The following is a 115,343-nucleotide window of genomic DNA, read 5'->3' on the forward strand; positions in this document are numbered from 1 at the left end:
ACCGCGCTGCCGGCTGGCATCCGCTTTGATGATGCTGGCGTCCACGGCAAAGCCTTCGCCCTTGACCAGGCCGGCGTCCATGCAACGACGCAGCACTTCATTGAACAGCCAGCGAAACAGATCGCTGTCCCGAAAGCGGCCGTGTCGGTTTTTGGAAAAGGTCGAGTGATTGGGGACTTCATCTTCAAGGCTCAATCGGCAGAACCAGCGATACGCCAAGTTCAAATGGGCCTCTTCGCACAACCGCCGCTCTGAGCGAATGCCGTAGCAATAGCCCACGATCAACATGCGGATCATCAATTCAGGATCAATCGACGGGCGCCCAATCGGGCTGTAGAAGTCGGCGAGGTGATGGCGCAAATCGCTCAGATCGAGACACCGATCAATGCTGCGCAGAAGGTGATTGGCGGGGATGTGATCTTCAAGGTTGAACGAGTAAAACAGTCGCTCCTGCCCACTCGATAACTGTCCCATCATGCAGTGTGATCCCCCGCCGGCCAATGAAGCAATTTTGCCGCAGGCGAGACAGGGGAGCTACTTTTTCAACAGAATCGGCCAATAGCAGTCATTCGCCAAAACGATAAATTCCTGCCTAAGCCTCACGAAGCGCGCTTGCCTTTATTTTTTTTACCGGTCCGATTGGCGTTTGGATGCTTATGGAGCTTAACCGAACAAAACAGCTGCTCCATGGGGCCCTTGGGGGGATAGAGGCTTGTTCGAATAGTCGCAGTCGATCCAACTGATTTGGTTCTCACGTTGGTTGTTGGGCGCTCATTTCGCTAGCACTGAGTCTAGAGACTTAAAATTCACGCCGGGAACGCATCAACACGCTTTCTTTTATCTCTGTCATAGTGCTGACAGCATTATGAATAAGAAGGTAAGTGTCTGCTGATTAATAAGTTGGCGAGCTTTGATGTCTGCGAACTATTATGCGGACAGTTTGGGAATTAATTATAATGCTGAGCGGTTGCAGCAGAGCTCATGGGTTGGGCAGTGAGTTAACATGAGATTAATATGAGATTAATATGCAGCCTTACCTATTTCCGGTGACTAGGAAATCGATTTTTAGTCGCAAGAAGTTTATATTTTTCTGATTGAAAAGGTACGAAGCCATCCGGCCAAGGAGTTACCGACTCACACAAAAGCCTATATTGTTCAGGTGCGCTTAAGTTGATTTTGAGGACGGGGATGCTAGTAGAAAGTTTGCTACCTGTCACTCCAAGCTTGCGATTTACGTAGATTAAATCCTCATTTAGATAGTGAGGGTAGTATCCAAGGTGGTGTCCTGTGCAGGGATTAATTACTGAAATTGCATTCGAGTCGGCGCGATTCCCTTCCTCAATAATACAAGATAGTCGGGTTCGACCGTCCAGAGTCAAAAGCTCTCTTTTGGCGTCGCCTGAAATATACGCAATGCCGCTGAGAAAGAATTTCAATCGATACTCTTTGTTTGCTGACATTTGCGGTACTTTAATAATCCTGAAATTATCTGTTTTTCTTGAGCCTCCTGACGCACTAAGGATTTCAAGAGGGTCGTTGGCGCCAGGCACCATATCTAACCATGACAGCATGGTGAAGTACTCTGGACGCCGTTCGGGGATTAATCTATTTTGAAAAAAAGGAAAAAGCTCGGTTGATTCATATACTTTATCCAGGATGTTCATGCGTGGGAACGGAACGAAGTTCTTATTGAGCGCACCTTGGGTATAAGAAAAACTATAAATTCCGTGAACTTCTTCCAACTTGGCAACTGGCTCCCACATGGTTGTCTCAGGATCTTGCCAAATAACAAATGCACTACTCATATGTTTTAATCTGCCGCTTTCTAAATGATGGATCTAAGTTTTCCTTAAAGAAAGGTAAAAGACTCATCATATTCGACTTGTTACAGCAAAGCATTTCAAGGGCAAATTTTTTAGATACATCGCTCATTATTTCCGCAGGTATTGGCTCAATAATAGCTTGCATTATGTCGGTAGTCAATGCATTCAGCTGCGTTAGCCAGCTTATAGCTGCTCGCGGGTTCAATATTCCAAAATATTCAAATGCTTTTAAAGTGCGCAATCTTTTATCTTTTAAATAAAAAAAGACTTTGCTCGCTGTACGTAGTTTGAAACATGCTGCCCCCTGTCTTGAGAGGTTAATCTGTTATGCTTTGTTTCATCAGATTCATTCCTGCCTAACCCCGCCGCGTGATCAAATGTTGGAGCTAGATGAAAGCGTCCCTTGCCAGTAACAATCAATCCCCAGTTTTCACTGTGTCTGTCTTGATTGGACAGCAGAGCGTCGAGCATTAAGTAGCCAGTAAAAAAGTCTGCGGCGCTTTTAATGCTGGGTAAGCTGTTGAAGCCGAGTGGTTTATTTCTTATTATTCGCCGCAGAATAATATAGACATGCATGATGTTTTGTTTTTCGGATTTTTTCTGAACTTCGGTGTTAATAGGGGCGCTATAATTTTTTAGGATTTCATTTCCTGTTACAAGGTATGCATTGTCGCTGGAAATGAAATTCCTGGTAATTACGCCACGGACTGATTTGTCGCGTGCTAATTCGTAGTCTGCGCAAGGGATAAGTAGTTTTTTTGCAAGTTCGCATGATATTTTTTCTGACCAATCCTCCCCATCCCTTAATATGATGCTGTTATTTGAGTCATGTGTTTCGATTGATTTGAATAGGTAATGATTTCCTAGCGAGTCGGAACACCAATACTTTGACTTTGTTCCAAGTGGCTCAAACTCCTCCTGCTTGAAATCTGAAATATCAAAAATCTCATAATTCATATTCGTACCAAATGAGTATCCATATCTTGCATCTAGGTCTTCATCAAATGTGGTAACTAAAGGCAGATGGTGCCGGTACGGATTATTAAATTAATCGTATTTTCCATGCCGATGTGCGTTTTGTAGAATAATGGGGCCAGGTTGATGAAGAAAGCAACTTCTTTATTGCCACCGGCCACCATAAGAAAAAAGGAAGCTCAGCTTCAATTCGATCTGATTAGTAGCGACAGGCAGGATGACCACATTTTAGCCAATCTGTTGCGTCGACCGGTTGAATCCACAACCAAAAGCGGTCATGCACTAAAAGCGGCACACGATCCCAGCAGCGCTATGCGGATTCGACTGCGTCGAGCGAACAACTGGCCTCGTCACGGCTGTGGCCTTGATCCGTACTAGGGCCGCGGCCTCTCGTTTGAACTCGACAGAAAACGGAAGTTGTTGCTTGCTCATCGAACACTTCTCTAATGTCGAGGACACTCGCCTAAATTGATGTCCGGAATCAGTAAACCACTACAGTGCGACCAGAGAGAAGTGGACGCTTCGCTCCGGCCGCCCTATGGCATATGGAATAGGTAAACCAGCACTCGAGGGTCTAGCAATGTGTGTCAGGTTACCCGCTTCGAGTAGACCTCTATCCAGTCCGCAAGCGACCGCATATCGTTTTCGAGTTGAACGAGTTCGGGGGGTACTGCTGGAAGATCGTCTGCCTGAGAATGCTCATACACAGAGTACCGTGTCATCAAGTCGTCGATCAGATCACAATCTTCCTGAGTGATGTTGCTTAGCTGCCTCAGTAGCCCTTTGGTCATCACTTCCCTACGGAATCGCAGCACGACGCTGTTCAGCATCACCACCTCAACAGTGCGCTCCACGATGATTCGGAAGTCACTGCAAACACTCTTGGCCATGAGGTCGTAGCTTTCAGCATCGCCTTCTTCCTGGTGCCTCTTAAGTCGGGCTAAGCTCTCATTGAGGAGCTTGTTGATGGCCGGCTTTGGTTTCGAGTCGCGAGCACTTTGTCCGGTCAGAATACCGGATGTTTTGTCGAGACGTCGCAGCGTCTGAACGTCAAAGGTGATGTCCGGGATATCTGGATGTTCCTTCACTTTCTTTACTGCAGACTCCAGAAGTGTCACCAGCGACAGCCTGTGAGTGAAGATGATGACCTGGCGGGTCTGTGCTAAATCTACGAGTCGCGCGACAACCCGCTCTTCAAAATCTTGATCGAGTGAGGAAATCGGGTCGTCGAAAATAAACGGGGCTACTTGATTTGAGCCAGTAATATCAGCTAGGAATGCAGCCAAGGCCACAATTCTTGTCTCACCCTCACTGAGAATTTGTTCTGGCGGGCGGGTTCCTTTTGCGCCAACGAGCGTCAGTCCGAATGTTGTCCTGCCTTTACCGACGGTTTTACTTTGAGGGGCTACAGGCAACCTCGAGCCACCTAGTAGCTTGAGTTCGGCGGCGAAGCGAGTTTGATATCCCGCCTCCACCTCGGATTTCGCCAATTCGTTGTTCTTGATCGTAAGCGTGTTGGTTGCAGCAAGCCGGATGGCTTTCCCGTACTGGTCAACAGCCAACAACCTGTCACGTTCGGCCAGGACTGCTGGTTTGTTTTGCGACAGCCACTGCAGGGCCTTCAGCTTATGGAGTTGCGCCTCCATTTGCTGTCGTTTGCCGTCTTGAGAGAGCTCGGTCAGCGACTTTTCTTCGCCGCCTAACTGCTCGGTTACTTCTGCCAGTGCCTGATTTACCAGTGACCAGTCAAATAGGGCAACATTTTCGATTTTTTCAGCAGTCTCGAGATCGGAACGTCTTTTCACCAAGGTTTTATGCAGATCGATGGCCTGCTGTTGATCTAGTTTGATCAGGGCCATATGAGCTAACCAATCCTGTTCTTTCGGCGATTGGGGTAAGGCGAGGACAAAAGCCTTATGTTTGTCTTCTGCTTGTTTTGCGCCTAGCTCCAAACCTTCGGTGACAAACTGCTCAAAGTGGCTCAACCGATGGCTAGCATCCTCATTGAGCTCTTGCTGGCAAAGCACACACCTTGCTTGCTTACCCACAACAGGAAATGGTTGACCAGGGTAAGCATGATTTTGAGAAAACAATCGAGCTTGGGCCCATAACTGTTGCCACACCGCTTCGCCGACTCCGTCGAGTGGAGTTTCGGAGAAGAGTTGTTGAGCAAATTTCTGAGCGGCTTGCCGCTTTTCCTTCGCATCAGCGTTTGCACTTACGATGATCTGTGCTGTTTCGTTGGAGAGCTTGTCCTTGAGTTGACTCATAGCTAGCCGAACTGTTGCCAACCCCTGCTTTTCTTTCGTGATTGAGGCCAGTCGGCCCGCCACATCCTTCTGGGCCAATGCACCTTCTGTGATAATCCGCTCAGCGTCGTGCTCGGGTGTGTACGTACAGAATTTGTCGATAGCAGCTGTAGTCGTTGCAGGCTTAATACTTGCAAGCCACTTACGCTCCTCAGTGACTTCCAAGTCCGCTGGGAATTGTGGCAGTACACTCAGCAATGCATTCTTCGATGTAGTGAGGTGCTGACTAACCTTGTCTGACGCGGCGATCAATGACGCCACGAATTTCATTTGGCTTGGCTCGTAGCTGGCCTCGTTTTTGCCCATGTATTGGGTAGCCGTTCTGGAGTCAAATATCTGGGCGTGACGAAGTAAAGGATCTGCCCCTTGGGTAAGCGTCCATTCAATTGTTCCTTTCTTTTCTCCTGCCGAGACTTGGAAATTAGCCCTGCAGGCCTCTGGTTCTTCAGTGAAGACGTTAGGGTGAATTTCGTCTTTTGACCGTGAGCCGCATGCCTGTTTCAGGAGGCGTGCATATCCGCTTTTTCCTGAACCATTTTGACCGTAGAACACTGTAATGTTGCTTGGGCCAAGGGGTAGTGCTGCGCCTGATTTGATTGCATTCAACCCATGGACTTCTGAGATTCCTTCTATGCGGATGGCAGGACGGCTGGCAGCAAGTGCCAACGAGCCTGGCGATACAGTGCCGAAGCCTGGGTCGTCTTCCTTCTTCGATTCGACCATACAAAGCCGGGCAAGCTCTTTGATCTGGTCGTCTGTTGGTGGCTTCTTGGTCTCGATTAGATTCTTGGCAGCTGTCTGTAACCACCGGCTTCTTTCGCCGAGCCAAGTTTCAAAATCGTCGGCAATGGGAGCGTCTAGCCCATTGAAATCTGGTACAACCATTGAGATCTCTCCTTGAAAACACCGCGGACGACCGAGTATAGGCCAATAGTGGCAAATTGCTTTTGGTGCGGTGCGACCAGAAATCCATAAGCGTCCGCTCTTAATAGTCAGAACGGGAACAGACTTATTTGGTTGGAACGACCGCTCCTGGCCGTTTGTTGCCTGTCGAAAGGGAGCGCATGACCCATAGTAAGCGTTCAATCCTCTATTTCCGAACACGGGCAGATATCCCTCGACGGGCGTGTCCTCCTTCGTAATTCAATTTGCCAGTAGCCTGCATCATTGCCACTGACCGAACTTGTGACCTGTCATCGGATAGCTCCCGATGTGTCGGAAACCAAACCGTTCATAGAAACCAGCGCTAGCCGGCTTAGATAGGAAGCGCTGGCACAGGCCGAGCGATAGCTTTGCTGAGAGCATGTATACGGGCTCTTCTTCAGGCGCCTTCTTTTGTTTACTCCGCGTGTTTCAAAGGATGAGCGCGCTTCGTGCTCCTTCTGGCAGTGTCTCCGCCAATTTCTCCAACATCCACTACCTTATGTCAACTGCTGTTGATATTGTCGGCGTGTGGACGTAGGCTCGTGAAAACACGAAACCGCGTTCCAGGGTCAAACAACAACAGTTCTCATCAAAATTGATATCTCAAATGCCGCCGAGCTCACTATCCGGCTGGGGGGCTTTGATGTGGTTTGGAGTCACCCATGTGAAGCGTTATGACTCTGCTGGGGGGCACTCTTAAAGGGGAGAGGCTCGCCCCGGCACGCCGCGGTTTCAAGGCTCATCAATTGATCAACAGGCTCCAAACGTCAGTTCGTGCGCTTCTACAATAATAAGGAAAAAAGAAATGAAACGTTGGTCAGTGCTTGTTGGATGCTTTCTCGGGATGAGCATCGCGCCGCCCGCCATTCTGCTGATTCCGCTGGGCCTGTTCATGAAGTCGGTGGCGGGGGAGTTCGGTTGGTCCCGTACTGATTTCTCCATCATTCTTTCGACTGCGGCCATCTGTAACGCTCTGGTGATGCCGCTGGCCGGCTACCTGGTCGACCGTTTCGGCGCGGCCCGGGTCGCGCTGGTGGGCACGGTGTTGGGGTGTGTCAGTTACATGTGCTTGTCGCTCACTCATTCCTTCGGCTCGTTTGTCGCGATTACGGCGCTGAGCGTTGCCTTGGGCAACCTGGCGAGTTATCCGGCCTTTCTGTTCTTGACCCAGCGCTGGTTCGACAAACACCTGGGGCTTGCCTTTGCTATCACCTCGTCGGGCCTCGCGGTGGGCACTGGCGGATTCTCCTACCTTATTTCGCAGAACATCGAAGTGCACGGCTGGCGTGAGGCATTTGTGATCGGTGGGGCCATTGCCCTAGTGATTGGCCTGGTCAATCTCGCCGTGTTTGTTCGTGACAACAAGGGACCGATTCCAGAAGCGGAACGCAGTGGTGAAAAAAACCAACCAGGCCAGGACGGTCTGACCTTGCGAAGTGCCCTGGCAACGCGGGATTTCTGGTTGTATTCGCTGGCCTTTGTTCTGGTGCTGGTTGGCGCTGTGGGCGCGAGTTTCCACTTGCCTGCGATGTTGTCGGACTGGGGCGTATCTGCCGCTCAGATTGCCGGCATCGTTGCTGCTGGCTCTGTCGGGTCATTATTCGGACGACTTTGCGGTGGCGCCTTGCTGGATCATCTGCACACCCGCACCGTGGCCGGCATTTTTCTCGCGTGCCAGTTGGCCGGCTTCGTGATGCTCATGAATGGACCCGGTTGGGCGCTGCTCGCCAGCTTTCTGATTGGAGCAACGCAAGGCGCGGAAATCGATATTTTGGGTTATCTCATCGCTCGTCGATTTGGTCGCCTGGCTTACGCGCGGATCTTCGGCAGCGCCTTTTCGGTCACGCTGCTGGGCGCCATCATCGGTCCCATCGTGTTGGGTATGGTTTTCGATAAAAGCGGTTCTTACAGCCTGGGCTTGATGCTGTTCCCAATACTGCCGGTCCTTGCGTTTGGCTTGCTGTGCCTGTCAGCCAAGTCGCCGCAACAGGCCTGGGTTTCCACCGCAGCCAAAGTGACATAACGCGTTTTCGATTTCTTTAGCTTCTGAATACAACAAAAATAAAAAGGGAAAAGTATGCGGCCCAACTCAATCGGGATGAACCGAATCCGTAAGTGTGCGCCTGAGTTTATACGCGTTACGCTAGCGGCATCCCTGGCTATATGGGCAGCTCATTCGCTGAATGCTCGCGCTGAAACGACGACCTTCAAACAAGAATTAGTCGGGCAGGTTGCCCCGGAATTGAAGCTGCCGGCTTCTTCTTTTGATCAAGCGGTAGCGAAGAAATCACTGCCTGACAGTCAACTGCTTGGCCACATTATCGAGCGAAAAAAGCAGTTCGCGAAAATCGATGCATTGGTAGAGCATGGCCAACTGACCGAGTTGCCACCGCCGTCGGAAAGCATCCTCGGTGATGCGGGTGGACTGCGTAATGACCTTGCCGAGCACGGCATCGGTTTCAACATCCTCAACATGTCCAATTTCACCAATAATTACCTCGATCACGACCGGCATAATCCGCAAGCCTACAGCGGTGAGCGTCCGACTTACTCGTCGAACCTGGTGGCAGGAATTACCTACGACCTGGGGCGAGTAGGCCTGGAAAATGGCCAGTTCATTTTGGGGGTTGGTAGTTACTACTCCAGCTGGGATGAAGTGAATCCATCCTCGAAATTCAGCTATACGCGCATCGCGTACTACCAGAGCCTGTTGGATAAAACCGTCGAATTCAAAATCGGTGTGTTGCCTAACGACCTGGAGTTTATCGGCCCGTTCACTGGCGGTACGTTAGTGGGTGGCACCCAAGGTCTACAGGCGCTCATTCCCTATCAGGTCGGTTTGAGCCACGCCCCCATTTCCAGCCCTGCAGCCAACGTGACCCTGAACGTCGGTAACTTCTACAACAAGTTTGGTGTGCAACGCAGCATCAGTCCTGACGGTATGGGGGCGGAAATTGACCGCCATCTCGGCGAGCTCGACTTGCACGTAGATCATGCCGGCGCGCTGTACATCGATGAACTCGGCTTCAAGCGCAACGCGACCCCGGGTACACCGTATGCGTGGTTGCGTGCCGGTTATATCTACAACACATCGGAGTACAGCCAGTTTTTAAGTAACGAACGCAGTGACAATAATTACGCGGGTTATGTACTGGGTGACTACCAGTTCTACCAGTTCGATAGTGCCATCGCCTCACGCGGTCTTTATGCTGGTTTTACCTGGATGTCGGCACCGGAAGATCGCAATTTGTTCGATCTATATTACGGCTTCCGTGTGTTCGCAAAAGGGCCGATGGATTCGCGCCCGTTCGATATGGTGACGCTGGAATACGGTTACACCAGCTACAGCGACGATGCCAACAAGAAGCTCGATAATTTCCATGTGTCGAACGCTGACGATTCAAGGTCCACAACGCTTGCTTACAACATGCGCCTGGCTGCCGGTACGTATTTACGTACGGGGCTCAGCTATGTCGAACATCCGTCATTCAGTCCCGATGTCAAAGATGCACTTAACCTGCAAGTCGGCCTGACGTTGTTTTTCTGATGTGTTCAATGGCTGGATAGCCTAGTTGTTTTTCTTTCAGGAGATGAGTTCATTGATCCTCATAACATCGGCCAATGGCAACCAGGGCAAACGTCTAATACCTAAGCTACTCGCGTCCGGCCATCAGGTGCGGGCCTGCGTGCAATCTGAAGCGTCGGCCAGGCAACTGCGATCGATTGGTGCACAAGAAGTGCTGGTGGGAGACCTTGCCGATCAGGCGTTCATCGCTCAGGCAATGAAAGGCGTTTCCAGCGTGTACCACATCGGGCCGACGCTCCATCAGGATGAGCGCGCGATGGGTTTCGCCATGATCGACGCTGCCAAGGCTGAGGGTGTGGGTCATTTCGTGTTCAGTTCCGTGCTCCACGCCATTGCCAGTGATTTGATCCAGCATGAGATCAAGCGCGACATTGAAGAACATCTGCTGTCCTCCGGGCTCGAATACACCATTTTGCAGCCAGCCAACTACATGTTGCCTTCACGCATGAAGGCGGTTTTTGAGGAAGGCGTGTTCCGCCTGGCGTGGTCGTTGGACAAACGACAATCGATGGTGGACCTGGACGACGTTACCGAGGTGGTTGCGCGAGTTCTCTCTGACCCCGAGCGTCATTCCGGCGCAACGTACGAGCTGGTAGGGCCCGGGCGCTTCAACGCGTATGAGATCGCTGCGGTCGCTTCAAACGTGGTTGGACGTGAAATCAAGGCCAAGCGATTCGATGTCGAAGTGTTCGTCCGTGACCGTTTCGGCAATCTTGATCCCGACGCGCTCCAGCATATGTTGCGCATGAACCTCGCCATTGCCGCGCATTACAGCAACCACGATTTTGTAGGTAATTCCAACGTGCTGTCCTTTCTCCTTGGCCGTCCCGCCACCCCCTTCGACGAGTTTGTCCGAAAGGAATACGCAAACTTCAGGAAAGCACTTTCTGATTGAGACGGATCGGTAGACGCCTACCTTTTCAGCGGGCCGTTCGTGCAATGCGGCGGCTCAGCGTGCAACTTTAGGGCTATTAGCGATTCAGCTAACCCACATCATTATTGGCCATTGGCCGAGCCACACGCCTAGGAGATAGGCTCTAAACGCAAGCGACGCAGAACGTCGGAAATCGAAAAACAACAACAAGAAGATCTCATATGCGCAGTTCGCCTTGGTGGCATCAGCCATATCCACTTTCGCTCGGATTCGATTCGCCTTCGATGTGCAAAGGCGGGTCCCGATGATCGCTCGTGTACTGGGCAACCTGTCAGTGGGCACCAAGCTGTCGCTGGGTTTTGGTTTGGTATTGTTATCGACCTTAGGCGTTGCAATGACCGCGTTTTATGCCTTCAACGTGCTCGAAGTCCGCGCCGAGAAGATGAACGACGTCGCATCCGTTGAGTCGTTGATGTTGCAAGCGCAGGTAGCGGTAAAGGCGTTCGGCCTGGAGTTGGCTGAGGATGAGGCCAACAAGGTTTCCACCCTGATCGGTGAGCTCGTCTCGCTACTTGAAATGTCCGAGGCGAAAGCCGGGCAGGGCGGCTCCATCGACGCCGCAAAAAGTTACCTCGCCCAGTTCGAGCGGTACGCTCAAGCCCAGCGCGATGCCCGCAAGGCTCGACTGCGCATGCAGCAACTGGCACAGGTGGTTGGCGAGCGATTTACCGTGGTAATGCTGGACCAGCTGGACGCGGTCAACCTTCTGGCTTCGAGGGCGCAGCCGGCTGATTCGGTACGCATGCTGCAACTTGAACAAGACTCCACGTTGCGTGACAAGTTGGCCAACCTGCGTGACAGCGAACTCTATTTCACGCTGCAAGGCAGTACGGAGGATCGCAACGCCTGGGAGGCGCGGGTTATTGAGCTGCGTTCGTACATGGAAAACCTGGAGCTGCGCCTCGAGGGTTCGGAGCGTGAGTCGCTGACCCAGGCGCGCACGGCACTGGATGAATACCGCACGGCGTTCAACGGTTACGCCGCGAGCCGCGATCAAACCAGCGATAGCCAGGCAGCGATGAACGTCGCCGCAGACAAGGTAAGCGCACTGCTGGGCGAGGCCCGTATCGCACAAGTGCAGGCCTCGCAATCGATGGGTCAGTGGGTATCGCGGCTGCTTCAAGGGATTGTGCTGTTGGCGCTCGGTTTCGGCGTCGGCGCGGGTCTGTTGATTCGCCACTTGATTTTGCAACCGCTACGTCAGGCAGTTGAACTGACCCGGCGCGTGGCATCGGGCGATCTCAGCGCGCAGATCGATGCCGCGGGGCGCCGCGATGAACTGGGCCAGTTGCTCGGCAGCGTCGGGATCATGTTGGAAAGTTTGCGCGGTCTGATTGGCCGGATTGGCCAAGGCGTCGGGCAGTTGAACCAGGCTGCCGACAGTCTGGTGCACGTCACCGAGCGTACTCGTCAAGGCGTCGACTCGCAGCGCGAGGAGACAGAACTGGCGGCCACCGCCATGCAACAGATGGCCGCGACTGCCCATGACGTTGCGCGCAATGCCAGTCAGACCCGCCACGCCGTCGAACAGGTCAATGGTCAGGCACGCAAAGGCGAAGCGTTGGTGCATCAGGCGAGCACCAAGATCGGTCACCTCGCTCAGGAAATGAGCGGATGTTCCGAGGCCATGGACTCGCTGCTTAACGAGAGCGCGGCGATTGGCAAGGTGCTCGACGTGATCAGTGCCCTGGCCGGGCAGACCAATCTGCTGGCCCTGAATGCTGCGATTGAAGCGGCACGTGCTGGCGAAAACGGTCGTGGTTTCGCCGTGGTGGCGGACGAGGTACGCAACCTGGCGCGGCGCACCCAAACCTCTACAGATGACATCGCTGCCATCATCCAACAGCTGCGGATCGTCGCCGGGCAGGCGGCCACTCGCTTGCAGGACAGCCAGACGCTGACCGGCGAAAGCGTAGTGCTTGCCTCGCAGGCCTCTCAGGCGCTGCAGGAAATCGCCGCGGCGGTGTCGACCGTGGAACAGATGAGTCAGCAGATCGCTGCGGCAGCCGAACAGCAAAGTGCGGTGGCTGGGCAGGTTGGCGCAAGCATGGATCGAGTACAGGCAGTCGCGGAACAAAGCACTGCCGCCAGCGGGTTACTGGAAGCGTCGGTGCGCGGGTTGGAACAGGTGGGTGGCGCGCTCAACGCGGCGGTTGGAGATTTTCGCACGGCATCCTGAAGGATTCATTCAGGCCGGCATTTGATGTCGACATTCAGCAGCTTAGTACGGCGGCACGTTCTGTCGGTTCATCTCTAAGCAAACAACAAGAAGGGGGAGGCAGACATGAGTTCGCTAAACGAAAATTCGATCACCGGGTCACTGGCATCGCTGGATATTGATCGGGATGAAACGCAGGAGTGGCTGGAGTCACTGGAGGCCGTCGTGCGCGAAGGCGGTTCCGAGCGCGGTCAGTTCCTGCTGAAACAGTTAGAGCAACATGCAAGAGCACTTGGCATCACCTCGCACGTGCACCCGTACTCGGCCTATCGCAACACAATTGCGATTGAACGGCAGGGGCCCTATCCAGGCGACCTTGCTGTCGAGGAACGGATCACTTCGATCATTCGTTGGAACGCATTGGCCATGGTGGTGCGCGCAAACCAGGCCTACGGAGACCTGGGCGGGCATATCGCAAGTTATGCCTCTGCCGCCGAGATCTTTGAGGTCGGGTTCAACCACTTCTTCCGTGCCCGTGATGAACATCACGGCGGCGATCTGGTGTTTTACCAGCCGCACTCGGCACCGGGTGTCTACGCTCGCGCTTTCCTTGAGGGAAGACTGTCCGAAGAGCAACTGGCCAACTACCGCCAGGAAGTCGGTGGAAATGGCCTGAGTTCTTACCCGCACCCGTGGTTGATGCCTGAGTTCTGGCAGTTCCCGACCGGGTCGATGGGCATTGGCCCGATCAGTGCGGTCTACCAGGCGCGTTATATGCGTTACCTGGAGCACCGCAATCTTGCCGAAACCGCCGACCGGCATGTCTGGGGGGTATTTGGTGACGGTGAAATGGATGAGCCCGAATCGATTGCCGGGCTCACGCTCGCGGCGCGGGAAAAACTCGACAACCTCACCTTTATCGTCAATTGCAACTTGCAGCGCCTGGATGGTCCGGTGCGTGGCAACGGTCAGGTCATTCAAGAGCTCGAGGCGCTGTTTACCGGTGCCGGCTGGAATGTCATTAAGGTCATCTGGGGCTCCGACTGGGATCCGTTGTTTGCACGGGATACGAACAATGCCCTGTTGCAACGCTTCGCCCAGACCGTCGACGGCCAATACCAGACGCTGGGCTCCAAGGACGGTGCCTACAACTTGCTGCACTTCTTCCAGCAAGATCCAGAGATCAAGGATTTGGTCTCGCACATGTCCGATGCCGAGATTGATGCCCTGAAACGCGGTGGTCACGATTTCCGCAAACTGCATGCGGCGTTCGCTGCTGCCAAATCGCACTCGGGACGTCCGACGGTCATCCTGGCCAAAACCAAAAAAGGTTACGGCATGGGCGGTGCGGGTGAGTCGCGCATGACTTCGCACCAGGCCAAGAAGTTGGACATCGACGCACTTAAGGCCTTTCGTGATCGTTTTGCGCTGCCGCTGTCCGACGACGATGTAGCGCAATTGCGCTTCTATCGCCCGGCCGAGGACAGCCAGGAAATGCGTTATCTGAGAGAACGCCGAGGGGCATTGGGCGGCTACATGCCGGCAAGGCAGAAGGGGGACGAACAAGTCGCTGTGCCTGCCCTGGCTGATTACGCACGCTTTGCGTTCGAGGCCGACGGCAAAGAGATGTCCACCACCATGGCGGTAGTACGGATGCTCGGCGGTTTGCTCAAAGACAAAGAACTGGGGCCACGGATCGTCCCAATCGTTGCGGACGAAGCGCGCACCTTTGGCATGGCCAACCTGTTTCGCCAGATCGGTATCTACTCGCCGCTGGGTCAGCTTTACGAGCCGGAAGATGCAGGCTCCATGCTTTATTACCGTGAAGCCTGCGATGGTCAGCTATTGGAAGAGGGCATTACGGAAGCGGGTGCACTGTCTTCCTGGGCGGCTGCCGCAACCTCCTACAGCGCTCATGGCAAAAAGATGTTGCCGTTCTATATCTACTACTCAATGTTCGGTTTCCAGCGTGTTGCCGATTTGATCTGGGCAGCGGCGGACCAACGTGCTCGCGGCTTCTTGCTGGGAGCCACCGCAGGCCGAACCACCTTGGGTGGGGAAGGGCTACAACACCAGGATGGCAGCAGCCATGTCGTGGCGGCCACTGTCCCCAACTGCCGCGCCTACGATCCGGCTTTCGCTGGCGAGTTGGCGGTGATCGTCGACCATGGCATGCGCCAGATGATGGAGCGCGATGTCGACGAGTTCTACTACATCACGGTGATGAACGAGAACTACGCCCAGCCTTCGCTGCCTTCCGGTGTCGAGGATCAAATCATTCGCGGTATGTATCGCTATGCGGTGACGGATGCCGACTCCTCACGTGGCTCGGTACGGTTGCTGGGCAGCGGGACCATCCTGCGAGAAGTGATCGCGGCGTCCGAACTGCTGGCATCTGACTGGCAGATATCGAGCGAGGTGTGGAGCGTCACCAGTTTCAGCGAGCTCGCTCGTGAAGCACGGGAAGTAGAGCGACGCAATCGTCTGAACCCCTCTGAACCTGAGCAAGTCAGCCATCTGTGCGTCTCCCTCGCAGGCGATGCACCGGTGATTGTCGCCTCCGACTATGTTCGCGCCTGGCCACAACTGATCGCCAGCTATGTCGATGCTCGCTTCATTGCGTTGGGTACCGACGGTTTTGGCCGCAGTGATACCCGCACCGCCTTGCGCAGCTTTTTTGAAGTCGATCGTCATCAGGTGGTTCTGGCCGCACTGGATGGTCTGGTCCGCGACGGGCGTCTGCCACGTCAGGTGCTGGCTGAAGCCGTCGAGCGCTACGGCCTGAAAGGTGATCGCCCGGCGCCGTGGACGTGCTGACCGGTTTTCTTTTCGCATGCGCTCGATGAGCGCTCCCTCCGTTGCGTGAACCCGCAACGGATCTAATTCTGGGCGACGGTAAGTCATGAGTGAAATCAGAGAGATTCATGTCCCTGACATTGGGGACTTCAAAGACCTCCCGGTGATCGAGGTGTTGGTCAAGCCAGGCGATAAGGTGGCGTTCGATGATCCGTTGCTGACCCTGGAATCGGATAAGGCCTCGATGGATGTTCCAAGCCCTGGCGCCGGCACCGTGGTGTCGGTGACGATCAAGGAAGGGGACCGGGTTTCCAAAGGCAGTTCGATCCTCACGTTGCAGATGGCTGTCGATGCGGCACCCGCCGACCATAGTGCAGCCACAAGCCCCGCAGCGCCTGATCTGCCAGTGAATGCTCCGTCTGCGCCTGTCGCGGCGATCCCGGTTGCGTCTGTTGCAGCGACCGCACCAAAGGCAGCGAATACGTCTGGGCCGAAACCACACGCCAGCCCTTCGGTGCGCAGCTTCGCGCGTAAATTGGGCGTGGACGTCTCTCGTGTGGCAGCCACTGGCAAGGGCGGGCGCATGCTGCGTGAGGATGTCGAGCGTTTCGTCAAGGACGCCCTGGTTCGCCTTGACAGCCCGGCGCCGCGTTCCGAACACGCAGGAGAACTCAATCTGCTGCCTTGGCCGCAAGTAGATTTCGCCAGGTTCGGCACGATCGAAAAGGTCGCGATGTCGCGCATCAAGAAAATCTCCGGCGCCAACCTCGCACGAAACTGGGTGATGATCCCCCACGTCACCAACAACGAAGAAGTCGATATCACCGAGCTTGAAGCGTTTCGGGTTCAGCTCAACCAGGAAGGCGGCAAGGACGCGATCAAGTACACGATGCTGGCGTTCCTGATCAAGGCAGCGGTGGCTACCTTGAAAGCCTTCCCTCAGTTCAATAGTTCGTTGGGCGTTGATGACGGTGAGCCGATCCTGATCCTCAAGCAGTACTACCACATCGGTTTTGCGGCTGACACGCCGAACGGGCTGGTAGTGCCGGTCATTCGCGATGCCGATCAAAAGGGCATTGGTCAGATCGCCAGCGAATGCGGTGATCTGGCAAGAAAAGCACGGGACGGCAAGTTGGGCCCGGCGGACATGACTGGAGGCACCTTTACCGTTTCAAGCCTGGGTGGCATTGGCGGTACCGGCTTTTCGCCGATTATCAATGCGCCGGAAGTGGCGATCCTGGGTGTGACTCGCGCGCAAATCAGACCGGTTTGGGATGGCAACGCCTTTGCACCGCGCCTGATTCTGCCTCTGGCACTGTCATGGGATCACCGCGTCGTCGATGGCGCGGCTGCGGCACGTTTCCTTCAGCATCTGGCTGCTCTGTTGGCTGATTTCCGTCGAATCACACTTTGAGGGGAACGCCCATGAGTCAGATTATTGAAGTGAAGATGCCAGGCATCGGCGACGCTGGCGCCATGCCGGTGATTGAGATCCTGGTCAAACCAGGCGATGTCGTTGCGGTGGATGACGCCGTCTGCACGCTGGAATCCGATAAGGCGACGATGGATGTGCCTTCTTCTGCCGCGGGTGTGGTGAAGGAGGTTTTGGTCAAGGTCGGCGAGAAAGTCGCGGAAGGTGCGGTGTTGCTGACGCTGGAGTCGAATGACGTCGCAGCCCGGCCTTTGCCATCTGCAGCAGCTGCGGTTTCGGCGCCCGTTGCAGCGCCCATTTTGGCGAAATCCGGCGGCGCAGACCTTGAGTGCGACGTGCTCGTCCTTGGCGGTGGTCCCGGCGGTTATTCCGCGGCCTTTCGCTCGGCGGATCTGGGGCAGAAAACCATTGTGGTCGAACGCTATGCCTCGCTGGGCGGCGTGTGCCTGAACGTTGGCTGCATCCCCTCCAAAGCGTTGCTGCATATCGCCTCGGTGATGGAGGAAGCGCCGCAGCTGGCTTCAGTGGGGATTGATTTCGGTGCCGCCAAGGTTGATCTCGACAAGCTGCGTGCGCACAAGGAGTCGGTGGTTGGCAAGTTGACCGGCGGGCTCGCCGGGATGGCCAAGGGGCGCAACGTTGATGTCGTCCGTGGCGTTGGTCGTTTTCTCGACCCCCATCATGTCGAGGTTGCATTGACGTCGGGAGCTGGTCAGCAACCGACCGGCGAAAAGCAGGTCATTCGCTTCAAACACTGCGTGATTGCCGCAGGCAGCCAGGCGGTAAAACTGCCGTTCATGCCGCAGGATCCGCGCATCGTCGACTCCACGGGTGCCCTGGAACTCAGAGCTTTGCCGAAACGCATGCTGGTGGTGGGCGGCGGGATTATCGGGTTGGAGATGGCCACCGTCTATTCGGCCCTCGGCGCGCGCATCGATGTCGTCGAGATGTTGGACGGCTTGATGCAGGGGCCTGATCGCGATCTGGTGAAGGTCTGGGAAAAACACAACAGCCACCGATTCGATCAGGTGATGTTGAATACCCGCACGGTGAAAGCCGAGGCCAGCGAACAGGGTATCTGGGTGACGTTCGAGGGCGAAAAAGCCCCCGCAGAGCCGCAATGCTATGACCTGGTGCTGGTGGCTGTCGGGCGTAAACCCAATGGCGACCAACTGGACGCTGACAAGGCCGGAATCAACGTCAGTGAGCGCGGATTCATCGCCGTGGATAAACAAATGCGCACCAATGTGCCGCATATCTTCGCGATTGGTGACATTGTCGGCCAGCCCATGCTTGCTCATAAGGCCGTCCATGAAGGGCATGTCGCCGCTGAAGTGGCGGCCGGTGAGGCCCTGGACAAGCCCGAACTGGCGCGCAGCACGTTTGATTCGCTGCAAATTCCGGGCGTTGCCTACACCAATCCTGAGGTGGCCTGGGCCGGTCTGACCCAGCAGGAAGCAAAGGACAAAGGCATCAAAGTCGAGGCTGCGGTTTTCCCATGGGCCGCCTCGGGGCGCGCGATTGCCAATGGTCGCGATGAAGGCTTCACCAAGCTGTTGTTCGATGCCGACACGCATCGTGTGGTTGGCGGCGGCATTGTGGGGACGGGGGCAGGCGATCTGATCAGTGAGGTTTGCCTGGCCATCGAAATGGGCGCCGATGCAGTGGATATCGGCAAGACCATCCACCCTCATCCGACGTTAGGTGAAACGGTAGGGATGGCCGCGGAAGTCGCCCATGGCAGTTGCACTGACCTGCCGGCTGTACGTCGGCGGAACGCGTGATGGAGGAGGTGAGCATGAATGGCTGCAATGCGCTAACCCCAGTTGACTTGACCCAGTGGGTGGGCCGTGAAGAACGGCGCACTGACCGCATCGATCAGCGCGTCGCCCAGGCGCTGGCTGCCACACTCGACCTCGATCCCGATGCCTTGCAGGAGGGCGCCGAGTTACCGCCCTTGTGGCACTGGGTGTACTTCACGCCGAATGCCCGGGATAGCGAAATCGGCCACGACGGGCATCCGGAACGCGGCGGATTCCTGCCACCAGTGGACTTGCCCAACCGCATGTGGGCAGGCGGGCGCCTGACCTTCGAGCAGCCGCTGCGGGTTGGCGAGGCTGTTACCCGGGCTTCGCGCATCATTCGCTGCGCGCGCAAGGTCGGACGCAATGGGGATCTGGTGTTCGTGACCGTGGAACACACCATCTCGGGTGAGCGAGGAGTGTGCCTGGTTGAAGAGCAGGACATCGTTTACCGCCAGCCAACCGAAAAAGGTGCTCCGCCTGCGGGCGCTACAGTCGAAGGCTGCGCCGAATTTCGCAAACGTATCCATCCCGAACCGGTCCTGCTGTTCCGTTACTCGGCACTGACGTTCAACGGCCATCGTATTCACTATGACCGGCCCTACGCCACCCGGGAAGAAGGCTATCCCGGTCTTGTCGTGCACGGGCCGTTGGCCGCCACGCTGCTGCTCGAAGCCTTTCGGGGCAAGCATCCGTCCAGGCGTATCCGACGCTTCGCGTTCCGCGCCGTCGGCCCGCTTTTCGACATGGCGGACTTTGACGTGTGCGGTCAGCTCACAGGCCCGGACGGTGCCGAATTGTGGGTCGACTGCGACGGGCGACTGACGATGAGGGCTGAAATCACCTTCGACTGACTCGACAGCTCAATCCAAACAGATTTTCAACACGGTGCTTCTGTAAAGAAGCATCAAGGGCACCGCTTTGCCGCGATTCCCCTAAACAGCACAGGAAACCCACATGACCATGCTCTATACCCCTGACGAACACCAGGAAATCCGTGACGCCGTGCGTGCCCTGTGCGGCGAGTTTTCGGACGACTATTTTCGCAAGATTGACGAACAGCGTGACTACCCTGAGGCGTTTGTCGACGCGTTGATCGGCGCCGGCTGGCTCTCCGCGATGATCCCTGAAGAATACGGCGGCTCGGGCCTGGGACTTACCGAAGCATCCGTGATCATGGAGGAGATCAACCGCTCGGGAGCCAACGCCGGCGCCGTGCATGGCCAGATGTACAACATGAGCACGCTGCTGCGTAACGGCAGCACGGCGCAGAAAGAGAAGTACCTGCCGAAGATTGCGTCGGGCCAGCTACGCATCCAGTCGATGGCGGTCACCGAACCTACAACCGGTACGGACACCACCAAGATCAAGACGAATGCGGTTAAGAAGGACGGTCGCTACGTGGTGAACGGCCAGAAAGTGTGGATCTCGCGGGTGCAGCACTCTGACCTGATGATCCTGCTCGCACGCACCACACCGCTTGCCGAGGTGAAGAAAAAGTCCGAAGGCATGTCGATCTTCATCGTCGACCTCAAGGATGCGATCGGCAGGGGCCTCACCGTGCATCCGATCCCTAACATGGTGAACCACGAGACCAACGAGCTGTTCTTCGACAGCCTCGAGATCCCCGAGGAGAACCTGATTGGCGAGGAGGGCAAGGGTTTCAAATACATCCTCGACGGTCTCAACGCCGAGCGCACCTTGATTGCCGCCGAGTGCATTGGCGACGGTTACTGGTTCATGGAGCGCGCGGTCAAGTACGCCAACGAGCGCGTGGTGTTCGACCGTCCGATCGGGCAAAACCAGGGCGTGCAATTCCCGATCGCCGATGCCTTCATCGAGATCGAGGCGGCCAACCTGATGCGCTTCAAGGCCTGCCAGCTGTTCGACGCGCACCAAGCCTGTGGTGCCCAGGCCAATATGGCCAAGTACCTGGCGGCCAAAGCCTCGTGGGAGGCCGCCAACGTGTGCATGCAGACCCACGGCGGTTTCGGTTTCGCCAATGAATACGACATTGAGCGCAAGTTCCGGGAGACCCGTCTGTACCAGGTCGCGCCCATCTCCACCAACTTGATCTACGCCTACGTTGCCGAGCACCTGCTCGGGCTGCCGCGCTCTTTCTGAGGAATCCGCCATGGCTGACAACAAACCGGTCCTTGCGCTCGAAGGCATCACGGTGATCTCGCTTGAGCACGCGATCGCAGCCCCGTTGGCGACGCGCCATCTGGCCGATCTGGGTGCCCGCGTCATCAAGGTCGAGCGTCCTGGCAGCGGCGATTTTGCCCGCGCCTATGACGAGCGTGTCGATGGCCTTGCTTCGCATTTCGTCTGGGTCAACCGCTCCAAGGAAAGCCTGACCCTTGACCTGAAGCAGCCCGAAGCACACGAGATCTTGATGCAGCTGCTGTCGGAGGCTGATGTGCTGGTGCAGAACCTTGCCCCCGGCGCGGCGGCTCGACTGGGGCTGTCCTACGAGGCGCTCGCACCGATCAATCCGAAGCTGATCGTGTGCGACATCTCGGGCTATGGCGAAGGCGGTCCGTACACCGAGAAGAAGGCCTATGACCTGCTGATCCAGAGCGAGGCGGGCTTCCTGTCGATCACCGGCACTCCTGATGAACAGGTCAAGGCCGGCATCTCCATCGCCGACATCGCGGCGGGCATGTACGCCTACACCAATATCCTCGCAGCGCTGATCGAGCGCGGCAAAACCGGCCGTGGTCGGCGCATCGAGATCGCGATGATCGACGCAATGGTCGAGTGGATGGGCTTCCCGATGTACTACGCCTACGAGGGGCAGGAGCCGCCACGTCGTACGGGTGCATCCCACGCGACGATTTACCCCTACGGGCCGTTCCGCGCAGGCGATGGTCGCACCGTGATGCTCGGCCTGCAGAACGAGCGTGAGTGGGCCGTGTTCTGCGAAAAACTCCTGGACGATTCCGCACTCGCCACGGATGAGCGGTTTGCCAGTAATGCCCGGCGTACCGCCAACCGTGATGCCCTGAGCGAACTGATCGAGCAGCGCTTCGCCAGTCTCACCGCCGATGAGGTCATGGCCCGTCTCGATGCTGCCGACATCGCCAACGCCAACGTCAGCACGATGAGCGACATCTGGAACCATCCGCAACTCGCGGCGCGCAAGCGCTGGACCCGCGTGGATACGCCCGCCGGGCCAGTGCCCGCGCTACAGCCGCCTGGCATGGGCGGTGATCATCCCGCCCGAATGGGCCCCGTGCCGGCACTGGGTGAGCATACCGAGGCGATCCTTCGCGAGCTCGGCTACACAGACCGCGCCTCCGAACTGCGCGCAAGGAAGATAGTGTGATGGCGATCCGACAATTGAACCTGGGTCGCGCGCGGACCTTTCTCTTCGTTCCCGCGAATCGTCCCGAACGCATTTCGAAAGCGCTGGCCAGCGGTACGGACGTCGTTGTCGTCGATCTTGAAGACGCGGTGGCACCTGTCGACAAGCCCGCTGCGCGACTGGCCCTGATCACTTGGCTGGACTCCAACCCTGATGAGCGGGTCGTCGTGCGGATCAATGCCGCAGACACGCTGTGGCACGAGCATGACCTCGCGGCCTGTCGCCACATTGGCATCGCCGGCGTGATGCTGCCCAAGGCAGACAGCGCTGCGCAGGTTCAGCACGCTTATGGCGTCAGTGGCAAACCGGTGTTGTGCATTGTCGAAACCGTGCAGGGCATTGACGCGCTGACGCATATCGCCGCGGCTCCGGGCTGCGCCCGCCTGATGTTCGGCAAGCTTGACCTGGCAGTCGAGCTCGATCTGATTCCCGACGAATCGGACCCTGAGGAACTGGTGTTCCTGCCCTGGCGCGCCATGTTGGTACTTGCCAGTCGCCGGGCAGGCCTGCCAGCCCCGGTCGACGGCGTGTTCACTGCGATAGGCGATCAGGCGGGCCTGGCCACGTACGCCGCCCGTGCGCGCCGGCACGGTTTCAGTGGCCAGTTGCTGATCCATCCAAGCCAGGTGACCGAGGCCGCTGCGGCATTCACGCCTTCGGCACATGACATCGCATGGGCACAGTCCGTTTGCCGTTTGGCTGAGGCTGCCGGAGGCGGCGTTGTGGTGCTCGATGGCCGCATGATCGATGCGCCGGTCATGGCGCGGGCAAGGAATGTACTCGCGCTCGCCGCGGAGTTCGGCCTATGAATCGCGTGGCCTTTTCCAATCTGGAAAAGCTCTTGGTCCAACTTACAAATTCTTAAAACCTGTCCGTCTCAATAGTATCGAGGCGTGCAAACAACAGCTGAATTTCACTTGTGGCGGGCATGACCGCCTCAGGCCAAACGATTCAAAAGCAGGAGCATTACCCATGGAAAACAACGCAAATAAAAAATCGCCGGCCATGAGTGGAGCCCGACCAGGAGTGCGCACCGGAGCCGACTACATCGACTCACTTCGCGATGGTCGTTCCGTGTGGATTGATGGGGAGCGCATCAAGGATGTGACGGTTGACCGTCGTTTCCGCGGAGCCATTCAATCCATCGCTGATCTGTATGACATCCAGTGCGATCCGTCCCAGCAGGACAAGATGACGTTCGTGTCGCCCACCTCCGGTGCGCGTGTCGGGCGGTCGTTCATGCTGCCTCGCTCTGCCGAGGATCTGCGACTGCGCCGGGATATGATGAAAACCTGGATGGATGCCGTGGGCGGCATGATGGGTCGCACACCCGACTTCCTCAACGTCATGGTCAGTGCTCATGCCTCGGCCCATGAATTGTTTGCCGCCGGTGGTGAGCAGTTTGGCCAGAACATCCTCAACTACCACGAGTTCATTCGCGAAAACGACCTCGCGCTGACCCACTCGCTGGTGTCGCCGGATATCGATAAACGCCTGCAAATGTTCGAACAGCCAGGCGACATGGTGATGCGCGTCGTTCGCGAGTCCGATGCTGGTATCTATGTGTCCGGTGCGCGTTCGGTAGCAACCCTCGGGCCGTTGGCCAACGAAGTTCTGATCATGCCGGCGGCAGCGAAATTCCCGCTGGTGGCGGATGCCGAAGCCTATGCGGTGGGCTTCGCCGCGCCTATCGACACCCCTGGCATGAAGATGATCTGCCGCCCCTCATTCCCCACCAACGGCCGCTTTGCCAACGACCCGCTCACGGCGCGGATGGACGAGATGGACGCTGTGCTGTGGTTTGAAGAAGCGTTCATTCCGTGGGAACGCGTCTTCATGTATCGCAGCATCAAAGCCGTGGAGTCGGCGATGAAATCGCCCTCCGGTCCGCATGGTTCGCACCAGTCGGCCACGCGTTCCCTGGCCAAGATGGAGTTCCTGCTGGGCATTGCCTACAACCTGACGGAAGTGAACCACAGTCGTTTTCCGAACGTGATGGTGCAACTGTCCGAACTGGTGGCGTATGTCGAGACCCTGCGCGCCCTGATTCGCGTGGCCGAGATTGATTGCATTCCGGGCCCCGGCGGCACCGTCGTGCCTTATGAGCAGCCACTCAATGTGGTGCGTGCTCAGTACCCGGCAATGCATGCCCGTGCGCTGGAGATCCTGCAACTGCTCGGCGCCGGCAATGTGGTGGTGGCGCCAACGGTGGAGGATCTCTACAGCGAAAACGGTCCGGCCATCGAGCGTTACTGCGCCGGGGCTGACATCCCCGCTGAACGCAAGATGCAACTGCTGCGTCTGGCCTGGGATGCGTCCTGCTCGTCCTTTGCCGGGCGGCAGAACTTGTACGAGAAGTTCTTCTCCGGCGATCCATGGCGCAACGCCCAGATGCGCGGCGAGCGTTATCCGGGTGCCCGCGAGGCACAAGACCGTGTGTGGGCGTTCCTGGACCGCAATGGCGAATGGGACAAGAAGATCAACGGCCAGTAAGCGAAAGCTGCCGCTGTAATAGCCACGATGCGGCAGCCGACCAACAACAATAACGTGCGGAGTTTTGTATGCCTCGTATTCAACTGCCAACCCCCGACGAAGAGCCGCAAGCCTTTGCGCTGCTTCGGGCCAAGCGCGGTCACGCACCGAATGCACAAATCTTTCGGACCCTGGCCATCTGCCCGGAGATCCTCGAAGTCTTCATTCCCATGGCGGACGCGGTGCGCGTGGGCTACGGCATCGACCCGAAATTGCGTGAGATGGCCATCGTCATGTCATGCCAGACCATGGGCACACATTACGAACACGATCCGCATTGGAATCGGGCCATCAAGGAAGGCGTCTCCAAGGAGCAAATGCTAGCGCTCTGGGATTTTGAGAAAAGCGCTCTGTTCTCCGATCTGGAGAAGGCAGTACTTCGCCTGGCGCGGGACGCTACCCGGGCACCGGCGCAGGTTAGCGACAAAGTGTGGGAAGACGTGTACCACGGCCTCGGTCAAAAACAGAGCGTGGCGCTGCTGTTCAATATTGGTTGGTACAACATGACCGGTCGGTTGACTGGCCCCCTCGAGCTGAGCAACGAAGCCGATTTCACTCGGCTCTGACAAAGACATCAGGAGACACACCATGCCACTGCCAAAACCGGTCTATTACCCACCATTCAATATCACCCGCTCCAGTCATGCCGTCATCACCTCGCGCGACCTGGAAGCCAGTCGCGATTTTTACGAGCAGGTGATCGGCCTGGTCCTGACTGAACGGGATGCCGACACCCTCTATTTCCGGGGTTTGGAAGAAGTTTGCCACCACAGTCTGGTGATCAAGCGCCACAACGGCGAGCACTCAGCCGAAGCCATTGGCTTTCGGGTTTACACCGAAGAGGAGCTGGACAAGGCGGCGCACTTCTACAAGTCCAAAGGACTGCCCGCACGCTGGATCGAAGTACCGCATCAGGGTCGGACGCTGCTGGTCAATGACCCGGCCGGCACTCCTGTGCAACTTTGCGCCACCATGAGTACGACGCCCCGTGTGTACACGCAGTTTCAGGACTTCAAGGGTGGCGCGGCCATGCGCTTCGACCACTACCAGATCCAGGTTCCGAATGTGCAGGAGCAGACCGATTTCTACGCAGAAATGGGCTTTCGCATCTCGGAATACATGGCGCTGGACGAGAAGTTGATTGCGACATTCATGTTCCGCAAGCCCGGCACCCAGGACATCGTTTTTCTGGAAAATCCGGGCCCGCGCCTGCATCACTTTGCCTACACCGTTTCCGACTCCCACAGCATCCTGCGTGCCTGCGACATCGCCGGCAACCTGGGCATGGGCGACATCGTGGAGCGGGGCCCTGGCCGGCATGGTCCGGCTGGCGTGTTGTTTGTCTATCTGCGCGATCCCGATGGCCATCGCGTGGAGTTGTTCTGTGATCACTATCTGCTGATCGATATCGAGGTCGAGCCGGTTGCGTGGGATGTGCGAAAACCCGGTCTGTCACTGCGCTGGGGCCTGCCACCTCAGGAATGCTGGTTCAACGAGACCACTGCGTTCAGTGGGATCCCGACGAAGCAGCTGGAACACGAGCGAGGCCCGCTGGTGACGCTTGAGACCTACCTGGCAGATAAGGCACGGGCCAGGGCCGCCAAGTAGTTTTACCGGGGCCGCCTCGGCGGCCCTTGTGCAGCGCGGTGGTATCGATCAAGAGATTGGAGATATTCAGAATGACGACACAGACAGCAACCCAGACAGACCTCGCCGTATCAGGCCCACGTTTCGATGGCCGTGCCCTGCGAGACGCGTTCGGTTCGTTCGCCACTGGCGTGACGATTGTCACCACGGCGGGCTCGGGCGGCGTGGATATCGGTCTGACCGCGAACAGCTTTTCCTCGGTGTCGCTGGACCCGCCGATGGTGCTCTGGAGCCTGGCGCGCACATCCTTGAACATGGATGCCTTCCGAAACAGCGGGCATTTCGCCGTGCATATCCTGTCTGCCGATCAGGAGGCACTGTCGGGGCGCTTTGCGAGCAAGGGCATAGACCGGTTCGAGGGGCTTGCACTGGATCGCGGCCCGGACGGCATTCCAATGTTGCCGGACTGCATGGCCCGTTTCGCCTGCAAGCTGGCTTATCAATACGAGGGTGGGGATCACGTGATCTTCGTCGGCGAGATTGTCGATTTCAGCCATTCGGCGCAAAAGCCACTGGTTTTCCACGGCGGGCGGTACGGCATGTTGCTGCCCAAGCAGTCCGTTGCGTCGGCCGATGAGTTCAGCAACCTGTCAGCCGATGATTTGCTGTACCAGGTCTCGAATGCCTACTTCCGCACCCGGAAGACCGTTATCGAAAAGCTTGAATCCCACCAATGGACGGCAGATGAATATGCCGTGTTGAGCATCATTGGCCGTGAGGACGGACTGTGCATGCCAGAGATCGTGGCGCGCAGCGAAAAGGTCCGCGGCCAGGGAATTTCCGCGACCATTGTTCAGAAGCTGATCGTGCAGGGGTTGCTTCACGAGGTCGATTCCGGCAATGGGCAAATTACTGTCAGGTTGACCCCTGAAGGTCGTCGCTCGGTCCTGGAACTGATCGCGATACGCAAGTCGAGCGAGGCGGATGTGCAAGGCAGACTGGACCCGAGTGAAGTGCAATTGCTCAAACACCTGCTGGCCAGGCTTGACGCATGAAGATCGCACGTTATCAATCTGCCGCAGGGCCAGAGCGACTCGGCATCGTCACCTCCGTGTCGGGCCGTGAAATGCTCGTTGATGTTGCCAAGGCTGCGGCTGTTCGCGGCGGGCCAAGCATATCAACATCGGGTACGCCAACGTCGGTGATGGGTCTGATCGAGGGCGGAGCACCGGCGATGGAGGCCACGCGCGAGTTGCTCACGTGGGTAGCGGATCGCCAGGACCCCGTCTGGATGGATGACCCGAACTCCGTGGCGTGGCTGACGCCTGTGCCAGAGAAGTCGATGTTTTGTGCTGGCCGCAACTTCGGGCGGCACAAGCTGGAGTCGATGAAGGGCGAAGCAGGCAACGCCAGCAAGCTGCACAGCGACTTCCCGACGGGCTTCGTCAAGCTGGGGCGCACGCTGGTTCCGCACAAGAGTCAGGTGAGGCGGCCCGACGACGTGCTTAATTTCGACTACGAAGTCGAGATCGCGCTGGTGCTGGGCAAGGCAATTGATGCGCGTAGCGACATCGACCCTGCGAGCGCTATCTTCGGCTACACCATTTTCAACGACCTGTCGGCCCGGGAATGGCAGCTTCGCGAAATGCAGAACGGCATGATCATGCTGGGCAAGAACTTTCCTGGCTTCGGCCCGCTCGGCCCCTACATCCTCACTGCAGACGACGTGCCGGATCCCACTGGCCTGGTGCTGTGGCTGAAGGTTAACGGCGAACTGCGTCAGCATTCCGATTGCCGCGACCTGATCTTTGGGTTTCCGGAAATGGTCGCGTTCTGGTCGCGTTTCGGCCTGGTTCCCGGCGATCTGATCAGCACGGGTACGCCTGAAGGTGTTGCCTTGCACCACAAGCCCGATTCACACCAGTGGTATCTCAAACCTGGCGATCGGGTGGAGGCGGGCGTGGACGGTATTGGTGTCCTCGAAACGTTCATCGTGTAGCCCCCAAATCACTCATCACTTTTGGAGCGTTTTATGAAGCTGTATTTTTTGCCGGGTGCCTGCCAGATCGGCATCCATGCTTTGCTCGCTGAAATTGGTCAGCCGTTCGAGATCGAGAAGGCTGCACGTCCGGGAACGCCGGAGTTCGAGGCTTACAGGCAGATCAATCCCAAGGGCAAAGTCCCCGCGCTGATTCGCGATGACGGATCGCTGCTCACAGAGTTCCCGGTGATCGCGCTCTATCTCGCACGTAGCAATCCTGAAAGAGAGCTGATCCCGACCGATATCGAAGGCGAAATTCGCGTGCTGGAAATGACCGAATATTTGGTATCTACCGTGCACATGCAAGGCTACACTCGGGCTCGCCGGCCCGAGAAATTCGCGCCGAGCGAATCGGACCATGCGGCTGTAAAAGCACAGGGGCTGAAGATATTCCAGGCCGGGCTCGACCGGGCTGAACGACAGATCAACGGCAAAGACTGGTTGTTCGAGAAAATGTCCATCGCGGATTTTGCGCTCTTCTACCTTGAACACTGGTCTGTGCTCAATGGAATCGGCTCGCTGGGTCCGGGTTGTCAGGCGCACCACGACCGCTTGTGGTCGAAGGTCGACATTCGCCGCGCCGTTGAGTCTGAACTCAACTCCTAATTTTGAGCGCTGCACCATGGACATGCTGTTGAAGCTGAAGGCCTTCGTCGTGACCGCCGACACCGGTAACTTTTCGGCGGCTGCGCGCACGTTATACACGTCGCCCTCGGTCATCATGAAGCGGGTCGACGAACTCGAGTGGGACTTCAAAACAACGCTGTTCGACCGCTCTACAAGGCGATTGACGTTGACCGATACCGGGCATAGCTACGTGACCCACGCACGGCAACTGCTACGGTCTTACAACGACATGGCCAGCGGCGCGATTTTGAGCCCTGGCCGAATCGAAGGGCCGATTCGAATCAAGGCCCCAGCCGTGCTCATACGGCAGGGCCTTGGTGATCTGTTCACCACCTACCGGGCCGAAAACCCGCTCGTTCAACTGGAAATCATTGCGTCCGACAGGGGCGGCAATCCGGCGGAGGAGGGGTTTGATATCTCGGTGGGAATGGATCAAATGACCTATTCGGACGTGGTCGAACAGGTTATCCGTCCCTTTCCGCGCCTTCTCTGTGCAGCCCCGGCCTATCTCTCCCAGTGTGATGCGTTGCTGCATCCACGCGACCTGGTCCATCACCCTTGCCTGACGTTTTCTATCGCCGGTTCCATCTGGGGGTTCAACTCGCCTGAGGGTCGCATAGAAGTAGACGTGCATCCTGTTCTCATCACCAACGACGAAGGCTATTTGTGCGCCGCCGCCCGCGGTGCTCACGGGATTGTTCAACTGGCACTGCCGATCGTGGCCGATGCCCTGCAGGCCGGTGAACTTGTCCCTGTGCTGGAGGAGTTTTCGCTTGTGGAACGCTGGGTGAAAATCATGGTGCCGACTGCGCGACTGGAACTGACGCGGGTAAAACTGCTGTTCGACAAGATGGCGATGCACCTTCAGAACACTCCTGTCTCTCATCCACTTATCTCCCGCTGAAACACCCGCCCCCTGTAGGAGCGATCTCTGCTCGCGATGGTCTTCAACGATAACGCGCCCAGTCTGACTGCCCCGTTGTCTGGACGTTTTTCGCGAGCGGGCTCGCTCCTACAGAGCCCCTGCGTCCGGCCTCTTGGCCCTGACACAGCCCTCCTGGTACGACAAATTAAACAGGTAAATGCACGCCAATTTTGGTGGGGCAGGGCGTGAGCTTTTGCTCGGCCGCCCGGATAACCCAAGCCCTGGCTTGACCATCAAAAATCTGACTGCGGTGTAGCGGGTTTTATCATTGTTCACGCCAAAAGGGGGCTGCATATACTCGGTCCAACACAGAAACACAGTCAGGGCTGAAGATAAGAAAACCATCTTTCAAACCACGACTCTGTGTTGCCTGCACGACGATCCGCTCGCGCATGAATAGACGCCAGATTCACAAACATCATGGGAAGTATTTCTTGTGGCGCGGGTGGCTGGCCGATGTTCACGCAACCTTGCAGATCAGCAACCGGAGTTCATAAGTCACACAATCTCTCTAGGTAGCAATGATGCAAATAATAAAAATAAAATTTGCAGTATCCCAAGATGATTTGTACCGCCAAAGCCTTAGATCCGTAGTAGTTGCCACAAGTCTGATGGCGGCTGGCTCTTCATTGGCTGCGCCAATCGATCTTGGCAATCCCGACTTCAAGCTGCGCTGGGATAACACGGTCAAATACTCCTCCGCTATCCGTGTCAAAAACCCGGATGACACGCTCACCAAGTTCGCTCCCGCCACCCCAACCAGCGGAGCTGGCCCTGCGGCGCTTAACGGCGACGACGGCGACCGTAACTTCAAGAGCGGCAGGCTGATCTCCAATCGACTCGATTTGCTGTCCGAGATGGACCTGGTCTTTCGCGATGATTACGGCCTGCGCGTGAGCGGTGCGGCCTGGTATGACGACGTCTACAACCACAAGAATGACAACGACTCGCCGGCGACCAACAACTCGCTGTCGGTGCCGTACAACGAATTCACCGATGACACCCGCGATCTGCACGGCCGCAAGGCTGAGTTTCTGGACGCCTTCGTTTTTGGCGGCACGGATGTCGGCACAGCCCGTGTGAGCGGCCGCTTGGGTCAGCATACGGTGCTCTGGGGCGAGAGCCTGTTCTTCGGTTCCAACGCCATTGCCGGAACCCAGTCGCCAGTGGATGCGGTCAAGGCGTCCTCGGTGCCAGGGTCGACCACTAAAGAAATCATCAGGCCGGTCGGCCAGTTCTCGGGGCAGATCCAGTTTTCGCCGGCGCTGACCCTGATTGGTTACTACCAATACGACTGGGAAGCCACGCGCCTGCCCGCGGCCGGCAGCTACTTCTCGGTTAACGATTTCATCGGCGACGGTGGCGAGCGCATTCGATTCGCGCCCGGTGTACCCGGCATTGGTTTGTCGCGCGGTGAAGATATCAAGGCAAGCGATCACGGCCAGTACGGTCTTGGCGTTCGCTCTCAACTGGGCGATTGGGAATTTGGCGCCTATGCGATTCGCTACCACGCCAAGACGCCAGTGCTTTACTCAAGAGCAGGGCGGACTCCCGTCGTAGGTGCCGGGTTCGGGATATACCAGTGGGTGTATCCGGAGGACATCAAGGCGTTCGGTATCAGCGCTACCACGACCGTGGACACGGTCAACTTCGCCGGTGAACTTTCTGTGCGACGCGACACGCCGCTGACCAGCCTGCCTGTGGAAGTTGGAAATAAAGTCGCCGACAACAACAACCACGCGTTCTACGCCATCGGCAATTCGGCCCATGCCAACTTGTCGATGATCTGGACCATGCCTCGCAACTTCATGTCCGATGAACCTTCCTTCAGCATGGAAGTCGCCTACAACCAGCTGACCAGTTGCACCAGCAACTGCAGCGCCATGGACCCAGGCCTGGATCGTCGCGCGGCAGCGGTGCGTGGCTTGTATGCGATACCGCAGCGCAACGTGCTGGACGGCCTGGACCTTACGCCTTCCTTCACCATTGGCTACAACCACGGCAAGTCACCCGTGGTGCTGATGGGGCCCAACGATGGCGGGGATATGACCTTCACCCTGGCGGGCAACTACCTGACCGTGTGGGATTTCTCGCTGGCGTACACGCACTACTACGGTGCGGAAAACACCGCCACGTATGCGTCCGTCGATCCCACGGTCAACGGCACGTACACCTTCGACCAGACCCTCAAAGATCGGGATTTCGTCTCCGTGTCGCTGCGTCGCACCTTCTAAGGGAAAACAATAATGACTACGTTCACTCGCATGACTGTGCTTGCCCTCGCGTGCGCCGCATTGGTGGCGCCGACTGTCCAGGCCGCCGTTTCGGCTGATGAAGCGGCCAAGCTCAAGACCACACTGACCCCGCTGGGCGCAGAGCGTGCCGGCAACAAGGATGGAAGCATTCCATCGTGGGAGGGCGGCTACCCGCTCGATGCGTCGTACACCTCGGCGGCGATTCCAGACCTGTTTGCCAAGGACAAGCCGCTGCTCACCATCACGGGGCAGAACGCAGAGCAGTACAAAGACAAGCTGACCGAAGGCACGATGGGCCTGTTGAAGCGGTTCCCGGAGTTCAAGGTCCAGGTGTTCCAGACCCGGCGCACCGCGGCGGCGCCGCAATACGTGTATGACAACACCCTGGCGAACGCCACCCGGGCAACAATGGACCCAAGTGGCGAACTCGGTCCTTTCCCCAAGGGCACGTTCGGCGGCATCCCGTTCCCGATCCCGAAGACTGGCGAAGAGGCGATCTGGAACCATCTGCTGAGATGGACGAGCCCTGGCTACCAAACGACGCCCAGCCTGGCGCGCGTTACCCCTGAAGGCAAGGTCATCCCGGTGTCGCAGAACGTGGCCAAGAGCTCGTTCCCGTACTACGACCCGAACAGCAACCTGGAAAAATGGCAAGCCGCCGGCTCCAACATTGTGGTGCGCCGTGTAGACACCTCCGGTCCACCGATCCGCGCCGGAGAGATTCTGCTGCAGCGCGTGAACATCAATGACATCGAGTCCAAAACCTGGGTGTACCTGACCGGCCAGCGACGTGTTCGCCGCCTGCCGCTGACCTGCTGCGACGTGCCGAGCCCGGTGGCGGGCGGCATCCTCAACTTCGACGAAGTCGAGGTGTACTCATCGTCCATCGGTCGCTACGACTGGAAGCTGGTGGGCAAGAAAGAAATGTACGTGCCGTACAACACTAACAGTTACCACCAAGCGACATCGCTCGACCAGCTCATGACGGCAAAAACCGTCAATCCTGACCTAGTGCGCTTCGAACAGCATCGGGTGTGGGTGGTGGAAGGCACACTCAAGCAAGGTCAACGTCATGTGATTCCTCGCCTGCGTGTTTACCTCGATGAAGACACCTGGATCGCTGTCGCAGGGGAGCGTTGGGACGCTCAGGGACAACTCTGGAAGGTGACCTACAACCTGCCAACCGTATTCCCGGGAGCACCAGGGACCATCGTCGCCGGCTACATGTCCTACGACCTGATTGGCGGTGGCTACTTCGCGTCCGCCTACTTCCCTCGTGACAAACAAGTCGACCTCAAGGCGTCGTTGCCGGACCGGATCTTCACCCCCGAATCCCTGGCCGGAGAGGGCGTGCGTTAGAACTGCATCTCGCTTTAACGATGAACCTGATGAGATAACCGGTATGAATAACAATAACAATGAAGGCTTCGACGGGTCGCGTCGGACGCTGTTGCTGGTGGGGATGGGCCTGGGTCTGCAGGCGTTGCTGGCCCCCACCATGGCATCCACCGTAGCAGCGTTTGCCTCGGCAGCCATGCCCGGGCCGCTACGCGAGCCTGCCACGATGACCCCTCGGGCAGCACGCGGCGTGCTGACTCGTGTGGTTCTGGCCGGTGACCGGCTGGTGGCGGTGGGAGAGCGCGGCCTGGTCGTGCTGTCTGACGACGGCGGGCGCCAATGGCGCCAGGCCCGCGTGCCGGTCAGTGTGACCTTGACGTCGGTGAGCTTTGCCGACGCCCGACAGGGTTGGATCGCTGGCCACAGTGGTGTTGTTTTGCATACCTCAGACGGCGGCGAAAGCTGGTCCATTCAGACCGATGGAGTAGCGCTCGCCAAGGCATCACTGGCCCAGGCGCTGGGCTTGCCTGACACCAACGCCGATCGTGAACGCAGCATCCAGGACGCCCAGCGCCTGGTAGATGACGGCGCTGACAAGCCCTTGTTATCAATCTGCTTTGCCGACGCTCGACGCGGGATGGTGGTGGGTGCGTTCGGCCTGGCGGCCCGCACTGACGACGGTGGCAAGACATGGACGCCTTGCCGCAACCGCCTGCCCAATCCCATGAGCTTGCATCTGTATGCGGTTGCCCATCATGACAAGACCTGGGTGCTCGCCGGAGAGCAGGGCGTGCTGATGCTCAGCCGCGACGATGGCGCCAGCTTCGAATCACTGGCGGCTCCTTCGGAGCGAACCTTGTTCGCCGCTACTGCCACGCGCAAAGGTGGTTTTGTGTTCGCCGGCCTTTTGGGTGCTGCTTGCCGCATTGATCCCGGTAGTACGACCGTTACTGCGATCGATTTGTCGGCGCCATTGACGATTCTGTCTTGTGCCGAATTGCGCGATGGCCGGTTAATGCTGCTGGCGCAGGGCGGGCGAGTCCTCGCAAGCCGTGACGACGGTGCCCACTTCGCTGAACAGCAACTCCCGCGACGCGATCCTTTGACCTCGCTGGTCGAAGCCGCAGACGGTGGCCTCGTTGCCACCAGCATGGGCGGGGTTGCCCGGCTTGGCTGATGACACCCATTCCCGCGATTGCGCGAAGCGCCAGACGATGAGTCCAACGATATGACCACTGTGACATCCACCGAGACCGCAGCTTGCCGGCTCGAAGACTTTGATCCGCGCTCGGGCTCCCGGCTCGAACGCGCCGTTTTCAACCACCGCATCCTGGTGCTGCTGCTGTGCGTGTTGGTAACAATCATGCTCGGCTACAGCGCGTTGAGCTTGAAGCTCAATGCCAGCTTCGAAAAGACGATTCCGACCGGCCATCCCTACATCACCAACTATCTGGAACACAAGAAAGAACTCACCGGCCTGGGCAACTCGGTGCGGATCGCGGTGCAAGCACGAAAGGGCGACATTTACACCGCGAGCTATCTGGAGACGCTGCGTCAGATCAACGACGCGGTGTTCATGCTGCCGGGTGTGGATCGGGCGTTCATGAAGTCGCTGTGGACGCCAAACGTGCGCTGGACCGCAGTGACCGAGGATGGCCTGGACGGCGGTCAGGTGATCCCTGCGCACTATGACGGCTCGCCCGCCAAGATCGAAGAGCTGCGCATGAACGTGCAACGCTCGGGCGAAATTGGCCAATTGGTAGCGGTCAACGGCGGCTCCACCGTCATCCAGGTACCGTTGCTGGAGCATGATGCTTCCGGCAAGCCGCTGGACTATGCGGCCCTGTCCAAACAGTTGGAAGTGCTGCGCGCCAAGTACAGCAGTGATGAAGTGGCCATTTACATCACTGGTTTCGCCAAGCTGTCCGGCGACCTCATGGATGGCATGCAAGAGGTGATCGGGTTCTTCTTCATTGCACTGATCATCTGTGCAGCGATGGTGTTCCTTTACAACCGAGACGTCATCAGCACCGCGCTGGTGGTGATAACTTCGGTGACCGGCGTGCTGTGGCAGCTAGGCCTGCTGCCGCTGCTGGGGTACTCGCTCAACCCCTATTCCATGCTGGTGCCCTTCCTGATCTTCGCCATCGGTATCAGCCACGGCGCGCAGAAAATGAACGGCATCCTGCAAGACATCGGGCGCGGAACACACCGCTATGTCGCAGCCCGCTATACCTTCAGGCGCCTGTTCCTGGCCGGCCTGACTGCACTGCTGGCTGACGCCGTAGGCTTTGCGGTGCTGCTGATGATCGACATCCCGGTCATCCGCGAACTGGCCACCGCCGCAAGCCTGGGCGTGCTGGTGCTGGTGATTTCCAACCTGATTCTGCTGCCCGTGCTCTTGAGTTATGTGGGTGTAAGCCGTAAAGCCGCCGAAAGGGCAGTGCGCCGGGAATCGGCCACCGCAGCGGGGGAGAGCGGTGCCTTCTTTATTTGGCTGGTGCGCTTCACCGAGGGTAGACGCGCCCTGCTTGCGATCGTCACGGCGCTGGTTCTGGCGGTGGTGGGTGTTGCAGTAGGCACTCAACTGAAGGTCGGTGACCTCGATCCGGGGGCGCCGGAATTGCAAGCCGACTCGCGTTACAACCGCGACGTGGGCTACCTGACGAAGAACTACGGTGCCAGCAATGACCTGTTTGCAATCATGGTCAAGACCCCCGAGGGCAATTGCAGTAATTACGGTGTGCTGCGCCGCGTCGACCAACTCGAATGGGAACTGATGGATCTGCCTGGTGTTGAATCCACCCAGTCGATTGCTCGGCTGCAACGGCGCCTGATGGTGGGGATGAACGAGGGCAGTCCACTTTGGTACGACTTGTCGAGCAACCAGAACATGCTCAACACCATCACCGCCCGGGCGCCGCGTGAGTTGTACAACGAAGAATGCAACCTGCTGACGGTCTACGCCTACCTGCGTGACCACCGCGCAGAGACCCTGCAGCAAGTGGTCGACCTGGTCGAGCGCTTCGCCATTAAAAACAACGACAAGGACGCGACCTTCCTGCTGGCCGCCGGCTCGGCGGGGATCGATGCCACCACCAACATCGTGGTTCACAAGGCCTGGTACCAGATGCTGTTCATGGTCTACGGGGCGGTGGCGCTGCTGTGCTTCATCACCTTCCGATCCTGGCGGGCAGTGCTGGTGGCCATGCTGCCGTTGATGCTCACGTCCATTTTGGCCGAGGCGTTGATGGTGGTCCTGGGCATGGGCGTGAAGGTGGCGACCCTGCCGGTGATTGCGCTGGGTGTAGGCATCGGTGTGGATTACGCACTGTATGTTTTGAGCGTGACCCTGGCGCAAATGCGTGCCGGCGCCACGTTGAAACAGGCTTACGCCACCGCGTTGCAGTTCACTGGCCGAGTGGTGCTGCTGACCGGGGTGACCCTGGCCGCAGCGGTCGCCACCTGGCATTTCTCCAGCATCAAGTTCCAGGCTGACATGGGCCTGCTGCTGGCGTTCATGTTCTTGTGGAACATGCTCGGTGCCTTGGTACTGATCCCGGCCCTGGCGCGCTTTCTGCTACCCGGGGCGCGTGCCGGCGCAATCGTCGACGTGACCGATGCGGCTCCCCAGCCCGCAACATCAGCGCCCATTCCCGCGGCTCAAACTGAAAAACTGACGTACGAGAGATGCCTGCCATGACTCTTTTAACCAGCGCGCCAATCACGGGCCGCACGCCAGTCAACGTCACGCAAGTTATCGAAGGTGGCAGATTCAATGCGTTCAGTCTGCAAGTCGCGGTGATCTGCTTTCTTGCGATCGTGTTCGACGGCATCGACAGCGCGCTCTTCGGTACGCTGCTACCGGCAATCATGGCCGATATGAAAATGGGCCCGGCCGAAGCGGGGATCCTGGCGAGCGTCGGGCATATCGGAGCGGTGGGCGGCGCCATTCTCTTTGGCGTGGCAGCTGATGCCCTCGGCCGCAGGCGCATGATGCTGATCGGCATGACGATCTTCATTACGTTCACGGCGGCCTGCGGGCTGGCTCAGGGAATCGTCGACTTCGCCCTCTACCGCTTCATCGCTGGTTTCGGCTTGGCTGGCATCGTTCCGATTGCTGTGGCGCTGGTGTTCGAATACACGCCCGGCAAGTGGAAAGCGATGGTATCCAGCGTGTCCTATACGGGCATCTCGGTGGGTGTTCTGTTATCGGCGTTGTTGTCGATGGCGGTTCTGTCCACCGTCGGATGGCGAGCGATTTTGCTTGGAACCTTCGTTTGCATCGTTCTGGTTCCCATCGCCTTGGTGTGGTTGCCTGAATCAATGTCAATTCTGGTGAAGAAGGGTAAAAGCGAAAGCATTCGCAGGATTCTGGTGAAGGCAGAACCGCAGTTTGTTCCCGCCAGCGATGACGAATACAGCCTGAATGAGCCACCTGCTGCGAAGGTGCCTCTCAAGCGCCTGTTCCAGGGCGGCTATGCGCGCAACACGATGTTTCTGGGGATCGGGATGCTTTGCATCATGATGACCGCCGTCACCCTGACGACCTGGATTGCGCAATTAATGGTTCAGCGCGGGTATTCGCTGACAACCGGGATCTCTTTCATCCTTGTATTCACCTGCAGCAACTTCATCTCTACGCCGTTGGCGGGTTGGATGTCGGGCAGGATGGGCTACAAGAAAGTGTTCGCCATTTACATGCCCGTTCTGTTTGTTTCGATAGCTCTGATTGGCGTTATTCAGAACCCGGTTGGCGCATTGATCTGCATGTTTTTTGCCGGATTCACGGCAATGGGCGCCACCTGCATTTTGTTGCCCTACGTCGGGTCGCTCTATCCCATGAGCTTTCGTTCATCGGCGATGGGCGTGATTTACGCCATTGGCCGGGTTGGGCCAATCATCGGGCCTGCAATAGCCGGTTTCATGCTGGCCGCAGGCGTCAGTGTTCCAATCATTTTGGTTTGCATGGCTGTACCAGGGCTGGTGGCTTTGGTGGCTTTTCTACTGGTGAAAGAGTGTCCTGCGCAAAGTAGTTAACAGTTTGGCCACGCCCGTTTCACACAAACATCAATATAAGTTTTCACACAACCTAAAATAAGGAAAAACCATGGATCGCTATATCAATCGCTTGTTTCACGTATGCATTACCGTTGCAGATATTGACGCTGCACTTGAGTTTTATTGCGGGGTGCTGGGCCTTGAGTCGATCGGCAAACTGCGCCACGAAAGGGCGCCTGGAGAAATCCTCGGCTTCCCCAACCAGATTATCGAAATTCATGCCGACCACCTCGTCGGCAAAGACAAGGAAAACGCGACCGTTATCGACTTGATCGAGTTCGTCGAACCTAAAACAGTCGTGAATAAATCGGCTTCCGCGCCCCTGAACCATGCCGGCATCAACCGCATGGCGTTTGGTGTGGACGACACCGATGCCATTCATGAGAAGCTGAAGGCGCGTGGCGACATCGTGTTCCTTTGCGAGCCGCAGGTGGTCATCGCCCCAACCGGCGGAAAGTTCAAGATCCTGACCTTCAAGGACCCCTTCGACAACGTCCTGGAAGTGATTGAATACTGCAAGCAGTGAGAAGTTTGTGTAACGGATGCGGTTTTTACGCTGACAAATCGGAGCGTTTCAAATGAGTGTGACTCAAGACAAATCTGAAATCATTGACGTCATCAACCTCTATGGCGTCGCGCTGGACGCACACGCCTGGGACTTGCTGGACGAGGTGTTTACCGAAGACGCGCACGCTGACTTCGGGCCAGCAGGAGCTGTCTGGAAGTCAGTAGGTGCACTGAAGTTCGCCTTCAAGGACTTCCACGAAACCCTGACCAACCACATGCACACCATGACCGGTTCCTGCGTCCACGTGGATGGCGACACGGCGTACGCACTGACGTATGGCGATTGGTTGCTATCGCGCGACTCGGCGGTGGGCGGCCCGGACTGGGTTGGCCGTGGCTGGTATGACGATATCCTTGTTCGTACTGACAAGGGCTGGCGCATCAGCAATCGCGTTTGCCGACTGATTTCATGGACAGGCAACCCGAATGTGCCTGAGCCGGCTTATGAACAGCACCCGGTCATGACCACCCACACGCTGCGCAGTCATCGTGAAAAAGGGAAGGTCAGATACTTCGAAGCAATCGCCAAGAAGTAAAGAACCAAGAACAACATCTCGGCCACTTCCAGTTTTAGAACGGGAGTGGTCTGCGGATTCGCTTGCCTGAATTTCCATTGCTCTTGTTATTGGCAAGAGCAACTTTCACATCGGAAACTGAAAAATGAGCAATCAGACGGTTATCTGGACGGTTGGCATTAATTGCCCTGCCGAAGATGAAAAAAAGTTCAATGCCTGGTACGACGATGTGCATGTGCCGATGTTATTGAAGGGTGACAACGTCAAGAAGGTCACGCGTTTCAAACTGGCAGAAGAAACCTATCACGTCGGCACGACTACTCAACCTTGCCCAACGTATCTGACGATTTATGAATTTGAGAATCAGGCCAAATTTGAAGCCTGGATGAATGGCGCCTCGCGTGCTGAAGCCGGCGACGATAAAACCAAAACCTGGGGCGATAAGGTCTACGACGTTCAATGGGCAACTCGTTACCACCTCACCAAAGCCTGGAATGTTTAATTAAAGGACGGTATAGCTATGAGCGCATTAGTTAAGAAACTTCTCCATGTTTGCATCACCGTTCCTGACGTCGATCAGGCCCTCAAGTTTTATCGTGACGTGCTGGGCTTTGTTTCCACATTTGAAACAAGAACCGATGAAGCGGACGGTCCGCTGCTGGGGTTTGCCGAAGACGAAATCAGTATTTATGCGCATCACATTTTGACCGCAGGCGCAGATCCCCAACACGCCACTGAAATTAACCTGATTGAATACACCAAACCTTCCACCATCATCGGTGATGGCCCTTATGACTTGATGAACCAAGTGGGCATTACCCGTTTGGCACTTCTCGTGTTGAACACACGGGAAGCCTTCGAAAAGATTCGTGCCTATGAAGGCGTTGAAGTCGTTTGTGAGCCCAAAGACATCATCATTCGCAAACCTGGCGGAAACCTCACGATGACCTGGTTCAGCTTCAAGGACCCCTACGGCGTTTTCATCACCATTGCCGAACCGCCAAAAGCCTGAGCAAGGCTCGGTTAAAACTTGCGGTTCAGCGTCGGATCGCCCAAATCCAGTTCAATAGAATCCAGGAGATACCATGCAGATCGATGTTCTGGTGGATGTTAAGACGACCATCGGTGAGGGTCCCGTATGGGACGTGCAGGAGCAGCGCTTGTACTGGATAGACGTAGTCGGTGGTCGCGTCTTTCGTTGCACTGCTGACGGCCGCGAGGTTCGTACGTGGGAGATGCCGGACACCATCGGCTCCATGGCGTTGCGTCGTGATGGCGGGGCAATCGTGGCGCTCGGGTCGGGCTTTCACTTCCTCGACTTCGACACGGGTGAAACGCAGCTGATCGTCAACCCTGAGCTCGACAAGCCCCACAACCGTTTGAACGATGGCAAGGTGGATGCGCGTGGGCGCTTCGTTGTTGGCAGTATGGATACCCGCGAGGGTTTCGCGGACGGCACATTGTTTCGTGTCGACCCTGATTTGTCGGTGCACACGCTCGACGCGGGGTTTGCGATCTCCAACGGGCCGTGCTGGAGCCCCGACGGGTCGACGTTCTATTTCTCAGACACCTTCTCCGGGGAAATCTGGGCGTATGACTACGACCTTGAAACCGGCGGCATCGCGAATCGGCGCACCTTTACCAAAGCAGGCTTTACCGCAACTACAGCGACCGATGGCTCAACCGTCGATGCCGAAGGGTTCCTTTGGAACGCCCAGGTCTACGCCGGCAAGCTGTGCCGCTTCGCGCCTGACGGCAGCCTGGATCGCGTGATCGAAATGCCGGTCAAGAAAGTCACGAGCGTGAACTTTGGCGGTCCGGATCTGGACACGCTTTTTGTCACGTCCATGGCCAAACCTCCCTTGCCTCGTTATCCCGGTGACAACGTGATGCGAGGGAGTCTCTTCGCCATCCGTGGCCTCGGTGTAAAAGGGTTGCCCGAACCTCGCTTTGGTGGCTGAGCCTGCTCTCGCTGCGTGTCTCGATGTTCGGCTGCGCGGCGAGGCAATAAAATTCTTCAGCCCGATGGAGGCATAGGTTGCAAACACATCAAAATCGAGTTGCCGTTGTTTCCGGTGCGGCAAAAGGGATTGGACAGGAACTGGCCTTTCAGCTGGCACAGCGTGGCGCGACACTGGCGCTGTTAGATATTGCGGACCTGTCGCAAACGCGCGACTTGGTTGAGCAGGCTGGCGGCAAGGCCATCGCGATTCACTGCGACGTCAGCCGAGAAGAAGACTGGAACATTGCCGGTGAGCGAGTGAAGGAGGCATACGGTCGTTGCGATATTCTGGTCAATAACGCTGGCATCTACCCCAATGTGCATATCGATGATATGGACTTCAGAACCTGGCGGCGGACCTTTGAAATCAATCTCGACAGCCTGTTTTTGAGCTCGAAAGTGTTTGTGCCGATGATGCGTGAGAATCAGTGGGGGCGGATTGTAAACATCTCTTCCACATCGATCGTCACCAACGCCGTCGGCGTCAGCCATTACATGGCCACGAAAATGGGCATCATTGGCTTTACGCGTGGGCTTGCCAATGACCTGGGCAAAGACTTCATCACCGTCAATGCAATCGCTCCCGCATTGACCGCAACACCGGGAACCAGGGATCTACCCGATGCAGTAAGGGACGGGATAGTGAACCGGCAAGCGTTCAAAAGAATGGCAGTTCCGCACGATATCGTTGGGCCGATTTTGTTTCTGACCAGTGATGACGCGCAGTTCGTGACCGGTCAATTGTTGGCCGTCGACGGCGGCATGATGAAAGTCGGTTGATGTAGGAGCGAGGCTTGCCCGCGAAGACGGCGTGTCAGTCACCGCCAATGTTGAATGTGATGGCCTCTTCGCGGGCAAGCCTCGCTCCTACACAAAATCGGTGCCGGTGAGTGCCGTTGTGGCAAGCCATTCCCGATGTGGATAGAGTACGAGCCTCGTGCGATTTTTCTAATCCATGCAGCAAAAAGAATAAGAGACCAGCCAGCGCATGATCACCTACGAACTCTTTAGGCTGGAGCAATAATCACCCCATGCTCCCGAAGCTGATGCACATCCGCATGTTTGTTGCGGTGTACGAGGAAGGCTCTTTCACCATAGCCGCCAGCCGCGAAGGTCTGGGGCAGTCCGGCATCTCCGCGCACGTGCGGCAGTTGGAAACTCAATTGGGCGTGCAGTTGTTTGCCCGCAACCGGGCAGTCATTCCTACACCGGCCGGGCATGCTTATTACCAACAGTGCGTGCAACTGCTGCGCCTGCATGAGAGCGCATTCAACGCGGTGGGGCACCGAGCGGAACCGACCGGTGGCACGCTACGCATAGGCATGATCCCGACAATGACCCGCTCGGTCTTCAGTCGAGCGCTCAGGGCTTTCGAGGCGGCGTATCCCAACGTTTCTGTGCACCTGACGGAAGGGGCCGGTAGCGTGCTGGCCACCGCGGTACGGCACGGCATGCTGGATTTCGCTGTGACGCAGCGTATGTCCTACGAAGCCGGCGGAGGCTGCGGACTGGTCACCTCGTTGTTTACAAGAACGCCGGCTTTCCTGGTGTCCTCGCCCGACTCGGACCTGCCCCATTGCGAACCGGTTCGCCTGAGCGACATCAAGGATTTGCACCTGGTACTGCCCATCGGTCGGCGGCCGCTGCTGGAGCAGTACCTGGTCGACCACAAGGTCCATGTCGAGCAACGGCTCAACTGGTTCGAATCCATGTTGGGCGCGATGGATCTGGTGCGTTCCAGCCATTGGACAGCCATCATTTCCGGACTTTTCATCGCTGACGATTTGCGGCGTCGGCGCTTCACCCTCAACCCGTTGGCCGATCCCATTCTTTGGGACGATATGCTGTTGGTGGAGGCGGCGCGCAAGCCCTTGTCCATGGCCGCCCAAAACTTCATCGAGTTGTTGAGGGAGGCCACCGAAGAGATCAATGCGATCCCGATTCGCATCGCTCATGGCGAGCCGTTGTCGGGCCTCAGCCAATCCTCCGCCTTTAACGAGCGCCTTACGCCATGAATGATTCGCTGCCCGGTCTGCGGGAAATGCAAATGTTTGTGGCGGTGTATGAGACACGGTCTTTCACCGCCGCGGCGACACGTGAATTCGCCACTCAGTCGGGCATATCCCAGCACGTCAAACAGATCGAAGAGTTGCTGGGCGTGCAATTGTTCGACCGGCAGAAAAGTGTCGAGCCAACAGAGGCGGGGACCTTGTTTTACCGGCATTGTCTGGAGGTGCTGGCGGCCAATTCAAAGTCGGTGTCGGCACTGGACACCTTCGAAAGCGGCCTCTGCGGCGAGGTCCGATTCGGGCTGACGCCGACACTGGCGACCTATCAGCTCGCACCGGCCTATTTGCGCCTGATGGCGCAGAATCCCAACGCTTCTGTCGCAGTGATCGATGCCCCCAGCAATATGCTGATCGACAGGGTGCGGGCCAACGAACTCGATTTTGCAATCATCCCTTCGATTTCGCAGCCGCCACCGGATCTGGTGACGTCGGTGTTTGCCGCCACGCCTGCGTTCCTGGTGTCGTCAAAGAGTCACACCAGCGATTTCGAACATGGGGAGGTGATTGAGCTCGACAGGTTGGCGGGGCTAAAACTGCTGGCCCCTGACAGTCGCGAGTTTGCACAGTGGATTGGCTCGCCGCTGGGCGCGCCTTCTGGGGCGGGCCCCAGTTACCAGCTCGATGCGGTGCTGGCCACGCTCGACCTGATCCGGCAAAGCGAGTGGATGGCCATTCTTCCCGGCCTGCTGTTCGTTCACGACTTCAACGCAGATCCATCGGAACGGGATTACAAACTCAACCCGTTTGCCGGCTCTGGCCTGACGCTGGAGCTATTACTGGTGCAGCCTTCACGCTCAATGCCAAGTCCGATGGCGCAGGCAACCATCCACGCCCTCCAGCAGGTCACCCAGGAACACCTTCGGCTGTTGAGCACCTTTCAATCGGGGAGCAAGCGGGCTGTAAGCTAGTTTGCAGGGAGGAGGGCATTACGGCGTAAGGGCAGGTAGCAGAGCCAGAGGAGCGGTGCCCCTCTGGCGTTTGCGATCAAGCGTCTGCAAGTGATTTTTGTGCAATCGGGGTGCCGGAGAAACCGGCCACTTTGCGCAGCACCCGATCAGTCCCGTCGCGTGGGCTGCCCGAAGCGTCAGGATGATCGTCGAACCAGTTACCCTGAGGGTAGCGGTACATCAAGTCGACCATCAGGCGGCGCTCGGCAATGAGCCAGACACCGTCGCGCCGTTCAAACCGGTCAAAGTACCGAGCCCACAACTTGACCGTATCGCCGTTCCAGTGATGCCGCTCCGATGCTGCATGATCCGCTTGCAGATAGGTTTCGACATAGGCGGTTTCCGGGCCGTCGAATTCAATCAGGCTATTACCGAGGAAATGCTGAGTGCGATTGAATCGTGGCATTTCGGCCGTCAGGAACTGAAAGAATCCTTCGGCACCGCCGACATGAAGGCTTTCCGGAAAATGGATATAGGCGTCTTTGTGGAAGGCACCCCGCACCAGTGACATGTCGATGCGGTCAAGACCACGGCAATAGCGCAGCAGCACATCGTGAATTTCGGTGCGCGCGACGAGTTCTTCGAGCGTCATGGCAATCTCCTTTATTCATTGTTTTTGGACAGCAGTTTTCGACTCGCGGCCTTTTGTGTGAGTGAGTCCGCGATGTGGCGATCGAATCAATATTCGGCGTTGTTCAAGCGCAGGGTGTTTTACGAGCCCTTCGCCGGAACAATGGGCAGCTGGATAAAACCCGGTCGATCCGGTCCCGTGTAGATCGTGTTGCGTGCGCCATCATGGTAGGTAGCGTCATAGCCGTGCCGGGGGCCGTGATCGACGCCATCGAAAGGCTGAATGTCCACGCGCAGGCGGTATCCCTTGCGGATCAACGCCGTGTTGGGAATGATCTCGATCGCAACCGGCACCACTTCATCGCCTTTAAGCGGTGCATGGTCGGCTTTGAGGTGCGTGTGCTTGACCGTGTAATGGGTCGAACGCGCTGCATCGATCTTGCGATGCGACACCTTCAACCAGCCCTTGGCGAGGGGGTAGTTGGGCACGTTCATGCCCATCGTGGTCGGGCCGGCGTAGTCGACTTCGCGACCGGTCTCATCGAGCACTCGCAGGCTCAGGAAAATGTCCATGTCCTCGCTCGTGGACGACACCCATAGCCTGGCTTTGCCATAACCGGCAAACACCATGTCCTCTTTCACCGGGTCGCTGATGAACGAGATGCCCGTCCTCCAGATGTCCAGTACCGATGGCGGTTTGACGGGCAGAAAGCAGGGCGGTATGCCCGTGCGCAACGCCAACGGAATCTCTGCGGAATAATCCGCCTGGCCGGCGACGGCGGGTGGTGTTAGCGACAGACGCAGGAAGTCATCGCGAAATTCGTCGCCTGGCCAGTTCGATGGCGTGGCGTCGAAGTACCATTGGGGATAGGTCGTTCGTGCGATGGGCCACTCCTGTTCCTCCTGGATATAGGAGGCACCATTGCCGCTGCGAATCTCCAGGCGCACCGGCGGTTTGTCCATGATGCCGTTGTCGGAACCTTTCAACCAATGGTCGAAAAACGCCCGGTGCTCGGCGATGGCGGTTCGTGAGTAAGGTTTGGTAAACCAGTCCTCCCAGAAGTCGATCTTCTTCGACGCCGTGTTTGTAGCCAGGTACGCCTCACTGCTGCCGAGCTGGTGGAAGTGCGCCATGTGGGTGGTGCAGGCAATGGCCCAGAGGGGAACCTTCACTTTGCTCATGTCCGGACTCATCAGAATCGTTGACCTGGGGCCGAACGCGGCGCTGGTGTCGGAGTCCCTGAATGTGGCTTCTTTGAGCATCCCGATAAAGTCGACGGCATTGGGTTCGCCGCACACGGCAGCCAGAACTCCTGCCCGATACCAATGGGTGAAGAACTCTTCGTTGAGGATGCCGCCGGTGTAAGCCACCTCGTCGTAAAGATCGACGTCGGTGCCGATAGCGATCATTGCTTTGAGATGGCGTGGCTCAAGACTGGCCGCAGCGTGTTGGCTCATGGCGTAGTACGACATCCCCCACAGCCCGACATTGCCGTTGGACCAGGACTGCTCGCCCGCCCAATCAATCGCGTCACGAAAGGCTTCGGCGGTCTCTATGCCAAAGGGCGCGAGTGTGCCCGGATTTTTGCCCGAACCGGGGCCATCAACCCGCACCAGCACATAGTCGTGCGGCACCCAATCCACGGTGTTGGCGGTTTCGTGGTTCTCGAATACCTGCCCATCAGGATTGCCATGGAAATAGCGTTCTTCCATCTCTTCATGGGCGGCAAACTGGGCATCGTCGGCGATCGAATGATGATAGAACGCCCGACCATAGGGACCGCAGTTCATGATGACCGGGAACTTGCCTTCCCTGGCCGGACGGAAAACGTCCGCGTACACGTACAGACCGTTTTGCAGTGGAATCTTCACGTCTTTGAAACGCTGAATACCGAGGATATTGCGGCGCACTTCGTTGCGTGCGGTCGCCGCATGGCACAGCTGACGTGGCGTGCAATCGGTGAAGACGTCAGCTGCCGAAAGTTCGGCGAGCAGAGCTGCGATCATCGGGTCTTGTTCGAACTCGAGCACGGGGTTCAACGCCAGGCCGGCAAAGGAAATGTCGTGGCGGAAATTGATGCGATGTTTGCCGACAATTTCATGGACGGTGGGATCGATACTGATGCCACCGTCCAGGTTGCCATCCCGGTCGAGTGAGCACAGGAACCGTGCAATGTTCGTCAGCCCAGCATCGAGCAACTTGTTGATGTTGCCATCCACGCGGCTGACGATTTCTGCCAGGCTGATACGCGGTGCGCCGATGGCAGATCCCAACGCCGTGTTTCCGACCAGGAACGCAATCCGTTCGCCCTCGCGGTACTGGAATTCGCCTTTATCGTTCGTCAACCCGCTGAGGGTAGGGGTCTGATACTTGAGGCCGGTAATCGGCCCGGAAAAAACGCCTGTTTGCAGCTTGCCGAAATCCTTCCCGACGCTGTCAGCCGACAGCGGTTGGTCAGGAAGATACGCCTGTTGGGTATCGCTCATGGAGTGGTCCTCTGGTCGTGCATCTTGTTCTTGTTGTTAAGGGCAGCGAGGCGAGTGTAGGACCTTCAAATCATAAACTCAACACGTGTTGAGTTATTTGTTATAGTCCGTAAATGGACACTCTGATCGAGTAGGCAGACGCGATGACGACTAAAAAACAATCAACATTATCCGCAACCCGAGAAAGCAAACCTGGGCGTCGTCCGGGTTCAGGCAGTAGTCGCCAGGCCGTGCTCGATGCCGCACGAACTCGCTTCGCCAGTGATGGTTTTGCCGCGACCACGATGCGACGTGTGGCAGCTGATGCCGGTGTCGACGTATCCATGGTGATGCAGTTCTTTCGCTCCAAAGACGAACTCTTTGCGGCGGTGATCAACGTGCCTGAGTCGGCACTGGAGAAATTGAGCACGGTTTTCAGCGGCGTGGACGACCAGTTGGGAGAACGCGTAGTGCGTGCCTTTCTTCAGGCTTGGGAGGGTGCGCCCGAGGAGTCGGAGCCGCTGATGGCGATGCTCAGAAATGCGATGGTCAACGAACAGGCGCGTCATCATCTGCGCGACTACATTGAGTCCAGGTTAATGACGGGAGGCAGCGAACCGCTTGGACCGGAAGTTCGCCTTCGGGCGGGCTTGGCGTTGTCCATGCTCGTGGGGCTGGTGACCGGGCGACAAATCATCGGCGTACCGGTGCTTGCCGCGGCCAATCAGGAGACGCTGGTGGCGATGCTTGCGCCGTGTATCCAGCACATGCTCTTGCCGGTCAGCGAAGGTACGACGGCCACTGACTGATCGGCGCCGATGGTGCCCACCTCATTGGCTGGGTGGACACCACTGTGGCCGCTTAGGGGACGATCGGCAGTTGCAGGTAGCTTGGGTACTCTGGGCCGGTGTAGATGCGGTTCACGGCGTCGACGTGATAGTGCTTGTCATACGCACGAACGGGTACGCCCGCCGGCGCGTAAGGCTGAACATCAACCAGCAGGCGGCAACCCTTGCGGATCATCGCAGTGCTCGGGTTGAGCCCGACTTCGATCGGCACGATCTCTCCACGTTGCAGTGGCGCGCAGTCTTTCTCCAGGTGGGTATGCACAGGCCAGTACTCGGTCGAGCGTTCGTCATCGAGCTTGCGCCGAGAGACCTTCAACAAGCCATGCCCCACCGGATGAATGTGCACCGGGTCTACTGGAAGGACGACCGATTCGTAGCGAATCTCCCGGTCGTGCTCATCCAGAACCCGCAGGGACACAAATACGTCCATGTCCTCGCTGCTGGACTCTACCCACAGACCGACCTTCATGTACCCGGCGAGTACCATGTCCTCGCTCATGGGCTCGCTGACAAACGAGATGCCTGTGGACCAGCGTGGCGTGCCGTCGCTGGAGCCTGCCGGCGCGAGCGTTGGGGTGCCGAGATCAAGGTGCGCGTCATACTCGGCGCTGCTATGCGCTGCGGGTACGTTTTCGCTGATGCGCAGGACGTTGAGGCGCCGACCATCGTTTTGCCAGTCCGAAGGCCGGGCATCGAGGTACCAGCGGCGGTACTCGGTTCGCGCAATCGGCCAGTCGTTTTCATGCAGGACGAAGTGGGCACCGTTGCCGGTTCGCACCTGCACGCGCACCGGTGCTTCGTCCATCACACCGTTGTCGATGCCCTTGAGCCAATAGTCGAAGTAGCGCATATGCTCGGCAATCGACTTGTTGCTGTAGGAATCCGGGAACCAGGCGTCGGCAAAATCAAACTTTCGTGCCTTGGCGGCGGTGGAGCGGATGTAGGTCTCGCTGCTGCCCAGTTGATGAATGATGGCGCCCACCTGAGGGCCAACGATCCAGACTGGTGCAGTCGATTTGCTCATGTCCGGGCGCATGAAGATGCTGCCGCGTGGGCCATAAGCGTTGATGTCGTTGAACGGCGTGGCCAGCACACGGGCCATCCAGTCGGTTTCGGGGCGCTCACCGCAGTGGTTGTTGCCGGACCAGATCTTCCACCACCAATTCCAGAAGCCGGAGCCGAAGATGCCGCCGCCATACAGGGCCTCGTTGTAGATGTCGGCATCGGTCCCTTGCGCTATCATGGCCTTGAGGTGCGAGGGTTGCAGGCTGGCCACGCTGTGTTGGGCCATGGCCAGGTAGGACATGCCCCACAATCCGACGTTGCCATTGGACCACGGCTGAGTGCCTGCCCATTCGATGGCATCGTAATAGTCTTCGGCTTCCTGGACACTGAAGGGCGCCTGTAGACCCGGGCTCTTGCAGACACCGCGTGCGTCCACACGGATGCAGACATAGCCCTCTGGCACCCAGACCGACGTGTCGACGGTCTCGTGGTTCTCGTATTGGGCGCCGTCCGGGTTGCCGGAGAAGTAACGATCCTCCATCTCCTCCTTGCGGATGACGTCGGCTTCGTTGCAAATGCAGTCGTGATAAAAGCTCTTGCCGTAGAAGCCCTTGCTCATGACGATCGGGTGACGCCCCGGCGATGCCGGGCGGAAGATGTCGGCACACACGTATGAGCCATCGCGTAACGGAATGCGCACATCCGTCATCTTGATGATGCCGCGAATGTTGCGTCGTAATTCGTTACGGCTGGTGGCGGCATCGCACAGCTTGCGTGGGGATTTGGCCGTGAAAACACCGGGCGTGGCGTTCAGCGTTTCAAGTATCGACTGCAAGGTAGGATCGTTGGCGAAGTCGACGACGCCACCCTGGCCCATGGGCATCACAGGCGGACTGAAATTGATCGGTGTCGCGCGAATCAGTTCATGCACCTGAGGGGCAATTTTGACACCCGACTCGATGTTGCCCTCCTGATCCAGCGTATGGACGAATCGGGCCATGTTCGTGACGGACGGGTCCAGCAGCTTGTCGATCTTGCCGTCGACACGATTGGCGAGCTGCGCCAGGTTCAAGCGAGGCGCCGCCTCTATGGCTCCTAAAACGATGCCGCCGACCAGAAAGGTAATGGCCTCGTCGGCGCGATACTGGAATTCGCCATTTTCAGTGGTGACACCGGACAGCGTAGGCGTCTGGTACTTCAAGCCGGCTATCGGGCCGGCGAAAACGCCGGTCAAGACTGGGCTCAGATCGTGTGCAGGAAACGTGTTCATGAGTATTTCCTAAATCATGGGTATGAGGGTGAAGGGGCTCAATGGGCCAGGCCCCGTCAAACCGCCATAATCGGCAGCTGCAAATAGGAGGCATACCGTCCACCGGTATGAATCACGTGCTGTCCGCTGTTGGCGCCGATGTACTCAACAATGCCCGGCATCAGCGTTCCGGAGAGATTTCGCGAACTGACGATGAAGCGCAGTTGTTCACCTGGGTGGAATGCCCAACCGAGGGGGAGCAGGTCGATTTCAATTTCGACTATCTCGCCGGCCGACAGCTTCTCTATCCGGTCGAAGCTGTGGGCAGGAACGTCATCGGTCGATAACGTTTCATCGAGATGACGGGTCGACACACGAAGGCGACCATCCGAACCCTTGTAGCGCAGCACGGTGGCACCGTGGTCGGTGAGATCGTGAATTCTCGCGCTCTGGTTAGGCGCGGTGAATTGCTGTAGCGGGGAGCCGTATTTGTCGAGCTTCTGGATCAGTACGAACAGGTCCATGTCGTCGGCACCGCGCGCCTCGACCCAGAGGTGTGCTTTGGGATAGCCCACCATCACGGTTTCCTGGTCAAAACGGGTGATAAAGGAAACCACATCCGGATTGACACCGACGTCATAAATCGCCGGAACCTCGTTAACGGGGGCAGCGTTGCTCAGGATGCGTGCGGCGCCATCGAGGTACAGCTTGGTCGAGGTCACTTCTTTCGGAGGGAAAGCGTCTGCGGGCACATTCACCTGGTCGCCCCCCTGGAAATCATGGACCGCATAACGCACGCGCGGGGTGGCTTCCCAATCGTTGTTCTGGTCTTTCAGGTAGCGGTCGAAGAAGCGGCGCAGATCTTCCACGTTCGCTTCATCGTAGTAGTCAGGCCATTCCTGACTGTTGTGGATGCGCAGCCATTTGTCTTGCGAAGCCAGGCGACGCCAGGCACGGAACGTACCCGCGGTATGCAGCGTATTGGAGTAGCTAGCCACCACATAGGCAGGCACGGTAATGCGGTCAAACTCGGGGATCTTGTTGGCCCACAATTCGTTCATGAGTGGGTAGCGCTGAGCCTCGGACAGGACATCTTCTTTCTGGTTCTTGCCGAAAAAACTGCCGTTCTGGAGTAGGGCGGTGAAGCCCGTGTCAGGCATGCCACCGCGCATCACCAGGTCGCGGTAGACATCACTGACGCCTTCCCACGGGTTGATCGCCGCCAGGTGCTTGGGTTGCTCGGCGGCGGTGAACCATTGCGAAACCGCCAGGTACGACGTGCCGCTCATGCCGACCTTGCCTGTGCACCAGGACTGCTCGGCGAGCCACTCGATCAGGTCGTGGCAGTCGCGCCCGTCCTGGCGGTCCCACAGCACGCTGTCGCCTTCGGAGTCCACCACGCCACGGATGTCCGGGTTGCAAATGGCATAGCCGTGAGCGCACCAGTAAGCCGGGTCCGGGGCCTCGAATTTTGCCAGTCCCGAAACGACGGAGTTGCTCAGCCCCACCAAACCGAACACGCCCATCACGCTCATCGACGTACCCTGGCCCTTGCCGTAGGGGCTCCAGGCCACGATCACCGGCACTTTCTCAGTGCCGGCGGGACGGAACACATCGACGTAGATGGTCACGCCGTCGCGCAATGTCACGGCCACGTCTTTTTCGAAAACGATGTCGACAGGCAGTGGACGGAAGGGTGGTGCTACCTGGAAGCCAGCCTTGAGCGTGCGGGTGCCCGGCTCAAAAGCGGTGAAAAGGCCGGTTCTGCCCGCCGGTAGCGGGTGGGACGGCACGAAAATTTTCTGGCAGTCGCTCATGCTAACTCCTTATTGTTTTTGATTACGGGACCGATTGCAGTAAGGTACGGCGGTCGGCGAATTAATTCAACACGTGTTGATATGTGTAATATGTCGAAATAAATAAGGAATGACGATGAGCAAAGAACCCACTTCCACGACGCGCCGTGGGCGGCGGCCAGGGCCTAATAGCACGCGGCAGACGGTGCTTGACGCAGCGCGAGCGCGCTTCGCCAGTGACGGTTTTGCCGGCACGACAATCCGGCAAGTGGCCGCTGATGCTGGGGTTGACGCGGCTCAGGTCATGCAATTCTTCCGCTCCAAGGACGAACTCTTTGCGGCGGTGATGGCCATCCCGTCGTCTGCGTTGCAGCGGTTTGACGCGCTCTATGAAGGCCCGGACGAACACCTGGGTGAAAGGGTGGTTCGCGCTTTTCTCAATGCATGGGAGGGGATTGCCGAGGAGTCTGAACCCTTGATGGCGACGCTGCGCGGAGCCTTCGTCAACGAACAGGCGCGCGAGCAGTTACGCGGCTTCATTCAATCGCGACTGATCACGGGCACCAACGAACACCCAGGGGCTGAAGCTACGCTGCGGTCCGGCATTGCCGCCTCCTTGCTCGTCGGCATGGTCGTTGGACGGCGAATCATTGGCGTGCCCGTTCTGGTTGCCGCGGAGCCGGAAGAAATGGTCAGGATTATCGCGCCTGCGATTCAAAAGATTCTGGTTCCGTAGGGAAGACGCTGATCAACCAGTGTGGCGCGATATGGCATGACGATTTGACGACGTATCGAGGAGGGAAATGCATGGATTACTTTTCTGCCGACAGTTTCAAATCAGCCCACCTCGGGATACTGCTTGGGCGAACTGCCGCACTGAAAGATCGGCTGCTGGATCGGCATCTGGCGCCGCTCGGCATCACTGCATCGCAACTCAAAGTGCTGAGGATTATTCGTCGTGGGGACGACACGGCGGTCGCATTGTGCCGACACTTGTCCATCCACAGCGCCTGTATGACTCGAATGCTGGATCGGCTTGAGCGCAAAGGCTTGATCGTTCGTACCCCGGACGATCAAGACCGGCGCCAGGTTCGCCTCGCGCTGACCAGCGAAGGGGAGGCCATGAGTACGGCGCTCCCCACGATGGAGGTTGATGCCATGAACGAATTCACCGAATGCCTCACATCAGAGGAAGTGTCGAGGCTGGAGAGTTTGCTAGCGAAGATGCTGTCCATTGAATGCCAGGCCGTCAGACAGTAAACACCAACCGTGCTGAATCCTCTTGCGACCAGGCGTGTTCAACATCCTGCAGCGCTACCGCTTGCGTGCTAATCGAAAGCCCGGCGCTTTCGATCGAGCGCAAGACACCACCCACAGCCCGCACGAGCCCGGCATTGGAGACACTCCCCAAGCCGCTGCCCATCAGTTCCAGGCCGGAACTGCGCAGCAGCGAACCTGGCAGGCTGATGTTGTTGCCAGTCAATGAGCCAATTTGGACGTAGCGAATTCGCGGCTCGCCCGAGTGACTGCCATGCCCGGCCGCGGCTTGTAGCAAACACTCGGCAGAGGGCCCCCACAGATAATCGAGCACCACGTTGACCTTGTGCGTGTGCAGGGCTTCTCGGAATGAATCCTGCAACTGATCTGCAGGTGCATCGAGAGGAATCATGATGTCCGCGCCCAAGGCAGCCAATCCCTCGACACTACGGGCATTGCGCCCTGTAACTATCACCTTCGCGGCGCCCAAGTGTTTTGCAATCTGGATCGCCAGGCGTCCGGAAACGCCCGTCGCGCCGTTGATCAGCACGTTTTCGCCGGGAACAAATCTTGCCCGATCGAGGAGCGCTGCCCATGAGGACATGCCTGGATTGCCGATAGCCGCTGCAGTGACATCATCCACTCCATCGGGGATCTCTACGCAGTTGTCCAGTTGCACAACACTGGTCTCAGCCATTGAGCCAAACAGTTTTCGTGGGAACGCGAAATACACACGTCGCCCATTGGGCAGTAATCCGACGCCATCCACCCCTGGAACCAGGGGTAATGTCTTACCACTGCTGTAATGACGTCCTGATGCTTGAGCCTTAACCAATTGACTCAATGCAGCAGCTCTAACCTGGATGAGGTTTTCGCCAGCTTCTGCCACGGGTGGGGTGAAGTCATCGTATCGTGGTGGTGCATTGAAATCGTGGACTACGGCAGCTTTCATCAAGCGGCTCCTGGAGTATGTTTTTCGAGCGCAAGGGCGCCCGAAGTCAGTGAATGAACGTCGTTAAACTGTTTCCGGTTTCATATTGAGTGCCCATTCGGGCAGCGTGGCAGTCAGCTCTCCGCTGACCCAGGACTTGAGGTACGACACCGAAAAGGCGACGCCTTCCTCGCACCTGTCGGCGCTGCAACCCACGCTCGCCAGTGTCATGCGAACGCAGGCGTCCATGTACTGCTTGGGATCTTCTACGCCTTGCTGGATGGCCTGGATGCCATGCGCCGATGCGCCCATGAGAAAGTCCGTCGCGGCATCAAGCCGGTCGAACCTGAAGTCGCCCACCGCTTTGCCATTCTCAAGGTCCTTGGACATGTACTCCGCAACGAGCGTGTGGTGCTGCCAGGCATCAACGCGTGTCACAAAACCCGCCCATTTCGGATCGAGCAAAGCACGTATCAGAAACAGCCTGGACGCCACCGCTGCCCGCTGCCAAGGCTGGGTCAGGACGTCGTAGACAGGAAGGATGTCGCTGGTCATCTGGTTGTTGAGTTCCTGCCCGATAGCCACGAGCACCTGTTCCAGCGAATCGAAATAGTTATAGAACGTGCCGCGCGAAACATTGGCTTCACGGATGACATCATCAATGACCGGGGGTGAAACACCGCTCGCAGCGAACACGCGCATCGCTGCATCAAGCAATTTGCTGCGCATGGCCTGGCGTTTTTTCTTGGCGACGACCGGGCGATGATCGGCCACAGGGGCTGCGGTTTCTGATGTTGGCACTGTAGAACCTCTAGCGAATGACATGTCGTCAGAATGACAAACTAAAGCTTTTTTTTAAGAATGACAAATTTGTCTAAAAACACCTTGCACGAACACATATCCTGTCCTACATTGAACTCAATTGTCGTAATGACAATATCGTCATAAAAATAATAGGAGACGAAAAATGTTCAACCCTTCCTACCCTCCGGCACGACCTCATCCCACTTCCCCTTGCGCTCGCTCGAACTGGCACGTCACGGTTTTCAAGAGTCGCTGATCCTCTGTATCCCAACGCAAGCAAAAAAGTTCTGACGCTGTAGCCCCCGAACGGGTGTCCAGAACCGCTTCCGGCCGAGCAAACGCTGCTCGCTGGGGTATTCGCTCACCCGAAATTTATAAATGACAATTTAGTTCATTATGAGATTTGAGGTTGGTATGAACACAGAAGCGACTTACAAGACCGCCATTTCCATCACTCCAATCGCGGCAATGCCGAGCCTGCAGGAACTGATCAAGCGCGCCGAGGCATTGCAGCCATTGCTGAGGAAAAACACCGTGGCGTGCGAAAAGGAACGTCGCACCTGCGATGAAAATATCGAAGCAATCCGTGAGGCCGGGCTGTTCCGCTTGATGGTTCCAAAACGTTATGGCGGCTATGAAGGTTCTCTGCGTGCCCACCTGGAAATCTCGGCCGCGCTAGGCGAAGCCTGTGGCGGTACTGCCTGGGTCGTTGCACTGACGAACGTATGTGCCTGGTTCACCAGCCTGTTCTCGGAGCAGGCGCAGAACGAAGTATTCGGTGCCGACCCGGATGCCCGCGTCGCCGGCGTTTTCAACGCTTCACCAACTACTCGGCGGGTAGAGGGCGGTTTGATCGTCTCGGGCAAATGGTATTCCTCGTCAGGCAGTCTGCACGCCGATTGGGCTGTAGTCGGAGCTGAAGAGCGTGATGCCAACGGTACAGTCGTCGCACAGTATCTGGCGCTCATGCCTGAAGCCGATTACACCATCGAAGACACCTGGTTCACCGCCGGGATGCGTGCTTCGGGCAGTAACTGCATCGTGGCCGATGAGGTCTTCGTGCCTGATCATCGATTGCTGCACATGGGCGATGCGATCGAAGGCCAATACGCGACCGAGTTCAAAGACGAAGTGGCGTATCGCGGTCTGTTCGTACCCTTTGCGTCGTTGATCCTCAACGGCCCGCAACTGGGCTTGGGCCGCGCAGCCTTGAAGTACGTCATCGACAATGCATCGCGTCGTGCCGTGGCTTACACCTCCTTTGAGAAGCAAACCGATTCGGTGGTTTTCCAGACGCAAATCGCGGAAGCCGCATTGAAGATCGATACAGCGCACCTGCGAGCCTTCCGCTCTACCGATGAGATGGACGAAGCTGCGCGCCAGGGCATCAAACTGGACTTGGTAACACGCGCTCGAATTCGCGCCGACGTCGGCTATGTCAACACGCTGATCACCGACGCGATCAACATTCTGTTGTCCGCACACGGTGCCGGGAGCTTTTCCGAGGCCAGTCCGATGCAACGCTGGTGGCGTGATTCCAACACCGCGGCGCGTCATGCCGTAGCACTACCTGCCGTCGGTAACGAGTTATACGGCAAGGCGCTACTGGGTGTGGAAAACACTGTCACGCCCCTGGTGTAAGCACCGTCACGTAGCTGAGGAACATGTTTTATGGACACCAAACTTCTGCGCTCGGTCATGGGCCAGTTCGCCACCGGTGTGACGGTTGTGACCTTCGTTGCTGACGGCCAACCGGCAGGCATGACCGCCAACGCCTTCATGTCGGTTTCGCTGGAACCGCCGCTGATCCTGATCTCGATTCGCAAGGCCTCAAGCTTCAACCAGTTTGTCAGGGAAGATGTGCGATACGGCGTCAACTTCCTTGCCGAAAGCCAACGCTGGTTGAGCGGCCATTTCGGCGGTCGTCCAGAGGAGGGGGCCGATCTGCCTTACGTCTATCACGAAGACACACCGCTTCTGGACGGAAGTCTCGTGCACCTGGTGGCACGCACCGTCGATGTTCACCCGGCGGGCGATCACTTGCTCTACATCGGTGAAATCGAACACATCCGGGTGGGCGCCCAGCGCAAGCCATTGCTGTTTTTTGGTGGCCGTTATCACCAGATGCACGCTCGCGCTCCCAGCGTGGAATGGAGTGGTAGTTGCATCGACGGTTGGTGATCCCGCCACCTGAATCGAACTGATGCTTGAACAGTGCGTTCGGCATTTCCCCAGTGAAATGCCGTGGACCCGTTCATGCCGAATAAATGTAAACGAGTGATTTGCCATGACCGCCAACACCCGCGATCTGCCTGTGAAAACAGACAATGACATCGATAAACAGGAAACCCTCGAGTGGCTTGACGCGCTCGAAAGCATTGCCGGCAGCGCCGGCGGCGAACGCGTCGATTTTCTCCTGCAACGTCTGGAAGAACACGCCAGCCATTTGGGCGTGAGGCGCGCCGCTCATCCGTATTCGCAGTACCAGAACAGCATCGGTCTGGATAAACAACCGGCGTTTCCCGGTGATCTGGCGATGGAGGAGCGCATCACCTCGATCATTCGCTGGAACGCCTTGGCGATGGTTGCCCGTGCCAACAAGGCTTACGGTGAGTTGGGTGGCCATATCGCCAGCTATGCCTCGGCGGCTGAAATTTTCGAGATGGGCTTCAATCATTTTTTCCAGGCCGACAACGGCGACGCCAAAGGCGACCTGGTCTACTTTCAGCCGCACTCGGCGCCCGGTGTCTATGCCCGAGCGTTTCTTGAAGGTCATCTTGAAGAATCGCAGTTGGCCAGTTACCGCCAGGAAGTGGACGGAGGAGGGCTCTGCTCCTACCCGCATCCCTGGCTGATGCCGGACTTCTGGCAGTTCCCGACGGGCTCAATGGGTATCGGCCCGATCAGTTCGATCTACCAGGCGCGTTTCCTGCGCTACCTAGAGCATCGCGGTATCGCCGACACTTCCAAGCGCCACGTCTGGGGTGTTTTCGGCGACGGCGAGATGGACGAACCCGAATCCATTGCCGCACTGTCGCTTGCCGCGAGGGAAAACCTCGACAATTTGACCTTCATCGTCAACTGCAACCTGCAGCGCCTCGACGGTCCCGTGCGCGGCAACGGTCAGATCATTCAAGAGCTGGAATCGCTGTTCAAGGGCGCAGGCTGGAACGTCATCAAAGTGGTATGGGGTTCCGATTGGGACGCGCTGTTCGCTCGCGACCGCAATCACGTATTGCTGCGTCGCTTCGCCCACACCGTGGACGGTCAATACCAGACCCTGGGTGCCAACGACGGCGCTTACAACATGGAGCACTTCTTCGACCTCGATCCAGAGTTGCAGGCGCTGGTGTCGCACATGACGCCTCAGGAAATCGACGGACTGCGCCGCGGCGGCCACGACTTCCGCAAACTCTACGCAGCCTTTGCAGCCGCAAAACAACTCAAGGGCCAGCCTACGGTGATCCTCGCCAAGACCAAAAAAGGTTATGGCATGGGGCTGGCCGGCGAGTCGCGCAACACCTCCCACGTGCAGAAAAAGCTCGACGTCGAAGCGCTCAAGGCGTTCCGCGACCGCTTCGCGATTCCGCTGGACGACGCAGCGCTGGAAGAGATGCGCTTCTTTAAACCGGCCGAAGACAGCGCGGAAATGCGCTATTTGCATGCTCGCCGGACTGAGCTGGGTGGTTATCTGCCTCGTCGCCAAACGCGTGCAGAACCGCTGCCCGTACCTGCGCTGGCCAGTTATGCGCAGTTCGCCCTGACGCCGGACGATCGCGAAACCTCGACCACGACAGCGGTTGTTCGGCTGTTCACCAACCTGCTCAAGGACAAGCAACTGGGTCCAAAAATTGTGCCGATTGTTGCCGATGAGGCGCGCACCTTTGGCATGGCAAACCTGTTCCGGCAGATCGGCATCTATTCGCCAGCGGGCCAGTTGTACGAGCCGGAAGATGCCGGGGCGATGCTGTATTACAAAGAGTCCCGGGATGGCCAGCTTTTGGAGGAGGGCATCACCGAAGCGGGGGCGATCTCTTCCTGGGTGGCCGCTGCAACGTCCTATAGCGTCAACGGCGTCACCATGCTGCCGTTCTACATCTATTACTCGATGTTCGGTTTTCAACGTATCGGTGACCTGATCTGGGCTGCGGCGGATCAGCGTGCACGCGGCTTCCTGGTGGGCGCAACCGCGGGCCGTACCACCTTGTCCGGTGAAGGTTTGCAGCACCAGGACGGCACCAGCCAACTGATTGCTTCCACCGTGCCGAATTGCCGTGCCTATGACCCGGCGTTCGCCAGCGAAGTGGCCGTCATCATCGATCATGGCAGCCGACGGATGCTCGAAGAGCAACACGATGAGTTCTATTACCTGACGGTCACCAACGAAAACTATGTTCAGGCGCCACTGACTGAAATCGACCACGAGGCCGTGATCAAAGGCATGCGTCGTTTCGGCCAGCGCGGTGACGAGCGTGCAGCACCCGCAGTGCGACTGCTGGGCTCAGGCTCGATTGCACGCGAGGTGATCGCCGCCGCTGAACTGCTCGCCGAGGATTGGAGCGTCACCAGTGAAATCTGGAGTGTCACCAGTTTCTCCGAGTTGGCGCGTGACGCGCGGGAGGTCGAGCGCAACGCACTGTTCGGCGGGCAAGCAAGCGAACAGAGTTACGTCCAACAGTGCCTGGCGGGGGACACGCCGGTCGTGGCGGCCACTGACTATGTGCGCGGTTATGCGCAATTGATCGCTCCGTACATCCAGGCGCCTTACACCGCGCTGGGTACAGACGGCTTTGGCCGTAGCGACACGCGTCCTTCCCTTCGTCGCTTCTTTGAAATGGATCGCCAACACATCGCCGTCGCCGCGCTGGCTGCGATTGACCCGCAGAAAGCAGCTGATGCCCGTGCACGCTACGGCATCGATGTCGCCCATGACGCCCCCTGGAACTGCTGATTCCGCGAACGAGGAGACTGACTATGCAACAACTCATGGTTCCCGACATTGGCGACTTCCAGGACCTGCCCGTGATCGAAGTGCTGATCAAACCGGGAGACAAGGTCACGGTTGAGCAGGCATTGATTACCCTTGAGTCCGACAAGGCAGTGATGGATGTCCCGAGCACTCGCGATTGCACGATTCGTGAGGTGCTGATCAAACCGGGCGATTGCGTTTCTAAAGGCAGCGTGATCGCGCATGTTGATTTCGCCGATTCCGCGGTGGTTTCTCCGCAGGTATCTCCCACTGCAGTGGAAGCAGCCGCGCCGGTTCCTGCGGCCATTTCCGCAGCTGTCGCGGTGGAGCCAGCGCCGGCCCGGAGCACGACTCAAGCAGAAGCACCCGAAGTCGAAAAAACTCGCACGGCTTCTATGGCCCTGGCGGGTCCCGCCGTCCGTAAGTTCGCTCGCGAACTGGGTGTTGATCTGGATGAAGTGAAGGCCAGTTGCCCCAGCGGACGCATTCAGCGTGATGACGTAAAGGCATTTGTGAAAGCGCAACGCGCCAGTCTCCTGCCCACGAACGGGTCGGGTTCCGGCCTCAATCTGTTGCCGTGGCCGGATGTCGACTTCGCCAAGTTCGGGCCGATCGAGCGTCGTCAAGCATCGCGGATCAAGCGCCTCTCAGCAGCCAACCTGCATCGCAACTGGGTGAGCATTCCGCACGTCACCAACCACAGCCAGAGCGATATCACTGACCTCGAAGCATTGCGCGTTCAGATCAATCAAGAGGCGAAGGCTGGAGACGCCAAGATCACCTTGCTGGCGTTTCTGATCAAGGCGAGCGTTGCTGCATTGCAACGGTTTACGCAGTTCAACGTCAGCCTTGAGGGTGACGACATCGTGCAGAAACAGTACTTCCACATCGGCTTCGCCGCCGACACGCCTAACGGTCTGGTGGTACCGGTGATTCGCGATGCCGATCGCAAGGGCATCGCAGCGATCGCCGCTGAAATGGCCGAGCTCTCGCGTCTGGCCCGTGAAGGCAAGCTGTCGGGAGACCAGATGCGTGGCGGCTGCTTCACGGTGTCTTCGCTGGGTGGCATCGGTGGAGGGCACTTCACCCCAATTATCAATGCGCCTGAGGTGGCGATTCTCGGTGTCGGTAAAGCTTCGATGCAACCGACGTGGGACGGCTCGTCGTTCCAGCCGCGACTGCAATTGCCGCTGTCGCTTTCATGGGATCACCGCGCAGTGGACGGAGCCGAGGCCGGCAGGTTCCTCGCCCACCTGGTGAGTTTGCTGGCGGACTTCCGTCGTGTCTCGATCTGAATCGTTATGACAAAAACAAGGAGAACGAAAATGACTGCATTGCAACGCGAAGACAGCATCACCTCCACGAATGAGCGGATCGTCCCATTCAAAATGGCCCACGTGGTCTTTCAATGCACTGACCGCCAGAAGATGGTCGATTGGTACCGTCAGTTGTTCCAGGCGGAACTGGTGTTCGAGGATCAAGTGCTGACCTTCCTCGCCTACGACGATGAGCATCACCGCCTGGCTTTTTTCAATAGCCCGCACTTGCCCGGCAAGACTATCGATATCGCCGGGTTACACCACATTGCCTACAGCTATCGCGTGATTGGCGAACTGCTCAGCACGTACGAGCGGCTCAAACCCTTGGGCATTCTGCCGGTCTGGACCATCAACCATGGGCCAACCACCTCGCTGTATTACAGCGATCCGGAAGGCAACAACATTGAGCTGCAAGTCGACAACTACCCCGATCACAACGATGCGGCCGCGTTCTTCCATACCCAGGCGTTCGCCGATAACCCCATCGGCGTCGAGTTCGATGCCGATGCCCTCGTCGCGCTGTGGCGCGAAGGTGCCAGCGACGCGCAGCTTTGCGCGCTCGGCACTTGCGCTACCGGTCAATCGCTGGGCCCCCAGAAGAGGTAAGCACCATGAAACTGTGTAGTTTTCAAATCGGCAATAACGCGCCGGCGATCGGATTGGTTGTGGGCAATAGCGTCATTCCTGTCGCGGATTACCTGAAATCGGCGCCGAAGACGATGATCGAACTGATCTCCGCTTGGGAAGAATGGCGCGAGTCATTACAGCAACTGACAAACAGCGGTGCGGCGAGCATTGCGCTTGACCAGGTTACGCTGCTGGCGCCGGTCCCTCGGCCCGGGAAGATTCTCGGTATCGGCCTGAACTACGCCGACCATGTCGAGGAATCCGGTATGGAGATGCCGGCTGATCAATTGTGGTTTGCCAAGATGCCAACAAGTGCCAACGGACCCTACGCGCCGCTGGATCTGCCGAAAGTCTCCGAAGCACTCGATTACGAAGCCGAGATGGTCTTCATTGTGGGCAAGCGCTGCCGTCACCTGACGGAGCAAACCGCGAAGCAAGCGATCTTCGGCTATAGCGTGGGCAACGATGTCAGTGTTCGTGACTGGCAACTGCGTACTTCGCAATTTGTCCTGGGCAAGTCATTCGATACCCACGCGCCGTTCGGCCCCTGGATCGTGACCGCCGATGAGATCGAAGATCCTCATCAACTGGGTATTCGCTGCTTCGTCAATGACGAGAAGCGCCAGGACTCGAACACCCACCAGTTGATTTTCGATTGCTACCAGCAGATCGAGCATCTTTCGAAGGTCATGACGCTTGAGCCGGGCGATGTAATTTTCTCGGGTACGCCAGGGGGTGTCGGTGTTGGCTTCAAGCCGCCGCGTTTTTTGCGTGCGGGAGACCGGGTACGAGTAGAGATCGACGAGATCGGCAGCATCGAAAACATCGTGCACCACGAACCATCAGCCTAAAGCGCCCGGCAACTCTTTGCGCGGGTTGGCCACGCCCTGCCTGCGCAAAGTGTTCAAGCGTTATCAGATCAGGCTTCGACTGTATCCCAAGCACGACTTATTAGAATAAAAACAAAAGGTAAATACGTTATGTGCAAATCAAAGGCTGCAATCGGTGCGATTGCGGCAATAGCGCTTAATTCTTCGACTGCAATTTATGCGAGCGAAAATGGCCAAACCAGTTATCCGATCGGTGTTAACACAGTATTGAATGGCGTACTTCCAGCGCCGGGACAGACTTATTACTACGATTATTTTCAGGTTTATCATGCCGGGCAATTCAACGATAAGAATGGCGATAGCTCAATACCGGCTTTTCGGGCGGAAGTTGTCGTGAACGCTTCAAGGATTGTGCATACCTGGGAAACTCCCATCGGGCCGTTTGTGGCAGCCTCAGGTTTGGTTGTGCCTCTGGTCAATGTGAATAATGCCATTGCCGGTAATCATCAACATAACACCGCACAGGGTGACATGATCCTGCACACGCTGTTCTTGGGGTACACCAACGAACAACACAGTGTTTTTGGTTTTTTTGCGCCCTTTGATGTGCTGTTGCCTACCGGGGAATACAACAAGAATAGCGTCGCCAACACCGGGCTCAATCATTACACCTGGATGCCCAGCTGGCAGAACACCTGGTTTCCGACCGCCAATGTGGAGGTTTCTACCGGGCTGACTGCCGAGATTAACGCCGAAAACCACAAAACCGACTATCGGTCCGGTAATTCCGCCACCTTCGATTGGATGGCGGGCTATTCGCTCAATGAGAAATGGCAAGTGGGTGTGCAGGGCTATTACTCTAGGCAGTTTACGGATGACAAAATCAACGGCTCTACCGTGCTGGATGGATTCCGCGGGCAGAGCGCCTCAATTGGCCCGCAAGTACGCTACACAATAAGTCCGGGCGTTGCGGTGGCGTTGAAGTGGCAGCATGAGTTTGACGTAGAGAATCGTCCAGAGGGTGACCGGGTGTGGTTTCAGTTCGCGTTTCCGATTTGATCGACTGTGCTGCAGATCAATAGTCATATAACGATTACTAACCCGTTGCAGTGGGCCGCAAGTTATTGGCTTGCGGCTTTCTGCTTGTTCACGTCCAGTGTGAAAAATTCAGTCAGGAGATATCAATGAGTAATCAGCAGGCCGTTGACGCAATTATCAACCGTGAGAACTTGCGGTGCCGCGCATTAGTAGAGGGCGACCTGGTTCAATTGAGTGATCTGGTTGACGATCAATTGGTACACATCCACGCCACCGGCCAAACCGACGATAAAGCCGCCTACCTCAAGTTGGTTCGCGAGGGGATAACGTTTTTACGGGTCGAGCGCAAGAACCTTGACGTGCGTGTTTATGGCGAACTTGCCGTCGCCACGGGCAGGTTGGTGCAGGACATTGAGTTGCGCAGCAGCGGCGAGCGGCGGGAAATGGATGTTGTCACGACACAAGTGTGGTCATGCCTTCATGGCATCTGGCGCCAGGTGAGTTTTCAGGCGACCAATCTTTAAACACTTGCCCCTCAAGGCGTAAATGAAAACAGCCCGATGGCATCTCTGCCACCGGGCTGCTTCCAAGTGATTTAAACGCGTTCGGCGCAGCGCTTGGCGAAGGACAGTTGCTCGAGTTGGAATTGCTCACCTACCCGGTGAAAGTCAATGCAATGACCGGCGCCCAACACCAGCGCGGCATCTACCTCGGGGCTGTTGCTGAACGCGTTGGAAAATTGGTTGACCAGATCTTCTGAGACCGGCCACAGTTTTTCAAATTCCGGTTGCCGATAGTGCACGGGTACCGTGACGTTGGCCGCGAGTTTCCCCACCATTTTCGGCCATCCGAAGCTGATGTCGATCAGTTCGCTACGCGGTGCCGGTGCCCCTGCGCTGTAACTTGCCTGGGGCATCACGTTGCTGTCGTAGGTGGCCTCAGGACCGAAGAAAAAGCCGTTCATGGCCTCCATTGGAATGTTGACGAATGTCTGTGTTGGCGGAATCTCGTTCCATTTGTCTTTGGACTCCGGCACCGGGTCCAGGCCGACACCGGACACCGCAATGCCCAGCAGTGGCCAGGACGGTTGGCGTGCCGCGATAGCAATACAGACCGCGCCACCAATGGAATGCCCGATAAGCACCACACCGCAGACCTGATGCTTGTAATTGCGCCAGATTTCATCAATGGCGGACTCAAGGATTTGCGCGTGGTGAATGATGCTCGGGGCTGCTGAGGCGAAGTCAGTGCTATGACCGTAGCCTGGGCGGTCGATGGCAATAATGGGCAGGCATTGAGCCTGTGCTCTATCCAGTAAGGAATATCCTTCGATATCAAAATAGCTCGAGGAGTACGTCCCACCATGAATGGCGATGATCAGCGGCCGTTTGTGGTTGTCGGCTTCGGGCATCCTTCCCTGTGCCGACAACGGGATGCCCAATCCGTGGAAGATGTAGTCCAGATGAGCAGTGTTTTTCCTGGTGTTTTTCATGGCGGTCATTCCCTGTTCTTATATTTGTCGAGTCGACTGAAATTACCCATGCGTTGTGTGTCCAGACTTCACGCTGCGTTCAGCCAATCGGCGGCCTGTTTGCGCATGGCCTGCTCAAGCTCGCTGCCGCGAGTGGCAAACAAACGGTTAAGCAGGAAGCCGCTTTTTTCCAGCAGATAGGCCAGTGGCGCGTATTCGCGTGGGTAACGCGACACGACTTCACGGTCGATCTCCACCAGCCCCTGTGGAAACGTGAAGCTGCCCATGTCGTAGATGCTCTGGCGCTTGACCAGTTTCCATTGCCCCTCGCGCTTTTCGGCAAGGTCATAGAACCGGTTGTGCACGCTGCACCCCAGGCCCAGGCGAACGTTTTCGCCGACAATCACCGCGTTGGTTTCGACGATGGCCTTATTGCCGTTGAGGCTCACCACAGGTGTGCCAATCAGGTGCTTGGTGCGCAGGTCGGATTTGCCCATACGCTTTGAGCCTTCAACGAACTCTGCGAATGGCCCTTCAAACCAGGTGATTTCGATCACGCCATCAGGATGGGCCAGCCTGGCCAGTTCGTCCCATTGCCCCAGATCGCGATGAATCCAGCCAGTGATCAAGTCGGTAATTTGCAGGCGGTCTTCCAGATAAGTCGACATGTGAATCCTCGATGTTCAGTAGTGGCGTACACCTTGAGGATCTTCTTCTCGACTGATAACTTCAAATAGATTGAAATGAACGATTGATCATTAAAACTGATCGAGGAGAGCGGTCGTGGACATGCGTCAATTACGTTATTTTCTCGCTGTGGCGGAAGAGGGCCATTTCGGTCGAGCCGCTCAACGTTTGCACATCGTTCAGTCCGCGCTCAGCATGCAGATCAAGGCTTTTGAAGAGGAACTGGGTGGTCAGCTCTTCCTGCGAACAAGCCGTCGAGTGGAGCTCACAGAGGCCGGGGTGCAGCTGCAAATCGAGGCGCAGCGCATACTTGATCAGGCTGCGCATGCCCAGCGCCTGGTGCAACGTACGCTGCGTGGCGAGATGGGCACGGTGCGTATCGGTTTTGCCGGCAATGCCGTATTCAGTGGTCGGCTGATGGCAGATGTACGGGCATTTCGTCGCGCTTATCCCGATGCGGAAGTCATTCTGCGAGAACTGGCGCCGCACCTGCAGGTTGAAGCCATCCAGAACGGACAACTCGATTTGGGGTACGCACCCAGCCATGGGCAACAAGCTCTGGACGATGCCTTGTTGTTCGAACGAATCGGCACCTGGCCCTTGGTCGTCGCAATGCCACAAGATCATCCCCTAGCCAACCAGAACCCCCTGTGTGTGCCGATGCTCCGCGCCGAATCACTGATTGTTTACGCTGCACATGGCGCGGACGAACATATGCTCGCTGCGCTGCGCAAAGCGTTGGGCAGCGAGCCCAAGGTTCAGCGCACCACCAGCACCTTGAGCGTACTGGCGCTGGTGGCCTCCGGCATGGGCGTAGCGCTGGTGCCGACCCCGCTGATGCAAGTCTCGATTCCCGGCCTGATTTATCGCACCTTTGATGACGTTGAACCCCAAGCCGATCTATTGCTGATCAGCCGCGTCAACGAAACCAGTGGCGCGGTACAAGCGTTCCTCAAGGTTGCACATCAAGAAGACGCGGCCTCCACGGCGCTGTGTGCTTCAGTGGGCGAACGCCCGACTTAATCGTGCCAGCACCGATACCAGCCGTTTTTTTCGCTGATGTGCAGTGGAGTCTGGTAGAGGTCCGAAAGGTGTGCGCTGGTCAATAGTTCGGATTTGGCACCGTCGGCCACTATCTGGCCTTGCTTGATCAATACCACGCGCTCGATTTCCGGAATGATCTCGTCGACGTGGTGGGTGGTGATGAGCAACGACCGGCCTTCACTGCAGAAACTGCGCAGCAGCGTCAGCATGGCCAGGCTGGCACCCATGTCGAGCCCATTGGCCGGCTCATCGAAAATCAGCGCCTCGGGATGATGCACCAGCGCTCGGGCCAGCAACAGGCGTCTTTTCTGGCCGGTGGAAAGGCGCTGGAACATGCAGGATTCATCCTGCGAAATTCCCAGGCTGGCCATCATGGCGCGTGCCTGCTCGAGCTGGAGCTCGGTCGGTTGCAGGTGATCGTGGTGGCCGATGGCGCCAAAAAAGCCGGAAACCACAACGTACAATGCGCTGGTATAAGGCGTGTAATCCTCTTGCAGGTCCTGTGACACGAAGCCGATCCTGTTCCTCAGCTGCCATAGATTAAGGCTCTCGCTGCCGAACAGCTTCAGATAACTGCCTTCCTGAGCCACCGGGTAAAGTTCCCTGTTGATCAGCTTGAGCAGGGTGCTTTTACCCGCGCCGTTAGGGCCGAGAATGGCAACGCGCTCCTGCGGCCCGATCTTCAATGACAGCTGGTCGAGCACTCGTGTCTGTTGCTGATACGCGGTGACTTTATGGAATTCGATCATTTGAAAAACCTTGCAGGAAGAAAGCCCGGGCTAGATGCGAAACCTGTCGATGTGCCCACGCAGTCCGGTGGCCAACAGCGATAGTTCTTCGCTGGTCAAGTGTATCTGTGCAGCGCCCGCCGAGGTTTGTACGGACAGATCACGAATGCTGATCAAACTCCGGTCGATCTCTCGGGAAGCTTGAGCCTGTTGTTCTGAAGCACTGGCGATGACCACGTTCATTTGACTGATGGTCTCCACCGCAACGGTGACCTCTTGCAAGGCAGTATCTGCTTGCTGGGCGATACTGAGGGTCGAGTGGACACGTTCAGTGCTCTCCTGCATGGAGGAAAGCGTGTGTGCCGCCACGCTACGCAAGGAACTGACCATGTGTTCGATTTCCTCCGTTGATTGCTGCGTCCGGAACGCTAACGCCCGGACTTCTTCGGCGACGACGGCGAACCCGCGACCCGCTTCCCCGGCACGGGCGGCCTCAATGGCTGCGTTGAGCGCCAACAGGTTGGTCTGTTCGGCAATCGACCGTATCACTTCCAGCACACGGTTGATGCCGGACACGCTGCGGGCAAGCGCTTCGACACGATCGGCGGTAATCGAAATGCCCTCTGCCAATACCGATAGCGATTCAAGGGTTTCCATGACCCGGGCTTTTCCGGTTTGCGCTGCTGTGTCCGTGGTGCGTGACGCCAGCGCTGTCGCCGATGCGTTTCTCGCCACTTCATCGACGGCAGCGGTCATTTCATTCACGGCGGTGGCGGCTTGTTCGATTTCCTTGTTCTGCTCCTCAAGCCCGCTGTTGGCGGTCGCGATCACGCCATGAAACTGCTGCGAAGAATGCGCCAGCCGGGTGGAAGAATCCGTAATGCGCAGTACTGTGTCGTGAAGGTGAGCCTGCATGGTCCCAAGCGCCTGAAGCAGCATCGCCGGTTCGTCTTTCCCAGTGTCATTGATGGTGGATGTCAGATCACCGCGGGCAATGTTCTGTGCGACGTTGAGCGCATCGAGCAGGGGCTGGTTGATGCTGCGGGTGTAGAGCGTCGCCAGTACTATCGTCAACAGGGCAGCCAGGGCCATTGCCGTGATGACCCCCACCACGACGCGCTCACGCGTTTGTTGCTCGAACCCGGCGCTTTGTTGATAGCGCTGCAGGTAAAAGTCCTGCAATTGACCCGAGCGCGCTCCCAGTTCCATGGCAAATTTATCGATAGGGCCATTGAGAATGTCCGTGGCTTCCTGGCGTTGACCATCGGCTGCAAGCCGTATGACCTCAAGCTGGTCATGGCGGAACGCATTTGAGGCGTCCAGGTATCGCTGGAAAATCTCCCGCTCCGCCGGCTGCCGCAAATGCGCTGCAAACGTCTCTTGTTGCTGGCGCACACTGTCGAGTACCTGCATCAGTGCGCTCTGATTAGCCGCCAGGGCCGCTGGGTCACGCAGCACGACCATGCGAAACGTCATTATTCCGGCTCGATCCTCTGTTTTGTTCAGCGCCGCGAGCCGGATGAGACTCGGCACCCAGACTTCCCTGATCGCGTCGGACTCCACGCTCAATTGCCTGACCATACTCAATGAGAACAGGCCCAGAAGCAGGACAACCAATCCAAACAAGCCAAATCCGAAAACCGAGCGCGGGGCCAACTTCATTTTTCTGAAAAACAATGGATTTTTCCTCAAAGAAGGGATCCAGACAGTCACCCCGAAAGAGCAGGCGTACTGTCATATCAAACATCAAACGAACCGGCGCCAGCTTGTGGCCGGCGCCGTTATTTCAATGAAACGCTTGAGGGATAGTTCAGTGCCGGGCGGTCGTGGCACCTGGCACCGGCATGCGCACCTTGCTCATGACGGGGCGTGTCGTTATTGCTCATCAAAACGCCCATTCCGACTTCCTGTCGCTCCCCGAGTGAGGAGTGAATGCTTTACACGCTGTCGATGCCCTCGGCGGCCGGCGCAGAAACCCTGGCCGGGGCGGTTTCGCGTAAGCATGTCGCGACCAGCAATCCGACCAACACCGCGCCGAGTGCCAGGTACATGGTGTTTTCGATACCGTGGTGCTGGGCGATGAAACCGGCGATCGCAGGTGCTACGCCGCCACCGAAAAGCTCGCCGATGCCGACCACCAGACCGGTAGCGGTCGAGGTCAGTGCCGCCGGAACCGATTCGCTGGTGAGCGGCCCGACCGTCATGCAGATCATGCTGAAGTTGAAAAAAATCGTCAGGAACAGCAACGCGAACAATTTCATCGGTTCCGCGCCCGTACCCATAAGCAACCAGAGGAACACGCCGGTGGCGACGAACGAAATCAGCACCACCGGTTTGCGTCCGATTCGATCGGACACGGCTGGCATGATCAGTTGCCCGAGAAAACCACCCAGGCCGATGGCTGACATCACGAAGCCCATCTGCTGCACTTCAAGGTGCAAATAGTCCATCAGGTAGTTGGGCATCATCACGCTAATGACAAACAGGCAGGTCAGCATGCAAAACATCCCGACGATGTTCAGCCATACGTTGCGATAGCGCAGGGCATCCAGCCAGCCGGTGTGCTTGGCGTCTGAGCGGGATTCGGTTTTGGGCGGTGTCGCGACGCGGGTTTCCCGCAAGTGCCGGTACATCGCCAGGGCCAGCAGGAAGCCCGGCAACGACACGATCACGAACACCCAGCGCCACGACGGCACCACCAGCAACAGTTGTGTGGCGAGAATCGGCGCGAGTCCAAGGCCCAGGATCGGGAAGAAGGCCTGCTGGATGCCGATGTTCATCCCGCGTCGGGCAGGGTGCGAGGACTCCGCCGTGGCCGCCAGGGCTGTCGGGGTAAAGGCGCCTTCGGAGATGCCCATGATCGCGCGGATCAGCAGCAATCCGCCGATACCGGTCGCCAGACCCGAGAGGCCCGCCAACAGCGAAAACACCAGTACTGCCGGAATCAGCACTTTGCGTCGACCGATGCGGTCGGACAGACGCCCCATGAAGATCGAAGAAATGCCCCAGGCCAGCCCCAGGATGGCGGTAACGTTGCCCAAATCCTGATAGTTCAGGCCCAGGTCTTTCATCATCACCGGGAACAGCGGCAGGATGATGAACCGGTCCAGGCCGACCAGGCCGAATCCCAAGGCCAGCAAGGCCACCGCTTTGAACTCGTATCGAACATCCCACGCGTGCTTATTGTTGTTCATGGTTGTTACTCGGATGGAGTTGAGGAAGGCAGCCATGGCCTGGCTGCCAGGGTCTTAGAAATAGATCAGGGCTTCGACCAGGCCGGTCAGCTGTGTGCGGTCACGTCCGGCGCCGAACGGGTGGTCGTCGGCGTTGCCGTCGAACACGTCGTACCGCACTTCGGGACGCAGCGAGATGTACTTGTTCAGGTCGTAACGCAGGCCGGCAGTGACGGCGTTGAAATTGCCGCGAGCGGTGGAGACGGGCAGCAGGATGAAGCCGTCGGGATCGGCGAAATGCTCGGCCCGTACCGAGTACGAAAGATCGGGTCGTTGCTGGTAGGTCAGCACCGCGTTGGCACCCCACCAATGCGCGCCGTCGAAGCCGGGGCCGTTGATGATGTCGACTGTGCTGGCTTTGCCGTCGCCGGCCTGGTGGCCGTAGACCAGCTCCGCGCCCATCGACCAGTTGGCGTCGAATCGATGCCAGCCGTTGAGCGAGTGCTGTTGTTTGAACTGGCCGTCCGGCGATACCAGGCGCGAGGTTGGCGCCTGCACGTCACTGAAACTGTCGTTCTCTTCATCGCCGAGGATGAATTCGTAGTCGATCCAGGTTTGCATGTCGGCGGTACGCCAACGCACGGCGCCCATCAGTGACTTGGTGTCGTTGTTGTCCCGCAGGTTGTTCCAGCCCTGGACCACACCCAGTTCCACGCCGAGAATGCCTGACTCGCTGTTGTACAGGCGTGAACCCAACTGGACGCCGCCAACGGTGCCGGGTTCGCTGACGAAGGCGTAGGTCTTGCTGGCAAACGGGTTGCGCGCAGCGCGGATGTTCGGCGGGATTTCATAGCCTAGCGCCGGGCCGAAGACACCCGCCATGGCGGTGATGCCGGGGCCGTACGGCAAATAGGCGGTGGCGGCGATGTTGGGAATGGCGAGGAATTTCTGTTTGTCGCGCTGGGCCTTGGCCAGGTCATCGTCGCCGGGTGAGTTGATCCCCCAATGCATGTCCCAGCCTTGGGTACGGGCGAACTGGGCGTTGCGGCCGTAGTTCATTTCAAAGGTGAAGCCGAATGACGGTTCAGTGGGTTGCGGGCCGGGCAGGGGCGTGATGCGGGGCACCATGTCACCCTTGAGCGCCTTGTCGACAAACAGATGCAGGCCGCCCCATTCCAGGCCTTCATCGGCGAAACCCACCAGCGGCAGATTGCTCAAGCCGTCCTGGCGTTCGTCGTGGGTCGAGCGGTTGTTGCGCGAGTAACCCGTGTCGAATAATCCCGAGACCACAATTCCATAGTCCTTTTCCAGCGTGTCACCGAACAGGCTGCGAAACAGCGTGCCTTCGCCTGTTTCAATGCTGTCGGCGGCGTGGGTGTTGAGCGTCGCGAAGGCGGCCAGAACCGCACCAAGCGTTTTCACCTTGATGTTGTGCATTGTCTGTCTCTTGTTTTTGTTGTCAGAGTTTTGAAGGGTGGGGCGTCCGTGCCCCCTGGAACTCGGTGTCAGACGTGGCAGGCCCTGGCCTCATGGATGATGGCGTTTTGTTGCAATTGCCCGCGTAGGGAATTGAGTAGCTTCGGCAGCGCCGACAGTTCGGCCACCCCGCCGTAGCAGTAGTAATCGGGGCGCACCACCAGGACCTTGAGCCCGGCCTCGGCCATGAACTGCAAGTACTTGCCGGAAACATCGCGGTAGATGCCCTTGGCGCTGTCAGAGACCGGCGCAAGCCGAACCACTTGCAGGCCGTAGTCGCGAATGAAGCCCAGCTGCTGCGCATCGAGTTGCGCAAGCGGATCTTCGTCACCGCGCACCAGCAAGTGGAAGCCGCGTCCGATGACATCGTCGTAGCGACTGACCTGGCCATCGATTTCTATCGAACCGTGTACACCGAGAATGCCGCGCAATTGGCCATCCTTCTGCAAAAGTCCGTCGGTCAAACCGGGGAACGGCGGCAGCGGAGCGACGTTGCCGCTCAGGTACGCGGCGTCACGTTCGGCGGCCTTCACCGGGTCAGATACGCAGACCACTTTGCCCATCGCCATGGATGCTTCGATCACGGCGCGGATCTGTGGTTTGCGTTCCAGGGTGTAGCTGTCCAGCAGGGTGTCGTCAGCCAGGCCGCGCAGTAGCAGATCCAGGCGCCAGGACAGATTCCAGGCATCGCGAATCCCCGAGCACATGCCCTGGCCCATGAACGGTGGCATCACATGGGCCGCATCGCCGGCCAGCATCACCCGGCCGCTGTGCCAGTTCGAAGCAATGCGCGAACGGAACTGATAGACCGCGTGGCGCACCAGGTCAGCGGTGTCCGGGGTGACCCAACGCGACAGCAGTGACCAGACCTTGTCGGTGTCTTGCAGGTCCTCGAGGGTCTCGTGCGGCAGGCGCATGAACTCCCAGCGACGATAACCGGGGCCGCCGGGGACCATGGTGGTCGGGCGCTCGGGGTTGCACCACTGGCCGATGTCCGGCACGTCCAGTTCCACGCCCGGCTTGGGCTGCAGGTCGACGACCAGCCAGTCTTCCTGGAAACCCAGGTCTTGCCATTCGATGCCCAGCGACTGGCGCACGAAGCTGTTGGCGCCGTCGGCACCGATTACGTAGCGAGCGCGGACGCTTTGCTGTTCTTCGCCCAGCGAGAACTTGCCGTCTTCACGAATCACCCGGTTGAGCACCATGTCGCAGCCGGTGACGTCCTGCTTGAGCGCAGTGGCTTCCCAACCCTGATGGATCTGCACGTTGCTGATGCTTTTGGCTTTGCGGTCGAGGATGGCCTCCAGTGACGGCTGGTTGAACAGGTAGCCGAAGGGGCCATCGCTGATGGACTCGGCCGACCAGTCGATCTCCACCAGTACCTTCCAGTCAGCGTTGAACCACTGGTAGCGCGCCGACGGCTGGGAGATTTTTGCCAGCTCTTCACCCAATCCCATGGAGAGGAATACACGGCGAATTTCATGATCGTAGAAAACGGCGCGCGGGAGCGGGTAGAGCGCTGGCCAGCGCTCGAAGACGGCTACCGTGTAACCCATCTGACCCAACAGAATGGCCAGGGTCTGGCCTACTGGACCGTAACCGGCGATGGCGACATCGACTGTGGTGTGCTGATTCATGACTGTGCCTCGAGTACTTCTCAATGATTTCCGGACGTGGCCGGGCCCGTAGCGCGATCAGGAGGACTCGCGCCATGCAGGAATTTCAGTTGTCTTGGAGGGGGCAGGGAGACTCAGGACGGTACCGGAGTGCCCGCTTCAGTATTGAAAATGAAGTTGTCCGGGACGTCCGGGCCCCACAGGTACAGGGAGTTTTCCGGCGGGTAATCGCCGGCCGGCCATTCACTGCCTTCAGAGATGTAGTCCATGTCTGCCGAGTATTCGCAGAAGGAGCCCCACGGATCCTGCACGTAGTGGAAGTAGTTCGAGCCCAGGCAATGACGCCCCGTGCCCCAGCCTTTGGTGTGGCCAGCCGCAGCCATTTGCGAGGCGCCGGCGCCGACTTCGTCAATGCTGTCGACTTCCCAGGCTGCGTGGTGCCAACCCTTGGCACTGCTCTTGGCGAACGCCACCAGATGGTGATCGCAGCCGTGGGCGGCGTGGCTGAAGGCGATGATGTCCATCGACTTATCCGAAAGCTTCAGACCCAGCGCGTGTTCATAGAAGTGCAGGGCACCTAGGACGTCCGGGGTGAACAACAGGACATGGGACAGGCGGCGAGGGCGAACTCGCGCCAAGCCATCGCGCGTCGTCGCGCCGCGATGGTTGGGCGGGGTAGCGCTGTTGCGGTGGGTCGTCTTTTGGTCGGGCATGGTTTTGGCGCCGACCTTGACCTGCAACAGGTTGCCGTCCGGATCACGGAACCAGATGCCGGCGCCGGGACGATCTTCAAAGCGACCACCCGCTGCTTCGATCTGCTGGCGTAGCGCGGTGAAGTCCTGCTCGTAGCAATTGAAGCTCAGGTACGCCAGTGACTTGGAAGCGGCGGGCAGGATCTTCGCCCACACGTGCCCGTCGGCTGCCCGCAGGAGGAGTTGCTGCGCGCCACGTTCGACTTCGAGGCCGAAGCTTTCGAAGAATTGGCAGGCTTCGTCCAGGGACGGAACGTTCAGCGCGTAATGATCGATTGAATGCACACCATGGGACACGCTCATGATTGCCTCCATTTTTAATTATTGTAGTTATTGCGCGCAGGGCTGGTGGATGGCCCTGCGCCAGGTTTGACGCGGTGTCGTCAGGCTTCGTCAACCACAGGGTTGACCAGCTTGCCAATGCCCTCGATGGACACTTCGACGACATCGCCGGCCTTCAGGTAGACCTTTGGATTCATGCCGAAACCGACGCCGGCCGGGGTGCCGCTGACAATCACGTCGCCGGCTTCCAGGGTCACCGCTTCACTGAGCGTGGAAATGATGGTGGCCACGTCGAACAGCATGTCGTCGGTGTTGGCCGATTGTACAACCTTGCCATTGACGCGGGTTTCCAGCAGCAAACCCATGCCACCGGCTGGCAGCTCGTCAGCCGTCACCAGCACAGGACCGAAGGCTCCGGTGTCGTCGAAATTCTTGCCAACGGTCCATTGCGGCGAAATGAACTGGTAGTCACGGACCGAGCCTTCGTTGAACAGCGCGTAACCGGCGACATGACTGAGCGCATCTTCCTTGCGTATATGACGGCCACCGCTTTTCAGAATGACGGCCATTTCCCCTTCGTAATCGAGGGTGTCGGAGACGCGCGGGCGAATCAGCGGTTTGTTGTGGGCCGTCAGGCTCGAGTTCCAGCGCGGGAACAGGGTCGGGTAGCTCGGCTGGGCGTAAGGGGATTCCTTGGTGTGGTCGGCATAGTTCAGGCCCACACAAATGATCTTGGTCGGACGCTGCATCAGAGGCAGATAGGCGTCTTCGGCGATCTCGACCAACGCGCCGCTGGCTTCGGCACCGTGAGTGGTCAAGTCCACGCCACGGGCCAGCAGGGATTCGATGGATTCGGTACCCAGTACGCGTACACCTTGGGCAGAGACGACACCCAGGACTGGTTGACCTTGATTGAGGAAACGGACGTAGCGCATGACGGTTTCTCTTATTGGCTTGAAAAGGGGCCGGTGTGGAAGGGCAGCCGACCGCGTAGTCACTAAGCTAGGCTCAATAAAATATATCGTCAACAAAAAAATATATATTTTACCAAATGTGAGAAATTTCATGATCTGTGTATGATTCGAACAGACAACGCGTAAAAAGGAGTCAACCGTGAATTCCCCCCTGATCAACTGGCAATCGTCGGAACCCGCTGAAAAGCGCACCATGGCCTCGCAACTCGAAGCAAGGATTCGCCAGGACATCATCAATGGCCAACTGGCGCCCGGCAGTCGCCTGCGCCTCAAGGAACTGGCCGAGGCCTACGACGTGGGGGTGATTCCACTGCGCGAAGCCTTGTCGCGACTGGCCAGCAGCGGTTTCGTCTCGGCGGCGGATCAGAAGGGCTTCAGCGTCGGGCAGATTTCCGCTGCGGAAATCGCCGACATCACGGCTGCCCGGTTACACATCGAATGCAAAGCGCTGGCTGACTCCATTCGCCAAGGGGACGTGGAGTGGGAGAGCCGCGTGCTCGCCGCCCATCACCGGCTTGACCGCCTGACCATCGTCGAAGGCCCGGAGCGCCTGCTCAAGCCGGAATGGGAAAACGCTCACGAGCTATTCCATCAGGCGCTTATCTCCAGCTGCAACTCACCAACGTTGCTGCGCCTGTGTGCGTCTCTGCGGGATCAAACCGCGCGCTACCGCTTCCTGTCGATGCACTACGCCGAGAGCTCCGCGCGGGATGTGCCCCATGAACACCGGGAGTTGATGGACGCGGCACTGGCCAAGGACATCGACAAGGCGTGCGAGCTGCTCGCCAGCCACTACCAGACCACCACCGACTCAGTGTTAAAGCACGCCCTGTTGATCCAGGCCTGAAGTTTTTCCCTGCAAGGGGGAGATCAACGCCTCGACGGTGGCAGGAATGTGCTTGAGTTCGATTTCAGCCTGGTTGAGCAGCCACTCATAGATGGAGCCGGTCAGTAGCGCCTTGATCGCCGTCGCAATCGCGGGAATGTCTGTGCAAGGCGTGCCGTCGGCCTCCTTGAAGCGCATGTTCAATGCTGCGATCACGTAGGTCTTGATTCGATGTATTTGCCCTCTCTTGGTCCCAGAGCGCAGTGGATACAGATTGCCCCGTCGTTGGGAGCCAGCGTGTCGGGAAATTTCGTATGATCGCGCACGTCATTCTCCGTGAAAACGTAGTCACCGCTGTGTCGGCGAAACTTACTTTGGGCAGCCACGTAGGCCATCCATTCAATTTTGATGTTTGCGTAGTTCAGCGAGCGGCAGACGGTCGCAGTAATATTCTTCTAGCAGCAAGAACAGATGGGATTAAAGCGTCAGGGGTCTTCGATTTGATTGGCTGAATGCAGTCTTCATCCATGTGGGAATTTTGCTGTCTGTAAGCCGTTTAAACTCAGCTTGGTCCAGCTTGGCTCGGATCCTTGCAATAGCGGTGTCATTGATTCCTGCTTTACCTATGTAGAAAAGGGCGGCAAGAGCCAAACCAACGTTCGTCCCAGAATGCTGTAATTTTTGAGCGGGGACGTGAAGTAGCTGAATAGTTGTCTGTCCAATTTCCACCTTGCGGCTGGCACCACTGGTGTAAAAAACGGGTTCAATTTGCATTTGAGTACTCAAACCGAAAGCCCTGACTGCCTCAGCCCCATGAATCGCAATTGTTTCACCAGTCACCTGGGCAAGGACTCGGAGTAAGGAGGTGACGTTAGGGCGCACCTGGCCAGCGAAGTGGCTAATTTTCGGCCGCATATAAATGCCGCGCATCAGTCGCTCCAATTCACCCGCTGCAGCTAATCGCGACAAGACCTTGGCCACCGTCTTCCGCGAACCTTCGTTAGCGAAATGATTGATGCAAATAGGCTTTCCTTTTGGCATGCGTTGAATGCGTCTGCCGATATTGCCGGCCACGGACATGCGCGCCTCCTGCGTTGCGCTCCAAGTTAGTACTAAGACTGAAAAGATTCATTGTGCGACATTGCCTCAAGAAGCCTGAATGCTTCACGATCGCACAAATAAAATCACGCTGTGCCGTGCTTTACCGAATCGCTCCTAATACTGAAAGCTCCGCGCGTATTTGGTCAAACAAATCCTCGAGGCAGATATCTTCATTCTGTTGTAGGTAGCAGGATGCCAGTACTGTCATGGGGTGAACCCCTAGCGTGGATGCTAGTTCATGCACTTTTTCAATGGTCGGTCCCTTCAAGCCGCGCTCCAAGGTGCTGAGATAGGTACGACTGCTTACCTCGGAAAAATCTTCCTGAGAGAGCCCCTTGCTCTGCCTCAATCGTCGCAATGCTATTCCAAAGGCTTTTTTCAGTTCCATTTGCTGTGCTCGCAAAAGGAACAATGAGGCCTTTGTGAGCACTATAGAGCTACAATCTATAGTGTTCATTTTCGGAGGGATACCATGTTCTTGACATACCGTGAGACCGAAATGCCGATGGGCAGGTTGCTTAGTGATGCGAACGTCCAGCATTGGCGCTTTGTAGAGCTACCTGTGTGCTGTCATTGGTTTTTTGTTGGCGTTGGTTATGACCAAAATGGCGAGGGAATCTCCAGCACCTTGCTGATCACCAGCACCCCTGAATTCGAACGAATATTGACCGCACGGCGCGAGGGCGTATGGGTCGAGGGCGTAATGTTGGTGAGTCCAGGGCATATGAATGGCAGTGGCCGCTGGAAGATGGAGCGCCTTGAGGAGCTGCGCCAGTCTATCGACGACCGGGACGGCTTCCAGCATTACGTGTATGTGCTAGAAGGTGGGCATAGCTATATCGAGGGAGCCTGTTCTGATCTATCAAGGCTACGCACCGATCGCGTCGTTTTCTCTATTGCAGAGCACCTTCGTCGATAAATTTAGTAACTTAATGATGAAAATTCCCGCCTAATCAGGATCGGTAGAACCACCTTCTGATCCATTTGCTTGCAAATTAATCCCTCAACGAAAGCCGTTGTTTGAGAGGAAAAAATATGACAATGCCTAGCGAGCGCACACGAGCGCTGATTTATACTCGAGACTTTCTGGTCGAGCTTTCGCAAGATCCCACTCTGTCAGAATCTATTCGACGTCAGGCCCGCCAGCTTTTACGGCATTATCCAAATTCAAACGAAATACTGCGAGCAGGGCAACTCGAAGAGCGAAGGATCGACCGACTCACCGAGCCATTCCTGAGCTCAAGTATCGGTTAAGTGCATTGGTAGCTCTTCATCGACCAAAAGTCGTTGATCATGAGTGGGTATTGTTCAGGGCCAGCGGTCGCCCAACACCCGCGGTCACACAATGTGAAGCTTCCTGGCTCACGATGTTTTCAGGCCCCTTACAGCAACAAAAGTCGTCCCTTGCAATACTCAACCTTTTGAGTGTGCGGTGTGTGCCCGTAGGTAACGCCTAGCCGTAGTAGCGCAATCGCCGTATGAAGTGGGAGGCTCGTTTTCGCCTGATGCGGTAGCGATTTTTTTACTCGCCTTAAGTTTAGAATCGACTCCGGAGGAGACATCAGAGGCCCATGAGTATGTAGTCTTAACGGATGGTTGATCTTTGAGCTCGAGCAAGCTGGTAAGAATTAAAGACGGTGGGGCGTCTTATTGGGTATGTACCGCTGAGTCGGGAGAGGCTTTGGCAAAATTGAATATGGAGACGAGGAGGGCGAGACTCCTAACCATCAGAGTTTCACGACGTTAAAAGCTATGGGGGTGCCATCTGAGGCGAGATACAACAATAAAAGTGGTCCTATGCGACTTGGGACAACCGTCTGATCATTGTGTATATCAGAGGCGCCCAAACATGCTAGCTGGTTGTTGGGGGATCTGAGGTGCAGAATTATTCAGAGGCCGCTGACGTGTCTCTGAACGATCACTTATGAGTTCGAGCTCTGTGGGCTTGGGGCTCATGAATGGTCGGGAGCGGAGCCATCAGCCGCTCTCGTGTAAGTCCCGCAATCGTTGCGTTGTAGATCAGCCGGTTCGCGATCTCGGCCATTCTAGTAAGTTCTGCCTTCAGTTCGTCGTTTTCGGCCTGGAGCCGGGTGATTTTTTTCATGGCATCCAATGTGCTCCGTGGCCTTGGCATTTCAACAAGCTTCTGCTTTTCAAACTTTAACTGTTCTTTTTTGGACTTATAAGAGACTTTTATCGAAATTTTCTTGTCAAGCGCCTGACGTGTTGGCGGGTTATCCCACCCGAGTATACCTTGTGCGCCAATGCAGACGGCGTTCCAATCCAGTGCATGCTCGACTGGCCAGTGACGAATCATTTGGGCGATTTTTCTCACATGTTGCTCTGTGATCGTTTTAGGCATTATCGGGACTCCGTAGTAACTCCAGGCAGGCCAGAAGATCATCGCCGTATGTGATGCGTAATTCATTCCTGTCTAGCAACTTCGCGCCTGTTGCTTTGGCTTTTTCGGACACAATCACCTTTTCATGGCTGAAGTCTTCCCCGACCATTTCGATTGGGCTGCCGTCCGGTATTTCAGGGTTGTGTAGGATGACCAGCAGTTGATCGAGTCTTTCGATCTGTGGTCCTGCCTTTTCGGTCCAGCGAGATGCAGCCCGTTCGCCCTCCGCTATCGCCCGTTGGGCGGCCGAGTAAGTCCGCACGAGATTATCACGATCGATCTTTATGATTTCAGCAGCAATCTTGTCGCCCTTGCACATGAGTAGTTCCGAACAATTGAGACAGTCTGCGAACTTATTGCAAGGACCTGCTCTCCAGCTACGACGGCAGATGCCATACCGGCTGCGATGGAATGGTCCATCGCCATAAAGCAGTGTTTCTTCATTGGTGATTGGAGGCAGTGGCTCCTGCTCTTGAGTAGTTCCGAGCACAACAGCGCATTTAGAGGCAGCAATAATTGGGTCATCGTTTAAGTAAGTACGAGTCTGCACGGTGCTAGCGCGACTGCTCCATTCAGTGAGGACCTCCACGGAGACGCCGCTGGCGCGCCCCAGACGGTTGAGTAGGTGGCGGAAGCTGTGAGATTTGAGCTTGGCGATTTGGTATCCGTTTCGGGCGAAAAAATTCATATTCTCTGCTTGTTTACTACCGATCATCAAACGTACTGCATAGTAACTTTGATCAAACGGAGCAAGCAGTACTGGGCTAGTGCATAGCGTCGTTGACAGTTGAAATCGACGAAAGCACAGAAGGGATTCCGACATTTTCAAAGGTGGCTGCGTCGAGCTATTCGGGGATTCCTGATAGGGGAAATGCGGATTGAGCGCTCGGTGCTCGGCCAGCACAAATTGCCACAAGGTGTTCAGCGTAAGACCAGAGAGCTTCCCTTTACCGGTGTGTTTCCTTATGAAGTCGCGGCACCCCCCTGACTGAAGGCTCCTAGAGCCTCTACTACTTGTTGGCATGTTAACTCTTGATCATCAAGAACATCCGGGCAATTTGAGTGGCGATAAAATTTTACTGGATTTGTCTCCATGTAACTCGCGAGGCGACGACCTTCCTCGGTTATCGTGCTTAGCCTCTTTATCGCTTCTTCGGTGACCTCTGCCATGACTTTTGGAATCGGTTTTCGCGCAAACTCCCGGGTCTTCGGGACCCAATATGCGAGGTAATGTTGCATCACTCCATTCTTATCGCGTTCGTTACGCAGACAATCGGTGCGAAATCGCAGCGTCTCGCTAATACGTATAGGAGCGCTTAGCAAAAGTCCGGTGACGCAGGTAATTAAGACGTCTTCAGCGGTATGCGTTTTACTCTCTCCTCGAGAGAACACCTCCGCAATCGCAAGTAGAGCGTCCTGATTTGGTAATTTCTTTGCCTTTACATCTTCTGACGCCCTTTTTCCTTTGATAACATTGGAGCTATTCAAGCCTGTGTAGGGGTGCTTCCAAAGCATTGGATCGACATTGACTATGCAGATGTCCGCAAATGTCTTAAGGATTCCTCGAATGGTAGAACAAATATTGTCGCGGTCAGCAAAAGGTTCAAGAGCGGTGGTGGCTCTTTCCCAGTGCCGTTGTTTGAATCTGGTAATATCCGGTACCTTTGAGTCTTGACTTAAGGCAAACTCGATTACTCTAAGTGCCTGCATATCCTTGCTCAACCCCTTACGTGGGCGAAGCGTATAGCTATAACGCAGATAGGCCTTAGCAAGCTCGGTAAAAGAGGGATTCATCAGTTGATGTTGTTCCGACTTTTTACTGGGGTGTAGTCCGGTATGTTCAAAGCTGATGAAACGGACGCTTCCAAAGGGCAGACACCATCTGCTCGCATTCCATGAGAAATCCTTTAAGTCGGACCAGAGCTCGAGATCGTTCCGGGCGAAAGCGATGAATTTTTTAAGGTTTTGCCGGGCAGTCAACTCGTGTTTTGGTATGAATCGGATAATCTCACTCATTACTTGATTCCCCGTTCGGCTTTCCGAAAATTGCAGCGCGTAATGCAGTTCTCGACAGCTCGAATGTCGGCCGAGAGATCTATGGGTATGAGTAGGTTTCGCGGGCTTCCGATCTTTAGCACTTGCCTCTCGGCTTCCGTTCGCTGCAGTAACGCCTCTAGTACTTCATGATGTGGTGCATCAACTAGAGGCTCAAAATACATGCAGCGATAGCAGGGGATCGGGACCGAAGTTGTCGCACAGAAACTGTGTTTTCCGCAGCGCCCGACATCCTTAAGCTTGCCTTCATGGGCGAACTCCAGCTTGCTGGTCGGGTCGCTTGCTCTTTTTGCTTGATCCTCCGAGTCTATCAATGTACCTGCAAAAGCCATTGCCAGTGGTGCCAGCATGGGAGCCATTGCTTCATCAATTTTCCGTGCCTCCTCCGCAGGGTCGTTGTAATAGGCATGAATTGATCTTTCGGACGTATTGCCCAACCAATGAGAAAGTATGTGCTTGGGCACACCCTTGCGTGCGATCTGGCGTGCTCGCGTATGGCGCATCCGTATTGCAGTTACAATCATTGTCTGTCCAGTGCGTGGACTAATCGGCGCTTTCGGTATCTTTATCCGTAAGGGGTTTTTTAAGTATTTGCAAGTTGGGGAATTATTATGCCAAGCGATAATTCTACCAATATTTCACTTTGGCAGATGTAAAAGCTCGCTGCCTAAGTGGTCCAAAAGGTTGTACTGGTGGCGAGTCTCAATGAGTTGTTGAGCCTCCTTAATGCGTCTTTTGCTGCAAAACAATGGCAGTATTTTAAATTGATCGTCCGTTAGTGTTCTGCTTAGAACATTCTCATACAATTCTCTCACTTCCTGTAATTGTATGCAGCATAAGTCCCAAATGTGGTCAGGTAGCGGGTGAGTTTCGGGCTTACTATCGCGAAAAGAAGTCTCGGCGGCTAAGTCCTTTGCGCCGGGAAAATCAATGTAATGTCCTATGTTGCCTAGGCTGTCTGAGTTGCAAATGTCCCCAACTTTTAAGTAAGCAATCTGTATGGGTCTCCGAGCATATTGCATTGATAGCAACTTAATGAGCGTCACTTGGGTGCAACTGGTGCCGTTATCGTAATTTTTCCACACGACAGAGAGTAGACCATCATACTCCTCATTGGTGAGCCAGCTCTTCTCGGGATCGTCAGAGAGTACATGGCGAGGACCATTGCGATGGGGGGAAGCATCATTTAGAAAGCTCAAAACATCTTGATCGATGATATTGCTATCTCGCTCCCGCCACTGTAGCAAAAATCGGGTCATCATTTTTTTGTTGCGCCGGAATCCTGAGTTTTCAAGTGCTTGCGCTATCCAGTTTAAATCAAAGGAGCTTGTGGAAATTGAGTTTAGGAGCGACTGAAGCATTGAAAAAAAACCGACATAGCTGCTGGTTGCATAGTCTCCCTGATCTATGAAGGAAATCACTTGTTGTTTGAATGATGCTTTCATGGATGAGCTCATTTGAGAAAGCGCTTTGGTCATGAAGAAACTAGTTCCCCCTAAATGGGCTAGAACTTCACCTTCCCAGTAAAACGAAGCCCCTTGTAGAGCGGCGCGTTCTGTTCGTTTGAGATCAGCCTCTAACAATTCGTGGGTGTCTGCAAAAAGAACTTTTTTTTTCATTAGAAAATCTTCCTTGTGTCAGAGGCAATTTTAAAACCAATTTCAAGCGATTTTTGCTCGATGTGGCGGAGGTTGTAGCGCCTTGACATAGGTGAGTCTGGTTCCCAACCCATCAATTGCTCCCTTAAGGTCCGTTCTTGTTCAAACGGCATGCCTTCTTTATCTACTTGCTCTGAAAAACGGTAATTCCAGTCGTGTCGCAATAAGTGGGGATGAATTGGAGTGAGGGAGTTAAAAATGTGTTTAAGGTTCGCTAGTCCCGAGCTAAACGCGGTATTGGGTAGCGCTTTGCCTTGGTTGTGTCCGCCACGGTGGACGACAAAAATGAAATCCTGATCCGAGAACCCGACCCTGGGTACTTCAGCTCTCCAATTGTTTCGATAGTTTATTAGTTGCTCTTCGAGGATTCGTGATATCGGAACTCTGCGTCCTAGTGTTTTGGCAACGGGTTGATGTAGCCGAGTGTCAACCGCATCATGGTGGTTAAGCTCAATATCAAGGTAAGCACTGTCATCGCCCCCTGCCTCTATGAGGTGCCTGAGTTTCAAGCTCAGTAGTTCGCCGGACCGCATACCCGTTTCGTAAAGAACACGGAGCATGACAACATTACGCAGTCTTGATCCACGGTCTTGCGGTTTCCGTAAACTATCAAAAGGCTGATCGAACAGATCCAACAACCTGTTGCGAGATTCAGAAGGCAACTTCGTAGTCACAATTCGTCGATCTCGCGCGGATTTAGAACCGGCCTTGCGCCTTTTCTTGTTCAGCAGCTTCTTTTTCTGTTCCTGGATGGCATCCTTGACGTTGCTCGTGTTGGAATCAGTTATGACCTCTTGCGCAAGCCAGCTTATGTAGTCTGCTGCATACGCTAAATACGTGTTGTACTTGGGGCTGCTGATGACGCTTCCCTTACTACCCAGCTTGCTGGCACGCAGAAAGTCCGCTAGGTCATCAATCTGTGCAGCGCTGAGAAATTTCAGGCTTTGAAAACAAGTAGCTAAATCAATGTTCCTGCTGAACTCCCACTCACAGATTCGCTTGATCGTTGCGAGATAGACCTTCTGCGTTTCGTGGGTCGTGGATGGTCTGATCGATCGCGCAATGTAGGCAGTTGGGTAGAACAGCGGAAAGCCCGGTTCGCTAGCCTCGTAGAGCTGAGAAAATCGTTCACCGTCTGCAGCAATGAAAGTTTTGATCGTAAAAGCCATATTTACACCTTGGCGTACATTGATGGAACGCTCGGCACCGTTTACGTCTGATCATTGGTCGTTGCTGTGAATTTCTTGCGGTATGTTAAGATTTAGCGCGTATTTAAAGGTGGCTATGCGATGACGGTTTACACAAATACAGCTAACAGGATGGTAGTACTCGATACCGAAACTACCGGCATGCCGGTAACCGACGGCCACCGGATTATCGAAATCGGTTGTGTCGAGTTAATCGGTCGACGCCTGACCGGCCGACATTTCCACGTTTACCTGCAACCGGATCGCGAAAGTGATGAAGGCGCCATCGGCGTCCACGGCATCACCAACGAGTTTCTGGTGGGCAAGCCGCGATTCGCTGAAGTGGCCGAAGAATTCTTCGAATTCATCAAGGGCGCGCAGCTGATCATCCATAACGCGGCGTTCGACGTTGGCTTCATCAACAACGAATTCGCCCTGATGGGCCAGCACGATCGTGCGGACATCACGCAACATTGCTCGATCCTCGACACCCTGATGATGGCCCGGGAACGTCACCCGGGGCAGCGCAACAGCCTCGACGCCTTGTGCAAACGCTATGGCGTCGATAACTCCGGCCGTGAATTGCACGGCGCCTTGCTCGACTCCGAGATTCTCGCCGACGTTTACCTGACCATGACTGGCGGCCAGACCAGCCTGTCGTTGGCCGGTAATGCGTCCGATGGCAATGGTCCCGGTGAGGGTGCGGATAACTCGGCCACGGAAATCCGTCGCCTGCCGGCCGATCGTCAGCTAACGCGCATCATCCGCGCCAACGAAGACGATCTGGCCCGACATGCAGCGCGCATGGAGGTCATCGCCAAATCTGCCGGTGCCCCGGCATTGTGGGTGCAGTTGGCTGAAGCTGAAGCTCAGGCATAGAAACACACGTTTTTGTGGCGAGGGAGCTTGCTCCCGCTGGGTAGCGAAGCGTTCCCCGTATTTTTCACTGGCAGCAGATTCGCAGGTTTTACGACAGCTGGGCAGTCGAGCGAGAGCAAGCTTCCACGCTTCAAAATGGTGCGCTCATCGTCCGGTATCGGGCATCCCGCTCGCCACATCCGCTTCAACCCTCTACCCTGAGGTGATTGGCAGGCTCTGATCTGCCGCCTCAGGATACTGAGCCTCATGTACAAAGATTTGAAATTTCCGGTCCTGATCGTCCACCGCGACATCAAGGCCGACACTGTCGCCGGTGACCGTGTGCGGGGGATTGCCCGGGAACTGGAGCAAGAAGGTTTCAGTATTGTCTCGGCCGTGGACTACACCGAAGGGCGTCTTGTTGCTTCGACTCATCACGGCCTCTCGTGCATGTTGATCGCGGCGGAAGATGCCAGCGCCCACTCTCATTTGTTGCAGAATATGGCCGAACTGATCGGTCTGGCGCGAGTGCGTGCCCCCGATCTGCCGATCTTTGCCCTGGGTGAGCAGGTGACTCTGGAAAACGCGCCCGCCGACGCCATGGCTGAACTCAATCAACTGCGCGGCATCCTCTATCTGTTTGAAGACACCGTGCCATTTCTCGCTCGTCAGGTGGCCCGGGCCGCGCGCAAATATCTGGATGGTTTGCTGCCACCATTCTTCAAAGCCTTGGTGCAGCACACCGCCGACTCCAATTATTCGTGGCACACCCCCGGCCACGGCGGTGGCGTGGCGTATCACAAAAGTCCAGTGGGTCAGGCGTTTCACCAGTTCTTCGGCGAGAACACCCTGCGTTCGGATTTGTCGGTTTCGGTACCGGAGCTCGGTTCGTTGCTGGATCACACCGGGCCATTGGCAGAAGCGGAGGCCCGTGCGGCGCGAAACTTCGGCGCCGATCACACCTTTTTTGTGATTAACGGCACGTCGACCGCCAACAAAATCGTCTGGCACTCCATGGTCGCTCGCGATGACCTCGTGCTGGTGGATCGCAACTGTCACAAGTCGGTGTTGCACTCGATCATCATGACCGGTGCCATCCCGTTGTACCTGTGTCCGGAGCGTAATGAACTGGGCATCATCGGCCCGATCCCGCTCAGTGAGTTCAGCATCGAATCGATTCAAGCCAAGATCGACGCCAGTCCGTTGACCCGGGGCCGGGCGCCCAAGGTCAAACTTGCGGTGGTAACCAATTCAACCTACGACGGGCTCTGCTACAACGCCGAACTGATCAAGCAGCAATTGGGTAACAGTGTCGAGGTGTTGCACTTCGACGAGGCCTGGTACGCCTACGCGGCGTTCCATGAATTTTTCGCCGGGCGTTACGGCATGGGCACGTCCCGCAGTGACGACGGCCCGTTGGTGTTCACCACACACTCCACGCACAAATTGTTGGCGGCGTTTAGCCAGGCGTCGATGATTCATGTTCAGGACGGCGGCGCCCGGCAACTCGACCGTGATCGCTTCAACGAAGCCTTCATGATGCACATCTCCACGTCGCCGCAATACGGCATCATCGCCTCGCTGGATGTGGCGTCGGCCATGATGGAGGGCGGGGCCGGGCGTTCGCTGTTGCAGGAAATGTTTGACGAGGCCCTGAGTTTTCGCCGGGCGTTGGCCAATCTGCGCCAGCACATTGCCGCTGACGATTGGTGGTTTTCCATTTGGCAGCCTCCTTCGGTGGAGGGTATCGACCGTGTTGTGACGCAAGACTGGCTGCTGCAACCGGAGGCCGACTGGCACGGCTTTGGTGGCGTGACTGACGATTATGTGCTGCTCGATCCGATCAAAGTCACCCTGGTGATGCCGGGGCTGACCGCGGGCGGCGCACTCAGCGAGCGTGGGATTCCCGCAGCGGTGGTCAGCAAATTCCTTTGGGAACGCGGGCTGGTGGTGGAAAAGACCGGCCTGTATTCGTTCCTGGTGTTGTTCTCCATGGGCATCACCAAGGGCAAATGGAGCACGCTGCTCACCGAGTTGCTGGAATTCAAGCGCAGTTACGACGCCAACGTCAGTCTGGCCACGTGCCTGCCTTGCGTGGCGCAACAGAATGTCGCGCGCTATCAGGGCATGGGCCTGCGCGACTTGTGCGATCAACTGCATGCCTGCTATCGCAGCAACGCCACAGCCAAGCATCTCAAACGCATGTACACGGTGCTGCCGGAAATCGCCATGAAGCCGGCTGACGCCTATGATCAATTGGTGCGTGGCGAAGTCGAAGCGGTGTCGATCGATGCTCTGCACGGGCGTATCGCCGCCGTCATGCTGGTGCCTTATCCGCCGGGGATTCCGTTGATAATGCCCGGCGAACGTTTTACCGAGTCGACCCGTTCGATCATCGACTACCTGGCATTTGCTCGCACGTTCGACAGCAGCTTCCCGGGGTTTGTCGCTGATGTGCACGGCTTGCAACACGAAGACGAGGGCAATGGGCGGCATTACACCGTCGATTGCATCAAGGAATGAGGACCTTTCCCAGTATGCAACCGGTTATAAATCCGAATTACCCAGGGCTGTCGGTGCGCGTGGCCGACGAAGGCTTTGCCGCGTACATATGGGGTAGCGATTTCAGTTTTGAAGTCGCCGCCTACGGTACTCCCGAAATAGGCCAGCCGGTGGAGCAGTGGCGGGTCACGCCGATCACCCCTTATCGCAAGTGCTATGGCATCGATCCCGAGGAGTTCAGCAGCTTTCGCGACGCCGCCGACAGTGCGATTTTCATGGCATATCTGGACGATGAACCGGTGGGCCACTTGGTAATCAGCACCAACTGGAACGGCTTTGCCCACATTGACGAACTGGCGGTGCACGCACCGGCGCGACGCCATGGCGTGGCCAAGTCGCTGCTGGATGTGGCGCAGTTCTGGAGTCGCAAGAAGAAACTGCCGGGCATTATGCTCGAAACCCAAAACAACAATCTGGGCGCCTGCCGGCTGTATGAGCGTTGCGGATATGTGATTGGGGGCATCGACCATCTGCGCTATCGCGGCATCGATCCCAATACTGCCGAAGTGGCGCTGTTTTGGTACCGATTGTTCGATAACCCGCTGGAAAACCCGATCAGCTCACCAGCATCGCCGCGGCTTGTTCCGTGATGATCGCCAGCAAGGTCTGAATGGCGGGTGAGGGCTCGCCGTTTTTCAGGGTCAGGGCGTAGAGGCTGATCGGCACCGCCGGTGCCAGCGGGCAGGCGTCGAGCCCCACCGACTTCGCGCCGAGGGCGGTGAAGGGGTCGACAATAGCGAGGCCTTCACCGGCCTCGACCATGCTGCGCATCATCTGGTGTGTCTGAACCCGGGTCTGGATGACCGGCGCCGGGCGCAGCGCATGCAGTTTGTTTTCGAGCGCCGGACTGAGTGGGTCATGACCTTCGAGGCCGACCATCGCTTGACCGGCCAGATCCTGTAGCGAGATGTATTTCTGCTTTGGTTGCAGCCAACCGTGTGGGGCGAGCAGTTGCAATTTGCCTTGTGCAATCGCCTGACACTGAATATCACCATGCTCCGGATCATGCAGGCTCAGACCGAGATCGCTTTCACGCAGCAGCAGGCTTCGGACGATCTCACGGGTGGGTTGGCTCAACAGTGTACAAGGCGCGTCGGGTAGGCGTCGGCGCAGCGCGGCGATGCTTTGCGGCAATAATTGTTGGGCCAGGGGCGGGGTGCAGATGATGCGTAACGGCGGGGCAAGGTATTGCTTGAGGCTGCTGGCCAGGCGCTGCAGTGGTTCGAGCGCATCGTAGACGCGGGTAATTTCGACCTGCAACGCCCGGGCTTCACGCGTGGCCTGCAAGCGTCCGCGAACGCTGGAGAACAGCATGAAACCCAGCTGATCCTCGGCGTCGCGCAAAATACGCTCGACTTCGGCCACCGGCAACTGCAGCCATTCGGCGGCGGTGCCCAGGTGACCGGTCTGCAGGAGCGCCTGGATCACTTCGATATGGCGTAAGCGCATGCGTGAAGTCCATGTTCAGCAGGGTGATGGAGTCAGTGGCTGAATCCTAACCCAAGTCCGCGCATATGACTTCTGCTCATAACGTCGAGTTATGAAGCGACGTGCGTGACCGGCTCACGGATGATGGTCACGCCCGATTGCACCAGCAGAAATTGATCTTCATCAACCTTGTTTACGCGATCGCCAATGGCCAGCTTGTAGGTGGTGACGGGTGCGAATCCATCGGCCGGCGGGGTGGATTCCTGGAACTCATGTACGGAATAAATGCGGCCTTCCGCGTCTCTTGCATGGAACTGACCGACGAGTACTGCTGCCATCTGCTTAGAACCTCTGGAGATAAATCACTCATGTGCGGTTGGATAGACCGCCACCAAGTACGGTAAGTTTTCCTACATATAAAAAATAATCAGGGCGCAGATATACCTACGTTCACTGGTTGAACCTTCACCTGATCATCTATAACTACAGGCTCCTCCCACGGACAATCGAGAGTCTTCCATGAGCAATGTCTATAACGTCGCCGTAGTGGTCGGCAGCCTGCGAAAAGCATCGATCAACCGCAAGGTCGCCCTGGCGCTGGCAGATCTGGCGCCGGCCAATCTCAAGCTGAGCATTGTCGAAATCGGTGATCTGCCGCTCTACAACGAAGACATTGATGGTGCTTCACCGCCGGCAGCCTACAGTACTTTCCGGCAACAGGTGAGCTCATCCGACGCAGTGCTGTTCGTCACCCCGGAATACAACCGCTCGGTGCCAGCCCCGTTGAAAAACGCCATCGACGTGGGTTCGCGTCCCTACGGTCAGAGTGCCTGGAGTGGCAAGCCGGGTGCGGTGATCAGTGTTTCTCCGGGCGCGGTCGGTGGATTTGGCGCCAATCACAACTTGCGCCAGTCCATGGTGTTTCTCGATGTGCCGATGATGCAGCAACCGGAAGCCTACCTGGGCGGCGCTGGTTCGGCGTTCGATGAAGCGGGTAACCTGTCCGAATCGGTCAGGCCGTTCTTGCAGAAATTTATCGATGCCTACGGGAAGTGGGTCGAACAGCACAAAAAGCTTTGATGCTGCGGATTACGAAGGGCTGACCAGTCGGTGGACAGGTCGCGCCGGGGGAGGGGCATGTGATTCGATTGTGACTCAACCCTGCCCCGGTACATTCGGCCAAAGATCCGCGACCAGGAACAACCGTTCCGCTTCCTCCCAGTCGCCCAAAGCATTTTCCGTCAATCGCACCAGCAATTGCGCCGGTGCCAGCGGCTCCAGTTCGCTCAGCCAGGCATCCAATTGTTCATCGTTCCAGGTTTGCTCCGCTGGATAATGCGCCGGCGCCAGCCAGGCATGGCGGGGCAGGGGTTGCCAACGGCCAGGCGGGCTCTGCGCGAAAAACTCCGGCCAATCCTTTTGGTGCAGCCAGCGACCGCGCAAGTGTTGTGGGTGTGCGCTACTGGGCGATGCCGCCTGTCCCGGCCATGGATAGAGTAAATAGCCGCCCAGCCACAAATGGGCGCTGAACTGCTGAATATCCAGCGCGGCCAGCACTTCGCGGCTCTCTGGTCGCGCGGAAATCGGCAGTTGATGCTGGCTCAGGTGCGCCAGTTTACGATCCAGCCGATCGTGGCAACCCGGGCCGAGCCACTGCGCGGCGTCATGTCCGTCACCATTTTGCGGGCCGAGGTAAAGCTTGATCGCCAGTTCCAGGTGATGCACGCCGTCGCGATCACGCAGCAGCATGTCCAGCTCGCCCAGCGTATGGCCTTCGCGGCGGATCGGCATGTTGGCGGCAATCAACTCGATGCCGGGCGCGTGCTGCACGGCAAATTGCCATAACCGTTCGTAGTACAAACCCAGGCGCCGGGTGCGTGCCTGGGCCAGCCAGTGCAGCAAACCGTAGCTGTCGCGGTCGAGCTTTCGCAGCCAGTGTTCCAGGAGATCCGGGGCCTGCACCCAGTCGCTGCCGGCCAGCGGATGACGTTGCGGCCACGGCGTGGCGCCAAGCATCGGCGGCGCCAGGATGACCCATGCCAGGTCGCGCACTTCAGGGTGGCGCAACTGGTGGGGTAACTGCAGCAAATCTGGAAATAGGATCATCTTGCGAGCATAGCCCGAATCGCGAGCACACCTTGAGGCTGAAAGGATTTTGTCTATGCAGCGCTTTCGCCCATAATCCTCCTTTTCACCGTCGCTGCCCTTCATTAGGAGCCCCATGGAGCAATTTCGTAATATCGGCATCATCGGTCGCCTGGGCAGTTCTCAGGTGCTGGATACCGTCCGCCGACTGAAACGCTTTCTGCTCGATCGTCACCTGCACGTGATCCTCGAAGACACCATCGCCGAGGTGCTCCCGGGCCATGGTTTGCAAACCTCATCGCGCAAGATGCTCGGCGAAGTCTGTGACATGGTCATCGTGGTCGGCGGTGATGGCAGTTTGCTTGGCGCGGCTCGTGCGCTGGCCAAGCACAATATCCCGGTGCTGGGCATAAACCGTGGCAGCCTGGGCTTTCTCACGGACATCCGCCCCGATGAGCTGGAAGTCAAAGTCGCCGAAGTGCTCGACGGCCACTACCTGGTGGAAAACCGTTTTCTTTTGCAAGCCGAAGTCCGCCGCCACGCCGAGGCCATTGGTCAGGGCGATGCACTGAACGACGTAGTGCTGCACCCCGGCAAATCGACCCGCATGATCGAGTTCGAGCTGTATATCGACGGCCAGTTCGTTTGCAGTCAGAAGGCCGACGGCCTGATCGTCGCCACGCCGACCGGTTCGACCGCTTATGCGCTGTCGGCGGGCGGCCCGATCATGCATCCCAAGCTCGACGCTATTGTGATTGTGCCGATGTACCCCCATACCTTGTCGGGCAGGCCGATCGTGGTCGATGGCAACAGTGAGCTGAAAATCGTCGTGTCCAAGGATATGCAGATCTACCCGCAAGTCTCGTGTGACGGTCAAAACCATTTCACCTGCGCGCCAGGTGACACCATCACCGTCAGCAAAAAGGCCCAGAAGCTGCGCCTGATTCACCCGCTCGACCACAACTACTATGAAGTCTGCCGAACCAAGCTCGGCTGGGGCAGCAAGTTGGGTGGTGGAGGCGACTGATGCTCGATCCCGCGCGTAGCTACGACCTGATCGGTGACGTGCACGGTTGCGCTCTGACCCTTGAGCATTTGCTCGACCGGCTCGGTTATCAAAAACACGGCGGCATCTGGCGCCATGCCTCGCGCATGGCGGTGTTCGTCGGTGACATCATCGACCGCGGCCCGCGGATTCGCGAGGCGCTGCACATCGTGCACGACATGGTCGAGGCCGGTCAGGCGCTGTGCATCATGGGCAACCATGAATTCAATGCTTTGGGCTGGGCCACACCGGCACTGCCCGGCAGCGGCAAGCAATTCGTGCGCGAACACACACCGCGCCATGCCCGTTTGCTGCATGAAACCCTGACCCAATTCGAAAACCATCCGGGCGACTGGCATGACTTCCAGCAGTGGTTCTATGAGCTACCGTTATTCGTCGATGCCGGGTGTTTCCGCGTGGTGCATGCCTGTTGGGACGCCGGCTTGATCGAGCCGCTGCGCGCGTTGTTCCCCAATGGGTGCGTCGACGAGCACTTTCTCCAGTCGTCGGCCATTCCGGGCAGCTTTGCCTGCACCGTGTTCGACCGGCTGCTGCGCGGCACCGACATGCGCTTGCCCCATGGCCTGACCATGACCAGCGGCGATGGCCTGACGCGTTCGTTCTTTCGCACTAAATTCTGGGAAGACGACCCGCAAACCTACGGAGACATCGTGTTCCAGCCAGACGCCTTGCCGGATCCCGTGGCCCGAACGCCACTGTCCTCCAGCGAAAAAAACACCTTGCTGCGCTACGGCATCGACGAGCCATTGCTGTTCGTCGGCCATTACTGGCGCAGCGGCAAACCGGCGCCGATCCGCCCGAACCTGGCCTGTCTGGATTACAGCGCCGTGCTCTACGGCAAGCTGGTCGCCTATCGCCTGGATCAGGAAAGCCGTCTCGATCCCCATAAATTTGTCTGGGTCGATGTTGAGCGACCGGAGGTGCTGCAATGACGGCCATCGCGGTATTGCGTCTGCCGCTGGCGGTGGATTTGAGCGGATTCGTCAAACTGCTGCAGCGCATGCAGGTACCCCATCGGGTCAGCGAAGAAGCGGGCGAGCAGGTGTTGTGGGTGCCGGCGAATATCAGCGAAGACGTGCGCGTCTTGTACGAACGATTTCCGGCGGGCGATCCCGATGAAAAACTGCACATTCCGGTATCTCAGCAGGCTCGCCGGCCAAGTTTCGCCTCGCAGGTTCGGCACGGCAAGGCGACCACACTGGTCTTGCTGCTCACCATTATCGTTGGCGCAGTAACGCTGTTGGGCGACAACCTCGAAACGATGCGCTGGCTGACATTCCTCGACTATCGCGTCGTTGGCGAGTACATCCATTTTGTGCCATTGGCCAATAGCCTGGCGGCGGGGCAGTGGTGGCGGTTGGTGACGCCGATGTTGATTCACTTCGGCATCCTGCACCTGGCCATGAACGGCATGTGGTACTGGGAGTTGGGGCGGCGAATCGAATCGCGCCAGGGCAGTGTCAACCTGATCGGCCTGACCTTGCTGTTCAGCCTCGTTTCAAACTATGCCCAGTTTGTTTTCAGCGGGCCGACCCTGTTTGGCGGGTTGTCCGGGGTGTTGTACGGCCTGCTCGGGCATTGCTGGATCTTTCAGATTTTTTCGCCGAACACCGCCTATCGCCTGCCCCGTGGGGTATTGGCGATGATGCTGATCTGGCTGCTGCTGTGCCTGTCCGGGCTGGTCTCGATGATCGGCTTCGGAGAAATTGCCAACGCGGCCCACGTCAGCGGGTTGCTCGTCGGATGCTTGACCGGTTTGTTGGGTGGTTTGTACAACCGCCGTAAACTGGCCGCCTAAACAGTTATATGAATTAAAGAGCGCGGAGACCCAATGTCGTCTTTTAACGAAATGATCAAGAACATCACCCCCGACATCTACCAAAGCCTGAAACTGGCGGTGGAAATCGGTAAATGGTCCGACGGTGGCAAGCTCACCGCCGAACAACGTGAACTGTCGCTCCAAGCGATGATCGCCTGGGAAATCAAGAACCTTCCCGAAGAAGAGCGTACGGGTTACATGGGTCCGCAGGAATGCAGCTCCAAGTCGATTCAAGTGCCGAATATCCTGTTCAAGTCGGATGCCATCCATTGATCGAGATTGGCCGCGGTGCAATCAGTAAAATGTCGGCGCGCCTGGACGGGCCGAACGTGCAATACGCATTTCGTCTGGGGGACGTCGAGGTTCCGGTCAATCCATTGATCGGCACCACGGTGCGTCTGGAATACCTGGGATCGATCCACTGCAGCCATTGCGGACGCAAGACCAAAACCAGTTTCAGCCAGGGTTACTGCTACCCCTGCATGACCAAGCTGGCCCAGTGCGACGTGTGCATCATGAGCCCGGAACGCTGCCACTTCGACGCTGGCACCTGTCGGGAGCCGGAGTGGGGCCAGACGTTCTGCATGACGGATCACATCGTGTACCTGTCGAATTCCTCCGGGGTAAAAGTCGGGATCACCCGGGCCAACCAGATGCCGACCCGCTGGATTGATCAGGGCGCCAGTCAGGCGTTGCCGATCATGCGCGTCGCGACCCGCCAGCAGTCAGGCTTCGTCGAAGACCTGTTCCGCAGCCAGGTTGCGGACAAGACCAACTGGCGGGCCTTGCTCAAGGGCGATGCGGTGTCGGTGGACCTGCCGCAGATTCGTGACCAGTTGTTCGACAGCTGCGCCGAGGGCTTGCAAGGTTTGCAGGAACGATTCGGCCTCCAGGCAATCCAGACGATTGCAGATGTCGAACCGCTCGAAATCCGCTTTCCGGTCGAGCAGTACCCGGCGAAAATTGTCAGCTTCAACCTGGACAAGAATCCGATTGCCGAAGGCACGCTGATGGGGATCAAGGGCCAATACCTGATTTTCGATACCGGCGTGATCAACATTCGTAAATACACGGCTTATCAACTCGCCGTGCATCAGTAAGGACTCCAGCATGCGCACCGAACAACCGAAGATGATCTACCTCAAGGACTATCAGGCGCCTGAGTACCTGATCGACGAAACGCACCTGACCTTCGAGTTGTTCGAGGACCACAGCCTGGTCCATGCGCAACTGGTGATGCGCCGCAACCCCGAGCGCGGCCCGGGCTTGCCGCCGCTGGTGCTGGATGGTCAGCAGTTGGAACTGTTGTCGGTCACCCTGGCCGACCAGGAGCTTTCTGCAGCGCAGTATCAGTTGACCGAAAATCATCTGACCCTGCATCCGGCCAGCACCACGTTCACGGTCGATACCAGCGTCAAGATCCACCCGGAAACCAACACCGCGCTGGAAGGCCTGTACAAGTCCGGCACTATGTTCTGCACCCAGTGCGAGGCCGAAGGTTTCCGCAAGATCACCTATTACCTCGACCGTCCGGACGTGATGAGCACGTTCACCACCACCGTGGTCGCCGAACAACACAGCTATCCAGTGCTGCTGTCCAACGGCAACCCGATTGCCTCCGGTCCCGGCGAAGACGGCCGTCACTGGGCAACCTGGGAAGACCCGTTCAAGAAACCGGCGTACCTGTTCGCCTTGGTGGCCGGTGATTTGTGGTGCGTCGAAGACACTTTCACCACCATGACCGAGCGCACCGTGGCGCTGCGCATCTATGTCGAGCCGGAAAACATCGACAAATGCCAGCACGCTATGAACAGCCTGAAGAAATCCATGCGCTGGGACGAAGAGGTCTACGGTCGCGAGTACGATCTGGACATCTTCATGATCGTTGCCGTGAATGACTTCAACATGGGCGCCATGGAGAACAAGGGCCTCAATATCTTCAACTCCAGCGCGGTGCTGGCGAAGGCCGAGACCGCTACCGACGCCGCTCACCAGCGGGTTGAAGCCATCGTCGCCCACGAATACTTCCACAACTGGTCGGGTAACCGCGTGACCTGCCGCGACTGGTTCCAGTTGTCGCTCAAGGAAGGTTTCACGGTATTCCGTGATTCCGGATTCTCCGCCGACATGAACTCGGCCACGGTCAAGCGCATTCAGGACGTGGCGTACCTGCGTACCCACCAGTTCGCCGAAGACGCAGGACCCATGGCTCACGCGGTGCGCCCGGACAGCTTCATCGAGATTTCCAACTTCTACACCCTGACCGTGTACGAAAAGGGTTCGGAAGTGGTCGGTATGATCCACACCTTGCTCGGCGCCGAAGGCTTCCGCAAAGGCAGCGACCTGTACTTTGATCGCCACGACGGTCAGGCCGTAACTTGCGATGACTTCATCAAGGCCATGGAAGACGCCAACGGCGTGGACCTGACTCAGTTCAAACGCTGGTACAGCCAGGCCGGCACGCCGCGTTTGGCGGTCAGCGAGTCCTACGATGCGGCAGCCAAAACCTACAGCCTGACCTTCCGTCAAAGCTGCCCGGAAACCCCGGACAAGGTTGAAAAACTGCCGTTCGTGATTCCGGTCGAACTGGGTCTGCTGGACAGCAAGGGTGGTGAAATGGCCCTGCGTCTAGCCGGTGAAGCGTCGGCGCAAGGCACTTCCCGAGTGATTTCGGTAACCGAAGCCGAGCAGACGTTCACCTTCGTCGACATCGCCGAACAGCCGCTGCCTTCGCTGCTACGTGGTTTCTCGGCGCCGGTAAAACTGAGCTTCCCGTACAACCGCGATCAACTGATGTTCCTGATGCAGCACGACAGCGACGGTTTCAACCGCTGGGATGCCGGCCAGCAGTTGTCGGTACAGGTGCTGCAAGAACTGATCGCCCAGCAGCAGAAGGGCGCAACATTGGTGCTGGATCAGCGTCTGGTTTCGGCCCTGCGCACCGTGCTGTCCGATGAGTCTTTGGATCAGGCGATGGTCGCCGAAATGCTTTCGCTGCCAAGCGAAGCGTATCTGACCGAAATCAGTGAAGTCGCCGACGTCGACGCCATTCACACCGCCCGCGAGTTTGCCCGCAAGCAACTGGCCGATGCGTTGTTCGAAGGGTTGTGGCTGCGTTACCAGGCCAACCGCGACCTGTCGAAGCAAACCCCGTACGTGGCCGAAGCCGAGCATTTCGCCCGTCGCGCCTTGCAGAACATTGCGCTGTCGTACCTGATGCTCAGCGGCAAGCCTGAAGTGCTGGCGGCGACGCTGGAACAATTCGATACCTGCGACAACATGACCGAACGCCTGACCGCGCTCGCCGTGTTGGTCAACTCGCCGTTCGAAGAACAGAAAGCCAAGGCACTGGCCAGTTTTGCGGAACACTTCAAGGACAACCCGCTGGTCATGGATCAATGGTTCAGCGTCCAGGCCGGTAGTGTGCTGCCGGGCGGGCTGGAGCGGGTCAAGGCGTTGATGCAGCACCCGGCGTTCAACATCAAGAACCCGAACAAGGTGCGGGCACTGATCGGCGCATTTGCCGGGCAGAACCTGATCAACTTCCATGCGGCGGATGGTTCGGGGTATCGCTTCCTGGCGGATCTGGTGATTGAGCTCAATGGGTTTAATCCGCAGATCGCGTCTCGCCAATTGGCGCCTTTGACTCGCTGGCGCAAGTATGACGACGCGCGTCAGGCGTTGATGAAGGGCGAGCTGGAGCGGATTCGGGCTTCGGGTCAACTGTCCAGCGATGTGTTTGAAGTGGTCAGTAAAAGCCTGGCTTGATGCTGATGCCGCGGGCTATTCAATAGCCCGCGGCGCTACGGCCCTTGTAGGCGCTGCCTGCGGTAGCTCCTGCAGGGGGTTGTCATCACCCCTCTAAATACCCCGCCATTCACCCATCCCCGTTATGTCTCCGGTTAACAAAAGATAACGTGCCGTCGATTGTCAGCCCTTCAAAAACACCGATAGGATAAGCCAGCTTCCGAAGGGGCTCTGGATTGCGGGTTTCAAGACTATGCTCTGAAACAGGTGATCCCGAGAGCACCCCTTACGGCGCCCTGAAAGGTTGAATGACCTAACAATAATAATGGGGGAAGGTCTATGAGTGAGCCTGTCATGGGTGTGGGTATCTGCCGCCCGCCGGCATTACGCAAATTCGCGTTGCTGGCTACAGCGCTCTCGCTGTTGGGCTGTGCCGTGTGGTCGGCATCGGCGTCGGCCGCTGATGCGCCGGCATCCGATGTTGTTTATTCCGTTGAATCGGCCAAGGCCAGCAAAAGCCTGGTTCTCGATATCGCGCACGCCGGCAAGCGCCTGGTGGCCGTCGGGGATCGCGGGCACATTCTCTATTCCGATGATCAGGGTTCGACCTGGACCCAGGCCAAGGTGCCAACGCGACAACTGCTGACCTCGGTGTTCTTTGTCGATGACAAGCGCGGCTGGGCCGTCGGTCACGATGCGCAGATCCTCGCGAGCGAGGACGGTGGCGTCACCTGGACCAAGCAATTCGAAGACCTGAAACGTGAATCGCCGCTGCTCGACGTCTGGTTCCAGGACGCCAACAGCGGCTTTGCCGTGGGCGCCTATGGTGCGTTGATGGCCACTACTGACGGCGGGAAAAACTGGGAAGACGTCAGCGATCGCCTCGACAACGAGGACCAGTTCCATCTCAACGCCATCACGGCGGTCAAGGATGCCGGGCTGTTCATCGTTGGCGAGCAGGGCAGCATGTTTCGTTCCGCTGACTGGGGCCAGACCTGGGAAAAACTCGAAGGTCCGTACGAAGGTTCGCTGTTCGGTGTGATCGGTACCGCGCAAGCCAATACGCTGTTGGCCTACGGCCTGCGCGGCAATCTTTACCGCTCCACGGATTTCGGCAGCACCTGGGAACAGGTCGAGCTAAAGGCTGAACGCGGTGACCTGGAATTCGGTCTGTCCGGTGGCACGCTGCTCGATGACGGTTCGATCGTGATCGTCGGCAACGGCGGTTCGGTGATCAGCAGCAGCGACAACGGCGAGACCTTCAGCGTCTTCAACCGCCGGGACCGTATCTCTCTATCCTCGGTCGTCGCTGCGGGCAATGGCAATCTGATTGTGGCTGGACAGGGCGGCGTTCGCGCCACTTCGCCAAACGGCGCTGAGCTGGGCAAATGAGCCGGGTTAATAATAAGAAGGCGGAGCTATGACTTCCTTGAGCACTCATCACCAGGACAAGGCGACGTTTCTTGAACGCCTGATTTTCAACAACCGTCCGGCAGTGATCACGATCTGCCTGCTGGTCAGTGTCTTCCTGTTCTGGCAGGCCACGCTGATCCGGCCGTCCACCAGTTTCGAAAAAATGATCCCGCTCGAGCATCCGTTCATTCAAAAGATGATGGAGCACCGCAACGATCTGGCGAACCTGGGCAACACCGTCCGAATTTCCGTTGAAGCCACCGACGGCGACATCTTCTCCAAGGAATACATGGAGACCCTGCGTCAGATCAACGATGAGGTGTTCTACATCTCCGGCGTTGACCGTTCCGGCCTCAAGTCGCTGTGGAGTCCGAGCGTGCGCTGGACCGAGGTGACGGAGGAGGGCTTCGCCGGTGGTGAAGTGATCCCGCAGAGCTACAACGGCTCCCAGGCCAGCCTCGACCTGCTGCGCAACAACGTGCTCAAGTCCGGGCAGGTAGGGCGGCTGGTGGCGAACGACTTCAAGTCGAGTATCGTCGACATTCCATTGCTGGAGTCCTACCCGGACCCGCAAGACCAGGGCAAGCTGCTGGCGCTTGACTACCGCAAGTTCTCCCACGAGTTGGAAGAAAAGATCCGCGACAAGTTCGAGAAACAGAACCCCAACGTACAGATCCACATCGTCGGTTTCGCCAAGAAGGTCGGCGACCTGATCGATGGCCTGGTGATGGTGGTGATGTTCTTCGGCATCGCTTTCGTCATTACCTTGATTCTCCTGTTGTGGTTCACCAACTGCCTGCGCAGTACCGTCGCCGTGTTGAGTACGACGCTGGTGGCGGTGGTCTGGCAGCTGGGGTTGATGCACTTCTTCGGCTTCGGGCTCGATCCGTACTCGATGCTGGTGCCATTCCTGATCTTCGCGATCGGTATTTCCCACGGCGTACAGAAGATCAACGGTATTGCCCTGCAATCCAGTGAGGCCGACAACGCCCTGACGGCAGCGCGCCGCACCTTCCGCCAACTGTTCCTGCCGGGGATGATCGCGATCCTCGCGGACGCGGTGGGTTTCATCACGCTGCTGATCATCGATATCGGTGTAATTCGTGAACTGGCCATCGGCGCGTCCATCGGCGTGGCCGTGATCGTGTTCACCAACCTGATCCTGCTGCCGGTAGCCATTTCCTATGTCGGCATCAGCAAACGCGCCGTAGCCCGCAGTAAGAAAGACGCGACTCGCGAGCATCCGTTCTGGCGCCTGCTGTCGAACTTTGCCAGTGCCAAAGTCGCACCGGTCTCGATCCTGTTGGCACTGATCGCCTTCGGCGGCGGCCTCTGGTACAGCCAGAACCTGAAAATCGGTGACCTCGACCAGGGCGCGCCGGAGCTGCGTCCGGATTCGCGCTACAACAAGGACAACAACTTCATCATCAGCAACTACTCCACCAGTTCCGATGTGTTGGTGGTGATGGTCAAGACCAAGTCCGAAGGCTGCTCGCGCTACGAAGCCATGGCGCCGATCGACGAACTGATGTGGAAGATGCAGAACACCGAAGGCGTGCAGTCGGCGATTTCCCTGGTGACCGTCTCCAAGCAAATGATCAAGGGCATGAACGAAGGCAACCTGAAATGGGAAACCCTGTCGCGTAACCCTGACGTGCTGAACAACTCCATCGCTCGCGCTGACGGCTTGTATAACAACAGTTGCTCCCTGGCGCCGGTGCTGGTGTTCCTCAACGATCACAAGGCTGAAACCCTGGATCGCGCGGTGCATGCGGTGCAAGAGTTCGCCAAGGAAAACAACAAGGAGGGCCTGGAGTTCATCCTCGCCGCCGGTAACGCTGGCATCGAAGCCGCCACCAACGAGGTGATCAAAGAGTCCGAACTGACGATCCTGATCCTGGTGTACATCTGCGTCGCAACCATGTGCATGATCACGTTCCGTTCCTGGGCAGCGACCCTCTGCATTGTGCTGCCGCTGGTGTTGACCTCGGTGCTCGGCAACGCCCTGATGGCCTTCATGGGCATTGGTGTGAAAGTCGCGACCCTTCCGGTCGTGGCGCTTGGGGTGGGGATTGGCGTGGACTACGGCATCTACATCTATAGCCGCCTGGAAAGCTTCCTGCGTGCTGGCCTGCCGTTGCAAGAGGCTTACTACCAGACCCTGAAGTCCACCGGTAAAGCCGTATTGTTCACCGGCCTGTGCCTGGCCATCGGCGTGTGCACTTGGATCTTCTCGGCCATCAAGTTCCAGGCCGACATGGGCCTGATGCTGACCTTCATGCTGCTCTGGAACATGTTCGGTGCACTGTGGCTGTTGCCAGCACTGGCGCGGTTCCTGATCAAGCCGGAGAAACTGGCGGGGCAAAAGGGCAATTCGTTGTTCGCTCACTGATCGAGGATCAGAAACACAAAAGCCGCAACCTTGGGTTGCGGCTTTTTTACATCTGCAGATAACCATAATCCTTGTAGGAACTGGCTTGCCAGCGATAGCGGTTCAACAGTCGACGGCAATGTGGCTGATATGCCGCCATCGCTGGCAAGCCAGCTCCTACAGGGTTTGCGTTTTATGCGGGATCGCTGCCCAGCACCACATTCAACGCACTGCGCGCATCATCCAGTTGCACCAACGTGGCAAGCCGTGCGCCCAAGGCATCGCGATTCTCGATCGCGGTGAGAATCGCCTTGTGTCGCGGCAACGCCAGTTCATGCAGATTCGGCCGCTGGTTTGAATGCTTCAACGCTTCGGCAATCGCCACCGAGAGCATGTTGCACAGGTTGGCCAACAAGTCGTTGTGAGTCGCGTCGGCAATGCGGCTGTGGAAATCGAGGTCCGGCTGCAGCAAGGCTTCCGGGGTCGGCGCGGCTTCCATGCGTTGGTACGCTTCACCGATGGAGGCGATGTCGGCGTCGGTGGCGAATTGCGCGGCGAGGGCGGCGGCGGCCGGTTCGATGATGCTGCGCACGCTGGTGAGCAGATCGAAGAACTCGTTCTGCGGACTGCTTTGCATCAACCAGTGCAGCACGTCCGGATCCAGCATGTGCCAGTCATTGCGTGGCTTGACCACAGTGCCAACCCGTGGGCGCGAATACACCAGGCCTTTGGCCACAAGTACCCGAGTGGCCTCGCGCAATACCGGCCGGCTGACGGCATATTCCTCGCAGAGCAGGGCTTCGGCGGGCAGTTTGTCATCGGGCTGGAAGCGTCCGGAGACGATCTGCATGCCCAGTTCCTGGACGATGCGCGAGTGCATGCTTTTGCGGTCGGAAGGTTTGCGGTAATCCATGGGGAACGGCGCGGTCCTGTGCGATGGAGATGCCGCGCATGATAGCAGGCGCGGCGAGGACGGTCGCCAGAGCTGGCACCGTCCTGAATCAGGAGAAGAACTAATTGTAGGAGCTGGCTTGCCAGCGATGGCGGTGAATCAGTCAACATAAGTTCTAACTGTTCCACCGCCACCGCTGGCAAGCCAGCTCCTACAGGGGAGCGGGAGCAGCGGGTTAGTGCGAGTGACGCGGCACTTCAGCCCCGCGGCAGCCGACCAGGAAGTCGAAGTCGCAGCCTTGATCCGCCTGTAATACATGGTCGATGTACAGCTGACGATAGCCACCCACCAACAGTTGCTGTGGCGGTTGCAGATCGGCCATGCGCGCGGCCAGTTCGGCGTCTGGAATGTCCAGGTGCAGACGGCCGCTGGCGCAGTCGAGTTCGATCCAGTCGCCTTCTTTCACTGTCGCCAATGGTCCGCCAGCCGCCGCTTCGGGCGCTACGTGCAAGACCACCGTGCCGTATGCCGTGCCGCTCATGCGTGCATCGGAAATGCGCACCATGTCCGTCACACCCTGGGCCAGCAATTTGGCCGGCAGGCCCATGTTGCCGACTTCGGCCATGCCTGGATAACCCTTCGGCCCGCAGTTTTTCATCACCAGGATCGAGTTGGCATCCACGTCCAGCTCCGGGTCGTTGATCCGTGCCTTGTACATGTCGAAGTTCTCGAACACCACCGCACGGCCGCGATGCTGCATCAGTTCCGGCGTCGCCGCTGACGGCTTGAGCACGGCACCAAGTGGCGCCAGGTTGCCGCGCAGCACACAAATGCCACCGTCGGCGCGGATCGGGTTGTCGAGGGTGCGGATCACTTCGTCTTCGCCATAGATCGGCGCGTCCTTGGTGTTCTCGCCGATAGACTTGCCATTGACGGTCAAGGCGTTGGGGTTGGGAATCAGGTTGGCTTCGCCGAGGCGACGCAACACCGCGGGCAAGCCGCCGGCGTAGTAGAACTCTTCCATCAGGAAACGCCCGGACGGTTGCAGGTCGACGATGGTTGGCATGCCGCGACCCATGCGGGTCCAGTCGTCAAGGTCGAGTTCCACGCCGATACGGCCGGCGATGGCTTTCAAGTGAATCACCGCGTTGGTCGAACCGCCGATGGCCGCGTTGACGCGAATGGCGTTTTCAAAAGCTTCCTTGGTCAGGATCTTCGACAGCTTCAGATCTTCGCGAACCATCTCCACCGCACGCATGCCGGACATATGCGCCAACACATAACGGCGCGCGTCGACCGCTGGAATCGCCGCGTTGTGGGGCAGGGAAGTGCCAAGCGCTTCAGCCATGCAGGCCATGGTCGAGGCTGTACCCATGGTGTTGCAGGTGCCGGCCGAGCGGGACATGCCGCCCTCGGCCGCGAGGAAATCGTCGATGGTAATGGTGCCGGCCTTGACCTGTTCGCTGAGCTGCCAGACCACGGTGCCGGAACCGATGTCTTTGCCTTTGTGCTTGCCGTTAAGCATCGGCCCGCCGGTAACGACGATGGCCGGCACGTCACAACTGGCCGCGCCCATCAGCAACGCGGGAGTGGTTTTGTCGCATCCGGTCAGCAGCACGACACCGTCGATCGGGTTGCCGCGAATCGCTTCCTCGACATCCATGCTCGCCAGGTTGCGGGTCAGCATGGCGGTCGGGCGCAGGTTGGATTCACCGTTGGAGAACACCGGGAATTCCACCGGGAAGCCACCGGCCTCGATCACCCCGCGTTTGACATGCTCCGCAATCTGGCGGAAATGCGCGTTGCATGGGGTCAGTTCCGACCAGGTGTTGCAGATGCCGATGATCGGCTTGCCGTGAAACTGGTGGTCGGCGATGCCCTGATTCTTCATCCAGCTGCGGTACATGAAGCCGTTTTTGTCGGCGGTGCCAAACCATTGGGCGGAGCGCAGGGTGGGTTTCTTATCAGACATGATCGATTCTCTTATTGTATGACTATATTGTTTCTGCTGAGGCGTAACATAAGCGCAAATCCGCCGCTTTGGAAGTGTTGTTGGGTAATTAGTATTACTATATAGTCGTTTTCAGCGGAGGGATGGCCCTGACGGTTTTCCGTGAGAGGCGTCTCCCGAGGTTCTATAAAAACAACAATCGGAGACCGATCTCATGAGCCAGGAACTGCGGCTTATTCGCCGCATCACGCTGAAACTGATTCCCTTCCTGATCCTGCTGTACCTGATCGCCTATGTGGATCGCTCGGCCGTGGGCTTCGCCAAGTTGCACATGGGCGCCGACATCGGCCTCGGTGATGCGGCCTACGGTCTGGGCGCCGGCCTGTTCTTCATTGGTTACTTCCTGCTGGAAATCCCCAGCAACTTGATGCTTGATCGCTTCGGAGCACGACGCTGGTTCGCGCGGATCATGGTCACCTGGGGCGCCATCACCATCGGCATGGCCTTTGTGCAGGGGCCGAACAGCTTCTATCTGATGCGCTTTCTGCTCGGTGCGGCGGAAGCCGGGTTCTTCCCGGGCGTTCTGTACTACATCACCCAATGGTTTCCGGTTCGCCATCGCGGCAAGATCCTCGGGCTGTTCATCCTGTCCCAACCCATCGCGATGATGATCACCGGCCCGGTGTCCGGTGGTTTGCTGGGCATGGATGGGGTGCTGGGTCTGCATGGCTGGCAATGGCTGTTTATCGTGATCGGCACCCCGGCGATCCTGCTGACCTGGCCGGTGCTGCGCTGGTTGCCGGATGGCCCGCAACAAGTGAAATGGATGGATCAATCGGAGAAAGACTGGCTTGCCGGCGAGCTGAAAAAAGACCTGCAACAGTACGGCCAGACCCGCCACGGCAATCCGCTTCACGCGCTCAAAGACAAACGCGTGTTGCTCCTGGCGCTGTTCTACTTGCCAGTGACCCTGAGCATTTATGGCCTCGGACTGTGGCTGCCGACGCTGATCAAGCAATTTGGCGGCAGTGATCTGGTGACCGGGTTCGTGTCATCGGTGCCATACGTTTTCGGGATCATCGGTTTGCTGATCATTCCGCGCAGTTCCGATCGCTTGAATGATCGCTACGGCCACTTGGCGGCGCTGTACGTGTTGGGCGCCATCGGCCTGTTCTTCAGCGCCTGGCTGACGATTCCAGTATTGCAACTGGCAGCGCTGTGCCTGGTGGCGTTCGCGCTGTTTTCCTGCACGGCGATTTTCTGGACCTTGCCGGGCCGCTTCTTTGCCGGCGCCAGTGCGGCGGCGGGGATTGCCTTGATCAACTCGGTGGGCAACCTCGGCGGCTACATCGGCCCGTTCGTGATCGGCGCGCTCAAGGAGTACACCGGCAACCTGGCATCGGGGTTGTACTTCCTGTCCTGCGTGATGGTGTTTGGCCTGGTGCTGACCGGGGTGGTCTATCGCCTGCTGGAGCGCAAGCACGTGCTACCGGCGGATGAGTTCGCGGCCAGTGCGCGCGGGGCAACCCGTACCTGACACGGACACGAGCCTGTAGGAACCGGCTTGCTGGCGATAGCGGATTGTCAGTCGACATCAATGTGCAAGTGCCGCCGTCATCGCTGACAAGCCAGCTCCTACAGGGTTTTCGGTGGTTTCAAGTTTTGCTTAAAGGAGAAAATCCATGCGTTTGGTTCAATTCGAATTGAGTAACGGCGAGCGCCGCGTTGGCGTGGTCGAGGAAGGCTTGGTGCGCGAGGTGCAAGACGCGCGCACCGTTCGCGACCTGGCACTGGCGGCCATCGAGGCGAGTTCCAATCTTGAGCAGCAGGTAAAAAACCTGGGCTTGGGCATCAGCCATGACTATGCAGAATTGCTGGCACAACTGCGCATCCTGCCACCGCTGGATCACCCGGACCCGGCGCACATGCTGGTCAGCGGTACCGGCCTGACCCACTTGGGCAGCGCCTCGGCCCGGGACAAAATGCACCAACAGGCTGGTGACGAAGCGGCGATGACCGACACCATGCGCATCTTCAAGTGGGGCGTGGAGGGTGGCAAACCCGCTGCGGGCGAGGCCGGCGTGCAACCGGAATGGTTCTACAAGGGCGACGGCAGCATCGTCGTGCGTCCAGGCCAGCCATTCCCGCTGCCGCCATTTGCCGAAGACGCCGGCGAGGAACCTGAACTCAGTGGCCTGTACGTCATTGGTCACGATGGCAAGCCGTATCGCCTGGGTTTTGCCGTGGGCAACGAGTTCTCCGATCACATTATGGAGCGCAAGAACTACCTGTACCTCGCTCATTCGAAACTGCGCAGTTGCAGCTACGGCCCGGAACTGCGGGTTGGCGAGCTGCCGCAGCATCTGGCGGGCACCAGTCGCATCCTGCGTGACGGTGAAGTGTTGTGGCAGAACGAGTTCCTCAGCGGCGAGGCCAACATGTGCCACAGCCTGGCGAACCTTGAGTACCACCATTTCAAATACAGCCAGTTCCTGCGTCCGGGAGATGTGCACATTCACTTCTTTGGCACGGCGACCCTGTCTTTCGCCGACGGCATCCGCACACAAGCGGGTGATGTGTTTGAAATCAGCCAGGCTGAATTCGGCGCGCCGTTGATCAATGGCATCGCACCGGTCGAAGCCGCATTCGAACCCGGCACCGTTGGCACACTTTGAGGAGCACTTCATGACCCGGATTCTTGGTCACAACTACATCGGCGGCCAACGCAGCGCGTTGGGCAGCGTCAAATTGCAGAGCATCGACGCTGAAACGGGCGAGGCATTGCCCCATGATTTCATTCAGGCCACGCCGGAAGAGGTCGATGCCGCCGCCAAAGCCGCTGCTGCGGCGTACCCGGCTTACCGCAGCCTCAGTGCCGAGCGTCGCGCGCAGTTTCTCGACGCCATCGCCGATGAGCTGGACGCGCTGGGTGATGAGTTCGTAACGCTGGTGTGCCGTGAAACCGCGCTGCCTGCCGCCCGGATCATCGGTGAGCGCGGCCGCACCAGCGGCCAGATGCGCCTGTTCGCCAACGTGCTGCGCCGCGGTGATTTCTACGGCGCGCGAATCGATCGGGCATTGCCTGAGCGCCAACCGTTCCCGCGTCCTGACATGCGTCAGTACCGCATCGGTCTTGGTCCGGTCGCGGTGTTCGGCGCCAGTAACTTTCCTTTGGCGTTTTCCACTGCCGGCGGTGACACCGCTTCGGCGTTGGCTGCCGGTTGCCCGGTGGTGTTCAAAGCTCACGGCGGGCATATGGCCACGGCCGAGCAAGTCGCTGACGCGATCATTCGCGCGGCGGAGAAAACCGCAATGCCGGCCGGCGTGTTCAACATGATCTACGGCGGCGGGGTCGGCGAAGCGCTGGTCAAACACCCGGCGATTCAGGCGGTAGGCTTTACCGGGTCACTCAAAGGGGGCCGGGCGTTGTGCGACATGGCGGCTGCGCGCCCTCAACCGATTCCGGTGTTCGCCGAGATGTCGAGCATTAACCCGGTGATCGTTTTGCCGCAGGCACTGCAAGAACGTGCGCAAACCATTGCCAGCGGCCTGACCGCTTCGGTGGTGCAGGGTTGCGGTCAGTTCTGCACCAATCCGGGCCTGGTCATCGGAATTCGTTCAGCGCAGTTCAGCGCGTTCCTGCAACTGGTTAGCGAAATGATGGCTGATCAACCCGCACAAACCATGCTCAACGCCGGGACGTTGAGCAGCTATGGCAACGGCCTGCAAAAACTCCTCGATCATCCGGGCATCCAACACTTGGCCGGCCAACCGCAACAAGGTCGCCAGGCGCAGCCGCAACTGTTCAAGGCTGATGTCAGCCTGTTGATCGATGGCGATGCGGTGTTGCAAGAGGAAGTGTTCGGCCCGACCACGGTAGTGGTCGAAGTGGCAGATCAGGCGCAGCTCAGCCAAGCATTGAACGGCCTGCATGGACAGTTGACGGCAACCATCATCGGTGAGCGTGGGGACTTCGAACAGTTCAGCGAGCTGACGGCATTACTGGAACAGAAAGTCGGGCGGATCCTGCTCAATGGCTATCCGACCGGCGTCGAAGTCTGTGATTCGATGGTCCATGGCGGGCCCTATCCGGCGACTTCGGATGCACGGGGCACGTCGGTGGGTACGCTGGCTATTGATCGCTTCCTGCGCCCGGTGTGTTTCCAGAACTACCCGGACAGTCTGTTGCCGGACGTGTTGAAAAACGCTAACCCGCTGGGTATTCAGCGCCTGGTGGATGGCAAACCGTCCCGCGAAACGTTGTAAACCCAGTATTTGAGCGTGCTGGCGATGAGGTCCGAAAGGCGTCACGGTTCCTGAGGCAGTCCCGCTTTTGGCCGAACCACTGCCTTACTGTCGAAGGCGATGCCTTGTTATAGTTCGGGCCTCTTTTTTGCCCGCTAAAGGATCGCTAGCATGTCTCAATACACAGCATTCAACGTCGAACTGGTCGATAAAATCGCCCATGTGCAGATCAACCGGCCGGAAAAGATCAATTCGATGAACGCTGCGTTCTGGAGCGAAATCGTCGAGATTTTCCAATGGATCGAAGACACCGACGAAGTCCGCGTGGTGGTGCTTAGCGGTGCCGGCAAGCATTTTTCCTCCGGCATCGACCTGATGATGCTGGCGGGCGTGGCCAATGAGTTGGGCAAGGACGTGGGGCGCAACGCGCGCCTGCTGCGTCGCAAGATCCTCAATCTGCAAGCTTCCTTCAATGCCGTCGACAATTGCCGCAAACCGGTGCTTGCGGCTATCCAGGGTTATTGCCTGGGCGGTGCCATTGACCTGATCGCCGCTTGCGACATGCGCTACGCCGCCGAAGATGCACAATTCTCGATCAAGGAAATCGACATCGGCATGGCCGCCGACGTCGGTACGTTGCAACGCTTGCCGCGGATCATCGGTGACGGCATGCTGCGTGAACTGGCTTACACTGGTCGCACTTTCGGCGCCGAAGAAGCGCGTGGCATGGGTCTGGTCAATCGCGTCTTCAGCGACACCGCCAGCCTGCTCGACGGCGTCATGGGCATTGCCCGCGAAGTTGCGAGCAAGTCGCCGATTGCCATTACTGGCACCAAGGAGATGATCAGCTACATGCGCGATCATCGCATCGACGACGGCCTCGAATACGTCGCCACCTGGAACGCCGCCATGCTGCAATCCACTGATCTGCGCGTGGCCATGGCCGCCCATATGAGCAAACAGAAACCCGAATTTCTGGATTGATTGAAAAATGACTTCACGCTGGACCACTGCAGTACTGGACACCGAGCAACCTGGCGGCTGGGCCGTGGCGCGTAGCCCGGAAGGCTTTCTGTTTGATGACAATGGCGCGCTGTTTCCACGTGAATGGCTCAAGCGCCAGGACTTGTCGGTTCTGGCGGAGCACGGCATCGGCCACGTCGACGGCGAGCCGGTGTACCTGCTGGAGCTGCGCAGTCACAGCGAAGTGCCGGGCTGCAACTGGAAAGGTTTGCGGGCGTTCATGCTCGAAGGTGATCACACGATCTACAAAGTGCTCGGTTACGCCGCGCAGATTGGCACCTGGGCCCGCGAGCACCGTTTCTGCGGCAACTGCGGGCAAGCCATGACGCAAGTGCCACGGGAACGGGCGATGTATTGCCAGCCGTGCGATTTGCGCAGCTATCCGCGGATTTCGCCGAGCATGATCGTGCTGGTCACCCGTGGCGATGAAATCCTGTTGGCACGTTCGCCACGGTTCGTCACCGGGGTCTACAGCACCTTGGCCGGGTTTGCCGAGCCGGGTGAGTCGGCCGAGGATTGCCTGATTCGCGAAGTCCGCGAAGAAGTGCAGATCGAGGTAAAGAACATCCAGTACCTGGGCAGCCAGTGCTGGCCGTTCCCGCACTCGATGATGCTCGGCTTCCATGCCGAATACGCCGGCGGCGAGATTGTGTGTCAGGAGGACGAAATCGAAGACGCCCAGTGGTTCAACGTTCACGAGCTGCCGCCGTTGCCGGCGTCGCGCTCGATTGCCCGTTACCTGATCGACGTCTACGTGGCGCGGCGTTTAGGCCACGCTGAACCAGTGTTGCCAGGCTAGCCGCACAGTCAGGCCCAGTACCACGGTGATGAACACCGGTCGAATGAACTTCGCGCCGCCACTGATGGCGGTGCGAGCGCCGAAGAAAGCCCCGACCATCACCGACAGGCCCATGCTCAGGCCGATGATCCAGTCCACCTGCCCGGAAAACACGAACACTGACAGCGCCGCAATGTTGCTGACGAAGTTCATGCTGCGCGCCACGCCGCTGGCCTTCACTAGATCGATCGGGTACATCAACAGGCTGCTGACGGTCCAGAACGCACCCGTGCCGGGACCGGCCACGCCGTCATAGAAACCGAGGGTGAAGCCCTGGGTCGATTGCCACTTTTTCTTGATCGGTGCGTCGCTGTCCAGCGGCGCTTTCGGCGTGCCGCCGAACAACAGATACAGGCCACAGGCGAATACGATCACCGGCAGCATTTTGTTCAGCCATTCCGCTGGCAGGTAATGCGCAACCACGGCGCCGGTCAGCGCGCCGACCAGGGTGCCGACGATGGCGTGCATCCACTGCCTGGGGTGGAACAACTTGCGGCGGTAGAAGGTAAAGCTGGCGGTGGCCGAACCGAAGGTCGAACTGAGTTTGTTGGTGCCCAGCACCAAGTGCGGTGGCAGGCCGGCGGTCAACAACGCCGGTGTGGTCAACAGCCCACCACCGCCGGCGATGGCGTCGATGAAACCGGCAATGAAAGCGACAATGGCCAGAATGGCCAGGGTAGTAAGGTCAACACTGAGTTCGAAAGGCATGGAATCGGCTTAATCGGCAGGTCGCAGAAAGGGCTGCGGGGAAGGGCCGGTATCTTACCGTTATCCAACTTCTGCGGCGAGCCGTCTGGCCTCATCGCGAGCAGGCTGCTCCCACATTTTGAAATGCATTCCCCTGTGGGAGCGAGCCTGCTCGCGAATACTGACATTCAGGCGCTACATCACTTGCGGTCAGGCCCGTTGCCGATTTGCCACACAAACGGTGGCTCAGTCCGGTTGATTTCCCAATCCCCGACAATCCTCGCCTTGTAGATCACCGGGTTGTGCGAAGACACGGTACGCGCGTTGCGCCAATGCCGATCCAGACCGAAGAGGAAGCACGTGCGGTGCTGGCGCAAATCATCGACCAGGCTGATCCGGAAGCGGTGAATGCCTTTGGCGATGCGGCGAAACAGGCGGGCAGGGCATCACCGGAAGGAGAAGGCAATTGGGCGAAATCGACGTTCGAGGATCGGGTGCAGTACAACGACGGCTTCAAAACCAACTTGATCGGTACGCCACAGCAAATCGCCGAGCGCATCGTCGCGTTGAAAGCGGTGGGCGTGGACCTTGTGCTGGCCGGGTTCCCGCATTTCCAGGAAGAAGTGGAGTATTTCGGCAGGCGGGTTTTGCCGTTAGTGCGGGAGTTGGAGGCTGAGGCGCAGCTCGGTCGAGCTGCCGCAGTCGCCTGAACACGCCAAACCCTGTAGGAGCCGGCTTGCTGGCGATTGCAATCTATCAATCAACATAGATGTTGAATGTGATTACACCATCGCCAGCAAGCCGGCTCCTACAGGGGATCAGTGTTTACAAGCCCAGATCCGACAGGCCCGGATGATCATCCGGACGACGACCCAGCGGCCAGTGGAATTTGCGTTCGCTTTCCTTGATCGGCATGTCGTTGATGCACGCGAAGCGGTGGGCCATCAGGCCGTCTTCGTTGAATTCCCAGTTTTCATTGCCGTAGGAGCGAAACCAGTTCCCCGAATCATCGTGCCATTCATAGGCATAACGCACGGCGATGCGGTTATCGGTAAACGCCCAGAGTTCCTTGATCAGGCGATAGTCCAGTTCCTTGGCCCATTTACGCGTCAGGAAGCCTTTGGCTTCTTCGCGGTTGATAGCGAACTCGGCGCGATTTCGCCATTTGGTGTCCAGGGTGTAGGCCAGCGATACACGTTCCGGATCGCGGGAGTTCCAGCCATCTTCAGCCAGGCGTACTTTTTCGATGGCCGATTCACGGGTAAATGGCGGCAATGGCGGACGAACTTCAGCGTTAGACATTTCATGTCTCCCTATCAAATTAAAGTTCAAGCAAGTTGTCGGTCTTGATCAAGCAGTTACAGGTCCAATAACTTCCGCGCCATGCATTGCGCATTATCGGCGGCACTGTAGTCACCCATGACAAGTGCGACGGTAATGGCCCCGTCGATCAGGATCAGCAGCTGTTTGGCCAGCGTCTCCGGTTCTTCAGCGCCATGTTCGGTACACAGCTCGCACACGTAGTCGAGCAGCTTCTGTTTGTGGTCCTTGGCGACCTGGCGAACTGGGTCTTGCGGATTGCCGGTTTCACCGCTGGTATTGATGAAAGCGCAGCCGCGAAAGCCTTCGGAAACGAACCAGGACTTGAGTACGGTAAACAGGTTGAGCAAGCGCTCGGTCGGTGTTTCGGCCTGCCCGACTTCGCTTCTGTACCAATGCATCCAGCGTTGGTCCCGACGTTGCAGGGCCGCGACGGTCAGCTCCTCCTTGTTGGCGAAGTAACGATAGATACTTTTTCTGGAGACGCCAGCGGTTTTCACCAGAAGATCCATGCCGGTGGCGGCAATGCCACTTTTGTAGATCAACTTTTCGGCGACATCCAGAATAATGTCGCGTGTGTCGTTGTGAGTGATTTCGTTCATGTGGCGAACAGTAGAACGATCGTTCTCCATGGTCAAATATTATTTTCCTCTATTCAAGAAAACGCTATCGCTGGCAAGCCAGCTCCTACAGAAAATGCGACCAGCCTGTAGGAGCTGGCTTGCCCGCGATAGGGTCATTACAGTCAGTAACAAGACCCGAACCCATCCATGGTGTAAGCTCTCAAACTCTTCGGATTCGACCCTCTGCGAGCCCTATGCCGTCGCTTTTCAAACGCTCTCTGCTGCCTAAACTGCGCAGTTTTCCGCTGACCGCCGATGCCGTCACCTTCCTTCACGGCGCTGCCGAGTTCCGCCGATGCCTGCTGGAAAAAATCGCCAGCGCCAAGCAGCGCATCTACATCGTCGCGCTGTACCTGCAACAGGACGAAGCCGGCCAGGAAATTCTCGATGCCTTACACGCCGCCAAACTGGCGCGTCCGGAACTGGACGTGGTGGTGGTGGTTGACTGGCTGCGTGCCCAGCGCGGTTTGATTGGTGCCGGCAAGCAGCCGGGCAACTCGGCCTGGTATCAGGAAATGACCCGCACCCACGCCAGCGAAGTGCCGGTGTACGGCGTACCGGTGCAGACCCGCGAGTTGTTCGGCGTGTTGCACTTGAAGGGCTTCGTTATCGACGACTGTGTGATCTACAGCGGCGCGAGTCTCAACAACGTCTACCTGCACAAGTTCGACAAGTACCGCTACGACCGCTACCACCTGTTGAA

Annotated in this window: 101 protein-coding genes and 2 pseudogenes (2 of these 103 cut by a window edge); 65 read left to right on the forward strand and 38 right to left on the reverse strand. The window is 57.5% G+C overall.

Annotation, left to right across the window (positions count from 1 at the left end; genetic code table 11):
* From ABVN21_RS08915 to ABVN21_RS08935, 5 genes are all read right to left on the reverse strand, one after another.
* Positions 1 to 477 carry the start of an IS1182 family transposase gene (locus tag ABVN21_RS08915; RefSeq protein WP_339554477.1) on the reverse strand. It extends 897 nt beyond the left edge of the window, so the window shows 477 of its 1,374 coding nt (coding positions 1-477); the start codon lies at positions 475 to 477; the stop codon falls past the left edge of the window.
* Positions 478 to 1,037: 560 nt separating this feature from the next.
* Positions 1,038 to 1,805 carry a hypothetical protein gene (locus ABVN21_RS08920; protein ID WP_339554478.1) on the reverse strand — a complete coding sequence of 256 codons (768 nt, stop codon included), beginning with the start codon at positions 1,803 to 1,805 and terminating at the stop codon, positions 1,038 to 1,040.
* A complete protein-coding gene (locus ABVN21_RS08925; RefSeq protein WP_339554479.1) occupies positions 1,798 to 2,064 on the reverse strand; it encodes a hypothetical protein in 267 nt (88 codons plus the stop codon). The genes ABVN21_RS08920 and ABVN21_RS08925 overlap by 8 nt, the downstream gene beginning before the upstream one ends.
* A gap of 11 nt (positions 2,065 to 2,075) precedes the next feature.
* Complete coding sequence (locus ABVN21_RS08930) at positions 2,076 to 2,780, reverse strand: HipA domain-containing protein (RefSeq protein ID WP_339554480.1); 705 nt, start codon at positions 2,778 to 2,780, stop codon at positions 2,076 to 2,078.
* A 605-nt stretch (positions 2,781 to 3,385) separates the two neighbouring features.
* Positions 3,386 to 5,992, reverse strand: a complete 2,607-nt coding sequence (locus ABVN21_RS08935; RefSeq protein WP_339554481.1) for an AAA family ATPase — start codon at positions 5,990 to 5,992, stop codon at positions 3,386 to 3,388.
* An 844-nt stretch (positions 5,993 to 6,836) separates the two neighbouring features.
* On the opposite strand from ABVN21_RS08935, the gene ABVN21_RS08940 reads away from it, so the two are divergent.
* The 31 genes from ABVN21_RS08940 to ABVN21_RS09090 all read left to right on the forward strand — a co-directional run bounded on the left by ABVN21_RS08940 (position 6,837) and on the right by ABVN21_RS09090 (position 44,533).
* The gene (locus tag ABVN21_RS08940; protein WP_339554482.1) at positions 6,837 to 8,054 is read left to right on the forward strand and encodes an MFS transporter; all 1,218 of its coding nucleotides are present in this window, start codon (positions 6,837 to 6,839) and stop codon (positions 8,052 to 8,054) included.
* Between the two features lie 54 nt (positions 8,055 to 8,108).
* Positions 8,109 to 9,578 carry a carbohydrate porin gene (locus tag ABVN21_RS08945; RefSeq protein WP_353637235.1) on the forward strand — a complete coding sequence of 490 codons (1,470 nt, stop codon included), beginning with the start codon at positions 8,109 to 8,111 and terminating at the stop codon, positions 9,576 to 9,578.
* Positions 9,579 to 9,621: 43 nt separating this feature from the next.
* Entirely contained in the window at positions 9,622 to 10,512 is an 891-nt protein-coding gene (locus ABVN21_RS08950) for an NmrA family NAD(P)-binding protein (RefSeq protein WP_339554484.1), read from the forward strand.
* Between the two features lie 283 nt (positions 10,513 to 10,795).
* Entirely contained in the window at positions 10,796 to 12,730 is a 1,935-nt protein-coding gene (locus ABVN21_RS08955) for a methyl-accepting chemotaxis protein (RefSeq protein ID WP_339554485.1), read from the forward strand.
* 105 nt (positions 12,731 to 12,835) lie between these two features.
* A complete protein-coding gene (gene mdeB, locus ABVN21_RS08960) occupies positions 12,836 to 15,526 on the forward strand; it encodes an alpha-ketoglutarate dehydrogenase (protein WP_339554486.1) in 2,691 nt (896 codons plus the stop codon).
* Between the two features lie 85 nt (positions 15,527 to 15,611).
* Complete coding sequence (gene aceF / locus ABVN21_RS08965) at positions 15,612 to 16,919, forward strand: dihydrolipoyllysine-residue acetyltransferase (protein ID WP_339554487.1); 1,308 nt, start codon at positions 15,612 to 15,614, stop codon at positions 16,917 to 16,919.
* A gap of 11 nt (positions 16,920 to 16,930) precedes the next feature.
* Positions 16,931 to 18,721, forward strand: a complete 1,791-nt coding sequence (gene lpdA / locus ABVN21_RS08970; RefSeq protein ID WP_339554488.1) for a dihydrolipoyl dehydrogenase — start codon at positions 16,931 to 16,933, stop codon at positions 18,719 to 18,721.
* A gap of 14 nt (positions 18,722 to 18,735) precedes the next feature.
* Positions 18,736 to 19,593 (forward strand): MaoC family dehydratase N-terminal domain-containing protein, encoded by an 858-nt coding sequence (locus ABVN21_RS08975; RefSeq protein ID WP_339554489.1) that lies wholly within the window; start codon positions 18,736 to 18,738, stop codon positions 19,591 to 19,593.
* A 109-nt stretch (positions 19,594 to 19,702) separates the two neighbouring features.
* Positions 19,703 to 20,863, forward strand: coding sequence for an acyl-CoA dehydrogenase family protein (locus tag ABVN21_RS08980; RefSeq protein WP_339554584.1), 1,161 nt, complete (start codon positions 19,703 to 19,705; stop codon positions 20,861 to 20,863).
* Positions 20,864 to 20,873: 10 nt separating this feature from the next.
* Positions 20,874 to 22,067, forward strand: coding sequence for a CaiB/BaiF CoA-transferase family protein (locus ABVN21_RS08985; RefSeq protein WP_339554490.1), 1,194 nt, complete (start codon positions 20,874 to 20,876; stop codon positions 22,065 to 22,067).
* On the forward strand, positions 22,067 to 22,915 hold the full coding sequence (locus tag ABVN21_RS08990) for a CoA ester lyase (protein WP_339554491.1): 849 nt from the start codon (positions 22,067 to 22,069) through the stop codon (positions 22,913 to 22,915). Before ABVN21_RS08985 ends, ABVN21_RS08990 begins: the two co-directional genes overlap by 1 nt.
* A gap of 163 nt (positions 22,916 to 23,078) precedes the next feature.
* Positions 23,079 to 24,599, forward strand: coding sequence for a 4-hydroxyphenylacetate 3-hydroxylase N-terminal domain-containing protein (locus tag ABVN21_RS08995; RefSeq protein ID WP_339554492.1), 1,521 nt, complete (start codon positions 23,079 to 23,081; stop codon positions 24,597 to 24,599).
* A 68-nt stretch (positions 24,600 to 24,667) separates the two neighbouring features.
* Positions 24,668 to 25,204 (forward strand): carboxymuconolactone decarboxylase family protein, encoded by a 537-nt coding sequence (locus ABVN21_RS09000; RefSeq protein ID WP_339554493.1) that lies wholly within the window; start codon positions 24,668 to 24,670, stop codon positions 25,202 to 25,204.
* A gap of 22 nt (positions 25,205 to 25,226) precedes the next feature.
* Entirely contained in the window at positions 25,227 to 26,246 is a 1,020-nt protein-coding gene (locus ABVN21_RS09005) for a VOC family protein (protein WP_339554494.1), read from the forward strand.
* A gap of 71 nt (positions 26,247 to 26,317) precedes the next feature.
* Positions 26,318 to 27,280, forward strand: coding sequence for a flavin reductase (locus ABVN21_RS09010; RefSeq protein ID WP_339554495.1), 963 nt, complete (start codon positions 26,318 to 26,320; stop codon positions 27,278 to 27,280).
* The gene (locus ABVN21_RS09015) at positions 27,277 to 28,224 is read left to right on the forward strand and encodes a fumarylacetoacetate hydrolase family protein (protein ID WP_339554496.1); all 948 of its coding nucleotides are present in this window, start codon (positions 27,277 to 27,279) and stop codon (positions 28,222 to 28,224) included. Before ABVN21_RS09010 ends, ABVN21_RS09015 begins: the two co-directional genes overlap by 4 nt.
* Before the next feature lie 33 nt (positions 28,225 to 28,257).
* The gene (locus ABVN21_RS09020; RefSeq protein ID WP_339554497.1) at positions 28,258 to 28,872 is read left to right on the forward strand and encodes a glutathione S-transferase N-terminal domain-containing protein; all 615 of its coding nucleotides are present in this window, start codon (positions 28,258 to 28,260) and stop codon (positions 28,870 to 28,872) included.
* A 16-nt stretch (positions 28,873 to 28,888) separates the two neighbouring features.
* Entirely contained in the window at positions 28,889 to 29,797 is a 909-nt protein-coding gene (locus ABVN21_RS09025; RefSeq protein WP_339554498.1) for a LysR family transcriptional regulator, read from the forward strand.
* A 650-nt stretch (positions 29,798 to 30,447) separates the two neighbouring features.
* Complete coding sequence (locus ABVN21_RS09030) at positions 30,448 to 32,052, forward strand: DUF1302 family protein (RefSeq protein WP_353637236.1); 1,605 nt, start codon at positions 30,448 to 30,450, stop codon at positions 32,050 to 32,052.
* Positions 32,053 to 32,064: 12 nt separating this feature from the next.
* Positions 32,065 to 33,432, forward strand: coding sequence for a DUF1329 domain-containing protein (locus ABVN21_RS09035; protein ID WP_339554500.1), 1,368 nt, complete (start codon positions 32,065 to 32,067; stop codon positions 33,430 to 33,432).
* 43 nt (positions 33,433 to 33,475) lie between these two features.
* Positions 33,476 to 34,588, forward strand: coding sequence for a YCF48-related protein (locus ABVN21_RS09040; RefSeq protein ID WP_339554501.1), 1,113 nt, complete (start codon positions 33,476 to 33,478; stop codon positions 34,586 to 34,588).
* 51 nt (positions 34,589 to 34,639) lie between these two features.
* Positions 34,640 to 37,114 (forward strand): MMPL family transporter, encoded by a 2,475-nt coding sequence (locus ABVN21_RS09045; RefSeq protein WP_339554502.1) that lies wholly within the window; start codon positions 34,640 to 34,642, stop codon positions 37,112 to 37,114.
* Entirely contained in the window at positions 37,111 to 38,451 is a 1,341-nt protein-coding gene (locus tag ABVN21_RS09050) for an MFS transporter (RefSeq protein ID WP_339554503.1), read from the forward strand. The genes ABVN21_RS09045 and ABVN21_RS09050 overlap by 4 nt, the downstream gene beginning before the upstream one ends.
* Positions 38,452 to 38,521: 70 nt before the next feature.
* Positions 38,522 to 38,998 (forward strand): VOC family protein, encoded by a 477-nt coding sequence (locus ABVN21_RS09055; RefSeq protein ID WP_339554504.1) that lies wholly within the window; start codon positions 38,522 to 38,524, stop codon positions 38,996 to 38,998.
* Between the two features lie 52 nt (positions 38,999 to 39,050).
* Complete coding sequence (locus ABVN21_RS09060; RefSeq protein WP_339554505.1) at positions 39,051 to 39,575, forward strand: nuclear transport factor 2 family protein; 525 nt, start codon at positions 39,051 to 39,053, stop codon at positions 39,573 to 39,575.
* A gap of 124 nt (positions 39,576 to 39,699) precedes the next feature.
* Positions 39,700 to 40,056, forward strand: coding sequence for a DUF4286 family protein (locus tag ABVN21_RS09065; protein ID WP_339554506.1), 357 nt, complete (start codon positions 39,700 to 39,702; stop codon positions 40,054 to 40,056).
* 18 nt (positions 40,057 to 40,074) lie between these two features.
* The gene (locus tag ABVN21_RS09070) at positions 40,075 to 40,566 is read left to right on the forward strand and encodes a VOC family protein (RefSeq protein ID WP_339554507.1); all 492 of its coding nucleotides are present in this window, start codon (positions 40,075 to 40,077) and stop codon (positions 40,564 to 40,566) included.
* Between the two features lie 73 nt (positions 40,567 to 40,639).
* Positions 40,640 to 41,515 (forward strand): SMP-30/gluconolactonase/LRE family protein, encoded by an 876-nt coding sequence (locus tag ABVN21_RS09075; RefSeq protein WP_339554508.1) that lies wholly within the window; start codon positions 40,640 to 40,642, stop codon positions 41,513 to 41,515.
* A 77-nt stretch (positions 41,516 to 41,592) separates the two neighbouring features.
* Positions 41,593 to 42,336, forward strand: a complete 744-nt coding sequence (locus ABVN21_RS09080; RefSeq protein WP_339554509.1) for an SDR family NAD(P)-dependent oxidoreductase — start codon at positions 41,593 to 41,595, stop codon at positions 42,334 to 42,336.
* Positions 42,337 to 42,587: 251 nt separating this feature from the next.
* Complete coding sequence (locus tag ABVN21_RS09085; protein ID WP_339554510.1) at positions 42,588 to 43,571, forward strand: LysR family transcriptional regulator; 984 nt, start codon at positions 42,588 to 42,590, stop codon at positions 43,569 to 43,571.
* Positions 43,568 to 44,533 carry a LysR family transcriptional regulator gene (locus ABVN21_RS09090; RefSeq protein WP_339554511.1) on the forward strand — a complete coding sequence of 322 codons (966 nt, stop codon included), beginning with the start codon at positions 43,568 to 43,570 and terminating at the stop codon, positions 44,531 to 44,533. Before ABVN21_RS09085 ends, ABVN21_RS09090 begins: the two co-directional genes overlap by 4 nt.
* A gap of 76 nt (positions 44,534 to 44,609) precedes the next feature.
* Here the strand turns inward: ABVN21_RS09090 and ABVN21_RS09095 are convergent, their stop codons facing one another.
* The gene (locus tag ABVN21_RS09095) at positions 44,610 to 45,164 is read right to left on the reverse strand and encodes a nuclear transport factor 2 family protein (protein ID WP_339554512.1); all 555 of its coding nucleotides are present in this window, start codon (positions 45,162 to 45,164) and stop codon (positions 44,610 to 44,612) included.
* 119 nt (positions 45,165 to 45,283) lie between these two features.
* A complete protein-coding gene (locus tag ABVN21_RS09100) occupies positions 45,284 to 47,629 on the reverse strand; it encodes a CocE/NonD family hydrolase (protein ID WP_339554513.1) in 2,346 nt (781 codons plus the stop codon).
* Positions 47,630 to 47,772: 143 nt separating this feature from the next.
* Between ABVN21_RS09100 and ABVN21_RS09105 the strand changes: the two genes are divergently transcribed.
* A complete protein-coding gene (locus ABVN21_RS09105; RefSeq protein WP_339554514.1) occupies positions 47,773 to 48,417 on the forward strand; it encodes a TetR family transcriptional regulator in 645 nt (214 codons plus the stop codon).
* 52 nt (positions 48,418 to 48,469) lie between these two features.
* Here the strand turns inward: ABVN21_RS09105 and ABVN21_RS09110 are convergent, their stop codons facing one another.
* Together ABVN21_RS09110 and ABVN21_RS09115 are read right to left on the reverse strand one after the other, a co-directional pair.
* Positions 48,470 to 50,731: a CocE/NonD family hydrolase gene (locus tag ABVN21_RS09110; RefSeq protein WP_339554515.1), complete on the reverse strand. Its 2,262-nt coding sequence runs from the start codon at positions 50,729 to 50,731 to the stop codon at positions 48,470 to 48,472.
* A gap of 56 nt (positions 50,732 to 50,787) precedes the next feature.
* Positions 50,788 to 52,527 (reverse strand): CocE/NonD family hydrolase, encoded by a 1,740-nt coding sequence (locus tag ABVN21_RS09115; protein ID WP_339554516.1) that lies wholly within the window; start codon positions 52,525 to 52,527, stop codon positions 50,788 to 50,790.
* A gap of 115 nt (positions 52,528 to 52,642) precedes the next feature.
* On the opposite strand from ABVN21_RS09115, the gene ABVN21_RS09120 reads away from it, so the two are divergent.
* Both ABVN21_RS09120 and ABVN21_RS09125 read left to right on the forward strand, forming a co-directional pair.
* Positions 52,643 to 53,242 carry a TetR family transcriptional regulator gene (locus ABVN21_RS09120; protein WP_339554517.1) on the forward strand — a complete coding sequence of 200 codons (600 nt, stop codon included), beginning with the start codon at positions 52,643 to 52,645 and terminating at the stop codon, positions 53,240 to 53,242.
* Positions 53,243 to 53,313: 71 nt separating this feature from the next.
* On the forward strand, positions 53,314 to 53,766 hold the full coding sequence (locus tag ABVN21_RS09125; RefSeq protein ID WP_339554518.1) for a MarR family transcriptional regulator: 453 nt from the start codon (positions 53,314 to 53,316) through the stop codon (positions 53,764 to 53,766).
* Here the strand turns inward: ABVN21_RS09125 and ABVN21_RS09130 are convergent.
* Positions 53,756 to 54,715, reverse strand: a complete 960-nt coding sequence (locus ABVN21_RS09130; RefSeq protein ID WP_339554519.1) for a zinc-binding alcohol dehydrogenase family protein — start codon at positions 54,713 to 54,715, stop codon at positions 53,756 to 53,758. The genes ABVN21_RS09125 and ABVN21_RS09130 overlap by 11 nt on opposite strands.
* A gap of 63 nt (positions 54,716 to 54,778) precedes the next feature.
* Entirely contained in the window at positions 54,779 to 55,495 is a 717-nt protein-coding gene (locus ABVN21_RS09135) for a TetR/AcrR family transcriptional regulator (protein WP_339554520.1), read from the reverse strand.
* Positions 55,496 to 55,912: 417 nt separating this feature from the next.
* On the opposite strand from ABVN21_RS09135, the gene ABVN21_RS09140 reads away from it, so the two are divergent.
* The 8 genes from ABVN21_RS09140 to ABVN21_RS09175 all read left to right on the forward strand — a co-directional run bounded on the left by ABVN21_RS09140 (position 55,913) and on the right by ABVN21_RS09175 (position 64,805).
* Positions 55,913 to 57,139 carry an acyl-CoA dehydrogenase family protein gene (locus ABVN21_RS09140; protein WP_339554521.1) on the forward strand — a complete coding sequence of 409 codons (1,227 nt, stop codon included), beginning with the start codon at positions 55,913 to 55,915 and terminating at the stop codon, positions 57,137 to 57,139.
* 30 nt (positions 57,140 to 57,169) lie between these two features.
* Complete coding sequence (locus ABVN21_RS09145; protein ID WP_339554522.1) at positions 57,170 to 57,679, forward strand: flavin reductase family protein; 510 nt, start codon at positions 57,170 to 57,172, stop codon at positions 57,677 to 57,679.
* A 106-nt stretch (positions 57,680 to 57,785) separates the two neighbouring features.
* Positions 57,786 to 60,449 (forward strand): alpha-ketoglutarate dehydrogenase, encoded by a 2,664-nt coding sequence (mdeB, locus tag ABVN21_RS09150; RefSeq protein ID WP_339554523.1) that lies wholly within the window; start codon positions 57,786 to 57,788, stop codon positions 60,447 to 60,449.
* Between the two features lie 23 nt (positions 60,450 to 60,472).
* On the forward strand, positions 60,473 to 61,762 hold the full coding sequence (locus tag ABVN21_RS09155) for a 2-oxo acid dehydrogenase subunit E2 (RefSeq protein WP_339554524.1): 1,290 nt from the start codon (positions 60,473 to 60,475) through the stop codon (positions 61,760 to 61,762).
* Between the two features lie 30 nt (positions 61,763 to 61,792).
* Complete coding sequence (locus tag ABVN21_RS09160) at positions 61,793 to 62,392, forward strand: VOC family protein (RefSeq protein ID WP_339554525.1); 600 nt, start codon at positions 61,793 to 61,795, stop codon at positions 62,390 to 62,392.
* 5 nt (positions 62,393 to 62,397) lie between these two features.
* Entirely contained in the window at positions 62,398 to 63,264 is an 867-nt protein-coding gene (locus tag ABVN21_RS09165) for a fumarylacetoacetate hydrolase family protein (protein ID WP_339554526.1), read from the forward strand.
* A 129-nt stretch (positions 63,265 to 63,393) separates the two neighbouring features.
* Positions 63,394 to 64,302, forward strand: coding sequence for a transporter (locus ABVN21_RS09170; protein ID WP_339554527.1), 909 nt, complete (start codon positions 63,394 to 63,396; stop codon positions 64,300 to 64,302).
* Positions 64,303 to 64,427: 125 nt separating this feature from the next.
* Complete coding sequence (locus ABVN21_RS09175; protein ID WP_339554528.1) at positions 64,428 to 64,805, forward strand: nuclear transport factor 2 family protein; 378 nt, start codon at positions 64,428 to 64,430, stop codon at positions 64,803 to 64,805.
* Between the two features lie 71 nt (positions 64,806 to 64,876).
* Here the strand turns inward: ABVN21_RS09175 and ABVN21_RS09180 are convergent, their stop codons facing one another.
* Together ABVN21_RS09180 and ABVN21_RS09185 are read right to left on the reverse strand one after the other, a co-directional pair.
* Entirely contained in the window at positions 64,877 to 65,773 is an 897-nt protein-coding gene (locus ABVN21_RS09180) for an alpha/beta hydrolase (RefSeq protein ID WP_339554529.1), read from the reverse strand.
* 68 nt (positions 65,774 to 65,841) lie between these two features.
* Positions 65,842 to 66,420: a nuclear transport factor 2 family protein gene (locus ABVN21_RS09185; protein ID WP_339554530.1), complete on the reverse strand. Its 579-nt coding sequence runs from the start codon at positions 66,418 to 66,420 to the stop codon at positions 65,842 to 65,844.
* 121 nt (positions 66,421 to 66,541) lie between these two features.
* Between ABVN21_RS09185 and ABVN21_RS09190 the strand changes: the two genes are divergently transcribed.
* On the forward strand, positions 66,542 to 67,462 hold the full coding sequence (locus ABVN21_RS09190) for a LysR substrate-binding domain-containing protein (protein ID WP_339554585.1): 921 nt from the start codon (positions 66,542 to 66,544) through the stop codon (positions 67,460 to 67,462).
* Here the strand turns inward: ABVN21_RS09190 and ABVN21_RS09195 are convergent.
* The 7 genes from ABVN21_RS09195 to ABVN21_RS09225 all read right to left on the reverse strand — a co-directional run bounded on the left by ABVN21_RS09195 (position 67,459) and on the right by ABVN21_RS09225 (position 76,445).
* Positions 67,459 to 68,232: an ATP-binding cassette domain-containing protein gene (locus ABVN21_RS09195; RefSeq protein WP_339554531.1), complete on the reverse strand. Its 774-nt coding sequence runs from the start codon at positions 68,230 to 68,232 to the stop codon at positions 67,459 to 67,461. The genes ABVN21_RS09190 and ABVN21_RS09195 overlap by 4 nt on opposite strands.
* Before the next feature lie 30 nt (positions 68,233 to 68,262).
* Entirely contained in the window at positions 68,263 to 69,888 is a 1,626-nt protein-coding gene (locus ABVN21_RS09200; protein WP_339554532.1) for a methyl-accepting chemotaxis protein, read from the reverse strand.
* A gap of 260 nt (positions 69,889 to 70,148) precedes the next feature.
* The gene (locus tag ABVN21_RS09205) at positions 70,149 to 71,405 is read right to left on the reverse strand and encodes an MFS transporter (RefSeq protein ID WP_339554533.1); all 1,257 of its coding nucleotides are present in this window, start codon (positions 71,403 to 71,405) and stop codon (positions 70,149 to 70,151) included.
* A 54-nt stretch (positions 71,406 to 71,459) separates the two neighbouring features.
* The gene (locus ABVN21_RS09210; RefSeq protein ID WP_339554534.1) at positions 71,460 to 72,821 is read right to left on the reverse strand and encodes an outer membrane beta-barrel protein; all 1,362 of its coding nucleotides are present in this window, start codon (positions 72,819 to 72,821) and stop codon (positions 71,460 to 71,462) included.
* 68 nt (positions 72,822 to 72,889) lie between these two features.
* Positions 72,890 to 74,497, reverse strand: a complete 1,608-nt coding sequence (locus ABVN21_RS09215; protein ID WP_339554535.1) for a bifunctional 3-(3-hydroxy-phenyl)propionate/3-hydroxycinnamic acid hydroxylase — start codon at positions 74,495 to 74,497, stop codon at positions 72,890 to 72,892.
* A gap of 113 nt (positions 74,498 to 74,610) precedes the next feature.
* Positions 74,611 to 75,531, reverse strand: coding sequence for a VOC family protein (locus ABVN21_RS09220; protein ID WP_339554536.1), 921 nt, complete (start codon positions 75,529 to 75,531; stop codon positions 74,611 to 74,613).
* An 80-nt stretch (positions 75,532 to 75,611) separates the two neighbouring features.
* Positions 75,612 to 76,445, reverse strand: coding sequence for a fumarylacetoacetate hydrolase family protein (locus tag ABVN21_RS09225; protein WP_339554537.1), 834 nt, complete (start codon positions 76,443 to 76,445; stop codon positions 75,612 to 75,614).
* 178 nt (positions 76,446 to 76,623) lie between these two features.
* Here ABVN21_RS09225 and ABVN21_RS09230 point away from each other — a divergent pair, with 178 nt between their 5' ends.
* Positions 76,624 to 77,331 carry an FCD domain-containing protein gene (locus tag ABVN21_RS09230; protein ID WP_150770177.1) on the forward strand — a complete coding sequence of 236 codons (708 nt, stop codon included), beginning with the start codon at positions 76,624 to 76,626 and terminating at the stop codon, positions 77,329 to 77,331.
* Here ABVN21_RS09230 and ABVN21_RS09235 read toward each other — a convergent pair.
* The 3 genes from ABVN21_RS09235 to ABVN21_RS09245 all read right to left on the reverse strand — a co-directional run bounded on the left by ABVN21_RS09235 (position 77,302) and on the right by ABVN21_RS09245 (position 78,799).
* On the reverse strand, positions 77,302 to 77,526 hold the full coding sequence (locus ABVN21_RS09235; RefSeq protein WP_339554538.1) for a hypothetical protein: 225 nt from the start codon (positions 77,524 to 77,526) through the stop codon (positions 77,302 to 77,304). The genes ABVN21_RS09230 and ABVN21_RS09235 overlap by 30 nt on opposite strands.
* Before the next feature lie 261 nt (positions 77,527 to 77,787).
* Complete coding sequence (locus tag ABVN21_RS09240; RefSeq protein ID WP_339554539.1) at positions 77,788 to 78,390, reverse strand: DUF6088 family protein; 603 nt, start codon at positions 78,388 to 78,390, stop codon at positions 77,788 to 77,790.
* Positions 78,391 to 78,511: 121 nt separating this feature from the next.
* Entirely contained in the window at positions 78,512 to 78,799 is a 288-nt protein-coding gene (locus ABVN21_RS09245; protein ID WP_339554540.1) for a helix-turn-helix transcriptional regulator, read from the reverse strand.
* Between the two features lie 84 nt (positions 78,800 to 78,883).
* Here ABVN21_RS09245 and ABVN21_RS09250 point away from each other — a divergent pair, with 84 nt between their 5' ends.
* Together ABVN21_RS09250 and ABVN21_RS09255 are read left to right on the forward strand one after the other, a co-directional pair.
* On the forward strand, positions 78,884 to 79,330 hold the full coding sequence (locus ABVN21_RS09250) for a hypothetical protein (protein ID WP_339554541.1): 447 nt from the start codon (positions 78,884 to 78,886) through the stop codon (positions 79,328 to 79,330).
* Positions 79,331 to 79,452: 122 nt separating this feature from the next.
* Positions 79,453 to 79,665, forward strand: a complete 213-nt coding sequence (locus ABVN21_RS09255) for a BPSL0761 family protein (RefSeq protein ID WP_339554586.1) — start codon at positions 79,453 to 79,455, stop codon at positions 79,663 to 79,665.
* A 664-nt stretch (positions 79,666 to 80,329) separates the two neighbouring features.
* On the opposite strand, the gene ABVN21_RS09260 is transcribed toward ABVN21_RS09255, so the two are convergent.
* The 6 genes from ABVN21_RS09260 to ABVN21_RS09285 form a co-directional block, all read right to left on the reverse strand.
* The gene (locus tag ABVN21_RS09260; protein WP_339554542.1) at positions 80,330 to 80,773 is read right to left on the reverse strand and encodes a hypothetical protein; all 444 of its coding nucleotides are present in this window, start codon (positions 80,771 to 80,773) and stop codon (positions 80,330 to 80,332) included.
* Positions 80,766 to 81,527: a hypothetical protein gene (locus tag ABVN21_RS09265; RefSeq protein ID WP_339554543.1), complete on the reverse strand. Its 762-nt coding sequence runs from the start codon at positions 81,525 to 81,527 to the stop codon at positions 80,766 to 80,768. The genes ABVN21_RS09260 and ABVN21_RS09265 overlap by 8 nt, the downstream gene beginning before the upstream one ends.
* Positions 81,528 to 81,775: 248 nt before the next feature.
* Positions 81,776 to 82,828 (reverse strand): hypothetical protein, encoded by a 1,053-nt coding sequence (locus ABVN21_RS09270; protein WP_339554544.1) that lies wholly within the window; start codon positions 82,826 to 82,828, stop codon positions 81,776 to 81,778.
* Positions 82,828 to 83,391 (reverse strand): hypothetical protein, encoded by a 564-nt coding sequence (locus ABVN21_RS09275; RefSeq protein ID WP_339554545.1) that lies wholly within the window; start codon positions 83,389 to 83,391, stop codon positions 82,828 to 82,830. Before ABVN21_RS09275 ends, ABVN21_RS09270 begins: the two co-directional genes overlap by 1 nt.
* A gap of 114 nt (positions 83,392 to 83,505) precedes the next feature.
* Complete coding sequence (locus ABVN21_RS09280) at positions 83,506 to 84,486, reverse strand: hypothetical protein (protein WP_339554546.1); 981 nt, start codon at positions 84,484 to 84,486, stop codon at positions 83,506 to 83,508.
* Complete coding sequence (locus ABVN21_RS09285; RefSeq protein WP_339554547.1) at positions 84,486 to 85,694, reverse strand: site-specific integrase; 1,209 nt, start codon at positions 85,692 to 85,694, stop codon at positions 84,486 to 84,488. The genes ABVN21_RS09280 and ABVN21_RS09285 overlap by 1 nt, the downstream gene beginning before the upstream one ends.
* Positions 85,695 to 85,844: 150 nt before the next feature.
* Here ABVN21_RS09285 and dnaQ point away from each other — a divergent pair, with 150 nt between their 5' ends.
* The 3 genes from dnaQ (at position 85,845) to ABVN21_RS09300 (ending at position 89,722) form a co-directional block, all read left to right on the forward strand.
* A complete protein-coding gene (gene dnaQ / locus ABVN21_RS09290) occupies positions 85,845 to 86,591 on the forward strand; it encodes a DNA polymerase III subunit epsilon (RefSeq protein WP_339554548.1) in 747 nt (248 codons plus the stop codon).
* A gap of 246 nt (positions 86,592 to 86,837) precedes the next feature.
* Positions 86,838 to 89,093 carry an Orn/Lys/Arg decarboxylase N-terminal domain-containing protein gene (locus ABVN21_RS09295; RefSeq protein ID WP_339554549.1) on the forward strand — a complete coding sequence of 752 codons (2,256 nt, stop codon included), beginning with the start codon at positions 86,838 to 86,840 and terminating at the stop codon, positions 89,091 to 89,093.
* Positions 89,094 to 89,107: 14 nt separating this feature from the next.
* Positions 89,108 to 89,722, forward strand: coding sequence for a GNAT family N-acetyltransferase (locus tag ABVN21_RS09300; RefSeq protein WP_339554550.1), 615 nt, complete (start codon positions 89,108 to 89,110; stop codon positions 89,720 to 89,722).
* On the opposite strand, the gene ABVN21_RS09305 is transcribed toward ABVN21_RS09300, so the two are convergent.
* Entirely contained in the window at positions 89,688 to 90,581 is an 894-nt protein-coding gene (locus ABVN21_RS09305; protein WP_339554551.1) for a LysR substrate-binding domain-containing protein, read from the reverse strand. The genes ABVN21_RS09300 and ABVN21_RS09305 overlap by 35 nt on opposite strands.
* Before the next feature lie 89 nt (positions 90,582 to 90,670).
* The gene (locus ABVN21_RS09310) at positions 90,671 to 90,898 is read right to left on the reverse strand and encodes a hypothetical protein (RefSeq protein ID WP_339554552.1); all 228 of its coding nucleotides are present in this window, start codon (positions 90,896 to 90,898) and stop codon (positions 90,671 to 90,673) included.
* Positions 90,899 to 91,079: 181 nt separating this feature from the next.
* Between ABVN21_RS09310 and ABVN21_RS09315 the strand changes: the two genes are divergently transcribed.
* Positions 91,080 to 91,640, forward strand: a complete 561-nt coding sequence (locus tag ABVN21_RS09315; protein WP_339554553.1) for an NADPH-dependent FMN reductase — start codon at positions 91,080 to 91,082, stop codon at positions 91,638 to 91,640.
* Between the two features lie 75 nt (positions 91,641 to 91,715).
* On the opposite strand, the gene ABVN21_RS09320 is transcribed toward ABVN21_RS09315, so the two are convergent.
* A complete protein-coding gene (locus ABVN21_RS09320) occupies positions 91,716 to 92,666 on the reverse strand; it encodes a DUF1853 family protein (RefSeq protein WP_339554554.1) in 951 nt (316 codons plus the stop codon).
* A gap of 115 nt (positions 92,667 to 92,781) precedes the next feature.
* Here ABVN21_RS09320 and ABVN21_RS09325 point away from each other — a divergent pair, with 115 nt between their 5' ends.
* The 8 genes from ABVN21_RS09325 (at position 92,782) to ABVN21_RS09360 (ending at position 103,082) form a co-directional block, all read left to right on the forward strand.
* Complete coding sequence (locus ABVN21_RS09325) at positions 92,782 to 93,672, forward strand: NAD(+) kinase (protein ID WP_034146463.1); 891 nt, start codon at positions 92,782 to 92,784, stop codon at positions 93,670 to 93,672.
* Positions 93,672 to 94,643 (forward strand): metallophosphoesterase, encoded by a 972-nt coding sequence (locus ABVN21_RS09330; RefSeq protein ID WP_339554555.1) that lies wholly within the window; start codon positions 93,672 to 93,674, stop codon positions 94,641 to 94,643. Before ABVN21_RS09325 ends, ABVN21_RS09330 begins: the two co-directional genes overlap by 1 nt.
* A complete protein-coding gene (locus tag ABVN21_RS09335) occupies positions 94,640 to 95,509 on the forward strand; it encodes a rhomboid family intramembrane serine protease (RefSeq protein WP_339554556.1) in 870 nt (289 codons plus the stop codon). The genes ABVN21_RS09330 and ABVN21_RS09335 overlap by 4 nt, the downstream gene beginning before the upstream one ends.
* Positions 95,510 to 95,542: 33 nt before the next feature.
* Positions 95,543 to 95,803 (forward strand): DUF1315 family protein, encoded by a 261-nt coding sequence (locus tag ABVN21_RS09340; protein WP_020799300.1) that lies wholly within the window; start codon positions 95,543 to 95,545, stop codon positions 95,801 to 95,803.
* Positions 95,800 to 96,630: a DUF2797 domain-containing protein gene (locus ABVN21_RS09345; RefSeq protein ID WP_339554557.1), complete on the forward strand. Its 831-nt coding sequence runs from the start codon at positions 95,800 to 95,802 to the stop codon at positions 96,628 to 96,630. The genes ABVN21_RS09340 and ABVN21_RS09345 overlap by 4 nt, the downstream gene beginning before the upstream one ends.
* Before the next feature lie 10 nt (positions 96,631 to 96,640).
* Positions 96,641 to 99,298, forward strand: coding sequence for an aminopeptidase N (gene pepN / locus ABVN21_RS09350; RefSeq protein WP_339554558.1), 2,658 nt, complete (start codon positions 96,641 to 96,643; stop codon positions 99,296 to 99,298).
* 318 nt (positions 99,299 to 99,616) lie between these two features.
* Positions 99,617 to 100,669 carry a YCF48-related protein gene (locus ABVN21_RS09355; protein ID WP_339554559.1) on the forward strand — a complete coding sequence of 351 codons (1,053 nt, stop codon included), beginning with the start codon at positions 99,617 to 99,619 and terminating at the stop codon, positions 100,667 to 100,669.
* Between the two features lie 28 nt (positions 100,670 to 100,697).
* Positions 100,698 to 103,082, forward strand: a complete 2,385-nt coding sequence (locus ABVN21_RS09360) for an RND family transporter (protein WP_339554560.1) — start codon at positions 100,698 to 100,700, stop codon at positions 103,080 to 103,082.
* A gap of 172 nt (positions 103,083 to 103,254) precedes the next feature.
* On the opposite strand, the gene ABVN21_RS09365 is transcribed toward ABVN21_RS09360, so the two are convergent.
* A complete protein-coding gene (locus tag ABVN21_RS09365; protein WP_339554561.1) occupies positions 103,255 to 103,974 on the reverse strand; it encodes a FadR/GntR family transcriptional regulator in 720 nt (239 codons plus the stop codon).
* 214 nt (positions 103,975 to 104,188) lie between these two features.
* Entirely contained in the window at positions 104,189 to 105,925 is a 1,737-nt protein-coding gene (locus tag ABVN21_RS09370) for an IlvD/Edd family dehydratase (protein WP_339554562.1), read from the reverse strand.
* Between the two features lie 193 nt (positions 105,926 to 106,118).
* On the opposite strand from ABVN21_RS09370, the gene ABVN21_RS09375 reads away from it, so the two are divergent.
* The 5 genes from ABVN21_RS09375 to nudC all read left to right on the forward strand — a co-directional run bounded on the left by ABVN21_RS09375 (position 106,119) and on the right by nudC (position 111,971).
* Positions 106,119 to 107,441 carry an MFS transporter gene (locus ABVN21_RS09375; protein ID WP_339554563.1) on the forward strand — a complete coding sequence of 441 codons (1,323 nt, stop codon included), beginning with the start codon at positions 106,119 to 106,121 and terminating at the stop codon, positions 107,439 to 107,441.
* Positions 107,442 to 107,586: 145 nt separating this feature from the next.
* Positions 107,587 to 108,579 carry an AraD1 family protein gene (araD1, locus tag ABVN21_RS09380; protein ID WP_339554564.1) on the forward strand — a complete coding sequence of 331 codons (993 nt, stop codon included), beginning with the start codon at positions 107,587 to 107,589 and terminating at the stop codon, positions 108,577 to 108,579.
* A gap of 10 nt (positions 108,580 to 108,589) precedes the next feature.
* A complete protein-coding gene (locus tag ABVN21_RS09385) occupies positions 108,590 to 110,170 on the forward strand; it encodes an aldehyde dehydrogenase (NADP(+)) (RefSeq protein ID WP_339554565.1) in 1,581 nt (526 codons plus the stop codon).
* Between the two features lie 150 nt (positions 110,171 to 110,320).
* Positions 110,321 to 111,133 carry a crotonase/enoyl-CoA hydratase family protein gene (locus ABVN21_RS09390; protein ID WP_339554566.1) on the forward strand — a complete coding sequence of 271 codons (813 nt, stop codon included), beginning with the start codon at positions 110,321 to 110,323 and terminating at the stop codon, positions 111,131 to 111,133.
* A 7-nt stretch (positions 111,134 to 111,140) separates the two neighbouring features.
* Complete coding sequence (nudC, locus tag ABVN21_RS09395) at positions 111,141 to 111,971, forward strand: NAD(+) diphosphatase (protein ID WP_339554567.1); 831 nt, start codon at positions 111,141 to 111,143, stop codon at positions 111,969 to 111,971.
* On the opposite strand, the gene ABVN21_RS09400 is transcribed toward nudC, so the two are convergent.
* Complete coding sequence (locus ABVN21_RS09400; RefSeq protein ID WP_339554568.1) at positions 111,939 to 112,718, reverse strand: TSUP family transporter; 780 nt, start codon at positions 112,716 to 112,718, stop codon at positions 111,939 to 111,941. The two genes, nudC and ABVN21_RS09400, sit on opposite strands and share 33 nt — an antisense overlap.
* 179 nt (positions 112,719 to 112,897) lie before the next feature.
* A pseudogene (locus tag ABVN21_RS09405) lies at positions 112,898 to 113,041 on the reverse strand (monooxygenase); the annotation flags it as partial.
* Between ABVN21_RS09405 and ABVN21_RS09410 the strand changes: the two are divergent.
* Positions 113,042 to 113,407: pseudogene (locus ABVN21_RS09410) on the forward strand (dimethyl sulfone monooxygenase SfnG); the annotation flags it as partial.
* Between the two features lie 115 nt (positions 113,408 to 113,522).
* On the opposite strand, the gene ABVN21_RS09415 reads toward ABVN21_RS09410, so the two are convergent.
* Together ABVN21_RS09415 and ABVN21_RS09420 are read right to left on the reverse strand one after the other, a co-directional pair.
* The gene (locus ABVN21_RS09415; protein WP_339554569.1) at positions 113,523 to 113,999 is read right to left on the reverse strand and encodes a nuclear transport factor 2 family protein; all 477 of its coding nucleotides are present in this window, start codon (positions 113,997 to 113,999) and stop codon (positions 113,523 to 113,525) included.
* 56 nt (positions 114,000 to 114,055) lie between these two features.
* Positions 114,056 to 114,619 (reverse strand): TetR/AcrR family transcriptional regulator, encoded by a 564-nt coding sequence (locus tag ABVN21_RS09420; RefSeq protein WP_339554570.1) that lies wholly within the window; start codon positions 114,617 to 114,619, stop codon positions 114,056 to 114,058.
* A 215-nt stretch (positions 114,620 to 114,834) separates the two neighbouring features.
* Between ABVN21_RS09420 and pssA the strand changes: the two genes are divergently transcribed.
* On the forward strand, positions 114,835 to 115,343 hold the 5' portion of the coding sequence (gene pssA / locus ABVN21_RS09425; RefSeq protein ID WP_339554571.1) for a CDP-diacylglycerol--serine O-phosphatidyltransferase. 835 nt of this gene lie beyond the right edge of the window; 509 of the gene's 1,344 nt are visible here — the first part of the coding sequence; the start codon lies at positions 114,835 to 114,837; its stop codon lies off the right edge, out of view.

The sequence above is a fragment of the Pseudomonas sp. MYb327 genome, from assembly GCF_040438925.1.
Taxonomy (GTDB): domain Bacteria; phylum Pseudomonadota; class Gammaproteobacteria; order Pseudomonadales; family Pseudomonadaceae; genus Aquipseudomonas.

Bases quoted from the DNA above. Each gene is read 5' to 3' on its own strand.
- ABVN21_RS08920 (WP_339554478.1), bottom strand. From the start codon at position 1,805: ATGAGTAGTGCATTTGTTATTTGGCAAGATCCTGAGACAACCATGTGG.
- ABVN21_RS08930 (WP_339554480.1), bottom strand. From the start codon at position 2,780: ATGAATTATGAGATTTTTGATATTTCAGATTTCAAGCAGGAGGAGTTT.
- ABVN21_RS08935 (WP_339554481.1), bottom strand. From the start codon at position 5,992: ATGGTTGTACCAGATTTCAATGGGCTAGACGCTCCCATTGCCGACGAT.
- ABVN21_RS08940 (WP_339554482.1), top strand. From the start codon at position 6,837: ATGAAACGTTGGTCAGTGCTTGTTGGATGCTTTCTCGGGATGAGCATC.
- ABVN21_RS08945 (WP_353637235.1), top strand. From the start codon at position 8,109: ATGCGGCCCAACTCAATCGGGATGAACCGAATCCGTAAGTGTGCGCCT.
- ABVN21_RS08950 (WP_339554484.1), top strand. From the start codon at position 9,622: ATGAGTTCATTGATCCTCATAACATCGGCCAATGGCAACCAGGGCAAA.
- ABVN21_RS08955 (WP_339554485.1), top strand. From the start codon at position 10,796: ATGATCGCTCGTGTACTGGGCAACCTGTCAGTGGGCACCAAGCTGTCG.
- mdeB (WP_339554486.1), top strand. From the start codon at position 12,836: ATGAGTTCGCTAAACGAAAATTCGATCACCGGGTCACTGGCATCGCTG.
- aceF (WP_339554487.1), top strand. From the start codon at position 15,612: ATGAGTGAAATCAGAGAGATTCATGTCCCTGACATTGGGGACTTCAAA.
- lpdA (WP_339554488.1), top strand. From the start codon at position 16,931: ATGAGTCAGATTATTGAAGTGAAGATGCCAGGCATCGGCGACGCTGGC.
- ABVN21_RS08975 (WP_339554489.1), top strand. From the start codon at position 18,736: ATGAATGGCTGCAATGCGCTAACCCCAGTTGACTTGACCCAGTGGGTG.
- ABVN21_RS08980 (WP_339554584.1), top strand. From the start codon at position 19,703: ATGCTCTATACCCCTGACGAACACCAGGAAATCCGTGACGCCGTGCGT.
- ABVN21_RS08985 (WP_339554490.1), top strand. From the start codon at position 20,874: ATGGCTGACAACAAACCGGTCCTTGCGCTCGAAGGCATCACGGTGATC.
- ABVN21_RS08990 (WP_339554491.1), top strand. From the start codon at position 22,067: ATGGCGATCCGACAATTGAACCTGGGTCGCGCGCGGACCTTTCTCTTC.
- ABVN21_RS08995 (WP_339554492.1), top strand. From the start codon at position 23,079: ATGGAAAACAACGCAAATAAAAAATCGCCGGCCATGAGTGGAGCCCGA.
- ABVN21_RS09000 (WP_339554493.1), top strand. From the start codon at position 24,668: ATGCCTCGTATTCAACTGCCAACCCCCGACGAAGAGCCGCAAGCCTTT.
- ABVN21_RS09005 (WP_339554494.1), top strand. From the start codon at position 25,227: ATGCCACTGCCAAAACCGGTCTATTACCCACCATTCAATATCACCCGC.
- ABVN21_RS09010 (WP_339554495.1), top strand. From the start codon at position 26,318: ATGACGACACAGACAGCAACCCAGACAGACCTCGCCGTATCAGGCCCA.
- ABVN21_RS09015 (WP_339554496.1), top strand. From the start codon at position 27,277: ATGAAGATCGCACGTTATCAATCTGCCGCAGGGCCAGAGCGACTCGGC.
- ABVN21_RS09020 (WP_339554497.1), top strand. From the start codon at position 28,258: ATGAAGCTGTATTTTTTGCCGGGTGCCTGCCAGATCGGCATCCATGCT.
- ABVN21_RS09025 (WP_339554498.1), top strand. From the start codon at position 28,889: ATGGACATGCTGTTGAAGCTGAAGGCCTTCGTCGTGACCGCCGACACC.
- ABVN21_RS09035 (WP_339554500.1), top strand. From the start codon at position 32,065: ATGACTACGTTCACTCGCATGACTGTGCTTGCCCTCGCGTGCGCCGCA.
- ABVN21_RS09040 (WP_339554501.1), top strand. From the start codon at position 33,476: ATGAATAACAATAACAATGAAGGCTTCGACGGGTCGCGTCGGACGCTG.
- ABVN21_RS09045 (WP_339554502.1), top strand. From the start codon at position 34,640: ATGACCACTGTGACATCCACCGAGACCGCAGCTTGCCGGCTCGAAGAC.
- ABVN21_RS09050 (WP_339554503.1), top strand. From the start codon at position 37,111: ATGACTCTTTTAACCAGCGCGCCAATCACGGGCCGCACGCCAGTCAAC.
- ABVN21_RS09055 (WP_339554504.1), top strand. From the start codon at position 38,522: ATGGATCGCTATATCAATCGCTTGTTTCACGTATGCATTACCGTTGCA.
- ABVN21_RS09060 (WP_339554505.1), top strand. From the start codon at position 39,051: ATGAGTGTGACTCAAGACAAATCTGAAATCATTGACGTCATCAACCTC.
- ABVN21_RS09065 (WP_339554506.1), top strand. From the start codon at position 39,700: ATGAGCAATCAGACGGTTATCTGGACGGTTGGCATTAATTGCCCTGCC.
- ABVN21_RS09070 (WP_339554507.1), top strand. From the start codon at position 40,075: ATGAGCGCATTAGTTAAGAAACTTCTCCATGTTTGCATCACCGTTCCT.
- ABVN21_RS09075 (WP_339554508.1), top strand. From the start codon at position 40,640: ATGCAGATCGATGTTCTGGTGGATGTTAAGACGACCATCGGTGAGGGT.
- ABVN21_RS09085 (WP_339554510.1), top strand. From the start codon at position 42,588: ATGCTCCCGAAGCTGATGCACATCCGCATGTTTGTTGCGGTGTACGAG.
- ABVN21_RS09090 (WP_339554511.1), top strand. From the start codon at position 43,568: ATGAATGATTCGCTGCCCGGTCTGCGGGAAATGCAAATGTTTGTGGCG.
- ABVN21_RS09095 (WP_339554512.1), bottom strand. From the start codon at position 45,164: ATGACGCTCGAAGAACTCGTCGCGCGCACCGAAATTCACGATGTGCTG.
- ABVN21_RS09100 (WP_339554513.1), bottom strand. From the start codon at position 47,629: ATGAGCGATACCCAACAGGCGTATCTTCCTGACCAACCGCTGTCGGCT.
- ABVN21_RS09105 (WP_339554514.1), top strand. From the start codon at position 47,773: ATGACGACTAAAAAACAATCAACATTATCCGCAACCCGAGAAAGCAAA.
- ABVN21_RS09110 (WP_339554515.1), bottom strand. From the start codon at position 50,731: ATGAACACGTTTCCTGCACACGATCTGAGCCCAGTCTTGACCGGCGTT.
- ABVN21_RS09115 (WP_339554516.1), bottom strand. From the start codon at position 52,527: ATGAGCGACTGCCAGAAAATTTTCGTGCCGTCCCACCCGCTACCGGCG.
- ABVN21_RS09120 (WP_339554517.1), top strand. From the start codon at position 52,643: ATGAGCAAAGAACCCACTTCCACGACGCGCCGTGGGCGGCGGCCAGGG.
- ABVN21_RS09125 (WP_339554518.1), top strand. From the start codon at position 53,314: ATGGATTACTTTTCTGCCGACAGTTTCAAATCAGCCCACCTCGGGATA.
- ABVN21_RS09130 (WP_339554519.1), bottom strand. From the start codon at position 54,715: ATGAAAGCTGCCGTAGTCCACGATTTCAATGCACCACCACGATACGAT.
- ABVN21_RS09140 (WP_339554521.1), top strand. From the start codon at position 55,913: ATGAACACAGAAGCGACTTACAAGACCGCCATTTCCATCACTCCAATC.
- ABVN21_RS09145 (WP_339554522.1), top strand. From the start codon at position 57,170: ATGGACACCAAACTTCTGCGCTCGGTCATGGGCCAGTTCGCCACCGGT.
- mdeB (WP_339554523.1), top strand. From the start codon at position 57,786: ATGACCGCCAACACCCGCGATCTGCCTGTGAAAACAGACAATGACATC.
- ABVN21_RS09155 (WP_339554524.1), top strand. From the start codon at position 60,473: ATGCAACAACTCATGGTTCCCGACATTGGCGACTTCCAGGACCTGCCC.
- ABVN21_RS09160 (WP_339554525.1), top strand. From the start codon at position 61,793: ATGACTGCATTGCAACGCGAAGACAGCATCACCTCCACGAATGAGCGG.
- ABVN21_RS09165 (WP_339554526.1), top strand. From the start codon at position 62,398: ATGAAACTGTGTAGTTTTCAAATCGGCAATAACGCGCCGGCGATCGGA.
- ABVN21_RS09170 (WP_339554527.1), top strand. From the start codon at position 63,394: ATGTGCAAATCAAAGGCTGCAATCGGTGCGATTGCGGCAATAGCGCTT.
- ABVN21_RS09175 (WP_339554528.1), top strand. From the start codon at position 64,428: ATGAGTAATCAGCAGGCCGTTGACGCAATTATCAACCGTGAGAACTTG.
- ABVN21_RS09180 (WP_339554529.1), bottom strand. From the start codon at position 65,773: ATGAAAAACACCAGGAAAAACACTGCTCATCTGGACTACATCTTCCAC.
- ABVN21_RS09185 (WP_339554530.1), bottom strand. From the start codon at position 66,420: ATGTCGACTTATCTGGAAGACCGCCTGCAAATTACCGACTTGATCACT.
- ABVN21_RS09190 (WP_339554585.1), top strand. From the start codon at position 66,542: ATGCGTCAATTACGTTATTTTCTCGCTGTGGCGGAAGAGGGCCATTTC.
- ABVN21_RS09195 (WP_339554531.1), bottom strand. From the start codon at position 68,232: ATGATCGAATTCCATAAAGTCACCGCGTATCAGCAACAGACACGAGTG.
- ABVN21_RS09205 (WP_339554533.1), bottom strand. From the start codon at position 71,405: ATGAACAACAATAAGCACGCGTGGGATGTTCGATACGAGTTCAAAGCG.
- ABVN21_RS09210 (WP_339554534.1), bottom strand. From the start codon at position 72,821: ATGCACAACATCAAGGTGAAAACGCTTGGTGCGGTTCTGGCCGCCTTC.
- ABVN21_RS09215 (WP_339554535.1), bottom strand. From the start codon at position 74,497: ATGAATCAGCACACCACAGTCGATGTCGCCATCGCCGGTTACGGTCCA.
- ABVN21_RS09220 (WP_339554536.1), bottom strand. From the start codon at position 75,531: ATGAGCGTGTCCCATGGTGTGCATTCAATCGATCATTACGCGCTGAAC.
- ABVN21_RS09225 (WP_339554537.1), bottom strand. From the start codon at position 76,445: ATGCGCTACGTCCGTTTCCTCAATCAAGGTCAACCAGTCCTGGGTGTC.
- ABVN21_RS09240 (WP_339554539.1), bottom strand. From the start codon at position 78,390: ATGTCCGTGGCCGGCAATATCGGCAGACGCATTCAACGCATGCCAAAA.
- ABVN21_RS09245 (WP_339554540.1), bottom strand. From the start codon at position 78,799: ATGGAACTGAAAAAAGCCTTTGGAATAGCATTGCGACGATTGAGGCAG.
- ABVN21_RS09250 (WP_339554541.1), top strand. From the start codon at position 78,884: ATGTTCTTGACATACCGTGAGACCGAAATGCCGATGGGCAGGTTGCTT.
- ABVN21_RS09255 (WP_339554586.1), top strand. From the start codon at position 79,453: ATGCCTAGCGAGCGCACACGAGCGCTGATTTATACTCGAGACTTTCTG.
- ABVN21_RS09260 (WP_339554542.1), bottom strand. From the start codon at position 80,773: ATGCCTAAAACGATCACAGAGCAACATGTGAGAAAAATCGCCCAAATG.
- ABVN21_RS09265 (WP_339554543.1), bottom strand. From the start codon at position 81,527: ATGATCGGTAGTAAACAAGCAGAGAATATGAATTTTTTCGCCCGAAAC.
- ABVN21_RS09270 (WP_339554544.1), bottom strand. From the start codon at position 82,828: ATGAGTGAGATTATCCGATTCATACCAAAACACGAGTTGACTGCCCGG.
- ABVN21_RS09275 (WP_339554545.1), bottom strand. From the start codon at position 83,391: ATGATTGTAACTGCAATACGGATGCGCCATACGCGAGCACGCCAGATC.
- ABVN21_RS09280 (WP_339554546.1), bottom strand. From the start codon at position 84,486: ATGAAAAAAAAAGTTCTTTTTGCAGACACCCACGAATTGTTAGAGGCT.
- ABVN21_RS09285 (WP_339554547.1), bottom strand. From the start codon at position 85,694: ATGGCTTTTACGATCAAAACTTTCATTGCTGCAGACGGTGAACGATTT.
- dnaQ (WP_339554548.1), top strand. From the start codon at position 85,845: ATGGTAGTACTCGATACCGAAACTACCGGCATGCCGGTAACCGACGGC.
- ABVN21_RS09295 (WP_339554549.1), top strand. From the start codon at position 86,838: ATGTACAAAGATTTGAAATTTCCGGTCCTGATCGTCCACCGCGACATC.
- ABVN21_RS09300 (WP_339554550.1), top strand. From the start codon at position 89,108: ATGCAACCGGTTATAAATCCGAATTACCCAGGGCTGTCGGTGCGCGTG.
- ABVN21_RS09305 (WP_339554551.1), bottom strand. From the start codon at position 90,581: ATGCGCTTACGCCATATCGAAGTGATCCAGGCGCTCCTGCAGACCGGT.
- ABVN21_RS09310 (WP_339554552.1), bottom strand. From the start codon at position 90,898: ATGGCAGCAGTACTCGTCGGTCAGTTCCATGCAAGAGACGCGGAAGGC.
- ABVN21_RS09315 (WP_339554553.1), top strand. From the start codon at position 91,080: ATGAGCAATGTCTATAACGTCGCCGTAGTGGTCGGCAGCCTGCGAAAA.
- ABVN21_RS09320 (WP_339554554.1), bottom strand. From the start codon at position 92,666: ATGATCCTATTTCCAGATTTGCTGCAGTTACCCCACCAGTTGCGCCAC.
- ABVN21_RS09325 (WP_034146463.1), top strand. From the start codon at position 92,782: ATGGAGCAATTTCGTAATATCGGCATCATCGGTCGCCTGGGCAGTTCT.
- ABVN21_RS09330 (WP_339554555.1), top strand. From the start codon at position 93,672: ATGCTCGATCCCGCGCGTAGCTACGACCTGATCGGTGACGTGCACGGT.
- ABVN21_RS09335 (WP_339554556.1), top strand. From the start codon at position 94,640: ATGACGGCCATCGCGGTATTGCGTCTGCCGCTGGCGGTGGATTTGAGC.
- ABVN21_RS09340 (WP_020799300.1), top strand. From the start codon at position 95,543: ATGTCGTCTTTTAACGAAATGATCAAGAACATCACCCCCGACATCTAC.
- pepN (WP_339554558.1), top strand. From the start codon at position 96,641: ATGCGCACCGAACAACCGAAGATGATCTACCTCAAGGACTATCAGGCG.
- ABVN21_RS09355 (WP_339554559.1), top strand. From the start codon at position 99,617: ATGAGTGAGCCTGTCATGGGTGTGGGTATCTGCCGCCCGCCGGCATTA.
- ABVN21_RS09360 (WP_339554560.1), top strand. From the start codon at position 100,698: ATGACTTCCTTGAGCACTCATCACCAGGACAAGGCGACGTTTCTTGAA.
- ABVN21_RS09365 (WP_339554561.1), bottom strand. From the start codon at position 103,974: ATGGATTACCGCAAACCTTCCGACCGCAAAAGCATGCACTCGCGCATC.
- ABVN21_RS09370 (WP_339554562.1), bottom strand. From the start codon at position 105,925: ATGTCTGATAAGAAACCCACCCTGCGCTCCGCCCAATGGTTTGGCACC.
- ABVN21_RS09375 (WP_339554563.1), top strand. From the start codon at position 106,119: ATGAGCCAGGAACTGCGGCTTATTCGCCGCATCACGCTGAAACTGATT.
- araD1 (WP_339554564.1), top strand. From the start codon at position 107,587: ATGCGTTTGGTTCAATTCGAATTGAGTAACGGCGAGCGCCGCGTTGGC.
- ABVN21_RS09385 (WP_339554565.1), top strand. From the start codon at position 108,590: ATGACCCGGATTCTTGGTCACAACTACATCGGCGGCCAACGCAGCGCG.
- ABVN21_RS09390 (WP_339554566.1), top strand. From the start codon at position 110,321: ATGTCTCAATACACAGCATTCAACGTCGAACTGGTCGATAAAATCGCC.
- nudC (WP_339554567.1), top strand. From the start codon at position 111,141: ATGACTTCACGCTGGACCACTGCAGTACTGGACACCGAGCAACCTGGC.
- ABVN21_RS09400 (WP_339554568.1), bottom strand. From the start codon at position 112,718: ATGCCTTTCGAACTCAGTGTTGACCTTACTACCCTGGCCATTCTGGCC.
- ABVN21_RS09415 (WP_339554569.1), bottom strand. From the start codon at position 113,999: ATGTCTAACGCTGAAGTTCGTCCGCCATTGCCGCCATTTACCCGTGAA.
- ABVN21_RS09420 (WP_339554570.1), bottom strand. From the start codon at position 114,619: ATGAACGAAATCACTCACAACGACACACGCGACATTATTCTGGATGTC.